This window comes from Qipengyuania sp. SM2507, assembly GCF_053714505.1.
On the sequence record NZ_CM132307.1, the window covers coordinates 57,672 to 171,520 of the forward strand.

At 66.2% G+C, this 113,849-nt stretch carries 98 protein-coding genes and 1 tRNA gene (2 of these 99 cut by a window edge); 45 read left to right on the top strand and 54 right to left on the bottom strand.

The window, feature by feature from the left end; all coding sequences use genetic code 11:
- From ACWIKC_RS00305 to ACWIKC_RS00315, 3 genes are all read right to left on the bottom strand, one after another.
- Positions 1 to 402, bottom strand: the 5' portion of a protein-coding gene (locus ACWIKC_RS00305) for a TSUP family transporter (protein WP_454598153.1). It extends 375 nt beyond the left edge of the window; 402 of the gene's 777 nt are visible here — the first part of the coding sequence; it begins with the start codon at positions 400 to 402; the stop codon falls past the left edge of the window.
- 128 nt (positions 403 to 530) lie between these two features.
- Positions 531 to 1,472, bottom strand: a complete 942-nt coding sequence (locus ACWIKC_RS00310; RefSeq protein WP_454598154.1) for a HEPN domain-containing protein — start codon at positions 1,470 to 1,472, stop codon at positions 531 to 533.
- 365 nt (positions 1,473 to 1,837) lie between these two features.
- On the bottom strand, positions 1,838 to 3,157 hold the full coding sequence (locus ACWIKC_RS00315; protein WP_454598155.1) for a tyrosine-type recombinase/integrase: 1,320 nt from the start codon (positions 3,155 to 3,157) through the stop codon (positions 1,838 to 1,840).
- A 398-nt stretch (positions 3,158 to 3,555) separates the two neighbouring features.
- Between ACWIKC_RS00315 and ACWIKC_RS00320 the strand changes: the two genes are divergently transcribed.
- Both ACWIKC_RS00320 and ACWIKC_RS00325 read left to right on the top strand, forming a co-directional pair.
- Complete coding sequence (locus ACWIKC_RS00320; protein WP_454598156.1) at positions 3,556 to 4,614, top strand: diacylglycerol/lipid kinase family protein; 1,059 nt, start codon at positions 3,556 to 3,558, stop codon at positions 4,612 to 4,614.
- A complete protein-coding gene (locus ACWIKC_RS00325) occupies positions 4,611 to 5,513 on the top strand; it encodes a hypothetical protein (protein WP_454598157.1) in 903 nt (300 codons plus the stop codon). The genes ACWIKC_RS00320 and ACWIKC_RS00325 overlap by 4 nt, the downstream gene beginning before the upstream one ends.
- Positions 5,514 to 5,547: 34 nt before the next feature.
- Here the strand turns inward: ACWIKC_RS00325 and ACWIKC_RS00330 are convergent, their stop codons facing one another.
- Positions 5,548 to 6,039: a DUF2141 domain-containing protein gene (locus ACWIKC_RS00330; protein WP_454598158.1), complete on the bottom strand. Its 492-nt coding sequence runs from the start codon at positions 6,037 to 6,039 to the stop codon at positions 5,548 to 5,550.
- A gap of 265 nt (positions 6,040 to 6,304) precedes the next feature.
- Here ACWIKC_RS00330 and rpe point away from each other — a divergent pair, with 265 nt between their 5' ends.
- The 7 genes from rpe to ACWIKC_RS00365 all read left to right on the top strand — a co-directional run bounded on the left by rpe (position 6,305) and on the right by ACWIKC_RS00365 (position 14,711).
- Complete coding sequence (gene rpe, locus ACWIKC_RS00335; protein ID WP_454598159.1) at positions 6,305 to 6,964, top strand: ribulose-phosphate 3-epimerase; 660 nt, start codon at positions 6,305 to 6,307, stop codon at positions 6,962 to 6,964.
- Positions 6,964 to 8,913: a heparinase II/III family protein gene (locus ACWIKC_RS00340; RefSeq protein ID WP_454598160.1), complete on the top strand. Its 1,950-nt coding sequence runs from the start codon at positions 6,964 to 6,966 to the stop codon at positions 8,911 to 8,913. Before rpe ends, ACWIKC_RS00340 begins: the two co-directional genes overlap by 1 nt.
- A 5-nt stretch (positions 8,914 to 8,918) precedes the next feature.
- A complete protein-coding gene (gene purH / locus ACWIKC_RS00345) occupies positions 8,919 to 10,508 on the top strand; it encodes a bifunctional phosphoribosylaminoimidazolecarboxamide formyltransferase/IMP cyclohydrolase (RefSeq protein ID WP_454598161.1) in 1,590 nt (529 codons plus the stop codon).
- Between the two features lie 226 nt (positions 10,509 to 10,734).
- Entirely contained in the window at positions 10,735 to 11,415 is a 681-nt protein-coding gene (gene msrA, locus ACWIKC_RS00350; RefSeq protein WP_454598162.1) for a peptide-methionine (S)-S-oxide reductase MsrA, read from the top strand.
- Between the two features lie 47 nt (positions 11,416 to 11,462).
- Entirely contained in the window at positions 11,463 to 11,930 is a 468-nt protein-coding gene (locus ACWIKC_RS00355) for a Fur family transcriptional regulator (protein ID WP_454598163.1), read from the top strand.
- Between the two features lie 56 nt (positions 11,931 to 11,986).
- Positions 11,987 to 13,909: a 1-deoxy-D-xylulose-5-phosphate synthase gene (gene dxs / locus ACWIKC_RS00360; RefSeq protein ID WP_454598164.1), complete on the top strand. Its 1,923-nt coding sequence runs from the start codon at positions 11,987 to 11,989 to the stop codon at positions 13,907 to 13,909.
- Positions 13,910 to 13,913: 4 nt separating this feature from the next.
- Entirely contained in the window at positions 13,914 to 14,711 is a 798-nt protein-coding gene (locus ACWIKC_RS00365; RefSeq protein ID WP_454598165.1) for a crotonase/enoyl-CoA hydratase family protein, read from the top strand.
- A 16-nt stretch (positions 14,712 to 14,727) separates the two neighbouring features.
- Here ACWIKC_RS00365 and ACWIKC_RS00370 read toward each other — a convergent pair whose 3' ends face one another.
- From ACWIKC_RS00370 to ACWIKC_RS00390, 5 genes are all read right to left on the bottom strand, one after another.
- Positions 14,728 to 15,447, bottom strand: a complete 720-nt coding sequence (locus ACWIKC_RS00370) for an NnrU family protein (protein WP_454598166.1) — start codon at positions 15,445 to 15,447, stop codon at positions 14,728 to 14,730.
- 15 nt (positions 15,448 to 15,462) lie between these two features.
- Positions 15,463 to 15,954 (bottom strand): FKBP-type peptidyl-prolyl cis-trans isomerase, encoded by a 492-nt coding sequence (locus tag ACWIKC_RS00375; protein WP_454598167.1) that lies wholly within the window; start codon positions 15,952 to 15,954, stop codon positions 15,463 to 15,465.
- Positions 15,955 to 15,967: 13 nt separating this feature from the next.
- On the bottom strand, positions 15,968 to 17,338 hold the full coding sequence (locus ACWIKC_RS00380; protein WP_454598168.1) for an amidohydrolase family protein: 1,371 nt from the start codon (positions 17,336 to 17,338) through the stop codon (positions 15,968 to 15,970).
- Entirely contained in the window at positions 17,335 to 18,705 is a 1,371-nt protein-coding gene (locus ACWIKC_RS00385; protein WP_454598169.1) for an amidohydrolase, read from the bottom strand. The genes ACWIKC_RS00380 and ACWIKC_RS00385 overlap by 4 nt, the downstream gene beginning before the upstream one ends.
- 88 nt (positions 18,706 to 18,793) lie before the next feature.
- On the bottom strand, positions 18,794 to 20,578 hold the full coding sequence (locus ACWIKC_RS00390; protein ID WP_454598170.1) for a peptide MFS transporter: 1,785 nt from the start codon (positions 20,576 to 20,578) through the stop codon (positions 18,794 to 18,796).
- A 208-nt stretch (positions 20,579 to 20,786) separates the two neighbouring features.
- On the opposite strand from ACWIKC_RS00390, the gene ACWIKC_RS00395 reads away from it, so the two are divergent.
- The 7 genes from ACWIKC_RS00395 (at position 20,787) to ACWIKC_RS00425 (ending at position 26,439) form a co-directional block, all read left to right on the top strand.
- Complete coding sequence (locus ACWIKC_RS00395; protein ID WP_454598171.1) at positions 20,787 to 21,128, top strand: GntR family transcriptional regulator; 342 nt, start codon at positions 20,787 to 20,789, stop codon at positions 21,126 to 21,128.
- Between the two features lie 168 nt (positions 21,129 to 21,296).
- Positions 21,297 to 21,578 (top strand): integration host factor subunit beta, encoded by a 282-nt coding sequence (locus ACWIKC_RS00400; RefSeq protein ID WP_454598172.1) that lies wholly within the window; start codon positions 21,297 to 21,299, stop codon positions 21,576 to 21,578.
- 77 nt (positions 21,579 to 21,655) lie between these two features.
- Positions 21,656 to 21,740 (top strand) — tRNA-Leu (locus tag ACWIKC_RS00405).
- A gap of 141 nt (positions 21,741 to 21,881) precedes the next feature.
- Positions 21,882 to 22,517, top strand: a complete 636-nt coding sequence (locus ACWIKC_RS00410; protein ID WP_454598173.1) for a PilZ domain-containing protein — start codon at positions 21,882 to 21,884, stop codon at positions 22,515 to 22,517.
- Between the two features lie 103 nt (positions 22,518 to 22,620).
- On the top strand, positions 22,621 to 24,204 hold the full coding sequence (locus ACWIKC_RS00415) for an NAD(P)/FAD-dependent oxidoreductase (RefSeq protein ID WP_454598174.1): 1,584 nt from the start codon (positions 22,621 to 22,623) through the stop codon (positions 24,202 to 24,204).
- Positions 24,205 to 24,224: 20 nt separating this feature from the next.
- The gene (locus ACWIKC_RS00420; RefSeq protein ID WP_454598175.1) at positions 24,225 to 24,656 is read left to right on the top strand and encodes a GtrA family protein; all 432 of its coding nucleotides are present in this window, start codon (positions 24,225 to 24,227) and stop codon (positions 24,654 to 24,656) included.
- Positions 24,640 to 26,439: a hypothetical protein gene (locus ACWIKC_RS00425; RefSeq protein ID WP_454598176.1), complete on the top strand. Its 1,800-nt coding sequence runs from the start codon at positions 24,640 to 24,642 to the stop codon at positions 26,437 to 26,439. The genes ACWIKC_RS00420 and ACWIKC_RS00425 overlap by 17 nt, the downstream gene beginning before the upstream one ends.
- Here ACWIKC_RS00425 and msrB read toward each other — a convergent pair.
- The 4 genes from msrB to ACWIKC_RS00445 form a co-directional block, all read right to left on the bottom strand.
- A complete protein-coding gene (gene msrB, locus ACWIKC_RS00430; RefSeq protein WP_454598177.1) occupies positions 26,405 to 26,917 on the bottom strand; it encodes a peptide-methionine (R)-S-oxide reductase MsrB in 513 nt (170 codons plus the stop codon). The two genes, ACWIKC_RS00425 and msrB, sit on opposite strands and share 35 nt — an antisense overlap.
- A gap of 67 nt (positions 26,918 to 26,984) precedes the next feature.
- Positions 26,985 to 28,307: a cytochrome P450 gene (locus ACWIKC_RS00435; RefSeq protein WP_454598178.1), complete on the bottom strand. Its 1,323-nt coding sequence runs from the start codon at positions 28,305 to 28,307 to the stop codon at positions 26,985 to 26,987.
- A 113-nt stretch (positions 28,308 to 28,420) separates the two neighbouring features.
- On the bottom strand, positions 28,421 to 29,635 hold the full coding sequence (locus ACWIKC_RS00440) for an ABC transporter permease (RefSeq protein ID WP_454598179.1): 1,215 nt from the start codon (positions 29,633 to 29,635) through the stop codon (positions 28,421 to 28,423).
- Between the two features lie 2 nt (positions 29,636 to 29,637).
- Positions 29,638 to 30,660: an ABC transporter ATP-binding protein gene (locus ACWIKC_RS00445; protein WP_454598180.1), complete on the bottom strand. Its 1,023-nt coding sequence runs from the start codon at positions 30,658 to 30,660 to the stop codon at positions 29,638 to 29,640.
- A gap of 45 nt (positions 30,661 to 30,705) precedes the next feature.
- Here ACWIKC_RS00445 and queG point away from each other — a divergent pair, with 45 nt between their 5' ends.
- The gene (queG, locus tag ACWIKC_RS00450) at positions 30,706 to 31,767 is read left to right on the top strand and encodes a tRNA epoxyqueuosine(34) reductase QueG (protein WP_454598181.1); all 1,062 of its coding nucleotides are present in this window, start codon (positions 30,706 to 30,708) and stop codon (positions 31,765 to 31,767) included.
- Here queG and ACWIKC_RS00455 read toward each other — a convergent pair.
- The 10 genes from ACWIKC_RS00455 to ACWIKC_RS00500 all read right to left on the bottom strand — a co-directional run bounded on the left by ACWIKC_RS00455 (position 31,751) and on the right by ACWIKC_RS00500 (position 43,812).
- Positions 31,751 to 32,977 carry an NAD(P)/FAD-dependent oxidoreductase gene (locus ACWIKC_RS00455; protein ID WP_454598182.1) on the bottom strand — a complete coding sequence of 409 codons (1,227 nt, stop codon included), beginning with the start codon at positions 32,975 to 32,977 and terminating at the stop codon, positions 31,751 to 31,753. The two genes, queG and ACWIKC_RS00455, sit on opposite strands and share 17 nt — an antisense overlap.
- Positions 32,978 to 33,021: 44 nt before the next feature.
- Positions 33,022 to 37,725: an NAD-glutamate dehydrogenase gene (locus tag ACWIKC_RS00460; protein ID WP_454598183.1), complete on the bottom strand. Its 4,704-nt coding sequence runs from the start codon at positions 37,723 to 37,725 to the stop codon at positions 33,022 to 33,024.
- A 194-nt stretch (positions 37,726 to 37,919) separates the two neighbouring features.
- Entirely contained in the window at positions 37,920 to 38,903 is a 984-nt protein-coding gene (locus ACWIKC_RS00465; protein ID WP_454598184.1) for an LLM class flavin-dependent oxidoreductase, read from the bottom strand.
- Positions 38,900 to 39,751: a tetratricopeptide repeat protein gene (locus tag ACWIKC_RS00470; RefSeq protein WP_454598185.1), complete on the bottom strand. Its 852-nt coding sequence runs from the start codon at positions 39,749 to 39,751 to the stop codon at positions 38,900 to 38,902. Before ACWIKC_RS00470 ends, ACWIKC_RS00465 begins: the two co-directional genes overlap by 4 nt.
- Entirely contained in the window at positions 39,748 to 40,500 is a 753-nt protein-coding gene (locus ACWIKC_RS00475) for an alpha/beta fold hydrolase (RefSeq protein WP_454598186.1), read from the bottom strand. Before ACWIKC_RS00475 ends, ACWIKC_RS00470 begins: the two co-directional genes overlap by 4 nt.
- A 41-nt stretch (positions 40,501 to 40,541) precedes the next feature.
- Positions 40,542 to 41,636, bottom strand: a complete 1,095-nt coding sequence (locus tag ACWIKC_RS00480) for a M48 family metallopeptidase (protein WP_454598187.1) — start codon at positions 41,634 to 41,636, stop codon at positions 40,542 to 40,544.
- 16 nt (positions 41,637 to 41,652) lie between these two features.
- Positions 41,653 to 42,744, bottom strand: coding sequence for a YjgN family protein (locus ACWIKC_RS00485; protein WP_454599516.1), 1,092 nt, complete (start codon positions 42,742 to 42,744; stop codon positions 41,653 to 41,655).
- A gap of 74 nt (positions 42,745 to 42,818) precedes the next feature.
- A complete protein-coding gene (locus ACWIKC_RS00490; RefSeq protein WP_454598188.1) occupies positions 42,819 to 43,010 on the bottom strand; it encodes a helix-turn-helix transcriptional regulator in 192 nt (63 codons plus the stop codon).
- A complete protein-coding gene (locus ACWIKC_RS00495) occupies positions 43,007 to 43,627 on the bottom strand; it encodes a hypothetical protein (protein WP_454598189.1) in 621 nt (206 codons plus the stop codon). Before ACWIKC_RS00495 ends, ACWIKC_RS00490 begins: the two co-directional genes overlap by 4 nt.
- Positions 43,624 to 43,812, bottom strand: a complete 189-nt coding sequence (locus tag ACWIKC_RS00500; RefSeq protein WP_454598190.1) for a hypothetical protein — start codon at positions 43,810 to 43,812, stop codon at positions 43,624 to 43,626. Before ACWIKC_RS00500 ends, ACWIKC_RS00495 begins: the two co-directional genes overlap by 4 nt.
- Before the next feature lie 164 nt (positions 43,813 to 43,976).
- Between ACWIKC_RS00500 and ACWIKC_RS00505 the strand changes: the two genes are divergently transcribed.
- The 3 genes from ACWIKC_RS00505 (at position 43,977) to ACWIKC_RS00515 (ending at position 48,688) form a co-directional block, all read left to right on the top strand.
- Positions 43,977 to 45,638 (top strand): alkaline phosphatase D family protein, encoded by a 1,662-nt coding sequence (locus ACWIKC_RS00505; RefSeq protein ID WP_454598191.1) that lies wholly within the window; start codon positions 43,977 to 43,979, stop codon positions 45,636 to 45,638.
- A gap of 263 nt (positions 45,639 to 45,901) precedes the next feature.
- The gene (gene thrS / locus ACWIKC_RS00510; RefSeq protein ID WP_454598192.1) at positions 45,902 to 47,929 is read left to right on the top strand and encodes a threonine--tRNA ligase; all 2,028 of its coding nucleotides are present in this window, start codon (positions 45,902 to 45,904) and stop codon (positions 47,927 to 47,929) included.
- A 15-nt stretch (positions 47,930 to 47,944) separates the two neighbouring features.
- Entirely contained in the window at positions 47,945 to 48,688 is a 744-nt protein-coding gene (locus ACWIKC_RS00515) for a TSUP family transporter (RefSeq protein ID WP_454598193.1), read from the top strand.
- 177 nt (positions 48,689 to 48,865) lie between these two features.
- Here the strand turns inward: ACWIKC_RS00515 and ACWIKC_RS00520 are convergent, their stop codons facing one another.
- Positions 48,866 to 49,867, bottom strand: a complete 1,002-nt coding sequence (locus ACWIKC_RS00520) for an agmatine deiminase family protein (RefSeq protein ID WP_454598194.1) — start codon at positions 49,865 to 49,867, stop codon at positions 48,866 to 48,868.
- 22 nt (positions 49,868 to 49,889) lie between these two features.
- The gene (locus ACWIKC_RS00525; protein ID WP_454599517.1) at positions 49,890 to 51,587 is read right to left on the bottom strand and encodes a M28 family metallopeptidase; all 1,698 of its coding nucleotides are present in this window, start codon (positions 51,585 to 51,587) and stop codon (positions 49,890 to 49,892) included.
- Positions 51,588 to 51,674: 87 nt separating this feature from the next.
- Between ACWIKC_RS00525 and ACWIKC_RS00530 the strand changes: the two genes are divergently transcribed.
- From ACWIKC_RS00530 to ACWIKC_RS00560, 7 genes are all read left to right on the top strand, one after another.
- Complete coding sequence (locus ACWIKC_RS00530; protein ID WP_454598195.1) at positions 51,675 to 54,362, top strand: bifunctional [glutamine synthetase] adenylyltransferase/[glutamine synthetase]-adenylyl-L-tyrosine phosphorylase; 2,688 nt, start codon at positions 51,675 to 51,677, stop codon at positions 54,360 to 54,362.
- A complete protein-coding gene (locus ACWIKC_RS00535) occupies positions 54,359 to 54,832 on the top strand; it encodes a peroxiredoxin (RefSeq protein ID WP_454598196.1) in 474 nt (157 codons plus the stop codon). The genes ACWIKC_RS00530 and ACWIKC_RS00535 overlap by 4 nt, the downstream gene beginning before the upstream one ends.
- Positions 54,829 to 55,644: a ferritin-like domain-containing protein gene (locus tag ACWIKC_RS00540; RefSeq protein WP_454598197.1), complete on the top strand. Its 816-nt coding sequence runs from the start codon at positions 54,829 to 54,831 to the stop codon at positions 55,642 to 55,644. Before ACWIKC_RS00535 ends, ACWIKC_RS00540 begins: the two co-directional genes overlap by 4 nt.
- A 148-nt stretch (positions 55,645 to 55,792) precedes the next feature.
- Positions 55,793 to 56,479, top strand: coding sequence for a M23 family metallopeptidase (locus ACWIKC_RS00545; protein WP_454598198.1), 687 nt, complete (start codon positions 55,793 to 55,795; stop codon positions 56,477 to 56,479).
- A 159-nt stretch (positions 56,480 to 56,638) separates the two neighbouring features.
- On the top strand, positions 56,639 to 58,177 hold the full coding sequence (locus ACWIKC_RS00550; RefSeq protein ID WP_454598199.1) for an acyl-CoA synthetase: 1,539 nt from the start codon (positions 56,639 to 56,641) through the stop codon (positions 58,175 to 58,177).
- Between the two features lie 5 nt (positions 58,178 to 58,182).
- Positions 58,183 to 59,481, top strand: a complete 1,299-nt coding sequence (locus ACWIKC_RS00555) for a cytochrome P450 (RefSeq protein ID WP_454599518.1) — start codon at positions 58,183 to 58,185, stop codon at positions 59,479 to 59,481.
- 242 nt (positions 59,482 to 59,723) lie between these two features.
- On the top strand, positions 59,724 to 62,942 hold the full coding sequence (locus tag ACWIKC_RS00560) for a class I SAM-dependent DNA methyltransferase (protein WP_454598200.1): 3,219 nt from the start codon (positions 59,724 to 59,726) through the stop codon (positions 62,940 to 62,942).
- A 217-nt stretch (positions 62,943 to 63,159) separates the two neighbouring features.
- Here the strand turns inward: ACWIKC_RS00560 and ACWIKC_RS00565 are convergent, their stop codons facing one another.
- Complete coding sequence (locus tag ACWIKC_RS00565; protein ID WP_454598201.1) at positions 63,160 to 63,459, bottom strand: GIY-YIG nuclease family protein; 300 nt, start codon at positions 63,457 to 63,459, stop codon at positions 63,160 to 63,162.
- 152 nt (positions 63,460 to 63,611) lie between these two features.
- Positions 63,612 to 64,508: a UTP--glucose-1-phosphate uridylyltransferase gene (locus ACWIKC_RS00570; protein WP_454598202.1), complete on the bottom strand. Its 897-nt coding sequence runs from the start codon at positions 64,506 to 64,508 to the stop codon at positions 63,612 to 63,614.
- 100 nt (positions 64,509 to 64,608) lie between these two features.
- On the opposite strand from ACWIKC_RS00570, the gene murA reads away from it, so the two are divergent.
- Together murA and ACWIKC_RS00580 are read left to right on the top strand one after the other, a co-directional pair.
- The gene (gene murA / locus ACWIKC_RS00575; protein ID WP_454598203.1) at positions 64,609 to 65,892 is read left to right on the top strand and encodes a UDP-N-acetylglucosamine 1-carboxyvinyltransferase; all 1,284 of its coding nucleotides are present in this window, start codon (positions 64,609 to 64,611) and stop codon (positions 65,890 to 65,892) included.
- 71 nt (positions 65,893 to 65,963) lie between these two features.
- Positions 65,964 to 66,191, top strand: coding sequence for a hypothetical protein (locus ACWIKC_RS00580; RefSeq protein ID WP_454598204.1), 228 nt, complete (start codon positions 65,964 to 65,966; stop codon positions 66,189 to 66,191).
- On the opposite strand, the gene ACWIKC_RS00585 is transcribed toward ACWIKC_RS00580, so the two are convergent.
- From ACWIKC_RS00585 to ACWIKC_RS00605, 5 genes are all read right to left on the bottom strand, one after another.
- Positions 66,185 to 66,481, bottom strand: a complete 297-nt coding sequence (locus ACWIKC_RS00585) for a ribbon-helix-helix domain-containing protein (RefSeq protein WP_454598205.1) — start codon at positions 66,479 to 66,481, stop codon at positions 66,185 to 66,187. The genes ACWIKC_RS00580 and ACWIKC_RS00585 overlap by 7 nt on opposite strands.
- Positions 66,478 to 67,878: a class II fumarate hydratase gene (fumC, locus tag ACWIKC_RS00590; protein ID WP_454598206.1), complete on the bottom strand. Its 1,401-nt coding sequence runs from the start codon at positions 67,876 to 67,878 to the stop codon at positions 66,478 to 66,480. Before fumC ends, ACWIKC_RS00585 begins: the two co-directional genes overlap by 4 nt.
- Before the next feature lie 84 nt (positions 67,879 to 67,962).
- Entirely contained in the window at positions 67,963 to 68,751 is a 789-nt protein-coding gene (locus ACWIKC_RS00595; RefSeq protein WP_454598207.1) for an alpha/beta hydrolase, read from the bottom strand.
- Positions 68,752 to 68,772: 21 nt separating this feature from the next.
- On the bottom strand, positions 68,773 to 69,495 hold the full coding sequence (phbB, locus tag ACWIKC_RS00600) for an acetoacetyl-CoA reductase (RefSeq protein WP_454598208.1): 723 nt from the start codon (positions 69,493 to 69,495) through the stop codon (positions 68,773 to 68,775).
- 129 nt (positions 69,496 to 69,624) lie between these two features.
- Complete coding sequence (locus tag ACWIKC_RS00605) at positions 69,625 to 70,386, bottom strand: hypothetical protein (protein WP_454598209.1); 762 nt, start codon at positions 70,384 to 70,386, stop codon at positions 69,625 to 69,627.
- 370 nt (positions 70,387 to 70,756) lie between these two features.
- Between ACWIKC_RS00605 and ACWIKC_RS00610 the strand changes: the two genes are divergently transcribed.
- The 4 genes from ACWIKC_RS00610 to ACWIKC_RS00625 all read left to right on the top strand — a co-directional run bounded on the left by ACWIKC_RS00610 (position 70,757) and on the right by ACWIKC_RS00625 (position 75,378).
- On the top strand, positions 70,757 to 71,209 hold the full coding sequence (locus ACWIKC_RS00610; protein WP_454598210.1) for a DUF3576 domain-containing protein: 453 nt from the start codon (positions 70,757 to 70,759) through the stop codon (positions 71,207 to 71,209).
- Between the two features lie 77 nt (positions 71,210 to 71,286).
- Complete coding sequence (leuS, locus tag ACWIKC_RS00615; RefSeq protein ID WP_454598211.1) at positions 71,287 to 73,815, top strand: leucine--tRNA ligase; 2,529 nt, start codon at positions 71,287 to 71,289, stop codon at positions 73,813 to 73,815.
- Positions 73,815 to 74,327 carry an LPS assembly lipoprotein LptE gene (gene lptE, locus ACWIKC_RS00620; RefSeq protein WP_454598212.1) on the top strand — a complete coding sequence of 171 codons (513 nt, stop codon included), beginning with the start codon at positions 73,815 to 73,817 and terminating at the stop codon, positions 74,325 to 74,327. The genes leuS and lptE overlap by 1 nt, the downstream gene beginning before the upstream one ends.
- A 10-nt stretch (positions 74,328 to 74,337) precedes the next feature.
- Complete coding sequence (locus ACWIKC_RS00625; RefSeq protein ID WP_454598213.1) at positions 74,338 to 75,378, top strand: DNA polymerase III subunit delta; 1,041 nt, start codon at positions 74,338 to 74,340, stop codon at positions 75,376 to 75,378.
- A 10-nt stretch (positions 75,379 to 75,388) separates the two neighbouring features.
- On the opposite strand, the gene ACWIKC_RS00630 is transcribed toward ACWIKC_RS00625, so the two are convergent.
- From ACWIKC_RS00630 to ACWIKC_RS00640, 3 genes are read right to left on the bottom strand one after another with little or no spacing between them, the layout of a single operon-like run.
- Entirely contained in the window at positions 75,389 to 75,943 is a 555-nt protein-coding gene (locus ACWIKC_RS00630) for an LptA/OstA family protein (protein WP_454598214.1), read from the bottom strand.
- Positions 75,943 to 76,620 carry an LPS export ABC transporter periplasmic protein LptC gene (locus ACWIKC_RS00635; RefSeq protein ID WP_454598215.1) on the bottom strand — a complete coding sequence of 226 codons (678 nt, stop codon included), beginning with the start codon at positions 76,618 to 76,620 and terminating at the stop codon, positions 75,943 to 75,945. Before ACWIKC_RS00635 ends, ACWIKC_RS00630 begins: the two co-directional genes overlap by 1 nt.
- 11 nt (positions 76,621 to 76,631) lie before the next feature.
- Positions 76,632 to 77,249: a ribonuclease D gene (locus tag ACWIKC_RS00640; protein ID WP_454598216.1), complete on the bottom strand. Its 618-nt coding sequence runs from the start codon at positions 77,247 to 77,249 to the stop codon at positions 76,632 to 76,634.
- Positions 77,250 to 77,331: 82 nt separating this feature from the next.
- On the opposite strand from ACWIKC_RS00640, the gene ung reads away from it, so the two are divergent.
- A complete protein-coding gene (gene ung / locus ACWIKC_RS00645) occupies positions 77,332 to 78,042 on the top strand; it encodes a uracil-DNA glycosylase (RefSeq protein ID WP_454598217.1) in 711 nt (236 codons plus the stop codon).
- 1 nt (position 78,043) lies between these two features.
- Here the strand turns inward: ung and ACWIKC_RS00650 are convergent, their stop codons facing one another.
- From ACWIKC_RS00650 to ACWIKC_RS00670, 5 genes are all read right to left on the bottom strand, one after another.
- Positions 78,044 to 79,321 carry a carbohydrate porin gene (locus tag ACWIKC_RS00650; RefSeq protein WP_454598218.1) on the bottom strand — a complete coding sequence of 426 codons (1,278 nt, stop codon included), beginning with the start codon at positions 79,319 to 79,321 and terminating at the stop codon, positions 78,044 to 78,046.
- A 112-nt stretch (positions 79,322 to 79,433) separates the two neighbouring features.
- Positions 79,434 to 80,870 (bottom strand): glutamate synthase subunit beta, encoded by a 1,437-nt coding sequence (locus ACWIKC_RS00655; RefSeq protein WP_454598219.1) that lies wholly within the window; start codon positions 80,868 to 80,870, stop codon positions 79,434 to 79,436.
- Between the two features lie 136 nt (positions 80,871 to 81,006).
- Positions 81,007 to 85,662, bottom strand: a complete 4,656-nt coding sequence (gene gltB / locus ACWIKC_RS00660; protein WP_454598220.1) for a glutamate synthase large subunit — start codon at positions 85,660 to 85,662, stop codon at positions 81,007 to 81,009.
- Positions 85,663 to 85,864: 202 nt separating this feature from the next.
- On the bottom strand, positions 85,865 to 87,124 hold the full coding sequence (locus ACWIKC_RS00665) for a hypothetical protein (RefSeq protein WP_454598221.1): 1,260 nt from the start codon (positions 87,122 to 87,124) through the stop codon (positions 85,865 to 85,867).
- Positions 87,125 to 87,162: 38 nt separating this feature from the next.
- The gene (locus ACWIKC_RS00670; RefSeq protein WP_454598222.1) at positions 87,163 to 88,416 is read right to left on the bottom strand and encodes a TIGR04063 family PEP-CTERM/XrtA system glycosyltransferase; all 1,254 of its coding nucleotides are present in this window, start codon (positions 88,414 to 88,416) and stop codon (positions 87,163 to 87,165) included.
- A 101-nt stretch (positions 88,417 to 88,517) separates the two neighbouring features.
- On the opposite strand from ACWIKC_RS00670, the gene ACWIKC_RS00675 reads away from it, so the two are divergent.
- The 4 genes from ACWIKC_RS00675 (at position 88,518) to ACWIKC_RS00690 (ending at position 91,884) form a co-directional block, all read left to right on the top strand.
- Positions 88,518 to 88,712, top strand: coding sequence for a hypothetical protein (locus ACWIKC_RS00675; RefSeq protein ID WP_454598223.1), 195 nt, complete (start codon positions 88,518 to 88,520; stop codon positions 88,710 to 88,712).
- On the top strand, positions 88,705 to 90,099 hold the full coding sequence (locus tag ACWIKC_RS00680) for a putative O-glycosylation ligase, exosortase A system-associated (protein ID WP_454598224.1): 1,395 nt from the start codon (positions 88,705 to 88,707) through the stop codon (positions 90,097 to 90,099). Before ACWIKC_RS00675 ends, ACWIKC_RS00680 begins: the two co-directional genes overlap by 8 nt.
- Before the next feature lie 104 nt (positions 90,100 to 90,203).
- Positions 90,204 to 90,653, top strand: coding sequence for a MaoC family dehydratase (locus tag ACWIKC_RS00685; protein WP_305928335.1), 450 nt, complete (start codon positions 90,204 to 90,206; stop codon positions 90,651 to 90,653).
- Positions 90,654 to 90,705: 52 nt separating this feature from the next.
- Positions 90,706 to 91,884, top strand: a complete 1,179-nt coding sequence (locus tag ACWIKC_RS00690; protein ID WP_454598225.1) for an acetyl-CoA C-acyltransferase — start codon at positions 90,706 to 90,708, stop codon at positions 91,882 to 91,884.
- A gap of 63 nt (positions 91,885 to 91,947) precedes the next feature.
- Here the strand turns inward: ACWIKC_RS00690 and ACWIKC_RS00695 are convergent, their stop codons facing one another.
- Complete coding sequence (locus ACWIKC_RS00695) at positions 91,948 to 93,186, bottom strand: polyhydroxyalkanoate depolymerase (protein ID WP_454598226.1); 1,239 nt, start codon at positions 93,184 to 93,186, stop codon at positions 91,948 to 91,950.
- A 301-nt stretch (positions 93,187 to 93,487) separates the two neighbouring features.
- On the opposite strand from ACWIKC_RS00695, the gene ACWIKC_RS00700 reads away from it, so the two are divergent.
- From ACWIKC_RS00700 to ACWIKC_RS00715, 4 genes are all read left to right on the top strand, one after another.
- Complete coding sequence (locus ACWIKC_RS00700) at positions 93,488 to 95,215, top strand: ABC transporter transmembrane domain-containing protein (RefSeq protein ID WP_454599519.1); 1,728 nt, start codon at positions 93,488 to 93,490, stop codon at positions 95,213 to 95,215.
- A 137-nt stretch (positions 95,216 to 95,352) separates the two neighbouring features.
- Positions 95,353 to 97,500, top strand: coding sequence for a M13 family metallopeptidase (locus ACWIKC_RS00705; protein WP_454598227.1), 2,148 nt, complete (start codon positions 95,353 to 95,355; stop codon positions 97,498 to 97,500).
- Positions 97,501 to 97,605: 105 nt separating this feature from the next.
- The gene (locus tag ACWIKC_RS00710; protein WP_454598228.1) at positions 97,606 to 98,412 is read left to right on the top strand and encodes an undecaprenyl-diphosphate phosphatase; all 807 of its coding nucleotides are present in this window, start codon (positions 97,606 to 97,608) and stop codon (positions 98,410 to 98,412) included.
- A gap of 154 nt (positions 98,413 to 98,566) precedes the next feature.
- Positions 98,567 to 98,815 (top strand): hypothetical protein, encoded by a 249-nt coding sequence (locus ACWIKC_RS00715; protein WP_454598229.1) that lies wholly within the window; start codon positions 98,567 to 98,569, stop codon positions 98,813 to 98,815.
- Positions 98,816 to 98,907: 92 nt separating this feature from the next.
- On the opposite strand, the gene phhA is transcribed toward ACWIKC_RS00715, so the two are convergent.
- The 6 genes from phhA to ACWIKC_RS00745 are packed head-to-tail and all read right to left on the bottom strand — an operon-like array spanning position 98,908 to position 104,086.
- Positions 98,908 to 99,846, bottom strand: coding sequence for a phenylalanine 4-monooxygenase (phhA, locus tag ACWIKC_RS00720; RefSeq protein WP_454598230.1), 939 nt, complete (start codon positions 99,844 to 99,846; stop codon positions 98,908 to 98,910).
- A 36-nt stretch (positions 99,847 to 99,882) separates the two neighbouring features.
- Positions 99,883 to 101,106 carry an acetyl-CoA C-acetyltransferase gene (locus tag ACWIKC_RS00725; RefSeq protein WP_454598231.1) on the bottom strand — a complete coding sequence of 408 codons (1,224 nt, stop codon included), beginning with the start codon at positions 101,104 to 101,106 and terminating at the stop codon, positions 99,883 to 99,885.
- 11 nt (positions 101,107 to 101,117) lie between these two features.
- Positions 101,118 to 102,353: a CoA transferase gene (locus tag ACWIKC_RS00730; protein WP_454598232.1), complete on the bottom strand. Its 1,236-nt coding sequence runs from the start codon at positions 102,351 to 102,353 to the stop codon at positions 101,118 to 101,120.
- Positions 102,354 to 102,355: 2 nt separating this feature from the next.
- Positions 102,356 to 103,540, bottom strand: a complete 1,185-nt coding sequence (locus ACWIKC_RS00735; protein ID WP_454598233.1) for an acyl-CoA dehydrogenase family protein — start codon at positions 103,538 to 103,540, stop codon at positions 102,356 to 102,358.
- Positions 103,537 to 103,779 carry a hypothetical protein gene (locus tag ACWIKC_RS00740; protein ID WP_454598234.1) on the bottom strand — a complete coding sequence of 81 codons (243 nt, stop codon included), beginning with the start codon at positions 103,777 to 103,779 and terminating at the stop codon, positions 103,537 to 103,539. The genes ACWIKC_RS00735 and ACWIKC_RS00740 overlap by 4 nt, the downstream gene beginning before the upstream one ends.
- 4 nt (positions 103,780 to 103,783) lie before the next feature.
- Positions 103,784 to 104,086, bottom strand: a complete 303-nt coding sequence (locus ACWIKC_RS00745; RefSeq protein ID WP_454598235.1) for a hypothetical protein — start codon at positions 104,084 to 104,086, stop codon at positions 103,784 to 103,786.
- Positions 104,087 to 104,242: 156 nt separating this feature from the next.
- Here ACWIKC_RS00745 and recQ point away from each other — a divergent pair, with 156 nt between their 5' ends.
- Both recQ and ACWIKC_RS00755 read left to right on the top strand, forming a co-directional pair.
- Entirely contained in the window at positions 104,243 to 106,024 is a 1,782-nt protein-coding gene (gene recQ / locus ACWIKC_RS00750) for a DNA helicase RecQ (protein WP_454598236.1), read from the top strand.
- Between the two features lie 53 nt (positions 106,025 to 106,077).
- Positions 106,078 to 107,061 (top strand): right-handed parallel beta-helix repeat-containing protein, encoded by a 984-nt coding sequence (locus tag ACWIKC_RS00755; protein WP_454598237.1) that lies wholly within the window; start codon positions 106,078 to 106,080, stop codon positions 107,059 to 107,061.
- Positions 107,062 to 107,067: 6 nt separating this feature from the next.
- On the opposite strand, the gene ribA is transcribed toward ACWIKC_RS00755, so the two are convergent.
- Positions 107,068 to 108,066 carry a GTP cyclohydrolase II gene (ribA, locus tag ACWIKC_RS00760; RefSeq protein ID WP_454598238.1) on the bottom strand — a complete coding sequence of 333 codons (999 nt, stop codon included), beginning with the start codon at positions 108,064 to 108,066 and terminating at the stop codon, positions 107,068 to 107,070.
- 65 nt (positions 108,067 to 108,131) lie between these two features.
- Positions 108,132 to 108,929, bottom strand: coding sequence for an exodeoxyribonuclease III (gene xth, locus ACWIKC_RS00765; RefSeq protein WP_454598239.1), 798 nt, complete (start codon positions 108,927 to 108,929; stop codon positions 108,132 to 108,134).
- A gap of 102 nt (positions 108,930 to 109,031) precedes the next feature.
- Here xth and ACWIKC_RS00770 point away from each other — a divergent pair, with 102 nt between their 5' ends.
- Positions 109,032 to 110,462, top strand: a complete 1,431-nt coding sequence (locus tag ACWIKC_RS00770) for an alkaline phosphatase (protein ID WP_454598240.1) — start codon at positions 109,032 to 109,034, stop codon at positions 110,460 to 110,462.
- A gap of 229 nt (positions 110,463 to 110,691) precedes the next feature.
- Here ACWIKC_RS00770 and ACWIKC_RS00775 read toward each other — a convergent pair whose 3' ends face one another.
- From ACWIKC_RS00775 to pabB, 5 genes are all read right to left on the bottom strand, one after another.
- A complete protein-coding gene (locus tag ACWIKC_RS00775) occupies positions 110,692 to 111,354 on the bottom strand; it encodes a LolA family protein (protein ID WP_454598241.1) in 663 nt (220 codons plus the stop codon).
- Between the two features lie 75 nt (positions 111,355 to 111,429).
- Positions 111,430 to 111,597 carry a 50S ribosomal protein L33 gene (gene rpmG / locus ACWIKC_RS00780; protein WP_290136235.1) on the bottom strand — a complete coding sequence of 56 codons (168 nt, stop codon included), beginning with the start codon at positions 111,595 to 111,597 and terminating at the stop codon, positions 111,430 to 111,432.
- 144 nt (positions 111,598 to 111,741) lie between these two features.
- A complete protein-coding gene (gene arfB / locus ACWIKC_RS00785) occupies positions 111,742 to 112,158 on the bottom strand; it encodes an alternative ribosome rescue aminoacyl-tRNA hydrolase ArfB (protein ID WP_454598242.1) in 417 nt (138 codons plus the stop codon).
- Positions 112,151 to 112,804, bottom strand: coding sequence for an RluA family pseudouridine synthase (locus ACWIKC_RS00790; protein ID WP_454598243.1), 654 nt, complete (start codon positions 112,802 to 112,804; stop codon positions 112,151 to 112,153). The genes arfB and ACWIKC_RS00790 overlap by 8 nt, the downstream gene beginning before the upstream one ends.
- On the bottom strand, positions 112,801 to 113,849 hold the 3' portion of the coding sequence (pabB, locus tag ACWIKC_RS00795; RefSeq protein ID WP_454598244.1) for an aminodeoxychorismate synthase component I. It continues 763 nt past the right edge of the window; the window shows 1,049 of its 1,812 coding nt (coding positions 764-1,812); the start codon falls outside the window, past its right edge; its stop codon occupies positions 112,801 to 112,803. Before pabB ends, ACWIKC_RS00790 begins: the two co-directional genes overlap by 4 nt.

Consider the following 113,849-nt stretch of genomic DNA (forward strand, 5'->3'; position numbering starts at 1 on the left):
GATCAGTACCGGTGCGCCGGCGCGGCTATGCCGGTCCACCTCACCCATGCGAGGGGCGAAAAGGAAGTAGACCACTATAGCGATCAACAGGACTGGAAGAAACGCTGACAGGAAGCTCGGGTCAATACGCGTGAGGATGAAAGCCCCCACTCCAGAGCCGACAAAGGCCGCTACCGTAGGCAGGGCGAACTTCTTAAAGTCGATGTGACCCTTTCGCGCGAACGCAAAGAGTGCACCACCTGTGCCGAAGCTCGACTGCAGCTTGTTGGTGGCCAGCGCCTGAACCGGCGGAATGCCCGCCGCCAAGAGCGCCGGTATGGTTATCAGACCTCCACCGCCCGCTATGGCGTCGATCATGCCCGCCAAGAAGGCCACCCCCATCAGGAGCGCGATAATCTCCAATCCAAGTTCCATCAGCGCTCTCTAGCGTTCGGCTCACCCTTCGCAACGAACGTCGCAGGTTGGGTCGCTAGCTGAATGTCCACTTTCAGCTCCGAATTTAGAAAAGCGGAAGCTCGGTTTTGGTACAGTCACCGAACCTTGTCAGGCCTAACTTTCGCATCGGCCTTGAGTTTGTCGATACGTTCGGAGCATACCGCGTGCACCACACGGCCGAGCTCGTCGACCTGCGCGCCAAGCCATTCGAGCTCTTCTTTGGTGACGCGGTAGTGCTTCGAGTAGCGCGCCTTAACGTAAGCGTCCTTCAGCTTCTCGAAACGGGTTCGGTCGCGCTTGGTCTCGCGGGGCCAAACATAGGTCAGTCGTGAGTCGATCCGCTCCGCCTGGGTGCGCAGGAAGGCAAGGTTGTGATTATGGGGGGTATAGAAGGTGCAGACTAGAAGGACGCCGTGGTAGAGCCGCTCTGTCGCCTGATGTAGTTCGAATGCTGCTTTCTTGAAGCGAGACCGGTCAACGTTTGATCGAAAATCGTCGAAGAACTCACCAGCGCTTGGATACCAATCTTCAAAATACTCTGTCGCCATGGCCAGTGCCTGCGTCGGCGTCTTCGGCTTTGGCGTGTGAAGCTCGGTGTCGTCGGACTGATAGACCGCGATCCCTTCCTGCTTCACGTCCATGAAGAAATAGCGCCCGTGGGCGAGCCCGTCGTTCACCTCCTGTAGGGTGTGAACGATAAAGTTGACCGGGGTCAGGAGTGTGCCGGTCACGCCATACTCGCGCATCAGCCGCTCATCGAGCTTGGCCCAGTACTTCACCCGGTCGGTCAGGCGCTTGTCGCTGACTATGATCAGCAGATCGAAGTCGGAACGGTAACCCTTGGCGGTGTGCGGCTCATCGACCCATGTGCCGCGCGCGTAGCTCCCGTAGAGGATGACCTTGAGGATACGCCCGGCCTTCTTCCACTCGTGCTTGGCAAGCGCGAAGGCGTCTTCGAACTCCTCGAAGATCAGCTGAACCACGCGCTCAAGTTCGCGCTGCTTCTGGGGCGGCAGATGGTCGAGATTGGTACGCATCAGCTAACTCTTAGCAAGCGGTTTGAATAGTTGCACCTGCCAGATGGCGAGGCGCGCGGGGCCGGGGCCATCCATAGCGCTGAGGACCCGCGCGCCGGCGTTCGCCGTTAGTAACAATCCGGAAGGATTGTCTGTTAGGATAGTTAAGGGCGGGAATTGCCGTGTGTTTTTATGGCGATAAGGGGCATTTGCGTTCCTGATAGTCCGAACTTTTGGTTCCTGATCGTCCGAACCTTCCGGTTCCCGATAGTCCGAAGAGGTCACAGCTTTGTCCACAAGGCTGGCCATCCCCATTTCTGGGGAGGGGGCTTGAATGTCCGAACTACTCATCGTGGGATGGCGGATTCGGTCCGGCACTACACCCGTCATCTTGCTGCCTGCCCGACGAGGAATTCGCTCATGGCGCTCTTCCTGGCTTCGCGGTCCAGCGCATAGCCGCGCCGTTGGAAATTCGTCCCTTCGAGCAGGGCGCTTATGTAGCCTGCGACCATGTCGGCGGCTGTGACCAGGGTAGCGTCGAGAACGTGAATGTACCTGCTCGTTATCGATCCCTTCGCGTGCCCCAACAGCGCCGCGATGGTGACTTCGGTGAGGCCGAGGTCGTTGCCGATGCTGGCAAAGCTGTGCCGTAAGACGTGCGCCGTCACACCTTCCATTGGCGAGCCTTTGAACAAGGCGTTCCAGTGGTTGGGGAAGCCCCCGAAGGCATTGTCGCTTCCGAAGCCCGGGAAAACATAGCTGCCCATCGCAATGTCACGCTGCGCTTCCAGAAACTCGATTACGGGCAGCCCGATCGGTCGGATCGACCTTCCCTCCTTACTCTCAGAAAGGCGCAGGCAACTGCCATCGAGATCAACATCACACCACTTGAGACTGATGATTTCGCCGCGTCTGCACCCCGTCAGTGCGATCTGGCGGATAATGTCCGTTGTCGGCCAGAAGCGACCATTAGCCTCGGCCTCCCGAAGCATCTCCCCAAGAATTCCATACTCCGCCTCGGTCAACCTCCGTTCTCGAACCTTGTACTTCGGCTTCTTGATACCGTGCGCCGGATTGTGATCGATCACTCCAAGGTCGATTGCGTAAGTCAGGATTCCGCCGATGAGGCCCAGCGTCCGGGTGGCTGTACCGGGTCCGCCCTTGACGATCGATTTGCCGCGCAGCTTCTCTGTTTTGACGATGATCCGCGACCGGCCAGCCATGATATCCCGCATGATCTTGACCATGTCGGCCCGGATGAGGTCCTTGACCCGCCGCGTTCCGATCAGGGGAATGACGTGTCGTCTTATCCGTCCGATGTCGGTGTCGATCGTGGACTGCTTCTTGGGCCGACCGCCCTTGCCCAGGATCAAGCCTTCCTCGAGATCTTGTATGTAGCGCTCGCAGAGTTGCTTCACCGTCATTGCCCGGTGATCTTCAAGGCGATCCTCGGCGGGATCGCTGCCCGCTGCCACGCGACCGAGCTGAGCCTTCGCGTCCCGACGGGCATTCTCCGCTGTCCAGACGCCGTGGCGACCGATGGTCAACCGTCGCGATCTGCCGCACTGGCGATACTGCACCACATAGCTTCGTTTACCTGAGGGGAAGACACGCAATCCGAAACCGGGTAAATCTTCGTCCCAGAGAATGTAGTTCTTGGTGCGCGGTGCTGCTGCTTCGACAGCGCGTTTGGTCAATTTGACCATGACGTTCTCCCTCTCGGAACGCCCGATTTCGAGTAAGCGAGAGGTCATCACGCGGAGGAAAGTCGGGGCGTAGCGTCGGTTAGGCCAGCGCAAACTCAGTTCACACTAAAACATCTAGAAACAGTATTTTAGCGCAGAATTTCGTAGTCTGGCGTACCCGATTTGTACCGGCTCCGAAGGCAGAGGTCACAGGTTCGAATCCTGTCGGGTGCACCAGCCGGATTTCGTCCCGAGTGTCGCCCTTCGCACCGCTGTCGCGCTGCCGCTTCCGCGCCGCATCGTGTGGCGCAGCGGCGTCGCTCGTGACGAATTGGTTACAAACTGCCTCGCAATGGCTTATGCAGCGCCTATATTCCGCGGCCACAAGCCAGCGATAAGGGTCAAGCGTCGAGGCGCGTATGAACAGTTCGATTTACGAATTCGCCGATCTGCCTGCGCCCAAGCCGGGCGCGCGGCCGGGTGCGGTGGCAGGGACGGGGCGTCCGCGGCGGTCGGATTCGCGGCGACTGACTTCGCGCCGGGCGCGGATCGGGGTGATCTACAACCCGCGCAGCCATCGCAACAAGGGCCAGGACCTGGCGCTGGGCGAACGCCATCACGTGATGGTGGCGACGCCCGAGAAGCGCAGCCAGATCGCCGCCGCGCTGGCCGATTTCGCCTCGGGCGGGATCGACTATCTGATTATCAACGGCGGCGACGGGACTGTGCGCGACGTGCTGACCTGCGGCCACGCGGTGTTCGGCGACGACTGGCCGCTACTGGCGGTGCTGCCCAAGGGCAAGACCAACGCGCTCAACGTCGATCTCGGCGCGCCTGCGGACTGGTCGCTGCGCGATGCGATCGACGCCTTCACCAGCGGCACCACCGTGACGCGGCGACCGCTCGAGATCGCCGCGCTCGACGGCCGCAGCGCGCCGCTGCGCGGCTTCATCCTCGGCGCGGGCGCCTTCACGTTGGGGATCCGCGCCGGACAGGACGCGCACAGATACGGCTTCTTCGACAGTCTCGCGGTGGGCATGACCTCCGCCTGGGGCGTGCTCCAGGCGATGTTCGGCAGCGACCGCAACCCCTGGCGGCGCGGCGTCGGCATGGACCTGCGGCTGCTGCCCGAGGGTGAGCGGCTGCCGCATTCGGGCCATGGCGACCCGGCGCGCCGCGAAGTCCTGCTCGCCTCGACGCTGCGGCGCATGCCGCTGGGGATCAAGCTGTTCGGGGAGCCTCGCGACGGGCTCAAATTCGCTGTCATGGACCACCCGGCCCGCCGCCTGCTGCTGTGCCTGCCTGCGATTCTCGCCGGCTGGCAGCCGCGCTGGCTGGCGCGCGCGGGCCTTCACCAGGGCGAGACCGAGGCCTTCGAGTTCATAATCGACGACCAGTTCATCCTCGATGGCGAGGCGTTCCCTGCGGGCAGCTACCTCGTCTCGCAGGGGCCGGAACTCACCTTCGTCACCGCGTGAGCGCGACGCTCGCCGCCCGCATCGCCGCCATGGCAGAGGCGCCGCCGCGCGCCGAGGTGGTGGCGTTCGCGCAAATGCTGGCAGACGAGGCCGGGGCCAGCGCGGCGCTGTTCTACGGTTCGAACCTGCGCACCGGGTCGATCGAGGGGGTGCTCGATTTCTACCTGCTGCTGCCGGGGCCCCAGCGCGAGCGGATCTGGCCGCGGGTGAGCTATCGCGAATGGGCGCACGGCGGCACGACGCTGCGCGCAAAGATCGCCACGCTGTCGCTGGAGCAATTCGCCCGCGCCGCGGCGGGGCGCTCGCGCGACACCACCATCTGGGCGCGTTTCGTCCAGCCGAGCGCGCTGGTCTGGTCCGTCGACGAGCCTGCGCGCGCACAAGCACTCACCGCGCTCGCCGAGGCCGCAAAAACGGCCGCCCGGCTGGCGGCGGCGCTCGGCCCGGCGCAGGGCCGCGCGCAGGATTTCTGGCGCGGGCTGTTTCGCGCCACCTACCGGGCCGAATTCCGGATCGAGCAGCCGGGGCGCGAGGATTCGATCCTCACCGCCAATCCGGCGCATTTCGAGGGGCTGCTGCCGCTGGCATGGGAAGCGCAGGGACTTGGGTACGAGCGCGAACGCGAATTGCTGTGCCCCCGGCTCCCCGAATCGGAGCGCCGCGGCCTGCTACGCTGGTGGCGCTTGCGCCGCCGCGCGGGCAAGCCGCTCAACATCCTCCGCCTCGCCAAGGCGACCACCACGTTCGAGGGCGCGGCGGCCTATGGCGCGTGGAAGCTCGAACGCCACACCGGGCTGAAGCTCGAAGTCACGCCGTTTCGTGAGAAGCACCCGCTGCTCGCGATGCCCGGCGCAGCGTGGGAGCTGTGGCGCGCGCGGCGCCGGCAGCGGCGCAGCTAGACCCGCCGCGCCATTCCCCGGTTACCCAGACCGATCACATATAGCGCATGTTGATCGTGATCCGCTCGACGCCATTACCGACATCGAAGCCGACCTTCTTGTAGCTCGGCTTGCCCAGATTGAAGATGTTGATGCTGGGGTTGTTCGACATCGCGCCGCCATCGGTCGACAGATCGGTCTTGCCGTTGCTGTTGACGTCGTGGCGCACCGCGATTCCGTAATGGCCGGATGCGGGCAGCGGGACGCAGACGCTCATCGTGCCGGCGCGCGCCGGCATCTCGATGCGGTTGATCCAGCGGCCCTTGTTCAGCCAGTCGCGGTCGGTCGCGCGATAGCTCTGGATCCGCATGGTGCCGCGGCTCTGCGAGACGCCGTTGATCGTCACCATCACCGAGGGGCCCGCGCCCGAAGCGCATTGCGCCGGGTTGTTCGGGATCGTCTGGCGGTATTGCGCCTGCGCCGTACCCGCGGTCGCGCCAAGCGCGAGGGCAAGCGTGCCGCCAAGGGCGATGAAAGTCCTGTTCATGTCGATTGTCCGATTTCTGCCGGAGGCGAAGCCTCCCGATTTGCACATCTTCTGGACGCTTGGCCCTGAATTGCGGCTGAATTGGCACCCTTATGGGTGCCGGCCCCGGAGTCGGGATGTCCCGCAGTGGCACATCGTGCCCGCGAACCGGGGAAAACACATGGGCAGCGCCTTGTTAACCGCGCTCTCCCACCGGTAACGCGGCGAGGTCGACCCCTGCCACGGCCCAAATGCCACGGTCTCACGCCACGGCCCCACCTTGCCCATGACCACACCGCTGATTGCCCCCTCCATTCTTTCCGCCGATTTCGCCCGGCTGGGCGAAGAGGTGCGCGCAATCGATGCGGCGGGTGCGGACTGGATCCATGTCGATGTGATGGACGGCCATTTCGTCCCCAATATCACCATCGGCCCGCAGGTGATCAAGGCCCTGCGCCCGCACAGCGACAAGCCCTTCGACGTCCATCTGATGATCGCGCCGATCGATTCCTATCTCGAAGCCTTCGCGGAAGCCGGTGCGGATCACATCACCGTCCACCCCGAGGCGGGGCCGCATATCCACCGCACGCTGCAGGCGATCCGCGGGCTGGGCAAGAAGGCGGGCGTGGTGCTCAACCCGGGCACCCCGGTCGAGGTGCTCGACAATCTGATGGACCTGGTCGACCTGGTTCTGGTGATGAGCGTCAACCCCGGCTTCGGCGGGCAGAGCTTCATCGCTTCGCAGCTCACCAAGGTCGAGGCGATCCGCAAGCGTATCGACGCCACCGGGCGCGCGATCCATCTCGAGGTCGACGGCGGCGTCAACCCCGAGACCGCGCGCCAATGCGTCGATGCCGGGGCCGATGTGCTGGTGGCCGGATCGGCTACCTTCACCGGCGGGCCGGATCGCTACGCGGCGAACATCGCCGCGCTGAAGGGCGCCTGATGGCGGGCGGCCTGCGCACGCTCAAGCGCTCCCGAGAGCGCGAGCAAATCGCGGGGCCGAGCGCGGGGCCGAGCGCGGGCAGTATCTTCCCGCTCGGCACCGACGAGGAACCCACCGCGCTCCCGGCGGATGACGCGACGCTCACCGAAACCGCACCGCTCGACAATTCGCGCGCGCTGGCGCTGGCCGATTTCGCCCCGGTCGCTTCGGGCCCGGTCGATGCCGCATTGCGTTGGGCCTATCGCATCGGCGTGCCGGGCTCGTTGCTTGCCGCGCCGTTCCGCAAGCCAGCCAAGCTGCGGCTGCTCGCGACGGTCGAATCGCCGCTCGAGGGCGACCGCGCTGCGGGCATGGCGCTGCGCTCCGGGCATTTTCTCGTTCACGGCGTGCGCGCGCCGATCGCGCAGATGGAATTCAGTTCTTCTGCGCGGCTGACCCCGCCCTTCGCGCGCGTCGTCCATGGCTTCTCCTGGCTGCGCGACCTCTCGAGCGCGGCATCGCGCGAACAGGGCGTCCCCGCGGCGGAACGCGTCATCCTTGCCTGGCTCGATGCCAATGCCGCCCCCAAGAGCGCCGGAGCGGTGGCGGATTTCAGGGTGCCCTTCGCCCATATCGGCCGCGGTCCTGCCTGGACGGTGGAAAATGCGGGTCAGCGGCTGTTGGCCTGGCTGGTCCATGCTCCGCTGGTGCTGTCGGGCGAGAACGAGCGCCTGCGTCCGCGCGTGTTCGAAGCGATCGCCGCCACCGCGCGCTGGCTCGACCGCCATGTCGAGGGTGCCGAAGATGGGCTTGGCGCGCTCACCGGCTGGTGCGCGATCGTCGCCGCGGGACTGCTGCTCCCCGATGGTCGCCCGCGCCGCCTGTTCGGTGAGGCCGGGCTGCTGCGCGCGCTCGGCGAAGCGGTCAGCGACGATGGCGGAATGCTGTCGCGCAGCCCCTTGGCGCAGATGGATGCGATCGCGCTGCTGATCGATCTGCGCGCCTGCTACGAAGCGGTCGATCGCACCCCGCCGCGTGCGCTCGACACCATGCTGGCGATGCTGATGCCGCCGCTGCTGGCGCTGCGCCATGGCGATGGCGGGCTGGGTTCGTGGCAGGGCGCGGGCGCCACCTCGGCCGCGACGCTCGCCGCGCTGGTCACCGCCAGCGGGGTCCGGGCGCGTCCGGGAAAGGACATGCGCCAGTGGGGCTATCAGCATGTCGCGCACGGCAAGTCGGTGCTCCAGTTCGATGCCGCGCCGCCGCCGCGCCGCCGCCATTCGCGCTTCGGCTGCGCCTCGACGCTGGCATTCGAATTCTCGCAGGGGCCGCATAGGATCATCGTCAATTGCGGCGGCGCCGCGCTCGCCGGCGGGCAGGTGCCCGCGCGGATCGAACAGGGGCTGCGCGCCACTGCGGCGCATTCGACGCTGGTGCTCGACGATGCCAATTCCACCGCCGTCCTGATCAAGGGCGAGATTGGCAAGGGGGTCGAGGAAGTCGACATCACCCGCGCGGCGATCGAACGGCCCGCGCGCCGCAACGGCCAGGGCACCCGCAAGGGCACGCGGATCGAAGCCTGCCACGATGGCTACGCCTCGCGCTTCGCGCTGATCCACCGCCGCATCCTGGTGCTGTCCGACGACGGCCGCGAACTGCGCGGCGAGGACGTGCTCGACCCCGCAGGCAAGCGCGGCCAGCGCGGCAAGATCGGGTTTGCGATCCGCTTCCACATCGGTCCCGGGATCGAGCTCGGCCTGTCCGAGGACCGCCGCGGCGCCGGTCTCGCGCTTCCCGACGGCAGCTATTGGCAGCTGCGGCTGGGCGGCGAAGAGGGCGAACTCGCGATCGAGGAAAGCCTCTGGGTCGACGGGCAGGGTCGCCCGCAACCGATCCAGCAATTGGTCGTCGAAGGCCTGGCATCGCGCAGCGGGGGACATTTCCCCTGGCTGCTCAAACAAATGGGATAATTGCGTTGAGCGAAGTGAAAATCGAACGGGCGCTGCTGTCGGTCTCCGACAAGAGCGGATTGGTCGAGCTGGGCAGTGCGCTGGCGCAGCGCGGAGTCGAGCTGGTCTCGACCGGCGGCACCGCCAAGGCGCTGCGCGAGGCGGGCCTCACCGTGCGCGACATATCCGATCTGACCGAATTTCCCGAGATGATGGACGGCCGGGTCAAGACGTTGCATCCCAAGGTCCATGGCGGGCTGCTCGCGGTGCGCGACAATGCCGAGCATGCCGCCGCGATGGAGGCCCACGGCATCGGCGCGATCGATCTGGTGGTGGTCAATCTCTACCCCTTCGCCGCCACCGTCGCCAAGGGCGCGGGCCGCGACGAGATCATCGAGAACATCGATATCGGCGGCCCGAGCATGATCCGTTCGGCGGCGAAGAACCACGCTTTCGTCACCATCGTTACCGATCCTGCCGATTACGACGCGCTGACCGCCGAACTCGAGGCGCGCGATGGCACCACCGGGTTCGAGTTTCGCCGCCGCATGGCCGCCAGGGCCTATGCCGCCACCGCCGAATATGATTCGATGATCGCCAGCTGGTTTGCGCTCGCCGATCAGGGCGAGATGTTTCCCGAGCGGATCACCGTGCCGTTCCGCAAGGGCCAGGCGCTGCGTTATGGCGAAAACCCGCACCAGAAAGCGGCGCTGTATCTGCCCGCTTTCGCCCCCAACGGCTCGCTCGCCGATCACCGGCAGGTGCAGGGCAAGGAGCTCTCGTTCAACAATCTCAACGATGCCGATGCCGCGCTCGAGCTGGTCGCCGAATTTCGCGATGGCCCGCCGACGGTGGTGATCGTCAAGCATGCCAACCCCTGCGGCGTGGCGAGCGGCGAAACCTTGATCGAGGCCTATGAGGCGGCGCTGCAATGCGACAGCGTCTCGGCCTTCGGCGGGATCATCGCGGTCAACCGCGCGCTCGACGGGCCGACCGCCGAGGCGATCGGCGAAATCTTCACCGAGGTGGTCTGCGCGCCCGACGCCGACGATGCGGCCAAGGCGGTGTTCGCGAAAAAGAAGAACCTGCGGCTGATCCTCACCGGTGATCTGCCCGATCCGGCGCGCGGCGGGATGAGCTTGCGTACCATCGCCGGGGGCGCGCTGCTGCAGTCGCGCGACGACGGGCTGATCACCGCGGCGCAGCTCAAGACCGTGACCAGGCGCGCGCCGACCGAGCGGGAGCTCGCCGACTGCCTCTTCGCCTGGACCGTGGCCAAGCACGTCAAGTCCAACGCGATCGTCTATGCCAAGGACGGCGCGACCGCGGGGATCGGCGCGGGCCAGATGAACCGCCGCGATTCGGCGCGCATCGCCGCGCTCAAGGCGCGCGAAGCAGCCGAGACCTATGGCTGGGCGGAGGCGCGCACGCAGGGTTCGGCGGTGGCCTCGGATGCCTTCTTCCCCTTCGCCGACGGGCTGCTCGCCGCGGTCGAGGCCGGCGCCAGCGCGGTCATCCAGCCGGGCGGCTCGATCCGCGACGACGAGGTGATTGCGGCGGCAGACGAAGCGGGCCTCGCGATGGTCTTCACCGGGATGCGCCACTTCCGCCACTGAGCTGCGCGGCTGAACCACGGGCAACACTGCCATTAACCACCGGGCAAACTCGGCTGGTGTAGTCCGTCGTGGAACAAACAGCAGAAAGACCCGCCATGACCCTCTCCTCCAGCAATCTCTACGTGAATTTCGCGCTCGGCTTCCTGATCGGCGGCCTCGCCGTCGCGCTCAGCAATCCCGAGCTCAACGCGACTCTCACAAGCCTACTCGCGTAACTTTGCAAAAAATGCGTTCGCATAAACTCCTCCCGCTCGCCGCGTTCGTTCTCGCCACATCGGCGTGCCAGCAACCTGCGATTGCGGCCGAGAGCGTGGTTGCCGCGCCGATGGCATCGCGTGTGGCGGAGGAAGGCACCGGTCTGCGGACCGCAATCTTCGCCGGCGGATGCTTCTGGACGGTCGAGGCGGTCTTCAGCCATGTCGAGGGCGTCCAGAGCGCGGTCTCCGGCTATCATGGCGGGACCAAGCGTCAGGCATCGTACAATCTCGTTTCGAGCGGCATTACCGATCATGTCGAGGCGGTGCGAGTGGTCTACGACCCCAAGGTGATCCGCTACGACCAGCTGCTGCGGATTTTCTTCTCGGTCATCGCCGATCCCACGCTCAAGGATCGCCAGGGCCCCGATCGCGGCCCGCATTACAACGCCGAGCTGGTGCCGCTGACTGCCGAACAGCGCCGGGTCGCCACCGCCTACCTTGCGCAGATGAAGCGGAGCGGGAAATGGGACGGTCCGATCGTGACCCCGATCGCCACGGCCCGGACTTTCTACCCCGCCGAAGCGACGCATCAGGACTTCGCGCTCAGGAACCCGCGCCACCCCTATGTGGTGCGCTGGGATGTGCCCAAGCTGGCGGCGCTCAAGCGGATCTATCCGGGCGTCTATCGCGCCGAGTTCAAACCGGGCTGAATTCCGACCAGCTTGCAAGCCGGCACCACCCGGCTTACCTCCAAGGCATGGCTACACAGATACATAAGCACGCCGAACACTCGGGCGAGGATCTGATCGCTGCCGCGCAGCGCACCTTGACCGACGCCGGCGAGCAATGGACCGGAATGCGCGCCTCGGTGTTCGAGGAGCTCGCGCGCCACGATCGCCCCGCATCGGCCTACGACATCGCCGACAATCTCTCGGCCTCGCGCGGCAAGCGGGTCGCGCCCAACAGCGTCTATCGTATCCTCGACCTGTTCGTGCGCAACAACCTCGCCAACCGGATCGAGAGCGCCAACGCCTATCTGGTCAACACCCACCCCGGTTGCCGCCACGATTGCATTTTCCTGATCTGCGACGATTGCGGCAAGGCCAGCCATCTCGACGACCGCCGCGTGACCGATGCCTTGCGCGCAGCGGGACAGGATGCCGGCTTTGCCGCAGTCCGCCCGGTGGTCGAGCTGCGCGGACTGTGCGAAAGCTGCGCAGCCTGAGCCGCGAACAAGCGTTCATCGACAGGCTCAAAAACCGCGTGTAGGACGGTAAGCCTATGAGTCAGAAACCCCAGACGCCGCTGCTCGATACGGTCGATTTGCCTGTCGACCTTCGCAAACTCGGCAAAGAACAATTGCGCCAGCTGTCCGACGAATTGCGCGACGAGGTGATCGACGCGGTCGGCTCGACGGGCGGGCATCTGGGCTCCGGGCTCGGCGTGGTCGAGCTCACCGTGGCGATTCATTACGTCTTCGACACGCCCACCGACCGGCTGGTCTGGGATGTCGGCCACCAATGCTACCCGCACAAGATCCTGACCGGTCGGCGCGACCGGATCCGCACGCTGCGGCAGGGTGGCGGTCTGTCGGGTTTCACCAAGCGGTCGGAAAGCGAATACGACCCCTTCGGCGCGGCGCACAGCTCGACCTCGATCAGCGCCGCGCTGGGCTTCGCCATGGCCAACAAGATGCAGGGCCAGAAGGGCCGCGGCATCGCGGTGATCGGCGATGGCGCGATGAGCGCCGGTATGGCCTATGAGGCGATGAACAACGCCGAACAGGCGGGCAATCGCCTGGTGGTGATCCTCAACGACAACGACATGTCGATCGCACCGCCGGTCGGTGGGCTGTCGGCCTATCTGGCTCGAATGGTTTCGAGCAGCGAATATCTCGGCCTGCGCAGCCTCGCCTCGAAGGTCGCGCGCAAGATGAGCCGCCGCGTCCATTCCAGCCTCGAGAAGGCGGAGGAATACACCCGTGGCATGGTCACCGGCGGGACGCTGTTCGAGGAATTGGGCTTCTATTACGTCGGCCCTATCGACGGGCACAATCTCGACCATCTGATCCCCATCCTCGAGAATGTGCGCGATAGCGATCAGGGTCCGGTGCTCGTCCATGTCGTGACGCAAAAGGGCAAGGGCTATGCCCCGGCCGAAAACAGCGCCGACAAATACCACGGCGTGCCCAAATTCGACGTCGTCACCGGCGAGAAGGCGAAATCCGCCAAGGGGCCGCCCGCCTATCAGAACGTCTTCGGCGACACGCTGTCCAAGCTAGCTGAGAGCGATCCGCGAATCTGCGCGATCACCGCCGCCATGCCGAGCGGCACCGGAATCGACCGCTTCGCCACCGCCCATCCCGACCGCACCTTCGATGTCGGTATCGCCGAACAGCACGGCGTCACCTTCGCCGCCGGTCTCGCCGCGCAGGGGATGCGTCCCTTCGCCGCAATCTATTCGACCTTCCTCCAGCGCGCCTACGATCAGGTGGTCCACGATGTCGCGATCCAGAACCTGCCGGTGCGCTTCGCTATCGATCGCGCCGGGCTGGTCGGCGCCGACGGGGCGACCCATGCCGGCAGTTTCGACGTCACCTATCTGGCTACCCTCCCCAATTTCGTGGTGATGGCCGCGGCCGACGAGGCCGAGCTGGTCCACATGACCTACACCGCCGCCGAATATGACGATGGCCCGATCGCCTTCCGCTATCCGCGCGGCAATGGCGTGGGCGTCGAAATACCCGAAACGCCGGAGAAGCTCGAGATCGGCAAGGGTCGGATCGTGCGCGAGGGCACCAAGGTGGCGATCCTCTCGCTCGGCGCACGGCTTGCGGAAGCGATGAAGGCGGCCGACCAGCTCGATGCCCGTGGCCTGTCCACCACGGTCGCCGACATGCGCTTTGCCAAGCCGCTCGACACCGATCTGATCGACCGGCTGATGCGCAGCCACGATGTCGTCGTCACGGTCGAGGAGGGCGCCGTCGGCGGTCTCGGCGCGCATGTGCTCACCCATGCCAGCGACACCGGGCTGACCGACAACGGCCTGCGAATCCGCACCATGCGGCTGCCCGATATCTTCCAGGACCAGAACGACCCGACCAAGCAGTATGACGAGGCGGGGCTCAATGCGCCGCATATCGTCGAGAAGGTCCTGAGCGCGCTGCAGCACAACAGCACCGGCGTGGAAGAAGCGCGGGCCTGACGCCATGGATCTGCTGAAGGTCGAACGCGCGGGCCATGTCGTGACCCTGACGATCGACCGCCCCGACACGATGAATCCGCTCGGCGCTGCGGGCGATGGCGATGCCTTCGTTGCCGCCTGCGATGCGATCGATCGCGATCTCGATGTGCGCTGCGTCATCCTGACCGGCGCCGGACGGGCCTTCTCGGCGGGGGGCGACATCAAGGCGATGAAGGAACGCAGCGGCTCCTTCGGTGGGACGGCGCCGGGCCTGTCGGACAATTACCGCAACAATATCCACCGCATCCTGCGTGCGCTCTATGGCTTGCGCGTGCCGCTGATCGCGGCGGTCAACGGTCCGGCGATCGGGCTGGGTTGCGATCTCGCCTGCCTCGGCGATATCCGGATCGCTTCCAGCAAGGCGAAATTCGGGGTGACCTTTCTCAAGCTGGGTATCATCCCCGGCGATGGCGGGACCTGGCTGTTGCCTCGCATCATCGGCGAGGCGCGCGCTTCGGAGCTGTTCTACACCGGCGAAGTGATCGACGCCGGGACCGCCTGCGCCTGGGGGCTGGTCAGCCGCGTAGTCGAGGCCGAAGCGCTGATGGACGAAGCGAACGCGCTGGCCGAGAAGATCGCTGCCATGCCGCCGCATGCCTTGCGTCACGCGAAGAATCTGATGCGGCAGGGGCGCGGGACCAGCTACGACACCGCGCTGGAGATGGCCGCGAACACGCAGGCGCTGATGCATCTGACCGAGGATCACATGGAAGGCGTCGACGCGCTGATCGAAAAGCGCGCGCCGCAGTTCAAGGGTCGTTGATTCGGGGGCCGCCGAGCTAGCCGACCCAGCGCCACAATCCGGCGGGAATCCCTGCCAGCGGCAGGTGAATCCAGGTCAGCAACGCCCACAGCACGAGCGCCGCGATCCAAATCTTCGCGCCCGCCGCGCCCAGCCTGCTCCAGCGCGGCCAATAGCTGGTGTGCGCTTCCCAGGCGATCCAGTCTTCGCCCATCAGCGCGCGCTTCTTGCGGTCCTGCAGATGCGAACCGAGCAGCGCGAGGGTGAGGATCGCCAGCCCAATGACATTGGTACGCCAGCTCCACCACAGCACGATGTGCGACACCGCCCACAGCGCGAAGCTCCACATCATTGGATGCCGGGTGACGAGGAAGACGCCGGTCGGCGCGGCGCGGGCCGCTGCGGCGGCACCCGGGGTCGGCATCGCCGGATTGCCGGGAGTGAGCGAGCCTACGAACAAGACCAGCGCGGGCAGGGTGATGAGAGTCGAGAGCAGCCAACCGATCTCGCCACTGCCGCCAAGGTCGCCGGGAGGGGCAGCCTTGAAGGCCATGACCATCCAGACGAAGGTGGCGAGGCTGACCAGCGTGTAGGCCGCCATGAAACCGTTCTGCCCCAGTTTCATCAGCCAGGGTCGGAGCGGGTGCGACATCGCAAAATGCGTGCCGACGAAAGCGAGACTGGCGGCGATCAGCTGGATCAGCGCGGGATCGAGAGCCCCGCCGCTTGTTCCCGACAAACCAAGCTCGCTGCCCATCGCCTTACCCCCTGTCTATTGCCCCTCGATTCCGATCAGTTCGACCTTGAAGAGCAGCGTTGCGCCGCCCGGAATCGGCCCCTTGCCGACGGGACCATAGCCCAGATCGGCGGGAACCGCGATCTCGATCGTATCGCCCACGCCCATCTGCGGGATTGCAACCTGCCAGCCGGGGATCAGCCGCCCGAGGGGGAAGGCGGCCGGCTCGCCGCGGTCGTAGGAGCTGTCGAACACCGCGCCATCGATGAAGCGGCCTTCGTAGTGGACGGTGACCTCATCGGCGATGGTCGGGCGCGCGCCGCTGCGGTCGCCTTCGAGCAGCCGCCAGCGCAGTCCGCCTTCCATCCAGTGCCAACCGTCTGCAGCCTCCAGGCTGCCGAGATAGGCCTGCTGGGCGCTGTGCCAGACCAGGTCGTTGGAGCGATCGGGCGCTTCGTCCTGTGCGGTTGCGGCATGGAGGCCGACAGCCGCAAAGGCCGCGCCCAGTGCGATGAATGTGGCCCGCATCTCTTTCACATCCTTACCAGTCGTAGGCCTTGGGCAGGCCGCTCTCGTCGAGATCGCGATAGCGTTCCTTGAGACGGCTCTGGTGGTTGTCGAGCGGTTGTTCGACCCCGTCGATGAACACCCGCACCGGCATGGCACCGAGTTCGAGAGGATCGCCGTCCCAGATCACCACATCGCCTGCGGCATTGGGTGCGAGCACCCCGGCGCGCCCGCCCATGCCGCTGATCTCGGCGGGGATCGAAGTGATGGCGGCGAAGGCCTGGCCCCAGCTCAGTCCGGAGGCGCCGGGTAGCCGCGCCAGCGCGACGAGATTACCGGCATACTGATTGAGATTGCGCGGGTTCTGCATCGACGAGGCATTGATCGCCACCTTGACGCCCGCCGCGACCATCCGGCCGATATTCGACTGCGTGCTGGCCAGCTCCTCGAAGTTCTCCGGCAGATCGTCGAGACCATCGGCGATGACCGGCACCCCGGCAGCCGCGATGTCGCGCGCGACCAGCCAACCTTCGCTCGCGCCGACCAGTACGAGGTCGAGGCCAGGGAAATCATTGCGCAGCGCGAGGACGCTGCGAATATCCGAGGCTCGTTCGACCGCGACATAGAGAGGCTGTTCGCCGCGCACGACGGGGACCAGCGCCGCCGCGTCGAAGCGGGTCAGCAGGACATCGTCGCCGCGCGCCGCGTCGTCGCCGGTCATGCGGGGATCGATCGGCAGGTCGTCGCCGGTGCGGACATCGGCGGGGCGCGAGGCGCGTCCTGGGATGCTGGCATCTTCGCCGAACTGGCTCGCCTCGCGCAGGGCGTTGCGCAGCAGCGCATGCGTCGCGGTGCGGCTGCCGCCTGCGAGCCGGGCCCCGGCTTCGCCGAGCGCAACGACCTGGAAGGCGCGCGGACGCACCACCGCCTGCGGATCGGCACCCAGATCGATGATCGCGCCCTGCCCGCCGAAGATCGAGCTCGAGGGCATGGTCACGCTGGTTGCGCGGGTGACGCCGGCGGCGCGATGAACAAGGATGTGCTGCGAATTGGGATTGATCGCGGGGGCGGCATCCAGCGCGGCACTGAAGGGCGAATCGCCGGCTCGCGTATCGTTCGATTCGCTGACCGCGCCCACGTCCCACAGGCCGAGCGCGGTTACCGTGGCGAAAAGGCCCGGAGTGACCCAGCGGTCTTCGGCATCGATGGCGGTTCCACCCGAAGGGGGTGCTCCGGCACCGACCGAAACGACCTTGCCGCCGCGCACCACGACATGGCCGTTCTCGATCGGCTCGCTGCCGTCGCCGGTGGCGACAGTGGCGTTGGTGATGGTGAAATCCTGCGCGGCGGCAGGAACGGCGATGGCGCAGGCGGCTACCGCGGCGAGGAGGGTGCGCTTGATCATTTCACGTCTCCTTCACCGGGCTGGCCGAGCTCGAAATCGCTCACCGGGCGGCGTTTGCGGTCGAGCGCATCGAACATCAGCGCGCCGTCGATCCAGACCTTCTCGGGCCGTGAATAGACCGACAGCGGGTCGCCGTTCCACAGCACCACATCGGCCATCTTGCCCGCTTCCAGGCTGCCGGTCTGGTCGGCAATGCCCATCGCCTTGGCGGCGTTGAGCGTTATCCAGCCGATCACATCGCCATCGGAGATATCCATACCCATCCGCCGTCCGGCGGCCTGAGCCTTGGCGGCCTCCTGGTTCAATCGCTGGATGCCGTTGGCATCGTCGGAATGGATCACGACGCAGGCGCCGGCCTGGTTGAGCAGCGCGGCATTCTCGAGGATGCCGTCATAGGCCTCCATCTTGAAGCCGTACCAATCCGCCCAGATCGCGCTGCAGACGTCGTTCTCGCGCAGCAGATCGCCGATCTTGTAGGCTTCGACCGCATGGTGGAAGGCCGTGACCTTGTAGCCCATCTCCTTGGCCATATCCATCACCAGCGCCATCTCGTCGGCGCGGTAGCAATGGTTGTGAATGAGGATTTCGCCGTCGAGCACGCCCTTGAGCGTTTCCATGCCCAAATCGCGCTTTTCGCCGTCATAGGCCTGAGCATCGAGCCACATCTGCCGGTTGACCGAGAAATTGCCCATGCGCGTGGACGGCATCCTCCCCCTGCCGCCGTAGACACGCTTGGGGTTCTCGCCACAGGCCATCTTCATGCCATAAGGCGCGCCGGGGAACTTCATACCCTGCACCGTCCGCGCTGCGACGTTCTTGAGCGTTACCGTGCGTCCACCGGTCAGATTGGCTGAGCCGGGCAGGATCTGCAGGCTGGTCACCCCGCCATTGGCAAGCGCGCGCGAAAAGCCCGGGTCCTGCGGCCAGACCGAATGTTCCGCCCACACTTCGGGAGTGGTCGGGCTGGTCGCCTCGTTGCCGTCGGAATGGGCCTCGACGCTAGGGGTGGGATAATCGCCGAGGTGCGAATGGATGTCGATGATGCCCGGGGTCACGAACTTGCCGCCGGCATCCATCCGGTCGTATCCTTCGGTCGAGAGCGAGGAATCGCCCACCGCGACCACCTTGCCCTCGCGGAACAACAGCGTGCCATTGTCGATCCGGCCGCCGGTGCCGTCGAACACGGTCGCGCCGACCAAAGCGGTCGGGCGCCCTGGATAGGCGCGGTAGGTCGAGGCATAGGGCGTGCCGGTTTCGGCCGCCGCGCTGGACGACGTCCTGCTGCGGTCGGTGCCATCGGTGGTGGCGCAGGCGGCAAGCGCGCTGCTCGCCAGGATGCATGCCGCGAATTTGGCTGGAAGTCTCATATTGCCCCTCGTTTCGTGATAGTGCTGTCGTAGCGGTATTTGAAGAGGCCGGAGCATTTGCGCCCCGGCCTCATGTTTGGCTGCGTTGTCAGCGGTCCTGACCGGGCGCGCCCGGGATCTGCGGCGAGGTAGCTGGGTGGACCCCGCTTTCCTGCGCCTCGATCCCGGCCTGCGACCGGCCCTCGAGATCGTCGCCGACATTGTCGTCGGCTAGAGTATCGAGATGCATCAGCTTCTTGATCAGCGGGCTGACCACCATGACCGCGACACCGATACCGACCGCGTACCAGCCGACAGTGCTGTAGACATCGAGCACGACCTGCTTGCCCGCTTCCTCGCCGACACCCTCGCCCCCGGTCGCCGAAGCGATCAGGCCGGCGGCGAAATTGCCGGTCGCCGAGGCGAAGAACCAGGTGCCCATGATGAGGCTGGCGATATGCACCGGAGCAAGCCGGTTCATCGCCGACAGCCCGACCGGGCTGAGGCAGAGTTCGCCGGTGGTGTGGAGCAGATAGATCAGGAAGATGAAGATGACCGGCGTCGGAACATCGAGACCTGCCGACTGAGAGCCCCAAACCAGCACGAGGAAGCCAAGCCCGACCTGGATCACGGCCAGTCCGAACTTGAGCGGTGTCGAGGGTTCCATCCCCTTGCGTCCGAGAACGGTCCAAGCCGTGGCGAACAGCGGCGCCAGCATGATGATGTAGATCGCGTTGATCGACTGGAAGACCGAGGCGGGGACTCCGCCACGATCGACGTGACGATCGGTGAACAGGTTGAGCGATGAGCCGGCCTGTTCAAACAATGCCCAAAAGATGATCGACACGATGATGAGGAACATCGCCGCAACGATCCGGTCGCGATCGTGATCTGTCTTAGCGAACATCTGCAGCAGCATCACCGAGACCACACCGCCGGCTCCGATCAATGCCGGGAGTTGCCAGCCTTCATTGCCGGCGGAGACGAAGAACATCGACACGACGAGTAGTGCGCTCAGCCCGGCATAGGAATAGAACGCCGCCCGCGGTGCATCGGAATAGCGGCCATAGGGCATCTGGAATATCGCGATGCTGAGGACGTAACACACGAGCGCGGCGCCAAAGGTGCCAAGGAACACGCCCACCGCATCCTGATACTGGATCGCCACCCAGCAGAAGGCGACGAGCAGAATGCCTATCCCGTAAATGCCGAACTCTTTGCCCTTGCTGATGAAAGCGGGCGGTTCGCCGCGGCCGAGGAGGAATGGCTTGCCCCAAACGAAAACGACGAGCCCCAGCAACATGCCGATCCCCGCCAGCCCGAAGCCGTAGCCCCAGCCGTAGGTCTCGCCGATGTAACCGCACAGCAGCGAACCCAGTGCCGCACCGAGGTTAATGCCCATGTAGAAGATCGTATAGGCGCCATCGCGTCGGACATCGGTGCGCGGGTAGAGCTGGCCGACGATTACCGAGATATTCGCCTTCAGGAAGCCCGAGCCGACGATGATGAGCGCCAGCGCCATCCAGAAAATGAAGATGACTGGATTGTCTACGTTGCCGGCGGCCGGGTCGCCTTCGAAAGCCATGAAGAAGTGGCCGAGGGTCAACAGGACGGCGCCGAATAGCACTGCTTTTCGCTGGCCGATGAACTTGTCGGCGAGATAGCCGCCGACCACAGGGGTGATGTAGACCAGCGCAGTGTAGGCGCCGTAGATGACGCCCGCCTCGCCATCGGAATACAGCCAGTGCTTCGTAAGGTAAAAAATGAGCAGCGCGCGCATCCCGTAATAGGAAAAGCGCTCCCACATCTCGGCGAAGAACAGGACGAACAGGCCCTTTGGATGACCGAGAATTGTGCCCATCGAGTCACCATGGGCGGGTTGTTGCGTAGCCATTTCGGCGAACCCCTCAAATATGTCGCGATCCCGGAGTGCCGTCGTGCGACCCTCCCTGAAGGAGCGGCAACCTAGCGAGTCGAGCACTCATGTGAAGCATTAGTTTCAGTCGCGACCACCTCGCGCTGCAAAAGTTCCAGTGCGGCCCTCACCTTGCGCGCCGCGCTGTATTATGGCACTGCAGCAGCATTCTCCCTTAGGAAAAGCAATGAGCAACCAGTCCAAACCCGTCTATCTCAAGCTGCGCGATCTGATCGCTGCGGCGATAATCGACGGGCGCTACCCCGAGGGCAAGATGCTCCCCTCGGTGCGGGCGCTGGCGGCCGAGCAGGGCGCGAACCCGCTGACGGTGGCGAAGGCCTATCAGCAGTTCCAGTCCGACGGGCTGGTTGCGGTGCAGCGCGGGGTCGGCATGTATGTGGTCGATGGCGCCGCCGAGCGGCTGCGTCGCAGCGAGCGGCGGTTGTTCGTCGAGGAAGAATGGCCGCTGATCCGCGAGCGGATCGACCGGCTCGGGCTCGATGTCGAGGACCTGCTCGCGCCCGCCTGACCACGCGCTGCGCCTGTTTTCGCGCGAAATACATTACTTTGTTAACTTGCCGCGAAAGGCCCTTTCTGGCAGGTCCGGTGCGGGGTCTGGACGGCGTGTGCCGGACAGCCGCTGGGTCGCACCACTGGAATTCAGCTGACATGCCGGACAGGCGGTCGGGAGAGCAACATGATACGATCCGAACTGCTGGCGGCGCTGGCGAAGGACAATCCGGATTTGCGCGCCGAAGAGGTCGAACAGGTGGTCGATATCTTCTTCGACGAGATCAGCCAGCGGCTGGCCGAGGGCGGCCGGGTCGAGCTTCGCGGTTTCGGTGCCTTTTCCACCCGCGAGCGTGAAGCCCGCAAGGGCCGCAATCCACGCACCGGCGAACAGGTCGAAGTTCCGGCCAAGCGCGTGCCCTATTTCCGCCCCGGCAAGGAAATGCGGCGGGTTCTCAACGACGAGTGAGGCGGTGGTGAGGCGCTGATCGCCTTACTCCTCTCTCTTGTCGCCTGGCTTCGGGCTGGCTAACCCGCTTCGCCAGTGCGGGTGTGGCGGAATGGTAGACGCCGGGGACTTAAAATCCCCTGATCCTCGATCGTGTGGGTTCGAGTCCCACCACCCGCACCAGTCCTCGCATATCCGTCTGAAATTTGGTGCTTCCTCTGGCCGGTTAGGGCGTTTTTAACCTTTCTCCGCCTAGCTGCACGACGCGATAGGGCGTCGAGACCATAGGAATGGGGCTCGTCCGCGCTTGGAAGGTGGCTCGCAATGGATTCACTGTCGATGGACAGCATGGCTGGGTGTGGTGACGCCACCGAAGCCGATCAGCGCGCCGCGAGGCGCTACACGTCGCTCATCCGCGCGGCCAAGCTGGTGTCCGCGCATGGCGAATTCGTCTGCGTGATCCGCGACGTGTCGAGCCTGGGTATATCGCTGCGCATGTTTCACGATGTTCCAACCGACGAAACGATGGGTCTCGAACTACAGAACGGCGACACCTTCGAATTGCGCAAGGTGCGTGCCAACGGGCGGGAGGCAAGCTTCACTTTCGAGGACAAAGTGAATGTCGAGCGCCTGATCCGCGAAACTTGGAACTTTCCCAAGCGACAGCTGCGCCTCAACCTCACCGTCCCGCTGACGATTACGAGCCTCACGGGCAAGAGCGAGGCGATTACGGCCAACCTCTCGCAGCAGGGTGCCTCGATCGAATGCGACGCGCGGTTTGCGCTCGACCAGACTGTCCGCCTCGAAGGCAAGCAAATGCCCGAGCTTCGCGCCAAAGTGCGCTGGCGGAAGGCGAATTGCTATGGCGTGGTGTTCGACAACACCTTCACGCTGCGCGAATTCGGAATTTTGGCTGCGAAAACGCAATGTCCGGCGTTGGTGCGTGACGACTGCGTCTGAACTGTCCGCAACGGCCGGCCTCGCCAGCCGTGCAGCCCTCAGGCGTTAACCGCGCCATAACCATTTTCCTTCACTCCCGGTCAGGACGACAACGGGGGCAAGAATGACCACTTCCAGGCCGGCCAATATCAAAGTCGACGTGGCGATCATCGGTGCCGGGCCCGCCGGCCTGACAGCAGCCTATCTGCTGACCAAGCAGGGCAAGTCGGTGGCGATCATCGAGAAGGACCCGACCTATGTCGGCGGCATCAGCCGCACGGTGCAGCACGAAGGCTATCGCTTCGATATCGGCGGGCACCGCTTCTTCTCCAAAAGCCAGCAGGTCGTCGATCTGTGGAACGAGCTGCTGCCCGACGATTTCATCCAGCGTCCGCGAATGAGCCGCATCTATTACGAGGGCAAGTTCTACAGCTACCCGCTGCGCGCTTTCGAGGCGCTGGCCAATCTGGGCGTGCTGCGGTCGACTGCCTGCATGGCCAGCTATCTGCGCTCCAGGCTGTTTCCCATCAGGGAGGTGAGGAGCTTCGAGGATTGGACCACCAACCAGTTCGGCAAGCGGCTCTATTCGATCTTTTTCAAGACCTACACCGAGAAGGTGTGGGGCATGCCCTGCGAGGAAATGAGCGCCGACTGGGCCGCCCAGCGGATCAAGGGCCTCTCGCTGTGGGGCGCGGTGCGCGACGGGCTCAAGCGTTCGCTTGGCCTCAACCGCAAGCCCAACGACGGCATGGCCGCCAAGACTTTGCTCGAAAGCTTCCGCTATCCGCGGCTCGGGCCCGGAATGATGTGGGAAGCTGCGCGCGACCGAGTGCTCGCCAGCGGGAAGGGACAGATCTTCATGGGTCATGGGCTCAAGCAGCTTGCGACCGATGGTCAGTCGGGTTGGCGCATGAGCGCGACCGGTCCCGACGGGGATCTGACAATCGAGGCGGATCACGCGATCAGTTCGGCCCCGATGCGCCAGCTGGCGCGGCGACTGCACCCGCTTCCCGAGACGACGCTGCAAGCCAGCGCGCTCAAATACCGCGACTTCCTCACCGTCGCGCTGAAAATCCGGTCGGACGACCTGTTTCCCGATAACTGGATCTACATCCACGACAACAAGGTGAAGGTCGGCCGCGTGCAGAATTTCCGCAGCTGGTCGCCCGAAATGGTCCCACAGGACGACGTCGCCTGCGTCGGGCTGGAATATTTCTGTTTCGAAGGCGACGGGTTGTGGTCGATGGCCGACGCGGATCTGGTCAAACTCGCAAAGGAGGAAATGGCGATCCTCGGCCTGTGCGACCCGACCGATGTAATTGGCGGCGCGGTGGTTCGGCAGGAAAAGGCCTATCCCGTCTATGACGAAGACTATGCCGCCAATGCCCAGGCGATGCGGGTGGAATTGGAAGACAAGTACTCTACGCTGCATCTCGTCGGTCGCAACGGCATGCATCGCTACAACAACCAGGACCACGCCATGATGACCGCCATGCTGACGGTCGATAACATCCTTGCCGGCAAGCGAATCTACGACACTTGGTGCGTCAATGAGGATGCCGAATATCACGAGGCCGGCGCCGAAGGTACGAGAACGATCCTGCCTTCGGTTGAAGACAGGCCATTGAGCGAGGATCAAGCAGCAGCGCTATCTTCGGTTCGGGCGGTGCCCGAACGCGTCGCGAAGCAGGATCGCGAAGCGGCCTGACACCGCGGGAAGGGGAAGGAATGGCCGCACTGCTCGCCCGGATCGGCGACATCCGTTTCCTGCGCTACGTGCTCGCGAGCATCGGCGCGCTGGCGGTGGATGTGCTCGGCTTTATGGCCCTGCTGGCTTTGGGCGCCCCTGCCGTACTGGCGGCGACGGCCGGATACGCAGCGGGCATTCTCGCCCATTGGCTGTTGTCCAGCCGCAAGGTCTTTACCGGCATGGTCGCGCCCGTCGGGCGCGCACGGACGAGGCAAAAGGGCTTGTTCGTGCTTTCGGCGCTGGTCGGTCTGGGGCTTACTGTGGCGATCGTCGGGCTTGGCGAGGCCATCGGGATCGACCCGCGCCTCTCCAAGCTGGTGGCGATCGCTATGAGTTTTTTTATGACGTGGGGCATTCGCAGCCGGATCGTCTTCAGCACCCGGTCCGTTCACGATGCCGTCGGCGGATAGGGTCCGCTCGGGCCCGCTGGCGCGGCGATTGCTGCTCGTATGGGCGGTGCTGGCGATCATTGCGCTCGCGGTTGCGCTCGAGCGGCTGCTTTCGCTCGATCTCCGTGGCGACGATGCGCTCCGACTGGTCCAGGTCCGCGACCTGATCGGCGGCCAGACGTGGTTCGATCTCCACCAGTACCGCATCGACCCGCCGCAAGGAGTGCCGATGCACTGGTCCCGGCTGGTTGATGCGCCGATCGCGGCAGTGCTGCTCCAGCTGACGCCGCTCGTGGGTCCGGTGAATGCGGAAATCGCTGCCATGGTGCTCGTCCCACTCCTGACCCTCGGCATCACGATCGCCTTCGTCGGAACCGCCGCAGCGCGGCTCTTCGACCTGCGTACCGCTGGCATCGCGGCGCTGACGATTGGCCTGCTCTCCCCGGTGCTGTTCCAGCTCCAGCCGACCCGGCTCGACCATCACGGCTGGCAACTGGCGGTCGCGGCGGCGGCGATCTTCGGTCTGGCCCTGCGCGACCGCAAAGGCGCCTGGCTGGCGGGAGCGGCGCTGGCGCTGGGCTGCACCATCTCGCTCGAAATGGTGCCGCTTGCAGCCGCTTTCGCAGGCTATTTCGGTCTCCGATGGCTGGAGGATTCCGCACAGCGCTGGGAGCTGGTCGGCTATCTGCAGGCGCTTGCCGCTGGCTTGATCCTGGCCTTTGCCATCACGCTCGGACCCAATATGGGACAATATTGCGATGCGATCGGCCCGGCGCATCTGGCTTTTTTTGCTTTCGTCGCGCTGGCGATCACGGTGGTGGCGAAGCTCGGACTGCTCTCGCCTCCGGTGCTGTTTAGCCTGATTGGTCTGGCCGGAGCGGGGGGTGTCGCGATCTTTGCCGGTCTTGCCCCGCAATGCCTCGATACACCCTTCGGATCGCTCGACCCGGTGGTGCGCGACTATTGGTATGTGCTGATCATGGAAGGTCGCCCGGCATGGGAGCAGTCTGCGGATGTTGTAGTGCCGCCGCTGATCCAGATCGCACTTGCACTGGCGGCGACCGGTCTGCTGGCGACCCGCGGACCCGGTGCTAGCCGACGTTTCTGGCGCCATTATGCCGTTCTGCTCGCGGCCAGCCTCGTGCTTGGTCTGATGACGTGGAGATCGATGGGCTTTGCGGGAATCGTCGCGACGCTACCGCTCGGATGGTTCATTGCACATACGCTCGCGCGGCTGGAGCGGTTCGACAGGCTCGTGGCGAAACTCTGCATGACGCTCGCCCTGGTGCTCGCGCTGATGCCTTCGATCGGCTTCGCCGTAGCCGAGCGGCTCTCGTCAGAGCCAGCTTTCGAGCAGCAAGCTGGCGAAACGGGATCGCCAGAGACGATGCAGAAAAGCGAATGCAGCGATCCTCGAGAACTCGGACAGTTGAACGCCCTGCCGTCTGGCGAAACCGTCTCGCCGTTCGATCTGGGGCCCGCCATACTGATGCACACGCATCACGCGGTTACGGCCACCGGGCACCACCGTGCCGAACCGGCGATGGCCGATGTGCTCAATATCTATCTCTCTGAGCCGCGGGTTGCGCGTGTTCTGGCGCAGGCCCGCGGGGCAGAATACCTGCTGCTCTGCCCGGACATGTCCGAAGCGAAAGTATACGCGCGATCACGACCGAACGGGCTCGCGGCCCGACTCATGCGGGGCGAGCCCCCCGGCTGGTTGCAACCGGTCGCAGGGTTCAGCGAAGGACCGCTGCAAGTCTGGCGGATCAGGCCGGCAGGAAGTCCATCGCCACGCCGTTGATGCAGTGGCGCTTGCCGGTCGGCTTGGGCCCGTCGTTGAAGATATGGCCCAAATGGCCGCCGCAATCGGCGCAGTGCACTTCGGTGCGCGCATAACCCAGCTTGCGGTCGCGGCTGGTCCCGACCGCGCCCGGCAATGCCGCCCAGAAGCTGGGCCAGCCGGTGCCGCTGTCGAACTTGGTACGCGAGGCGTAGAGCTTGTTGCCACAACCGGCGCAGGCGAACAGGCCCTTGCGGTTTTCCTTGTCGAGCGGGCTGGAATAGGGACGTTCGGTACCCTCCTGACGAAGAACGTAGAATTCGGCCCGGGTCAGTTTCTCGCGCCATTGCACTTCGCTCAGTTCAACGGGAAAGCTCCGCGCTTCGGCCACGCCTGCGCTGCAGGCTGCAAGTGCGGAGAACGCGACGCCGGTGCCGAAGATGGCCAGCGCGCGGCGGCGATCGGGATTGAGGTCGGGCGAGGGGTGATCGTGGTCCATGCCGCAATGCATGACAGATCACCCCTGAATAGCAGCGGAACGGCAATCGGTTCTCGCGCCGACATAGTCAGAATTCGGTGATTTCGACCTCGAGCTTGCGGAAACCATGGACAAAATTCGCCCGCACCCGCTCGACATCGCCCGCGACATGGACCCGCATCCGCCGCTTGTGCATCTCCTCGAGCAGGATGCGCAGCTGCAATTCGGCCAGCCTTGCGCCGACGCAGCGGTGGATGCCGTAGCCGAAGGCGAGGTGGCGGCGGGCGTTCTCGCGGGTGATGTCGAGCTTGTCGGGGTTTTCGAACACCTGCTCGTCGCGATTGGCCGACAGGTACCACAGCACCACTTTGTCGCCCTTCTTGATCTGCTGACCGAACTGCTCGGTGTCCTCGGTGCAGGTCCGGCGCATATGCGCGAGCGGGGTCTGGAAGCGGATGCATTCCTGGACCGCATTGGGGATCAAGTCGGGGTTCTGCTCGAACAGCTTGCGCTGGTCGGGGAAGGTGTCGAAGCCGTGGATGATCCCGCTCATGGTGTTGCGGGTGGTGTCGTTGCCGCCGACGATCAGCAGGATCAGATTGCCCATGAATTCTTCCGGGCTCTGCTGGTTCATCGCCTCGGAATGGATCATCATCGAGATGAGGTCGGGCTGCGGATCCTGCTGTGCGCGCTCGGCCCACAGCATCTGAAAATAGGCGGCCATTTCGTGCAGGAAGCTGCGTCGCAGCGGGTCGAGCTCGCGGACGCTGGCGAGCTCGGTGTCGCCCGACCAGTCCGACCACAGCGTCAGCAGGCGGCGATCTTCCCAGGGGAAGCCGAACAGCAACGCGAGCATTCCGGTGGTGAGTTCGATCGAGACCTTGTCGACCCAGTCGAACACCTCGCCGCGCGGCAGCGAATCGAGCAGTTCGCCGGTCCGCTGCCGGATATCCGCCTCCATCCGCTTCATTTCGCCCGGGGTAAAGGCGGGGGCGACCGTGCGCCGCTGGCCGGTGTGCTTGGGCCGATCCATGGCGATGAACATCGGCAGTTCGAGCCGTTCTTCCTCAGGAATGTCCTCGGCGCGTTCGAGAATGGTTATACCCCCGTGTTCCCAGCTTGACGAGAACAGGTCGGGCAGGGCCTCGATATGCTGGATCGCCTTGTGCTGGACCACCGCCCAGTAGGGTCCGAACGGGCTTTCCGGGATGTAATGCAGCGGCCCCGCCTCGCGCATTTCCCGGAAGATCGGCTGCCAGCGATCCTCGGCGTAGATATCCGAACGGCTGACATCCCATTTGTGTGTGTGATGCATCCGCTGGTCGGGGTGTTGGTCGAAATGCTCCTTCAGCGCTTCATAGGCGCTAGGCGCGGTACGGAACTGGGGCTTTTCGGCGGCGATGGTGGCCATGGTACTCTCCCGCTTGGGGCGACTCGTTCCGGTCGCCTCCGTCATGCTTCACTATCCGGCCTAACTGACAAGTGTGTCAATAGTGCGTTGCAAATCGGGACCGAACCGGCGCGCTATTGCTTGGTCGGGCGCCGGACCAGGCTGAATCGGCCTTTCGCCTTCGCCTTGGCCGGGCCCGACTTCATCACCCGTCGCCGGAACAGCGAAGCCCCGCCGCGCACGAAGATCGTCACCCAGGCCACCTGCCAGGCGATCGCGATCAGGTGCGGCAGCAGGTCGGGCGACTGCGCGGCGCGCCCGACCATGGCGTATGGCGAGGACAGCGGGAAGACCGCCGCGAACAGTTCGACCGGCGAGCCGATATCGGTCATCGCGAAAGTGGCGAGGAAGAACACCGCGAGCTGCAGGATCGTGGCCGGCATCGACAATGTCTGCACATCGCGCACCGTCGCTGCCATCGAGCCCACGGTCAGGAACACCGAGCCGATCAGCAGATAGGCCAGCGCGAAATAGAGCACGAACAGCGCGACAAAGAGCGGCCATCCGACCGCCGGGGTCGGCAGCGAGGTGCCGGTCGCCGGACCCAGTGCAAGCGCGACCAGTGCCAGGCTTCCCCACACCGCGATCCCGACAAAGCTGATCGCCAGCATGGCGAACAGCTTGCCGACGAAGACCGCATCCATCGGGATCGCTGCCGCAAGGATCTCGATGATCTTGTTGGCCTTCTCCTCGACCAGATTGGAGAGGACCATGCCCGCCAGCAGCATCGTCAACAGGAACAGCAGGGTGATCCCGGCGGTTGCGGTACCCGTTTGCGCGCTGCGGGTGCTGGCCATGCTCGACCGGGTCTGCTCGAGAGCGACCGTGGGATAGGTCGCGTCGGGTCCTTGCGCTCGCGCCGCGAGCAGCGCCACCCGCCCCTGCCAGCGCTCGATCTGTTCCTGAGTTCCTACCAGCCGGGGCTGCGCCAGCGTACCGGTCAGCACCGCACCGAAATTGCGCGTGCGATCGGAAAGCAGGGTGATGGGTTCGGCTTCGCCGACGGTGGCGCGCTCGATCGGGGGAATGGAAATCAGGGCATCGAGTTCGCGATGCGCTTGAGCTAGCGCCTCGGCTTCTGCAGCAGGCAGCATCACCGCCAGACGAGGCGGTTCACCGCTCTCGGCGGCCTTGGCGCCGAGCATCCCGGCGCCGATGCTGATCGCGCCGAAGAAGATCGGGCCGAGCAGGAACAGCAGGAAGGCCTTGCTGAACAGGATCGCCTGGAAGTCGCGGCGCGCCACCACCCAGGCGGCCTGCCACAGGGACAGCCGGCTCTTGTCCGTCATGCTCATGCGTCGGGCCCCACGGCATTGTCTTGCGCGAGCGCGCGCGCCGCGGCGGCGCCCGCGATCTCGACGAAGGCATCGTGCAGCCCGGCGCGCTCGATCGACAGCGACAGGACGCCGGCATCGCCCTCGATCAGCTGCTTGAGCAGCGTCTCGATGCCGCTGTCTGGCACCGGGAAGAACCAGAAATGCGCGCCATTGGCCTTGATATCGTGGCGGGCGTCATCCGGCAGGGCGCTGCGCCAGCGCCCGTCGCGATTGCGCGTTTCCAGCCGGACTTGCGCCGGGATGCTGTCGCGCGCGGCATCGACCGATCCGGCATAGGGCACCCGCCCTCCGGCAATGATCGCGACATCGTCGCATAGGCGCTCGGCGTGATGGATGACATGGGTGGAGAAGATCACCGTCGTTCCCTGCGCGGCGAGATCGCGGATCATGACCTCCAGCTTGCCCTGATTGATCGCATCGAGCCCCGAAAAGGGCTCGTCGAGCACCACCAGTCGCGGCCGGTGCACCAGCGTGCCGAGCAGTTGGACGGTCTGCGCCATGCCCTTGGACAATTGGCGGATCTGGCGTTCGATCGCATGGCCGAGGCTATGCGCCTCGAGCAGTTCGCGCCCGCGCCTGCGGCCTTCCTCGAGCGTCAACCCGCGCAGCGCCCCCATGAAGGCGATCGCCTCGTCGCATTTCATTGTCGGGTAGAGCCCGCGCTCTTCGGGAAGATAGCCGATCAGCCGGGCGATATCGTGCGGGCGATCATGCCCGAAGACGCGTCGCACACCCTCATCCGGATCGATGATGCCCAGCAGCATACGCAAGGTCGTCGTCTTGCCGGCGCCATTGGGGCCGAGGATGCCGTAGATCGCGCCTTCGGGCACGGAGATGTCCACCCCGTCCACCGCCAGCGTCCCGTCGAACCGCTTGACCAGCCCTTTCGCCTCGATCGCCAGCGGGCGCTCCTGGGCATGGCGCTGCGCAATGGCGGAAGTTTCGCCTCGCGGGGGCGCCTCGGTCTCGGTAAGCATGGCTCGGGGTTACCCGCGACCCATGAACAGGAGCAACAGCTAGTTTTGATCGAGCCGCAGCATATCGCCACCCTGCAGGAGGATCTGCGGGCCGAGGCGCGGCGGCTGGGCTTCGCTGCCTGCGGTTTCACAGCGGCGGCAGGCGAGCCTTTGCGCGCCGAGCGGCTGGAGCAGTGGCTGGACGCAGGACGCCACGGTTCGATGGAATGGATGGAGGCGCGAAAATCCCAGCGCGTCTCTCCGCAGGGACTGTGGCCCGAGGCGCGCAGCGTGATCGCGCTCGGCATGAGTTACGCTCCGCCCAACGATCCGCTGGCGCTGGCCGATGCGCCAGACAAGGCACGCATTTCGGTCTATGCGCAGGGGCGCGACTATCACGACGTGGTCAAGAAGGCGCTCAAGGCGCTGGCGCGCTGGCTGATTGCGCGCGAACCGGACAGCGAGCTCAAGGTCTTCGTCGACACCGCCCCGGTGATGGAAAAGCCGCTCGGGCAGGCGGCAGGGATCGGCTGGCAGGGCAAGCACACCAATCTGGTCAGCCGCGAGCACGGCAGCTGGCTGTTTCTCGGCGCGATTTATTCGACACTGCCCTTCGCACCTGACGCGCCGCTGCGCGACAGCTGCGGCTCGTGCCGCGCCTGCCAGACCGCCTGCCCGACCGACGCTTTTCCCGCACCCTATCGGCTCGATGCGCGGCGCTGCATTTCCTACCTCACAATCGAGCACAAGGGGCCGATCCCCGAGGAATTCCGGGTCGCGCTGGGCAATCGCATCTACGGCTGCGACGATTGCCTCGCGGTGTGTCCATGGAACAAGTTTGCACAGAGCGCGCAGGCGCATACCAGGCTCCTGCCGCGAGAAGAGCTGGTCGCGCCGGATCTCGCACAGCTGCTCGAGCTCGACGATCCGGCCTTCCGCCGACTGTTCTCGGGCAGCCCGATCAAGCGCGTCGGGCGCGATCGTTTCGTGCGCAATTGTCTCTATGCGGCGGGCAACAGCGGACGGGGTGAATTGCTGGCGAAGGTCGAGTGCTTGCGCGCCGATCCCGATCCGGTGGTTGCGGAGGCAGCCGACTGGGCCGCCGCCCGGCTCAGAGCAGGTCCTTGAGCGGCACCTCGGTGTCGGCGAGCAGCGCGGGATCGACCACGGCGCGCGCTTCGATGAGCTTGCGCCCCTGGACGTAGTCGCGCGTGGTGTTGACGCAATCGAGCGCTATGACTCGCCCCTCGCGCAGGTAGACCACCGAAAACTTGCGCTGTGCGGGATCGCCGCGGACCACCACCGCATCGTGATCGATGGACAGGCCAACGGTCTGCAGCCGCAGGTCATACTGGTTCGACCAGAACCACGGCACGGCGTTGTAGGGCTGCTTGTCGCCCATGATCGCCTTGGCGGCGGTGTTGGCCATGTCAGTGGCATTCTGGACGGATTCGAGCCGGATGACCGCGTTTTCCGCATAGGGATTGGCGTGCGCCGCGCAGTCGCCGATGGCGTAAACATCGTCAATCGAGGTGCGACAGAATTCGTCGACATCGACGCCATTGGTCCCCGCCGCCCCGGCGGCGATCAGCGGGCCTACCGCGGCAACGATGCCGATGCCTACCACCACGATCTCGCAGGGGAAGCTCTCGCCATTGTCGGCCAGCACCGAGGTTACGCGGCCGTCCTCGCCCTCGACCCGCTCCACACCGGTCGACAGCCGTAGGTCGACACCCTGTCGACGATGCTCGTCCTGGTAGAAAGCACTGAGCGCTTCGCCCGCGACGCGCCCGAGAACGCGGTCCTGGTTTTCCAGCAGGGTGACCGAACAGCCCAGCTTGCGCAGCACGGCTGCCACTTCGAGCCCGATGTAGCCGCCCCCGACCACTACCGCGCGCCGCGCGCCCTTCTCGATTTGCGCGCGCAGCGTGTCGACATCGGTGCGGCTGCGGATAGCATGGATTCCGGCGAGGTCGGCGCCGGGGCACGACAGGCGCCGCGGATCGCCACCGGCCGCCCAAATGAGCTTGCGGTAACCTATCCGGCGCCCGTCCCCGAGCGCGACCTCATGCGCCAGTGGATCGACTTCGGAAACATTGGCGCCCAGTTCGAGTTCGATGCCACGCTCGGTCCAGAATTCCGGTTTGCGGATCATGATCCGCTCGAGCGGCTTTTCGCCGGCGAGATATTCCTTCGACAGCGGCGGACGCTCGTAGGGCGGGGTCCGGTCGCGGCTGATCATCAGGATCGACTGGTCGTGACCCTGCTGGCGCAAAGCAATGGCCGCCTGCGCGGCGCCATGGCCCGAGCCTACGATGACGATATCGGCACTATCCATCGTGGAGCGATCTCGCGGTTATGGCCGCGCCGGTCAAGCCGCGCCTATCGACACAACAGATTGCGCGCCATGCTGGCGACCTGCGCGAGCGCGGCGGGCGCGACCGGAGTCTGCGCCTGTGCGCGTCCGACCATGGTGCGGAATTGGCGCACCGCGACCGCATTCTCCGCCGCCCATTTCTCGACCATCGCCGGCATGTCGTCCTTGGCACCCTTGCGGCGCGACAGGCGACGCAGGAAGTCGAGCCGCATCTGCTGGAAATCGCGCGCGAGACCGGCGACGAGCAGGCGTTCCCAGACATCCGACGGGTTCATCATCGCTGATGTCGCCTGCGCCCAGTCGAGCCCGAGCGAGGCGCCCAGTCCGGTGAAGGCTTTGGTCAGGTCCCAGGGGTCGATTTCGTGTTCGCGCGCGAGCTTGGCGAGGCCGACCGCGCCATCCAGTTCGAACAGATGCGCTACCCGTGCGGCCAGATCTTCGGGCGCACCGGCATCGGAAAGCTCGTCGGTCAGCCGGACCGATTGCTGCCGACTTTCCTCGGCCAGCAGACTGGCGGTCGCACCGGACAGCTTTCGCACGCCCGGCCCAAAGGCCTCGAGGCTTTCGGCAGGATCGGCGATACCGACGCCAGCAGTCAGCAAATCGGCCATCTGCATCCGCATGCCCTTGGCGGTGCGGTCGAACAGCAGCAGGCGCGCGCGTTCGGGCATCTCTGCGGCATCGATGGCGGCCCACAGCGAATCGAGTTCGAACAGCCGCTCGGCGACCACGAAAGCGCCGGCGACCTGGTCCAGCGTCACGCCCTCTTCCTCGGCTAGCTCGAAGGGGTGGACCAGACCGATCCGGTTGACGATACGATTGGCGAGCTTGGTCGCGATCAGTTCGCGGCGCAGGCGATGGGTCAGGATCTGCGGCTTGTAACGATCGCGCATCGGCGTCGGGAAGGCTTCGAGCAACATGGGTTCGAGCGCTGCGTTTTCCGACAGGGGTCCCGTCTCGATCGCGTCCTGCAGGGCAAGCTTGGTCGAGGACAGGAGGACCGCGAGTTCGGGGCGGGTGAGGCCCATCCCCTCGCTCGCGCGGCGCCCGAGAACGTCGTGATCGGCCAGCCCTTCGGTCTTGCGGTCGAGCTTGCCGCTCTCCTCGAGCGTCTCGATCAGCCGCAAATGCGCTTCTGCCGAACGCGCGCCGCCGATTTCCGCCACCGATAGCGCGAGCGCCTGCAAGCGGTTGTCCTCGAGCACCAGCTCGGCGACTTCCTCGGTCATGTCCTCGAGCAGCGCGTTGCGCTTGGCTTCGGAAATCCGGCCAGCGCGGCGCGCTGCCGCCAGCGCGATCTTGATGTTGACCTCATTGTCCGAACAATCGACCCCGGCCGAATTGTCGATGAAATCGGTGTTGATCCGCCCGCCATTGAGCGAGAACTCGATCCGCGCGGCCTGCGTCACGCCCAGGTTGGCGCCTTCACCGATCACGCGCGCGCGAACATCATTGGCGTCGACGCGGATGGGATCGTTGGCCGGGTCGCCGACCTGGACATTGTTTTCGTGCGTGGCCTTGAGATAGGTGCCGATCCCGCCGAACCAGATCAGGTCGACCGGCGCCTTGAGGATTGCCGAGATCAGGGCTTCGGGTTCGATCTCCTTCTGGTCGATGCCGAGCGCTTTTTGCGCCGCCTTGGACAGTTTGAGGCTCTTGGCGTCGCGCGGGAAGACGCCGCCGCCGCGCGAGATCAGGTCCTTGTCGTAATCTTCCCAGCTCGATCGGGTCAGATCGAACAGGCGCTTGCGTTCCTTCCAGCTCGCCGCCGGATCGGGAACGGGATCGACGAAGATATGCCGGTGGTCGAAGGCCGCGACCAGCTTGATGGTTTTCGACAGCAGCATGCCGTTGCCGAACACGTCGCCCGACATGTCGCCGCAACCGACAACCTCGATCGGATCGGTCTGGACGTCGATGTCCATCTCGCGGAAATGCCGCTGGACCGAGACCCAGGCGCCGCGCGCGGTGATGCCCATCGCCTTGTGGTCGTAGCCGTTGGAGCCGCCGCTCGCGAAGGCGTCGTCGAGCCAGAAGCCGCGGCTTTCGGCGATCGCGTTGGCGACGTCGGAGAAGCGCGCAGTTCCCTTGTCTGCGGCGACCACGAAATAGGGGTCTTCGCCGTCGAGGATCACAACGTCCTCGGGATGGACGACCTCGTCGTCGACGATGTTGTCCGTGATCGACAGCAGTGTGCGGATGAACACTTCGTAGCTGGCCTGGCCTTCGGCGGCCCAGCCGTCGCGGTCGCTGATGGGATCGGGCAGTTGCTTGGGATAAAAACCGCCCTTGGCGCCGGTCGGTACGATCACGGCGTTCTTGACCCGCTGCGCCTTCATCAGGCCGAGAACTTCAGTGCGGAAATCGTCACGCCGGTCTGACCAGCGCAAGCCACCGCGGGCGATCGCGCCGGCGCGCAGATGGATGCCCTCGAGGCGCCGCGAATAGACAAAGATTTCGCGCCAGGGGATCGGCCGCGGCAAGTTGGGAACCAGTGCCGATTCGATCTTGAAGGCGAGCGCTTCGCTGCCCGCGGGGGCGAAGGCATTGGTCCGCAGGATCGCGTCGATCAGCGACTGGTAGAGCCGCAGCAGGCGGTCGTCGTTGATCGCCTTTACCTTGGCGAGCCCGCGTTTGATCGCCTCGCGGGCTTCCTCGATCGCGTGGTCGCGACCCTTGCCGAAGGCGGGATCGTGGCGTGCGGTGAACAGCGCGATCAGCGCGCGGGTGACATCGGGTGCGCCGCGCAGCGCATCGACCACGGTGTAGATGGTGAAGCCCATCCCCGCCTGGCGCAGATAGCGGTAGAAGGCGCGCAGCAGATCGGCCTCTCGCGCGGTGAGCGAGGCTTCGGGGACGAGCCGGTTGAAGGGATCGCTCTCGGCCTCGCCGTTGAGCACGGCGGCCATCGCCATTTCAATCTCATCGGAACGTTCGACCAGCGCCTCGGCCTCGACCGCCGAGGACAGCGTCAGTGCGAAATCGTGGATCGTACCGAGCTTGCCGTCATCGAGCACGGTGGGCATTTCGGTGTCGACGTGGAACCCGAAATTCTCCAGCGCGGGCACGGCATCGGACAGCGGCATGCTGCCTTCGGCCTGATAGAGCTTGAGCCGTAGGCATTGCGCATCGCTCTGCTGGCACAGATAGATTCGTGCATCGCGCTGCCACTGGTCGCCACCTTCGGCATGGACGCCGAGCGCGCGCAGGCGGGTGATGTCGGTCGCGGCTTCGGCGGGGCCGAATTGCGCGCGGAACGCGGTCGGAAAGGCTTCGGCCCAGCGCGAGGCGATGGCGGCGGCGCGGTTCGCGTCGCCCAACGTCGCCAGTTCGCTCTCGACCGCTTCGCCCCAGCCACGCAGCATCGTCTGCAGCCGCTCGTCGAGGGCCTTCTCGTCGGAAGTCTCGCTGCCGTCGCGGATGTCGAGCACGAAGCGCAGCATCGCGAGATTGCCGCCTTCGACCTCGAGGCTCCAGTCGAGCAGTTTTGCACCGGCGCCTTCTTCGAGCAGCGCCTGGATCTGGAGGCGAACCTGCGTCGCCAGCATGTCGCGCGGCAGCCAGACGAAGGCGAAGAGGTGCCGCGCCAGCGGTGCCTCGACCATCGCCAGCCGGGGACGCGGGCGATCGACCAGCGCCATCATCGTGGTGGCAATGCGTTCGACATCGTGGTCCGAAAACCCGATCAGCAGATCGTGCGGCAGTGTCGTCAGCGCATGGACGAGCGCCTTGCCGGCATGGCCGCCGACATCGAAATCGAGCCGTTTCATGATCGCCTCGACCTGGGCACGCAACCGCGGGACCGTCCGTGGCGGCGCGGCCAGCGCGGCGCTGGTCCAGACCCCGGCGTGGATCGAAAGGGCGACGGTTTTGCCGCCCTTGCGGCGCGGCACGATGAACAGGTCGAGCGGGACCCGGCGATGGACGTGGGCCAGCCGGTTGGCCTTGATGATCAGCAGCGCCCGGGCCCTCTCAGGATCGTCGAACCAGGCGAAGGCACGGTCGTAGGAGGTGTCGGCGAGCAGATCCTGCGCGCTCTTGCGGCAGATGCCGAGCGCGGTGCTGGCGGTGCCGTCGCGGTGACGCTCGAGATGGCCCAGCTGTGTCAGCATGCCGTTGTTGAGCCATTCGAGCAGCGCGGTGGCCTCCTCGTCCTCGAGCCGCTTGGCGTCGGCGAGCATGGCGTCCTGCAATTGCGGCCAGTCGTTCACCGCGGCGCGGACATCGGCCAGCGTTTCGCGCAGCGTCGCCATCAGCTCGCGGCGCTGGCGCGCGTCGACCCGCGAGGTCTCGATGTAGATCATCGATTCATAGGCCGCGTCGTCGGGATCGCTATCGAGAACCCCGGTCAGTTCGCCGTCGCTGTTGCGCTCGACCGGAACAACCGGGTGTACCAGCCGATCGATCGCCAGCCCGGTGGCGGCGATGGCGTTGGCGGTCGAATCGACCAGGAAAGGCATGTCGTCATTGACCAGCGCGATGCGCATGAAGCGCCGGTCTTCACTGGCCGATTCGAGCACTATGGCGGCGCGCCCGGCCTGCCGATGGAAACCGGTCTCGGCGACGAAGCGGGCGGCCTCGACGAGCCGGTCGCGGGCCATGTCGCCGTCGCCGGGGAGGAGCGATTCCTCCATGCGCGCGGCGAGCGATTCGACCACTCCGGCGGGAATGGCGGGTTTCTGCCCTGCGGCAGCTTTAGTCGAACCCATGTATCCTCTCAGCGGGCCCTCTCTCATCGGCCCGGAATGGCTGCAGCACGGTGTTCGCCGTGCCTGACGTGTCCGCCCCTAGTCCTCTCCTCGCGCCGCCGCAAGCGAGGCTCGCAGGGGCCCGGATGCTCGATCACGGGAAAGGGTTGCGGGGTTAACTGAACGGGGCGGAATGTGGGGACTGGCCCGGCAGGTCAGCCCTTTAGCGCGTCCATCGCCAGTTCGAGCGAACGGGTCCGCGCTTCGGGATCGAAAGTGGCACCGGCCAGCATGATCTCGTCGGCGCCGGTGCGATCGACGAAGCCCTCGATCGCGTCGCGCACCTGTCCCGGCGTCCCTACCGCGCTCGCCTGGCCGATATGGTCGAGCATGGCGCGGGCATTGGCGGGCAGCGTGTCGCGGTAGCCCTCGATCGGCGGTGGCAGCTTGCCGGGCGAGCCGGTGCGCAGCCGGACGAAGGCCTGCAATTGCGAACTGGCGATGCGCTCGGCCTCGGCTTCGCTCTCGCTGCAGAAGAGGTTCATCGCCGCCATGACATGTGGCCTGTCGAGCGCGGCGGAAGGCTCGAAATTGCGGCGATAGAGCTCGAGCGCAGCGTCGAGATGGTCGGGCGCGAAATGGCTGGCGAAGGCATAGGGCAGGCCGAGCCGGGCGGCGAGCTGCGCGCCGAACAGGCTGGAGCCGAGCATCCACAGCTCGACATCGGCGCCCTGACCGGGAGTTGCCTGGATTGGCAGGCCGGGATCGCCATCGAGATAGGCGCGCAATTCGACCACGTCCTGCGGGAACATCTCTGCGGCGCGGTGCAGGTCCTTACGCAAGGCGCGTTGGAGCTCGGGACCCGCGCCGGGCGCCCGGCCCAGCCCTAGATCGACCCGGCCCGGGAACAGCGCCGCCAGCGTGCCGAACTGCTCGGCGATCTGGAACGGGGTGTGGTTTGGCAGCATGATTCCCCCCGAGCCGATGCGGATGGTCGAGGTGGCGTTGCCGATATGCGCCAGAACGACCGAGGTCGCGCCTCCGGCGATCCCCGGCATGGCATGATGTTCGGCGACCCAGAAGCGGGTGCAACCCGTCTTCTCGGCGGTGCGCGCGAGATCGACCACAGCGGAAAAGGCCTCCTCCAGCGATCCGCCCTCGCGCACCGGCACCAGATCGAGAATCGAAAAATCGGTCATTGCTGCGGCTTTCCTTCATCGGACAATTGCGCGAGATAGGCGCGGGCGCGTTCAGCCTCGGCGCCATCGGGCGCGACCAGCAGGACCGATTCGAAACTGCGCCGGGCATCCTCGGGCCGATTGGCCAGGGCGGCGATAACCCCGGCCTCAAGCCCGACGGTCGGGTCGCGCGGAGCCAATGTGGCGGCCTGTTCGATCTGGCGCTGGGCTTCCATCAGCCGCCCCAATTGCCGCGACAGCTTGGCCGAAAGCAGCCAGGCGCGCGGATCGCCGGGGCTTGCTTCGCGCGCTCGGCCGAGCGCGGCGATGGCATCCTCGGGACGTTCGGCGGCCACCAGCGCCCGCGCGAGGTCGATCTCGAGCCCGGTGGCGATGTCTCCCTGTCCGGCGCTGCTGGCATCGACAATGGCGCGTTCGAAATGCGCTATGGCCGCCCCCGCCTCGCGCCCGGCCATAGCGGCATTGCCCGCCATGGCGCCGAGCCGAGCGCGATAGGTCGGATTGTCGTCGCCCACCTCGCCGCGGGCGACTGCGAAAATATCGCGCGCCTCGGCATATCGCTCCATCCGCACGAGCGCGAGACCCTGGCAATGCGCAGCCTGCGCGCGTTCCGCATCCCGCGCATTGGCGCGCCAGCTGGTCGCGCTGTCATAGGCAGCCTCGGCATCCTCGGCGGCGAGCCGCAGGCATTCGACCAGCCGCGAAGCCGGGCGTGGGCCTCGGTTTGCGGCAGAGGCTGCGGTGCGCGCGCGCTGTTCTTCCAGTTCCGGGGGAATAGACATCGGTGGCGTGGCGGCGGGATTGGGCCCGACCTGCATGGCCAGGAGAAGTGCGGCGGCGATGGTCACGAGATGATCCCTTCGGCAATCAGGGTTTCGACCTGCCCCAGCAGGAGCGCGATGTCTTTATCGCGGGAGAGGCGGTGATCGCCATCCTTGACGAGGGTGACCTGTACATCGTCCGAACGCAGCGCTTCGGCCAGCCGCAGGCTGATCTCCCACGGCACATCGCCATCGCGCTGGCCGTGAACCAGGCGGGTCGGACAATCGATTGGGATCTCGCCCTGGAGCCGTAAATTGGCCTGGCCGACTGCGAAAAAGCCGGGGTGGAGCGGCATGGGCTCCGGGCCATAGGGGTTGGAGTCGAGCAATGTTTCGCCCGCTTGTAGCCGGACCTTGTCCTGCGCGGAGCGACCCCATTCGGTGAAGTCCGGGGCCGAAGCGATGCCGATCAGCCCGGCCAGTCGTTCGCCCAGCGCCTCGCCGACCAGCAGCATAAGCCATCCGCCCATCGAGGAGCCGATCACCACCACCGGGCCTTCGATCAGCGCTTCGATCAGGCCAACGACCTCGTCGCACCAACGTGAGAGCGTCCCGTCTGCAAACGAGCCCGAACTCTCGCCGCAACCCGAATAGTCGAGCAGCAGGCAGCTGCGACCCCGGCTCTTGGCCCAGTCGAATAGCGCCGTCGCCTTGCTGCCGGCCATGTCGGACATATAGCCGGGCAGGAATACCAGCGCGGGCCCGCTACCGCGATGCAAGCGGTATGCGAGGCGACGGCCATCTGGCAGTTCGTGGAATTGTGCGGTGTCGGTCATGGACGCGCGCTTCTCGACCCCGCGCGCCGGGATTGCAACCGTCAGAACAGTTCGAATTCCTCGACGTCGGGGTCCGCCTCGCACAACCCCTTCAGGGCCTCGAATTCGACCGGGGTGAGGATCGGATTGTAATCTGCGCCTTCTTTTGCGGCATCGCGATAGGCGCGGGCGCGTTCGCCGGCGGAGGGATGGCTGGCGATCCAGCCGGTGATGTCGGGCCCGGAATCCGCATCCGTATCGGCATCCGCGCTGGATTCTTCCGCCATGCGTTCGAAGAATTCCGCCGCGCCCAACGGCGAGATATTGCTTTGCGCCAGCCGCTCGCGCGCGAACTCGTCCGCTTCGCGCTCGGCGTCGCGCGAATAGCCCATCGCCGCGAGCCCGAAGACGGTGTCGCCAAATCCTGAATTGGCGCCCGACAGCAGGATCGAGAGCCCGAACTGGCGCAGCAGCGCGGTCATCACATGACGTTCGCGGACATGGCCGACTTCGTGGCCCAGAACCCCGGCCAGTTCCTCGGGACTTTCCGCCTGTTGCACCAGGCCGTCGAACAGCAGCACCTGCCCGCCCGGGAGCGCCACCGCATTGACCATGTCGATATTGGCGATGCCCGCGCGCACCTGCCGGTCGGAAGGATCGACCGCATTGAGCAGCTTGGCGAGTGCGGCATCGCCCTCGGGCGTCGAGCACAGCCGGTTGCCGAAATTGCCGACCATTGCCTCGCCGATGCGGGCCTCCCAGCTTTCGGGGACGCGCGGCCCCAGCCATTCGGGTGCGGTCATGAACAGCGCCACCGCCGCCGCACTCGCGACCCCGAAAACGACCACCGCCTTGCCTAGCCCGAGCCGGTCGATCCAGCCGCCATAGCGGGCGGGTGCAGGGAGGTAACGCTCGAAGCCCGGAGGCAGGGTGAGGGGCAGGCGCAGGCGAAAATCGGGCTGGCTCCCGCGGCCATAGACCCGCTCATGGCGCAAGCTTTCGACGAAGCGCAGATCGGCGAGCGGCACCGGGTGCTGCGCACCGCCCGCTTCCGTCAGCACCAGTCGATCGCCGCTCCAAGAGGCCATGCCCTCGTGCCGTAGCGCGGAGACACCGTCGTACCATGTGACGGGAACCTGGAAGGCCGCCTCGTTCATTTCAGTTTCGGGCACGTCAGATCGCGCCGATATCGAAGGCGTCGAGCAGGCCTTCGCCGTGCCGGGCTGTCGTGGTGGTGGACTGGGTCAGTTCGTCGAGCAGGATTTCCCCCTGCGCCTCGAGATGCGTCATGAAGAACTTCCAGTGGCGGTAGGACAGGAAGATCAGCCCGATACCGAGCGTGAAGACCACCAGCGCGGCATCGCCGAGCAGCAATTTGACCCAGTCCATCGTCGAGGCCTCGAAGGAAAAGCCGATTTCGCCCCAACGCGTCGACCCGACTGCTTCGCGGTAGAAGGCGGCGAAGAAGGCCACCGCGATCAGTCCGAGGCCGAGGTAAAAGAACAGGACCAGCCCGACGATGCCGACGATCCCGCCGATCATTGCGCCCTCCTCGCCGCCGATGCCGAAGCCTGCCAGCATACCGGCTGCTGCCAGCGCGATGCCGCCAATAAAGATCACGAACGGCGCCAGGTAGAACAGCAGGAATCGTCCGAACACCGGGCCGGCCTTGGCCTCGGCACCAAAGCCGTGCGGGCCGAAGCTCATCTTGCCCCACCGCTCGTTCCACAGGCTGGTCATCGACCAGGGGATCAGCAGACCCGCGGGCAGGTAGCCGACGAAGGTCTTCCACATATAGGAAAGGCCGAAGCGGAAGCCGTTGTCGTTGGAACCGCCCCGGATCCCGCGCCAGCGGGTGCGCGACAGGCGATAGCGCAAGGCTCGAAAGCGGGCGAGGCCGGTCAGATAGAACAGGATCACGAAGGACATCAGCGTCAGCACCGCCGCCAGCGCTTCTTCCCCGCGCAAAACGAGCGATTCCGCCACCAGGCCGATCGCGAAGAATGGCAGGGCGAAGAGCGCCAACACCAGCAGGAAGCCGACGAACAGTTCCATCCCGGTGCCCGCCCATTCCAGCCGCTCATCGACGAAACGGCTGCGCGACCACAGATAGCGGCGCTCGCGCGTCGTCGCCCAGAAGCGGTAGATGCCCAGCGTCACGATGGTGAGCAGGAGATTGCTAAAGGCGATCGGCGCGAATTCGCGCCAGCTTCCCTCGAACCCGAATGCGCTTTCCGTTTCCGGCGCGTGCTGATGGTTTGAAATGGTCCGACCCCCCGGTTTGCGATACCGGCGCGGTTGTCTAGGCGCGCCCCCGCCAAGTCAACCGCGGGCGAGGTTCAATCGCGCAGGAAGATCGCCTCGATCGGCGTTTCGAACACATCGGCGATGCGAAAGGCCAACGGGAGCGAGGGGTCGTAGCGCCCGGTCTCGATCGCGTTGACGCTCTGGCGGCTGACCTCGAGCCGGTCAGCGAGCGCCTGCTGGCTCCAGTCGCGTTCCGCGCGCAGGACCTTGAGTCGGTTTTTCATACCGCGCCCCACGAACCATATTCGATACGGTTGGACAGCGCGCCGACGAACAGCCCGAGAAACCACGCCACCGCGACCCAATAGGCATCGAGATGCGGCACCACATCGGCGGTTTCGAGGAACCCCCAGACCGTTGCCGCGCTGAGCGCGATCCCGGTGGCGATAAGCGACTGGCGCACCACCAGCATGCGGATGAATTCGTCCTGCTCCTCGACGATCAGGCGTCCAACTGCCCAGAAGATGCCGATTACCGCCAGCCCGGGCAGCACCGCCAGAACCGAGCGCAGCGCGAAAGCGGGGTCGCTCTCGGTGGTAGCGAAGGTGAGAAGGCCGAAGGAGAGCAGGTACAGCGCGGTGAACAGCGCCACCCGCTTGGTGTAGCGCTTCTGGGCTTCGCCCTTGCCGCACAGGCCCCCTGCGACCCCGTCGCGGCGACGCCCGGCGGCGCGCATCAGCGGGATCGTCTGGATTACGGGGACCAGCATCAGCACCAGCGCTGTGTCGGCATCGATCGCGCCGCTCAATGCGAGGCCGGCAATGGCGCCCAGAGTACCCAGCAGTAAGCCCGCCCAGAACCGCGCCGTTCGCCCCGTGGTTCTTTCTTTCGTCCCGGTCATGCCCGGTCACCCCCGAGGCATGCCATGGCGCAGCCACGCGATTTGAACAGCGAGACTACGGCGAGCACGGGCAGGACGATGGTCAAGGTCTGGGCCGAATCCGCCGGAATGAGCTGGGCGCGGCCCGCAATTGCCACCGCGATGATGGCGGCGGCCCAGCAGAATGCTTTGGTGGTGGTCGACATTGGTCAAGCTCCCTTGGTAATTGGTAAAGCTAACTTGTCACAGGCGATTGCCCTTGTCAAGGTTGCTTTCCATTGCCAATCGGCGAAGCATCCACCAGGCCATATCTGTCACGATGCAGTCACAGCGGGCGATCACTGCGCCATGACCCTGGAGGAGAATTGCCGTGTTCAAGACCGAACCACCCGCCGCCGCTGCGCTTGCTCCGCTCGACCGGCGCAGCCTGCTCAAGTCGGGCGTCCTCGGCGCCGGTTTGATCGCCGCGCCGCTGTCGGCGCAGTTCGGCGGTTCGGGATTCACGCATGGCGTGGCCAGCGGCGAGCCGGGGCGCGACCGGGTGCTGCTGTGGACGCGCTTCGCCGCCGGGGCGGAGACGAAGCTGGAATGGGAAGTCAGCCCGACCAGCGATTTCTCGCGTGTGGTCGCCTCGGGCGAGGTGATGGCCAGCCCCGCAAACGACAGCTGCTGCAAGACCTTCGCCGAAGGTCTCGAGCCCGGCCGCTGGTATTTCTACCGCTTCGTCGCCCCCAATGGTGCGGTGTCCGATGTGGGGCGCACCAAGACGTTGCCCGAAGGGCCGACCGATCGTTTCCGGATGGCGGTGTTCAGCTGTTCGAATATGGGGTTCGGCTGGTTCAACGCCTATGCCCATGCCGCCGAGGCGAACGAGTTCGACTGTGCGCTGCATCTGGGCGATTATTTCTACGAATACGGGTCGGACAATTATCCGTCGCCCGATCAGACGGTCGCCGGGCGACCGGTCGCGCCGCTGAGCGAAACGGTTGCGCTGGCGGACTACCGCCTGCGCTACGCCAGCTATCGCAGCGACCGCGACCTGCGCCGCCTGCACCAGGTCTACCCGATGATCTCGGGCTGGGACGACCACGAAAGCGCCAACGACAGCTGGCAGGGTGGGGCACAGAACCACCAGTCCGAGAGCGAGGGCGAGTGGAGCGTGCGCAAGGCGGCGGCGATGCGCGCCTATCGCGAGTGGATGCCGGTGTCGGACGAGCCCTGGGCGGCCTATGACATCGGCGATCTGGCCACGCTGTTCCGGCTCGAGACGCGGCTGACCGCGCGCGCCGAGCAGTTCAGCTTTGCCAATGTGCTGGCCGGGCAGAACGGGGCCGAGGCCGCGCTCCGCGCGCTGACGGCCTTTCGTCAGGGCAATTATCTCGATCCCTCACGCGAAATGCTGGGCGCGCAGCAGCAGGCTTGGCTCTCCGACGGGCTCAAGCGCTCCACCGGAGGCGGCAAGCGCTGGCAGGTGCTGGTCCAGCAGGTGCTGATGGGGAAGGTCGCCACGTCACCGGGGCTGGTCGAAGCGCTGCCCGCCGATGTGCCCGAATATGTCCGCAGTCGTATCGTGGCGGGCGCCCTGGCGAGCCGCGCCGAACTGCCGTTCAACATGGACGCCTGGGACGGTTATCCGGCGGCGCGCGCCCGGCTGTTCGAGGCTGCGCTGGCAGCCGATGCCAATCTGGTCTCGCTGGCCGGCGACACCCACAACGCCTGGTCCTTCGATCTCGATCATGCGGGCCAAAGGGTCGGGGTCGAATTCGGGGTGCAATCGGTCACCTCGCCCGGCTTCGAAGGCTACATCCCCCAGCTCGCTCCGGCGGATCTCCAACGCGCCAGCGTGGAGTTCAACCCCGAGCTGGTCTGGATGGATGGCTCGCGCCGCGGTTACATGGCCGTGGAGCTCACACCCGAGCGTGCGACCAGCGAATACCGCTTTCTCTCGGGCATCCGAGAGCGGGGTGCGGGCGTGGTCGCGACGCAACGCGTGTCGACCGCGCTGGGCAGTCGCAGGCTGGAACTGGGCTGAGAGAACCGGCGCACCAAACCGGTTGAAGGACGCGCCGCGCGAGACTAAGTTGCGCGGCATGCCGCAGCTTCGCTCCACCACCACCACCAGCACTACCACGACCCCGGCGTTCCGGGGGCGGGTGCGCGCGGTCTGATCCGCAGCCCTGCCGCCCGGTGTCGGGTGGCGCGGCGTTCCATCCGGTATTTCCTTCGCAGACAACGCCGCACTTCAAGCGCGCCCATGGTTGTGCCATTGGCGGGGCAAAGGATACGGATGAACCGATGACCGAATTGCTACAGATCAGCCTGCCCGATGGCTCCACGCGCGAAATGGAGCGCGGGAGCACTCCTGCCGATGTCGCCGCGGCGATCGGCCCGGGCCTCGCCAAGGCCGCGCTTGCGGCGCGGGTCAACGGCGAATTGCGCGATCTCGGCCGCCCCTTCGAGGGTGATGCCGAACTCGCGTTGGTCACCGCCCGCGACGAGGAAGAAGCGCTCGAACTGGTCCGCCACGATTACGCGCATATCCTCGCCGAAGCCGTGCAGGCGCTGTGGCCGGGCACGCAGATCACCTTCGGCCCGGCAACCGCCGACGGCTTCTATTACGACGTAAAAGCCCCCGACACGCGCGATCCGTTCTCGATGGACGATCTGCCCGCGATCGAGGACAAGATGCGCGACATCATTGCCGCCGACAAGCCGCTGCGGCGCGAGGTCTGGTCGCGTGAGCAACTGATCGCGAAATGGGAAGCGGAGGGCGAGAGCTTCAAGGCCGAATGGGCGCAGGAACTGCCCGAGGACGAAGAGCTGACCGTCTATTGGTCGGGCGAACCCGATGGCGAGGGTTCGTGGCTCGATATGTGCCGCGGCCCGCATCTGCCCTCGACCGGCAAGCTCGATCCGCAGGCCTTCAAGCTCATGCGCGTGGCCGGAGCCTATTGGCGCGGCGACCAGAAAAACGCGCAGCTGACCCGGATATACGGCACCGGCTGGCTCAACAAGAAACAGCTCAACGCGCATCTCATGCGGCTCGAGGAAGCGGCCAAGCGCGACCATCGCAAGCTGGGCCGCGAGATGGATCTGTTCCACCTCCAGGAAGAGGCGCATGGCTCGGTGTTCTGGCACCCACAGGGCTATCGCATCTGGCGCGAGCTCGAGAGCTACATGCGCCGCCGAATGGACGGCGCGGGCTATCAGGAGATCAAGACCCCGCAGCTGATGGACGTCCGCCAGTGGGAGCGTTCGGGCCATTGGGGCAAATATGCCGAGAACATGTTCGCGGTGCCCGACAGCGTGCCCGATCCCGAGGCGGCGGAGCAGTCGGGCGCGCCGCTGATCGCGGGCGACAGCGACATGATGGCGCTGAAGCCGATGAACTGCCCCGCGCATGTCCTCGTCTTCAAGCAGGGCATCACCAGCTATCGCGATCTGCCGATCCGGCTGGGCGAGATGGGTTGCTGCCATCGCAACGAGCCGCATGGTGCGCTCCACGGCATATTGCGCGTGCGCCAGTTCACGCAGGACGACGGCCATATCTTCTGCACCGAGGATCAGGTGGTGGACGAGGTCCGCGCGTTCTGCCGGCTGGTCGACAGCGTCTACGGCCATTTCGGCTTTACCTACGAGATCAAGCTCGCGCTGCGCCCCGAGAAGCGCTTTGGCAGCGAGGAAATGTGGGACAAGGCCGAGAACGAGCTACGCGAAGCGGTGCGCGAAGCGGGAATGGCGACCGAGGAATATGGCTGGGAAGAACTGCCCGGCGAAGGCGCGTTCTATGCCCCCAAGCTGGAATGGCATCTGACCGATGCGATCGGGCGGACCTGGCAGGTCGGCACGATCCAGTCCGACCGCGTGCTGCCCGAGCGGCTCGATGCGACCTATATCGGCGAGGATGGCGAGAAGCACCGGCCGGTCATGCTCCATCGCGCGATCTTCGGGACTTTCGAGCGCTTCATCGGCGTGCTGATCGAGCATTTTGCCGGTCGCCTGCCGGTCTGGCTTGCACCGACGCAGGCGGTGGTCGCGACGATCGTCTCCGATGCAGACGACTATGCCAAGGAAGCCACGGCCAAGCTGGAAGCGGCGGGAATTCGGGTGGTGAGCGATCTGCGCAACGAGAAGATCAACTACAAGGTGCGCGAACACAGCCTCGCCAAGGTCCCGCATCTGCTGGTGGTGGGAAAGCGCGAAGCCGAGGAAGGCACCGTTGCGATCCGCACGCTGGGCGAGAAGGATCAGACGGTAATGACGCTCGACGAGGCGATCGCGATGCTGAAAGACGCCGCGACCCCGCCCGATCTGCGCCCCTGATCCTCATCTGGGAAAATGTCGCCGCTCGAGGCCTATGATTCGCTCGAAATAGCGACGGCGCTTCTCGCGGCGTTCGGGTCGGCCTTCGTGCGCGGATTGACCGGCTTCGGGATGGCGATACTTCTGGTCCCTATTCTGGCGCTGGCGCTGTCGCCGCTGGAAGCGGTCATCCTGGCCAATTGCCTCTCGTTTGCCATCGGTGTGCTGGAGATCCGACGGCTGGTCCGGGATTGCGAGGGGTCGGCCTGGTGGATCTCGGGGCTGGTCGTGGCAACGACACCATTGGGACTGATCGGACTGGCGGCAACCAGCCCGGGGGTGGCCCGCGTCGCAATCGCGCTGATCGGGCTTTCGGCCTTCGTGGCCATCATCCTGCCGCGCGGGTCCGGTGCGAAACCGGGCGCATTGGCAACCGGCGGTGTGGGGGTGATGAGCGGGCTGATGACCGGCTATGCCGGCATGCCGGGACCGCCGGTGGTCCCCTATTACGTTCGTCGTTCCATCGACCGTAAGACCGCAAAGGCATCGATGATGCTGATCTTCACGATCGCTGCCGCGACAGGACTTGTATCGGGTGCGGCAATCGGCGTGTTCGACCTGCGGCTGCCGCTCCTTGCGGCGATGCTGTTCCCTGCGGTGCTGGTCGGCAATGCGCTCGGCAACCGGTTTTCCGGGAGGATCGCCGACCGGGTGTGGCGCGCGCTGGTTGCGATCGTACTGGGCGGAGCTGCGCTGGCAGCGATTCTGCGCCTGGTCTAGCCGATCAGAAGGGCACGACAGGCCCGGCCAGGACCAGCGCGAGGGCGCAACCGGTCACGATAATCGCGCGCATCACGTCTGTCAGGCGGGACGGGGCCAGATGCGGGCGGAAGGAAGCCGTGGATTGAAGCATGGCCCCATTGTCCACCCAAATCCCTAACGGGGGGTTACGAGTGACTAGACCTTCGCTCCGGGCGCGTCCGGGGCCGAGGGCATCTGCTGGCTGGCGCAATGGAAACCGCCGCCGCCTGCCAGCACCGCATCGCCGGGCAGGCCGATCGTGGCGCGGTCCGGGAACAGGTCGCGGATTGCGGCCACGCCTGCGGCATCGTGGATCGAACCGAAGGTCGGCACCACCACCAGATGGCTGGTCATCGCGAAATTGGCGTAGCTTGCAGGCTCGATCCGGCCGGCCGAGGTGATAAGCCCGGGCGAGGGAATGCGAACCAGTTCGAGCCCGGCCAGTTCGATCCGCCGCGCTGCATCCTCGTAGATCGCGGCGTTGGGATCGGCGGGGCCGGTGGCTGCCGGAAGCGCGACCCGGCCCGGCGCGACGAAGCGCGCCAGATTGTCGACATGGCCATCGGTGTGATCGTTGATCAGACCTTCGCCCAGCCAGACCACGCGCGCGAAGCCGAGGTCGCTCTCGAGCCGCGCCGAGATCTCGTCGCGCGAAAGCCGCGGGTTGCGGTTGGGATTGAGCAGGCACTGCTCGGTCGTGATGGCGAGCCCGGTGCCATCGCCATCCACCGCGCCGCCCTCGAGGATCCAGTCGCTTGTTTGGCACGGCAGCCCGGCATCGCGCGCCAGTTCGGCGCCGATCGTCTGGTCGCCGGGCATGAGATACTTGCCGCCCCAGCCATTGAAGCCGAAGCGCCGCGCCGCGCGGCCCTTTTCGCTCTGCACCACCAGCGGCCCGGTGTCGCGCAGCCAGATGTCGCCGTAATTGCGCCGTTCGAGCGTGACCGATGCGCTCGCCAGCTCGCGCGCGCGCGCCTCGTTGGCGGCATCGCGGACCAGCAGCCTGACTTCCTGCCCGCTTTCAGCGACCGCATTGGCGAAGCCGGCGATCTGCTCCTGCGCGCGCGACAGGACGCCCGGCCATTCCTCCGCATCATGCGGAAAGCCGATCCACAGCCAGTCCTGCGGCGCCCATTCGGGCGGCATCGTCACCGTCATCAGGCGCCCTCGCCCCGCGTGCTCAGCAGCCCGTGGCGCTCGCTGCGCAATCGGCTTCGCGGATGCCGCGGAATTCGTCGCCCGGGTTCCAGTTGGGCCAGCTGGTGCTGGTCGCGAGCGCGCGACCGATCCGGTAATAGAGCTGCAGGTCGCCCATCACGCCCGACCAGTCCCAGCTCTCGTCGAACTCGTCCTTGGGGCCGTGATAGCGGTTTTCGGTGTAGTCTGCGGCAACTGCGGCTCCGGCGGCCCGGCCGCCATCGACCAGGTCCTCGCCGCCATCGATATAGAGCATCGGCACCCCGCGCTTGGCGAAGGCGAAGTGATCGGAGCGGTAGTAGTAGCCCGCTTCGGGCTTGGGATTGGGCGTCGCGACGCGGCCATCCGAAACCAGCGCGGCTTCGAGATAGGCGTCGAGCTGCGACTTGCCGGGACCGACCACGGTCACGTCGCGCGAAGGACCGGCGACCTGGAAGGCGTCCATATTGATCCCGCCCACCGTTTGCGCCAGCGGGAAGACCGGGTTCTCGGCATAATAATGCGCACCAAGCAGGCCCGATTCCTCGGCGGTCACCGCCAGGAACACGAGGCTGCGGGCCGGTGCCCCGGCCTTGGCATGCGCTTCGGCCAGCGCGACAAGCGCCGCGGTGCCGGTGGCGTTGTCGACCGCGCCGTTGCAGATGTCGTCGCCATCGGGAGCCGGCTTGCAGCGGCCGAGATGGTCCCAATGCGCCGTGTGGATGACGTATTCGTCGGGCCGCTCGCTCCCCTGAAGGATCCCGATCACGTTCTGCGACTGGAAGGTGCGGATGTCGTTGGCGAAGCTGGTGGAGGCCTTGAGCCCCAGCGGCACCGGCTTGAAACCCCGTGTGCGCGCCTTGGCGGACAGATCGTCGAGATCCTGCCCAGCGGCGTCGAGGATGCGCGACGCGACATCCTTCTGCACCCAGCCGTTCATGATCGTCAGCGGGGGCGCGTTCTCGCCGCGCTGGGCATAGGCTTGCGGGCCCGACCAGCTGCTCTCGACTACGTTCCAGCCGTAGGAGGCGGGCGCCGTGTCGTGGATGATGATCGCACCGGCGGCTCCCTGTCGTGCCGCTTCCTCGTATTTGTAGGTCCAGCGTCCGTAGAAGGTCATTGCCTTGCCGTTGAAGGGACCTTCCAGCGTCGGGCTGCTGTAGTCGGGGTCGTTGACGAGGATAACCGCGGTTTTCCCGCGCATGTCGATACCCTTGTAATCGTTCCAGTCGCGCTCGGGGGCGTTCACGCCATAACCGACGAAGACCAGTTCGCTGTCGGCCAGCGCGGTCTGCGCGTCCTCGCGATAGGTCACCCCGACCCATTCATTGCCGAAGTCGAAGGACATGGTCTCGCCATTGCCGGTCACCGTCAGCGGCGCGAAATCCTTGCCAGTGATTTCGACCAGCGGCACTTGCTGCACCCAGGACCCGTTGTTGCCCGGCGTAAGCCCCGCCGCGGCGAAGCGTTGGCTCAGCAACGCCACGGTCTTTTCCTCGCCCACCGTCCCCGGCATCCGACCCTCGAACTCGTCGGAGGACAAGGTGCGGGTGATGTCGACCATGGTCGCGCGGGAGATATCGCCACGGGCGACATCGGGAATATCGAGCGCGGAATTGGTGGTGGTCGCAGCACAGGCGGAGAGCGCGAGGCTTGCTACCAGCGCGGTTGCGGTGTGGCGGAAGCGGGGAGTGAGGGTCATGGTCTTGTCCCGGAATGAAATTTGCATGGCGGGGTCTCTTGCACCTCGCACCTTGCAGGGCAAGCCATAGGGCGGCAGGAACGGCGTATGGACCGCGATTGGAAGTCAGCTCTTGAGCGAGCCAGGGCGCATTCGCCGTTTCTCTCGAAGACGCTGGAGCGCCTGCCCGATTTCGAGGCGCTGCTGTCCGAAGGGCATGGGGAAGCGGCGCTGCTCAAGGCGAAGCAGGCGGGGCGCGGGATCGAGGATGCCGGGCAGGCGCTGCGCCGCGAGCGGCTGGCGCTGGCGCTGGTGCTCGCCATCGGCGATCTCGCCGGCGCCTTCCCGCTCGAAAAGGTCATGCGCGAATTGTCTGCCTTTGCCGACCGCGCGCTGCATCGCGCGATCGAGGCAGCGATCCTGCGCCGGGTCCCCGATGCCGAGCCCGCCGGCTTTATCGGGTTGGCGCTGGGTAAGCATGGCTCGGGCGAGCTCAACTACAGCTCCGATATCGATCCCATCCTGCTCTACGATGCCGAGGCGCTGCCCCGCCGGGAGCGCGACGAACCGCCCGAGGCTGCGCAGCGCTATGCGCGCGATATCGTGCGCATGCTGTCCGACATCACCGCAGAAGGATACGTCTTCCGCGTCGACCTGCGGCTGCGTCCGGCCTCCGAGGTCAGCCCGTTGGCGATCTCGCTCGAGGCCGCGACCAGCCATTACGAAAGCTCGGCGCTGACCTGGGAACGCGCCGCCTTCATCCGCGCGCGTGCTGCCTCCGGAGACATCGCGCGCGGCGAAGCCTTCCTCGATTCGATCCGCTCCTTCGTCTGGCGGCGCAGCCTCGATTTCGGAGCGATCGACGAGATCAGGGGGCTGAGCGCGCGGATCCGGACCCGCTATTCGGGCCCGCGCGAGCCCGGGCCGGGCTTTGATCTCAAGCAGGGGCGCGGCGGCATTCGCGAGATCGAATTCTTCGCCCAGACCCACCAGCTGATCCATGGCGGGCGCGACCCTGCCCTGCGGGTGCGCGGGACGCGCGCCGCGCTCGATGCGCTGGCCGCGACGGGTCATATCGCGACGGACACGGCGCAGACGCTGGGCAAGGCCTACGACACCCTGCGCACCATCGAACACAGGCTGCAGATGGTGAACGATCGCCAGACGCATATGCTACCCGAGGGCGAAGCTCTCGACGGGGTCGCCCGGCTGCATGGTCTGGAAGGTGCGTCCGAGCTGCTGGCGCTGCTCGACGAGACCTGCGGCCCGGTGGCCCGGCATTTCGGCGAATTGATCGCGGATGACACGCCCAACGGACCTGTTCCGCTGGCGACCCCGGACCAGCTCGACAGCTTCGGTTTCGCCGATCCCGAGGCTGCCGCTCACCGCATTGCGGGCTGGAGCGACGGACAGTTCCGGGCGCTGCGCAGCGAAGCGGCCAAGGCCGCCTTCGATGCGATTCGCCCGCAATTGTTCGAGGCGCTCGGCCAGGGACCCGATCCAGACCACGCGCTGGCGCGTTTCGAGACGCTGCTCGAAAAACTGCCAAGCGCGATCAACCTGTTCCGCCTGCTCGAAGCGCGCCCCGGCCTGCTCCAGCAACTCGTCGATTGTCTGACTCTGGCCGCGCCCCTCGCGGACGAATTGGCGCGACGGCCCGAACTGCTCGACACGCTGATCGATCGCACCGCCTTCGACTTGCCCGGCTCGACCGAGGATCTGGCGCGGATGATGCGCCGGACCGAACGCGGCGACGACTACGAGCAGGCGCTCGATCGCATCCGCATCGTCACCAGCGAGCAACGCTTCACGCTGGGTGTGCAATTGGTCGAGGCGGCGCAGGACCCGCTCGATGTCGCCGAGGCGCTCTCGCGGGTTGCCGAAGCGGCGGTGCAGGTGGCCTGCGAAGCGGCGCAGGACGAATTCGCCGAGCGGCACGGGCGTTTCGAGAATGGCGAACTGCTGGTGCTGGGGTTGGGCCGGCTGGGCGGGGGGGCGCTGACCCATGCTTCGGATCTCGACATGATCTACCTCTTCACCGATGGCGAAACGGCGGAATCGGACGGGCCCCGACCGCTGGGCCGCACGCTTTATTTCAATCGCCTGGCACAGCGCGTCGGTGTGGCGCTGAGCGTTCCCACCGCGCAAGGTGCGCTCTACGATGTCGACACGCGGCTGCGGCCGCAGGGCAATCAGGGGCCGCTCGCGGTCGGGCTGGCGTCTTTCGAGCGTTATCAGCGCGAGAACGCCTGGACCTGGGAGCATATGGCGCTCAACCGCGCGCGGGTTCTGGTCGGATCGCCCGAGGCGCGGCAGCAGGTTGAGGCGATCGTTGACCTGATACTCAACAGGCAGCGCGATGCCATCGAATTGCAAGCCGATGTGTTGAAGATGCGCAGCGACATGGCAGCACACAAGCCGGCCCGCGGCGAACTCGACGTCAAGCTGCTGCGCGGCGGCCTGGTCGATCTGGAATTCCTGGTCCACTTCCTGCAATTGCGCGACCGCATCGCGCTGACGCCGGACCTCTCTGCGGCCATTGCCGAGCTGGCGGAGCAGGACCTTGTCTCCCCTGATCTAGGCGCGCATCATCGTCTGCTCACCCGCGTGCTGGTCGGCTCGCGGCTGTTGGCACCCGAGCTGGGTGCCCCGGGTCCGGCCGCGCGCGCGGTGCTGGCGCGGCTGGCGCGGCAGGAGGACTACCCTTCGCTCTTGCAGGCACTGGACCAGGCGCGCCATGGGGTGGCGGCAGAATGGGCCGAGACTTTCGGCGAGAAACTGGAGATGGATCGATGAGCGAATATCCCGCGCAAGGCGATGCGATGCCCGACATCGCGATGGAAACTCCCGAGGTAGGATCGGTGCGAGCTTCCGACTTTAATGGCCGCAAGGCGGTGTTCTTCTTCTACCCGAAGGACAACACGCCGGGCTGCACCACCGAAGCGAAGGATTTTTCGGCACTCAAGCCGGAGTTCGAAAAAGCCGGGGTCGCGCTGCTCGGGATCAGCAAGGATTCGGCCCAGAAGCACCGCAATTTCATCGCCAAGCATGGGCTGACCGTCGATCTGGCGACCGATGCGGAGGAAGGCGGACTGTCCGATGCGCTGGGTATCTGGACCGAGAAGTCGATGTACGGGAAGACCTATATGGGCATGGTCCGCACGACCTATCTCGTCGGCGCGGACGGGCGGATCGAGCGGGTCTGGAACAAGGTCAAGGTGAAGGGCCACGCCGAAGATGTGCTCGTGGCCGCGCGCGGGGCGTGAACGAAGCGCTGCCATCGCTCGCTGCTGCGATTCGCGCTGCGCTGCTGACCGGCGATCCTGCGGGCAAGGTCTTCGCCGCGCGCAAGGTAGCGCGCGACTGGCGTCTGGGCAGGCTGGCATTCGATCTCGCCGGGCCCGACGGCCCTACCATGCCCGAGCGACCGGAATGGCCCGAGCATCTGCAGTTGCTGCCCCCCGCGCAAATGCCCCGGCGCGGCAAGGGTGGGTCGGAGCGGGGACGAATCGCGCTGTGGCACGCGCTGGCGCATATCGAATTCGTCGCGATCGATCTGGCGCTCGACATGGCGGGGCGGTTCGGCGGGTTACGGGGCGAAGAATTCGTCTCCGATTTCCTGGGGGTGGCGGCGGACGAGGCGATGCATTTCGCGCTGCTCGACCGCAAGCTCGCCGCGCTGGGCTCGCATTACGGCGCCTTCGCAGCGCATGACGGATTGTGGCAGGCGGCGCAGGACACCGCGCACGATCCCGCCGCGCGGCTGGCCATCGTGCCGATGGTGCTGGAGGCGCGGGGTCTCGATGTTACCCCCGCCACGCTCGTGCGTGTAAGGGCGCAAGGCGATTCGCATGGCGCGCGGATTCTCGAGCGAATTCTTGATGACGAGATCCGCCACGTCGCCGTGGGAACCAAACACTTTCTGAAAATTTGCGGGGAGCGGAACAAACTGCCGCAAAAAACGTGGCAAAACCTCGTCCGAACGCATTTTTCGGGTCGGTTGAAGCCCCCATTCAACGACTCAGCGCGTCATGCAGCCGGTCTGTCGCTAGAGTTCTACGCTGCACTTGCTTCGTAAACCCTTCCGCCCTTAACCCATGAATGCACGACACGGCGGGGGGTTCCAGCCGTAGCGTAAAAAGATCGACAGGCTCAGGGGAATGGGTCGTCGGTCGGGATCGCAGGGCGCCGAAATGGGCGTCGCAAGCATTGGACGGGTCTGATTTATGAACGATTTTTTCATCTCCGCGGGTCGCATTCTGCTGGGTACATTTGGCGCCGCCACGATGATGGCCGCCGCGCCGGCTCAGGCCGAAACTTCCGATACCGTCGAGATGGTTGCCAAGACCGATCTCCCCTCCAGGGGTTCGATGGGCGCAGCGCTGGGTTCGGGCGAAGCGCATGACGAGCAGTTCCGCCAGCTCTTCGCCAGCTGGGACAAGATCGACCGCGTTCAGTCCGGCGGTCTGACCACCACGGTTTCGGTTCCTTCGCGCATGCCGCTCGAGAACGCTCGCCTGTCGAGCGATTACGGCACCCGTATTCATCCGGTGCTCGGTCGTCGCGCCGGGCACAAGGGTGTCGATCTGGCCGCACCGACCGGCACGCCGATCTACGCCACCGCCGATGGCCGGGTGAGCCGCGCGAACTGGTTCTCCAGCTACGGCAAGTATATTTCGATCGAGCACGGCGCCGATCTCCAGACGCGCTTCGCCCATCTTTCCGAGATCGCCGTTTCCGAAGGCGCGTCGGTCAAGAAGGGCGATCTGATCGGTTATGTCGGTTCGACCGGTCGCTCGACCGGCCCGCATCTCCATTACGAAGTGCGCGTCAACGGCGTTGCCGTCGACCCGTCGCCCTATATGCTCGAAACCGAAGCTGCGCGCACCTTCGCGCTAGCCGGCGGCGAATAGGCGACCGAGTAAGCGGCCGGGCCGCAGAGGAATTCCCTGGACGGGACTTGAAAAGGCGGCGGGGCAACCTGCCGCCTTTTTGCTTGTGCGCGAGGACACATGCGTTAGGTTTCGAAGAGCAACCGGCTGGCCCGCCAAGAGGCCCCGAGGGAGAGAGACATGCATCCGATAGTCCACGCGCAGACGCGTCCCGATCATCCTGCCATCATCATGGCTGGGAGTGGGGAAACGGTCACCTATGGCGAGATGGACGCTACCGCCAATCGCTTCGCGCGGCTGCTGAAAGATCGCGGGCTGGGCCAGGGCGGCCATTTCGGCATGCTGATGGAGAACAACGCGCTGTTCCTGCAGCTGGTCTGGGGTTCGCAGCGTTCGGGTGCGATGATGGTCCCCATCTCGACCCGCCTGACCGCACCCGAGATCGCTTATATCATGCAGGACTCCGATGCCCGGCTGATGGTCACCTCGACCAAATTCGCCGATGTAATAAAAGAATTGCGCGAGCAGTGCCCGCAATGCGAATTCCTGATCTTGGGCGACGGCGGCGAGGAGGATCTCGAGGCGGCGATCGCGGCGCAGTCCGCCGAGCCGCTCTCCGATCCGCTGCCCGGCCAGTACATGCTCTATTCGAGCGGGACCACCGGCCGGCCCAAGGGGGTGCGCCCGCGTCCGCCCGAAACCGGCGACATCCAGGAAGTCTCGCCGCTGGTCGGACTGGCAGTGATGGGGGCGGGCATGCCCGCCGACGGATCGATGGTCTATCTCTCGCCCGCGCCGCTTTATCACGCCGCGCCGCTGGGCTGGTGCAGCACCGCGCATCGCCTCGGGGGCACCATCGTGGTGATGGAGCGCTTCGATCCCGAACACGCTCTGGCGACGATCGAGAAGTACCGCATTACCGACAGCCAGTGGGTGCCGACCCATTTCGTCCGCATGCTCAAGCTCGATCCGGCGCAGCGCGAGAAATACGATCTCTCCAGCCATCAGCGCGCGCTCCACGCCGCCGCGCCTTGCCCGGTCCCGGTCAAGCAGGCGATGATCGAATGGTGGGGGCCGATCGTGAACGAATATTACGCCGGCTCCGAGGGGATCGGGATGACGCTGGTCAAATCCGCTGACTGGCTCAGCCATCCTGGCACCGTGGGCAAGGCGATCCACGGTACGCTGCATGTCTGCGGACCAGATGGCGAAGAGCTCCCGGCGGGGCAGGAAGGGCTGATCTATTTCGAGAACGCGATCCTGCCGACCTATCACAACGATCCCGAGAAGACCGCCGAGGCGATGCATCCCAAGGGCTGGATGACGCTGGGCGATATCGGTCATGTCGACGAAGAGGGCTTCCTCTATCTGACCGACCGGATGAGCCACATGATCATCTCGGGCGGGGTCAACATCTATCCCCAAGAGGTCGAGAACCTGCTGATCAGTCACGACAAGGTGATGGATGCGGCGGTGATCGGCGCTCCCGATCCCGATTTCGGAGAGATGGTCGTCGCGGTGGTGCAGCCGGTCGACATGGCCGATGCGGGCGAGGCGCTGGAAAATGAACTGCGCGCCTATCTCGCGCCCAAGCTGGCGCGGATCAAGCTGCCCAAGCTGTTCGACTTCCGCCCCGAATTGCCGCGCGAGGCCAATGGCAAATTGTACAAGCGCGAACTTCGCGACGAATACGCCGCGAGGGCGGAGGCCGCGGCGTGAGCGCGCTGGCCGCAGCCGCCGCACCGGCGCTCTCGCCCGAACAGGGACGCGCGGTGATCGACCCGGCAAGCTACGCGCAATGGGACGGTCTGCTCGACCTGTTCGACAGCTTGCGCGAAGAAGCCCCCGTCGCCCGCGTCGAATCGCCCGATGGCATCCACCCGCCGTTCTGGCTGGTCTCGCGCTATGACGATGTGATGCGGATCTCGAAGGACAACGCGACCTTCCTCAACAATCCGCAGACGGTGGTGTTCTCGCTGACCGAGGGGATCGAATTCGCCAAGTCGCTGACCGGGGGCAGCCCGCATCTGGTCGCCAGCCTCGTCACCTTCGACGCGCCGATCCACATGAAATATCGCAAGCTCACGCAGGAATGGTTCATGCCCAAGAACCTGCGCGGGGTGGAGGACGAGATCCGCACCCTCGCGCAGGCGACGGTCCAGCGGCTGGTGGAGGCGGGGCCCGAAACCGATTTCGTCAAGCTCGTCTCGGCGCCCTATCCGCTGCATGTCGTGATGCAGATCCTCGGCGTGCCCGAGGAGGACGAGGCGCGGATGCTGATGCTCACGCAGCAGATGTTCGGCGGGCAGGACGAGGAGCTCAGCGGCTCGGGCGTGGCGGCGATGACCCCCGAGCAGATCACCCGGCTGGTCGCGGGCGCGGTCAAGGATTTCGAGGCCTATTTCGCCCGTCTCACCGCCGAAAAACGCGCCAATCCCACCGGCGATGTCGCGAGCACCATCGCCAACGCTACCGTCGATGGCGAGCCGCTCAACGACCGCGACATGATGGGCTATTACATCATCCTCGCCGCCGCGGGGCACGACACCACCAGCGCGAGCACCGCGGGCGCGATGCTGGCACTGGCGCGCGATCCCGAGCAGTTCGCGCGGGTCAAGGCCGACCGTTCGCTGCTGCCGGGCATCGTCGAGGAAGCGATCCGCTGGACCAGCCCGGTGCAGCATTTCATGCGCACCGCCGCCGAGGATACCGAAGTCGGCGGGCAGGCCATCGCCAAGGGCGACTGGCTGATGATCAATTACGTCGCCGCCAATCACGACCCCGCGCAATTCCCCGACCCGCGCCGCTTCGATGCCTCGCGCAGCCCCAACCGCCATCTGGCTTTCGGCGCGGGCGCGCACCAGTGCCTCGGGCTGCATCTGGCGAGGCTCGAGATGCGGATCCTGTTCGAGGCGCTGCTCGACCGGATCGACAGCGTCGAGCTCGCTGGAACCCCGGCGCGCGCCAAATCGACCTTCGTCGGCGGGCTGAAAACGCTCCCGCTGCGCTTCGTCGCGCACTGATTCGCGCCCCGATTCGCACCCGTTTCGTTCAGCCTTGCGGCCGCCTGAGTGAATGAAACGGGGTTTGGTTGATGAAACACATCCCCCTGCGCCGGTTCAGGGGCGGCGGGCGCCGCTGCCTTGCGATCTTCAGACTGTGAAAGAGCCGATGCGAAGCTAGCAGGCTGGCGGCGTGTAGGAAAATGCCCAGTTTGCCCCGCCCCTCGGGCGCGCTAGGAGGGGCGGACAGGGGGAGCGCGAGAGTGACTGTCGAAGAACTGATTGCCGAATGGTGGGGTAAGCCCGGCGGGCAGGAGAAATCCAATTTCGCCGCCTTCATCCCGCATCTGTGCAGCGTCCTCGACGTACCCACGCCCGGTCCCATCGAGAAAGGGGCCATCGGGGCCTATGGCTACGAAGCCTCAGTTCCGCGCGGCTCGTTCCGGAGCCTCAAGGGCACCGGCGCCATCGATCTCTACAAGCGCGGCCATTTCATCATGGAGGCCAAGCAAAGCTATCTGAAGCCCGAACAGGCGCAACTCGACCTCTCTCCCAACGAAGCGGCACCGCGCGCGCCCTCGGGAGCCCACTATGACAAGCTGATGCGCGATGCCCGCCTGCAGGCGGAAAATTACGCCAAGAACCTTCCGGTAGGCGAACCGGTCTGCCCGTTCCTGATCGTGTGCGACGTGGGCCGCGCGTTCGAGCTGTATGTCGATACGGCGGGCAACGGCCGCGGCTACAAGTTCTTCCCCGACAAGCAGAGCTACCGCATCGAGCTGCCGCAACTGGCGAGCGATGCGCAAGTCGGCAGCACCGGCAAAACCGCGCTCGAACTTCTCCACGCCATCTGGACCGCGCCCCGGACCGTCGATCCGCGCCATTTGTCGGCCGATGTGACGCGCACCGTCGCCGCCAATCTCGCCAGCGTCAGCAAATATCTGGAGGAAGGCATCCGCATCCGCGTACCGGCAGGACGCGAGCGGCAGGAGGAAATCGAGGAAGCCAGCCTGTTCCTCATGCGGGTGCTGTTCTGCATGTTCGCCGAGGATATCGGCCTGCTGCCCGAGGACCGCTTCAAGCAGTTCCTCAAGCGCGCGGAGGCGAACGACGATCTGTTCCGCAACGGGCTGGCCGATCTGTTCCAGAAAATGAACAGCGCCGATCCGGCCAACCGGTTCGCGCATGCGGTCGAAGCCAACGTGCGCTATTTCAACGGCAGGCTGTTCGAGAACAACCGCACCTATCCGCTGGGCGGCTTCGTGATCCACGATCTTTACGAGGCGGCGCGGCAGAACTGGCGCAAGGTCGAACCGGCGATCTTCGGCACGTTGCTGGAACAGGCCCTGAACCCGGAAGAACGCGCCAAGCTGGGCGCGCATTACACGCCGCGCCCCTATGTCGAATTGCTGGTCCGCGCGACCATCATGGATGTGCTCGAACCCGAATGGGAAGCGATCGAGGAATTGCCCGAAGCGGATATTCTCGCCGCCGCGACGAGTTTTCACGCAAAATTGGGGCAGACGCGCGTGCTCGATCCGGCCTGCGGAACGGGCAATTTCCTCTACGTCGCCATGGAGCTGATGCAGGAACTCGAAGCGCGGGTGATCGAGCGTATCCAGACGCTGGGCGGCGAGGCGGAGCCAAAAGTCGGCCCGCACCAGTTCCACGGGCTGGAGCTCAACCCGCGCGCGGCCAAGATCGCCGAGCTGGTGCTGTGGATCGGCTGGCTGCGCAACCGGCTGGACGCCGATCCCGACAACGTGCCCGAACCGGTGCTGAAGGAAAGCGCCAGCATCAATTTCGGCAAGCCGGGCGGTTACGACGCGGTGCTGAAACGCGGCGAATGGGGTGAGGTCGATACCCGCGACCCGGCGCAGCCGCGCTGGCCCGAGGCGGAATTCATCATCGGCAACCCGCCCTTCATCGGCGGCAAGGATCTGCGCGACCGGCTTGGCGGCGATTATGCCGAGGCGCTGTGGGCGGCGAACCCGCGCGTGCCCAAATCGGCCGATTTCGTGATGCAGTGGTGGGACCGCGCGGCGCACACGCTGGTGGCGGATGGCAGCGCGCTGCAACGCTTCGGCTTCGTGACCACCAATTCGATCACCCAGGAATTTTCCCGCCGGGTGATCGCGGCCTATCTTGCTCCATCGTCATTGCGAGGAGGCGAAGCCGACGCGGCAATCCAGGGTGCGACGCCGAAAGCTGGATCGCCGCGCGCCGCTGGCGCTCGCGATGACGAACCAGAGAAGCTGTCCCTCCTCCTCGCCATTCCCGACCACCCCTGGACCAAGGCGACGAAGGATGCCGCCGCGGTGCGGATTGCCATGACGGTGGCGGGGCACAATGGCGGTGCAGGCGTGCTGCGCGAGGTGACGGCGGAAGCCGCGCTCGACAGCGACACGCCCGAGGTGAGACTTGCAAGCGTGGACGGGCGGATCAACGCCAATCTGACGGTGGGGGCGGACGTTACTTCGGCGAAGCCGCTCCTGGCGAACGAAGGACTGGCATCGCCCGGCGTCAAACTGCACGGCTCTGGCTTTATCGTCACCGAGCAGCGGGCACGCGATCTGGGCCTCGGCATGCGCGAGGGGTTGGAAGCGCAAATCCGTCCCTATCGCAATGGGCGCGATCTGCTGCAGACCTCGCGCGGTGTGATGGTGATCGACCTGTTCGGCTTGGACGAGAAGGATGTGCGGCAGCGGTTTCCCGAGCTCTACGAGCACCTGCTGCGCGAGGTGAAGCCGGAGCGGGACAGAAACCGGCGCGAAACCTACAAGAAGAACTGGTGGATTTTCGGTGAGCCGCGCCGCGACTTGCGTCCCGCCTTGGACGGTTTGCCTCGGTACATCGCAACGGTCGAGACGGCGAAGCATCGCGTCTTCCAGTTCCTTCCAAACGAAATCATTCCCGACAATATGCTGATCGCCATCGGCAGCGATGACGCCCACCATCTTGGGGTGCTGCAATCGGCACAGCACAAGGAATGGTCATTGCGCGCAGGAGGTACACTCGAAGATCGTCCGCGTTATTCGAAAGGCTTGATCTTCGATCCCTTCCCCTTCCCCGATGCCACCGACACCCAGCGCGCCGCCATCGCCGAACTGGCCGAGGAACTCGACGCCACCCGCAAAACGGCGCTGGCCGAGGTCGAACGGCTGACCATGACCGAGCTCTACAATCTGCGCGAAAAGCTGCGCGCCCATGCCTCGGGTGGCGAGCCGCTGTCCGACAAGGATCAGCGCCGCGCCACAGCCGCGCGCGCAGGCATCGTCAACCGGCTGCACGAACAGCTCGATGCCGCGGTCGCCGATGCCTATGGCTGGGGCGAGGAATGGCGCAAGGCTGCGCTCGGCCCCACCGAGATCGTCGCGCGGCTGGTGGCGCTCAACCACGCCCGCGCGGCGGAGGAAGCGCGAGGGAACATCCGCTGGCTGCGGCCCGACTACCAGATCCCGCGCTTCGGGCCGAAGGGTTAGGCAGCCCGAGCCCGGATCAAGTCCGGGCCGACGATATATCGAGTCCGGGCCGACGATATATCGTGCGGGCCGGCGATATATCAGGTCCGGGCCGACGATGGATCAAGCCCGGGCACACGATGGATCAGGTCCGGGCCGACGAAAAAAGGGGGGGTCCATCTCAAACACTCGTCGGCCCGGACTCGATCCGGGCCCGGTGCTTGCCTCGCGCACACCCTCAGATCACAGGCGCGAACAGGTCCTGCCAGTCGGGGTTGGCTTGCTCGATCAGCGCGAACTTCCATTCGCGGCGCCAGCGTTTCACGCGTTTCTCGTGCGCGATACACGCCGCGATGTCGTCGCCGCGTTCGGCCCAGACGAGGCGGTTCAGTCCGCGCGTTGCGCAATAGTCGGAGCCGGTGCCGTCGCGATGCTGCGAAACCCGCCGCGCCAGATCGCTTGTCACGCCCACATAGAGCGCGCCGCGGTAGCGGTTGGCCATGATGTAGACCCAGCCGCCCTGTCTTTCCCGGTCCATCGCGCGAGCAGAGCAAAGCACCGGGCCCGGATCAAGTCCGGGCCGACGATTTAAAAAGTCCGGGCCGACGATATATTGGACGGCTTCGCATTCCCGTCGCCCCGGACTCGATCCGGGGCGGTGCTTACCTCGCCGCTATCCCAGCAACCGCTCTATTTCAGAAGTCTTTGGGCCATCGCCCGCACTTCGGCGCCCATGTCCTCGCGTTCCAGTGCCAGCGCCAGCGTCGCCTCGACGAAGCCCAGCTTGCTGCCGCAGTCGAAGCGGCGGCCGGCGAAGGTGAGCGCGTGGAAGGCTTGCGTGCCGATCATCCGCGCCATCGCGTCGGTCAGCTGGATCTCGCCGCCCGCGCCTTTCCCTTGCGTCTCGAGCACCCGCATTACCTCGGGCTGGAGGATGTAGCGGCCCGAGAGGATCTTGTTCGAGGGCGCGTCGGCGACCGCGGGCTTCTCGACCAGCCCGCGCACTTCGGTGAGGTTCCCCCCGAAACCGGACTGCGCTTCGCCCGGATCGATCACGCCGTAGCTCGAGACTTGCTCGCGCGGCACCTCGAGCACCGAGATGAGATTGCCGCCGACCTCCTCATAGGCCGCGACCATCTGCGCCATGCAGCCGGTTCCGCCGCCTGCCTGCGGCACCATCAGCTCGTCGGGGAGAAACACCGCGAAGGGTTCGTCGCCGACCACCGCGCGCGCGCACCAGATCGCGTGGCCGAGCCCGAGCGGGACCTGCTGGCGCACCGCGATGATGTCGCCCGGGGTCGCGCCGGTCGGTTCGAGCACCGCCATGTCCTTGCCGCGTTCGGCCATGGTCGCCTCCAGCTCGAAGGCGCGGTCGAAATGCTCGATAATCGCGGTCTTGCCGCGTCCGGTGACGAAGATCATCTGCTCGATCCCCGCCTCGCGCGCCTCGTCCACCGCATATTGAATCAGCGGGCGATCGACGATCGGCAGCAATTCCTTGGGCACCGCCTTGGTCGCGGGCAGGAAGCGGGTGCCCAGCCCGGCGACGGGGAAGACGGCCTTACGGATGGGTCTGTGGCTGCTCATGGGGCAAGAGTTACGGCGCACCGCGCGAGGCCGTCAAGCGTGCTGGCTGCGTGTGCCGCATGACATTTGCGTGAAGGCACAAAATGGCTAATGCGGGGCCATGGACAAACTCATCATCACCGGCGGCAACCGCCTCGAAGGCACGCTGCCGATATCCGGCGCCAAGAATTCCGCGCTCACGCTGCTGCCCTGCGCGCTGCTCACCGACGAGCCGTTGACGCTGCGCAACCTGCCGCGGCTCGCCGATATCGACGGCTTCCAGCATCTGATGACGCAGTTCGGCGTCTCGCATTCCATCGCCGGCAAGCGGCCCGAGGATTTCGGTCGCGTGGTCACGCTGCAGGCGACGCGGATCACCTCCACCGTCGCGCCCTACGATCTGGTGCGCAAGATGCGCGCCTCGGTGCTGGTGCTGGGCCCGCTGCTGGCGCGCGCGGGCGAGGCGACGGTGTCGCTGCCCGGCGGCTGCGCGATCGGCAACCGCCCGATCAACCTCCATCTCGACGCGCTCGAGGCGCTGGGGGCCACAATCGAGGTGGCGCAGGGCTATGTGAAGGCCAATGCCCCCGATGGCGGGCTGCCCGGGGGCGATTTCGACTTCCCGATGGTCTCGGTCGGCGCGACCGAAAACGTGCTGATGGCCGCGGTGCTGTGCACCGGCACCAGCCGCATCGGCAACGCGGCGCGCGAGCCCGAGATCGTCGACCTGTGCAATCTGCTGGTGGCGATGGGCGCCGAGATCGAGGGCATCGGCTCGTCCGACCTGACGATCCACGGGGTCAAGCGATTGAACGGCGCGACCTACAAGGTGATGCCCGACCGGATCGAGGCGGGCTCCTATGCCTGCGCGGCGGCGATCACCGGCGGGAACGTGTTCCTCGAGGGCGCCAAGGCCGACGACATGCTCGCCACCAACCACGCGCTGCGCAACATCGGCGTGGCGGTGACCGAGGAGAAGGGCGGCCTGCGCATCTGCGCCGATGGCCCGCTCAAGCCCACCGACCTCTCGACCGCGCCCTACCCCGGGCTCGCCACCGACATGCAGGCGCAATTGATGAGCCTGTTGTGCAAGGCGCAGGGCACCAGCGTGCTGACCGAGACGATCTTCGAGAACCGCTACATGCATGTCCCCGAACTGAAGCGCATGGGCGCGGATATCGAGGTTTCGGGACGGACCGCGATCGTCCGCGGGGTCGAGCGGCTGACCGGTGCCGAAGTGATGGCGACCGATCTGCGCGCTTCGATGAGCCTGGTGATCGCCGCGCTCGCCGCCGAGGGCGAGACGCAGGTGCGGCGGATCTACCATCTCGATCGCGGTTACGAGCGGCTGGAGGAGAAGCTGTCGCTGGTCGGCGCGCAAATCGAACGGGTCGGCGACGAATAGGGCGCCGGGCGCGGACCTTTTGCGGTTTTGCAGCGTTGATTTGGGGTAGGAACAACAAAGGACGAAACCCCATGTTACTCAAGCTCGCAGCTCTCGGAGCCGTCGGTTACGCCGGCTACAAATATTACGAGAAGAACCGCATCGACGAGAACGGCGTCGCCTTCGCCAAGGGCCAGCCCGATGGCCGGGTCCGCGATTCGGGTCCCAACGCCACGACCACCAACGAGAAGAACTGGTCGAAGACCGACGAGGAAATCGACGAATCCTTCCCCGCGAGCGACCCGCCCGCGAATTACTGATCTTCGAGATCGACACCGAAAAGGGCGTTGGGAGCGATCCCGGCGCCCTTTTCACGTTCATTCTGCAGTTGCGCGACCAGCCAGATCCGGATCGCGCTGGCGAGCCCCGGCGGGGTATGGCTGCGAATCCGCTCGGCATCGATCCGCGCCACCAGCGTGCTCAGCGGCAGCCCGGCCTCCGCGGCCGCGGCGTGGAGCATGTCCCAGAACAGCGGTTCGAGGCTGATCGAGGTGCGATGCCCGAGGATGCTGAGCGAGTGTTTGACCGGCGGGTGATAGGGCGCGCTCATGCCTCTCGATCTGGGCCGAGCATGGCTTCGGGCCGCACGATCCGGTCGTAATCCTCGGCCGAGACGTGGCCGCTGGCCACCGCCGCCTCGCGCAGGGTCAGACCCTGTTGGTGCGCGGTCTTGGCGATGGCGGAGGCGTTGTCGTAGCCGATCGTCGGCGCCAGCGCGGTCACCAGCATCAGCGAATTGGCGACCCCGCGCGCGATGTTGTCCTCGCGCGGTTCGAGCCCTTCCAGCAGGTTGATTGTGAAGCTGCGCGCGCCATCCGCCAGCAGCCGCACCGACTGCAGGAAGGCGTAGCCCATCACCGGGCGGTAGGTGTTGAGCTCGAACTGGCCCTGGCTGCCCGCGAATGTCAGCGTGGTATGGTTGCCGAACACCTGCGCGCAGACCTGGGTCAGCGCCTCGCACTGGGTGGGGTTGACCTTGCCGGGCATGATCGAGGAACCCGGCTCGTTTGCGGGCAGCGCCAGTTCGCCAAGTCCCGAGCGCGGACCCGAACCCAGGAAGCGGATGTCGTTGGCGATCTTGTAGAGCCCCGCCGCCAGCGTGTTGAGCGCGCCGTGGGCGAACAGCAGCGCATCCTGCGCGGCGAGCGCCTCGAACTTGTTGGCCGCGGTGACGAAGGGCAGCCCGGTCGTCTGCGCGATTGCGGCGGCGATGGCCTTGCCGAACCCCTCGGGCGCGTTGAGCCCGGTGCCGACCGCGGTCCCCCCTTGCGCCAGCTCATGGAGCCCGGCCAGCGTCGCCTCGATCCGCTCGATCCCGAGCGCGACCTGCCGCGCATAGCCCGAGAACTCGTCGCCCAGCGTCAGCGGTGTGGCGTCCTGCGTGTGCGTGCGGCCGATCTTGACGATGCCGGACCAGGCTGCGGCCTTCGCCTCGAGCATGTCGCGCAAACTCACCAGCGCAGGCAGCAGCGCCCCCGTCACCTCGCAGGCCGCGGCGATGTGAATCGCGCTGGGTATGGTGTCGTTGGACGACTGGCTCATGTTGACGTGGTCGTTGGGGTGGACCGGACTTTTGGCCCCCAGCTCGCCGCCCAGCGCCAGATTGGCGCGGTTGGCGATCACCTCGTTGGCGTTCATATTGCTCTGCGTGCCCGAGCCGGTCTGCCACACCACCAGCGGGAAATGATCGTCGAGCTCGCCGCGCGCGACCTCCCCGGCGGCGGCGGCGATAGCCTCGGCGAGCGTGCTATCCAGCAGCCCCTGCGCCGCGTTGACCCGCGCCGCAGCAGCCTTGATCGTCCCCAGCGCGTGGACCATCGGCAGCGGGATGCGCTCGTCGCCGATGCGGAAGTTCTCGAGGCTGCGCTGCGTCTGCGCGCCCCACAGGCGCTCGGCGGGGACGGCGATTTCGCCAAAGGCGTCGGTCTCGATGCGGGTTTCGGTCATCGAATGGTCCTAAACCGGGGGCTGCCCGGCGTCACCCCGTGGTATCGACCCAGGGCCCCTTCCAAGGGAAGGACAGGCCGGTGGTCAGCGCGCTTCCTGTTCCGCTTCGAGCAGTGCCCACAGCTCCCACAGCCTTGCCCCGAAACTGGATATCGGGACGAAGTGTTTTCCACCCTTGAGGTTGACCCGGCGTACATTGGGGCCACCCGCAGCCTCGAGGCTGATGGCCGCTTTGGGATCGACGATATCGTCCTCGGAGCCGTGCAGTAGCACCACCGGTTCCGTAACTCGAGAAATGGCATCGATGTTGTCGTAGCGATCGGGCAGGAACGGGCGCGCGATTGCGGGGACCTGATCCGACAGCCGAGCGAAGGCACCGAGCGTCGCTACACCGGCAACCTCGTGCCGTGCCGCCAGTTCGAGAGCGATCGCCGCCCCCAAAGAGAATCCGAACAGGTAGGTATCGCCATCTGGATTGAGCTCACCAGCCTTGGCGAACCACGCCTCGCCATCCATCATCAGCCCCTTTTCCGATGGTCGCCCGGGGTTGTCGCCATATCCCCGGTAGGATGCGATCAGAACTCCATTGCCTCCTTGATGCAGCGCTTCGGCCCTTCGTGCCATCACCAGCTGGTTATAGTCACGGCCATGGAAAACGATGACCAGTCGCCGGTTTCCCGCTTCTGGAGCCCAGTAGTAGCCCTCCAGCACGAGACCGTCCGAGGTCACAGCCTGCAACGCCAGTGGCGCATCGCCCGCGAATTCGACCTCAGTGTCGGCAAGAGAAACCGGCGCATAAATCCGGTCGCGGACGATGTCGGCCTGTGCCGGAGTGGCGATCAGCACGAGCAGCGCAACCAGCATCTTCTTCATGTCCGTACTCCGCGCCAGGTTTCAATACATATGCTGCCCGCCGTTGATGCTCATGGTCGAGCCGGTGACGAAGCCGGCGTCCTCGCTGCACAGGAAGCTCACCCCGCGGGCGATTTCGTTGGCCTGGCCGAGCCGCCCGACCGGGATTTTCGCGACGATCTTCTCCAGCACCGGCTCGGGCACCGCGGCGACCATGTCGGTGTCGATATAGCCCGGCGCGATCGCGTTGACGGTGACATTGAAGCGCGCGCCTTCCTGCGCCAGTGCCTTGGTGAAGCCGTGGATCCCGCTCTTGGCGGCGGCGTAATTGACCTGGCCGTATTGCCCCGCCTGGCCGTTGATCGAGCCGATGTTGACGATCCGCCCCCAGCCGCGCTCCTTCATCCCAGGGAAGCAGGCTTTGGCCATCGTGAAGCAGCCCCCCAGATTGACGCGCATCACGTCGTTCCAGTCCTCGTAGCTCATCTTGAGCAGCGTGCCGTCGCGGGTGATCCCGGCGTTGTTGACCACCACTTCGATCGGGCCGACCTCCTCGGCGATCTGCGCGCAGGCTGCGGTGGCCGCGTGGTGATCGCCGACATCGAAGCAATAAGCGGGGATGCCGGTCTGCTCGCTGAAGGCGCGCGCCGCCTCGGCATTGCCCGCGTAATTGGCGACCACGTTGAAGCCATCGGACTGCAACATTTCGCATACCGCGCGCCCGATCCCACGGGTCCCGCCGGTCACCACTGCCACTCTTGCCATCGTCATCCTCCCTCGCGCTATTCCCTAGCGTCAAGCTCTAGGCCAATGCGGGGACGGGACAAAGAAAAACCCCGCAAAAGCGGGGTCTTCGTGGCGAATTGTGCGTGGCGAATTGTGCGGCGACCCGGATCAGAAGCGGAACTGGGTTCCGACATAGACGGCCTGATTGTCCTCGAGCCCGTCGGTGAGCGGCGCGAGGCGATCACGCTCCTGCGACAGCCGGACGCCGGCGGTGACATCGAGATTGCGCGTCACGCGGTAGGAGCCGCCGACATCGACGCTCTGTTCGCCCAGCGATTCGAGCGGGCGCAGCGCGCGACCGGGCGAGCCGTCCTGCTCGACCGCGATACGCGGCTGGAAGCGGCTGGGCTTGCCCTGCGGCTGCGAGGGGCGGAATTCGGCCAGATCGGGCATGGCGATATCGCGCACACCCGAAAGCCCGGCGGCAGGCTTGGGCGCCGGCTGGGTGAAACCCTGATAGCCGCGCGCAATGCCCAGGTCGTAGCGCGTCGGCGCGAGCGCGAGCAGAGGTGCACTGCGACCCGGCTCGGTCGCGCCCTCGATGGTGTTGCGCACCGAAATCGCACGCGCAGTCGCCTGGTCGACGCGAACCGCGACGGTCAGTGTGCGATCACGCCGCCCGGGCTTGGCTGCGGGGGTGAAGCGCAGCGCATCGATACCGACCGAGGAAGCGAGTTCGCTCATGAGCGAAGCGTCCATCCCGGCGGGGGTAAAGGGCATGAATTCGAGATCGGCACCCGATTCGCTCGCGGCGAGCGATTCGCCCACGACGGCGGAACCGGCGGATGGAAGCGCAAGCGCCACACCGGCACCGGCGAGCAAGGCGGCGGTGAGCCGCGCCTTTGCGCCAATAGCAGTGCTGCGTTTCATGCTCTTCGCGCCCCTGTAAGTCTAATGCGACGAAAAATCCGTCCGTCTCTCGACCCGCTATTGACCATTCAGGCCGTGAACGGTTCCTGAAGGCAGCCCTTGGCGAGTCTCTCTTCCAACCACGTTGATAGGAAGATGACAAAAGCAGGGCCAGCTTTTCCACAGCACGACAGGCACAAATCCGCGCACTGTTGCCGTGGCTCCACACAAAGCGGGTCCGCCGCGGAAGCAAGCCCGCTGCCAGCAAAGCGGGATTCAGCGGCTATTCAGCGGCCGCACGGCTAATCGGCCCGTCGCGACGAAGTGCGCCATCCCTTGCCCGTCGCGCCGGGGCGGCTATAGGACGCCATAAGACAGACCAAGGATTAGCATGACTCTTCATCCCGCAAGCCGCCGCTCCGCCTTCCGCATCGCCACGGCCTTCGCCGCGGTGGCCACGCTGGCGGCCTGTGGCGGGAACGAGCGCCCGAGGGCCGATCTCGCCGCGGCGCAGGTCAGCACCATCGGCGTCAATTCCTATCTCTGGCGCGCCGCGCTCGACGCGGTGAGCTTCGCGCCGCTGCTCCAGGCCGACAGCGCCGGCGGGGTCATCGTCACCGACTGGTACACCAACCCGGCCAATCCGGGCGAACGGGTCAAGCTGACCGTCTCGGTGCTCGACACCGATTTGCGCGCCGACGCGCTGCGAGTCGCCGCGAGTCGCCAGGTCGCGCAGGGCGGTGGCTGGGTCGAGGCGCCGGTTCAGGCCGCCACGGTGCAGAAGCTGGAAGACATCATCCTCACCAAGGCGCGCGAATTGCGCCGCGAGGCGATCGCCGGCTGATCGCGAACCCGCGACAACACGCGTGAGATAACCAAGCCGGCGCTAAACAGCCGCAGCAAGACAAAACAGGGGCGCCCATGGCCGAGAGCAATTTCGATCCGTCGCAGGCCGACGGACGCTGGCAGCGTGCATGGGACGAAGCCCGGACCTTCCGCGCCGACAGCGGCTCGACCAAGCCCAAGAGCTACGTCCTCGAGATGTTCCCCTATCCCTCGGGGCGCATCCACATCGGCCATGTCCGCAATTACACCATGGGCGACGTGCTGGCGCGCTACAAGCGGATGCGCGGCCACGAGGTGCTGCATCCGATGGGCTGGGACGCCTTCGGCATGCCCGCCGAGAACGCGGCGATGGAAAAGGGCGTCCATCCCGGCCAGTGGACCCGCGCCAATATCGAGCACATGAAGGCGCAGTTGAAGCGGCTCGGCTTTGCGCTCGACTGGAGCCGAGAGCTGGCGACCTGCGAGCCCGAATATTACGGCCACGAACAGGCGCTGTTTCTCGATCTCTACGAGGCGGGGCTCGTCTATCGCAAGGAGAGCGAGGTCAATTGGGATCCGGTCGACCAGACCGTGCTCGCCAACGAGCAGGTGATCGACGGCAAGGGCTGGCGCTCGGGCGCCGAGGTCGAGAAGCGCAAGCTGTCGCAATGGTTCTTGAAGATCACCGATTTCGCCGAGGAACTGCTCGAAGGGCTGGGCGAGCTGGAGCGCTGGCCCGACAAGGTGCGGTTGATGCAGGAGAACTGGATCGGCCGGTCGCAGGGGCTGGAGTTCTCCTTCGAACTGTCGACCGGCGAGCAGCTGGCGGTCTACACCACCCGGCCCGACACCATCTTCGGCGCGAGCTTCGTCGCGGTCGCGGCGGATCATCCGGTCGCGCAGGCTGCAGCGAAGGACAATGTGGCGGCGCAAGAATTCATCGCGCTGTGCAAGCGCGGCGGGACCACCGCCGCCGAGCTCGAAACCGCCGAGAAGCTGGGCTTCGACACCGGGGTGACCGCGCGCCACCCCTTCACCGGCGAGGCGCTGCCGGTCTACATCGCCAATTTCGTGCTGATGGATTACGGAACCGGCGCGGTCATGGCGGTGCCCGGCCACGACCAGCGCGATTTCGAATTCGCGACCAAATACGGCCTGCCGATCCCGCGCGTCGTCGCCGACAGCATCGATCAGGCGAGCGAGCCTTTCGGCAATGGCGCGCTCGCGGGCGAGGGTGTGCTGGTCAATTCGCGCTTCCTCGACGGGATGAATGTGGACGAGGGCAAGGCCGAGGTCATCCGCCGCGCCCAGAGCGAAGGCTGGGGCGCGGGCAAGACCGTCTGGCGGTTGCGCGACTGGGGCGTCAGCCGCCAGCGTTATTGGGGGACGCCGATCCCCTTCATCCATTGCCCGGCCTGCGGCGTGGTCCCCGCGCCCAAGGACAGCCTGCCGATCAGGCTTCCCGAGGATGTCGACTTCAAGACCCCGGGCAACCCGCTCCAGCGCCACGAGACCTGGAAGCGCGTCGACTGCCCGCAATGCGGCGGCCAGGCCGAGCGAGAGACCGATACGCTCGACACCTTCGTCAATTCGAGCTGGTATTTCCTGCGCTTCGCCAGCCAGCCCGCCGATCGGCCCTTCGACCCGGAAGAGGTCGCCAAATGGCTGCCGGTGGAGCAATATATCGGCGGGGTCGAACACGCGATCCTGCATCTGCTCTACGCGCGCTTCTGGACCCGCGCGCTCCGGCGCATGGGCCGGCTCGAGGTCGCCGAACCCTTCGCCTCGCTGTTCACGCAAGGCATGGTGACGCACGAGACCTACGCCCGGCGCGACCCAGCGGACGGGCGGCAGAGCTTCTTCAGCCCCGAGGAGGTCGAGCGCAGTTCGGACCGCGCGGTGCTGAAGGCTGACGGCTTCCCGGTCGAGATCGGCCGCGTGATCAAGATGTCGAAGTCGAAGAAGAACGTCGTCGACCCCGACACCATCGTCGAGCGCCACGGCGCGGATGCGGTGCGCTGGTTCATGCTGTCGGACAGCCCGCCCGAGCGCGACCTGCCGTGGTCGGACGCCGGGATGGAGGGCTGCGCGCGCTTCGTCCACCGGCTGTGGCGCCTGTTCGGGCAATATGATGCCAGTGCCGAGGGCGGCGAGGACAAACCGCTCGACCGCAAGACCCACCAGACCGTCGCCGCGATCGCTACCGACATCGAGGCGCTCGGCTTCAACAAGGCGGTCGCGCGGATCTACGAACTGACCGCCGCGGTCGAGAAGGCCGTGCCCTCGCCCAGCCGCTCGCGCGCGATTCTCACGCTGGTGCGGCTGGTCGCGCCGATGATGCCGCATCTGGCGGAAGAAGCCTGGCAAAGCCTCGGGCAGGACGGGCTGGCCGCCGATGCGAGCTGGCCCGATGTCGACCCCGCGCTGCTGGTCGAGGACGAGGTCACCATCGCCATCCAGCACATGGGCAAATTGCGCGACACGCTGAGCGCGCCCAAGGGGGCCTCCAAGGAGGATCTCGAAGCGCTGGCGCTGGCAAGCGAGAAGGTCCAGCGCTCGATCGACGGTGCCACGATCCGCAAAGTGATTGTCGTGCCCGACCGTTTGGTCAATATCGTCACCTGATGCGCCGGATCGCCACCCTTCTCCCCGCCCTTGTAATCGCTCTGGCGCTGCCCGGCTGCGGATTGCAGCCGATGTATGCCGGTGGCGGCAGCGGTGCGGTGGCGCAGGGTCTGGCCGCGGTCGAGGTGCCGGCGATTTCCGGGCGTGCGGGCTGGCTGGTACGCAACGCACTGGTCGACCGGCTGGGCGCCGCGGGCGAAGCCACGCCGCGCTACCGGCTCGATGTCAGGCTCGACGACCGGCTCGAGGGGCTCGGCGTGCTGGGCGACGACACCATCGGCCGCGAGCGACGGACGCTGCGCGCGCGCTACCAGCTGATAGACAGCACCACCGGCTCGATCCTGCTCGATGCCACCGCGGGCTCCGATGCGGGTATCGACGTCGTATCGAGCGAATATGCGACCATCGCCGCCGAGCAGACGGCGCTGGAAAACCTCGCGCGCGAGGTGGCCGACCGGATGGTAACGCGCATCGCGCTCACCCTGCGCGACGAGAATCGGGCGCCCCAGTGAGGGCAGCCCAGTGAAGGCGACGCAGCGCGATTTCGCTACCAAGGCGCGTGGGGCGCTGGGCACGGTGTCGATCTTCTTCTTCTGCGGCCCCGACGAGGCGGGCGCCTCGGCAGCAGCGCGCGAACTGGTGAGCCTGCTCCCCGATCCGGGCGAACGGGTCGAGCTGTCGGGCGGCGAGCTGCGCTCCGATCCCGCCAAGCTGGGCGACGAAGCGCGCTCCTCCTCGCTGTTCGGCGATAGCCGTCATATCCTGGTGCGCGCCAATGGCGACGAGGCGCATGACGCGCTGCGGACGCTACTCGAAACCAGCGACATGGGGGCGGGGCAGGCCTGCCCGGTGCTGGTGGTCGCAACCGCCGCGACCGACAAGTCGCGCACCGCCAAGCTGCTCGAAAAGCGTAAGGATGCGCTGGTGACGATGTTCTACCCGCCCGATCTTGCCTCGGTGACCCATGCGGTGCGGGCGATGGGCGATGGCGCGGGCGTGCAGTTCAGCGGCGGGCTGGCCGAACGTATCGCGCGCGCCGCCAATCTCGACGTCCGGCTGGCGCAGTCCGAGATCGACAAGCTGGCGCTCTACCTCGACGCCACCCCGCAATCGCCCAGGCAGGTCGATGCCGCCGCGCTCGACGCGATCGGCGCGGTGAGCGACGAGGACGGCTTCATGTCGCTGGTCAATGCGGTGCTCTCGGGCGACCAGCCCAAGCTCGCCGCCGAGATGGTGCGGATGCGCGAGATGGCGCTCAACCCGGTCGGGCTGTTGCTCGCCTTCGAGCGGCGCGCGGCGCAGCTGGCGCGGATCGCGGCGCGGCTGGGCCCGCGCGGTTCCTTCGACGATCTGGGCAAGGGCGAGAAGGCGCAGCTGGGCATCTTCTTTCGCGAGGAACGCGAGATCCGCAACCAATACGCCTATTGGCGCGGGCCGCGGCTCGATCGGTTGACGTCGCGGCTGGTAGAACTGCACCGCGAACTGCTCGCCAACAGCCAGGCGGCGCATCTGCTGCTCGCACAGGCGCTGACCGGGATGGCGCGCCGACCGGCACGCCGCTGACCCGCGCCGTTTAGTTTTCGGGAACCGAGAAGGTCCCGCTCACCCGCCCGCCATCGCTGGTCGTGGTTTCGCCCGCCACGCCCGACGAGCCGCTGGCGCTGCCGTCGACGCTCGATACGCCGCTGACCAGATCGATCACCAGCCGCCCGCCGTTGAGCGTGTCGCTCCCGCGCCGCAACCGGACATCGCCCGACAGCGTGATGATCCGGCGATTGAAATCATAGACCGCGTTGTTCCCCGAGGCGGTCTCGTTGCCGCGCCGCACATTGACCCCGCCGGTCGCCATGATCCGCTGGATGCGCAGGCTGCCGGCATCGCTGTAATTGACCAGCGTCCGCGCCGCGGTCAGCCGCAGGCCGGCCTGGTCGATCACCACATTGCCCGACAGCACCACGCGGTTCTGCCGGTCCTGCAGCTCGATCCGGTCGGCGGCGTAATTCACCGGCGCGTTGGAATTGTGCCCGGCGATCGCCTGCGCGTTGAGCTGGATCCCCGCCATCAGTGCCAGCGTGGCGGCGAAACCGCCGATCAGCCAGCGGCGCGAGGTGGCAAGAAGGTTGGTCATCACGGCATCCTCAACAGGCCCGGCACCATGCGCAGGCGGGCATTGCCGACCAGCGCGACGGTCCGCGCCGCGAGGTCGACTTCGAGACGATTGGCGGAAAATGTGCCGGCCGGGATGGCGCCCGAGACGCCGTCGTTCCCGACCGCGCGCTGGGTGTCGAGATCGATGCGGACATCGCGCAGCAGCATGCGATAGCCATCCGCTGCGGTCATCCGCATCGCTCCGGGCACGATCATCGTCTCGGCATCGATATCATAGGCGCCGCCGCTCGCATCGATCCGTGCAGGGCCTTCGGGCAGGAGGATACGGGCTTCCAAGTCGGTCATCCGCACAACCCCTTCGAGGCTGGATTTCTGCACCGCCTCGCCCGCGGTCAGCGAGAATGGGCGGCTGCGATCGTCCTGTCCGCGATACATGGCGTTGTCGACGCGCAGCCGCTCGTCGATCACCGCCACCTTGTTGCGATCGAGCAGGAAGCTGACCTCGCCACGCGGGCTGAGCGGGGTGATCACCATCAGCGCCGCGACCACGCCGACGCCCAGCGGCAGCGCGCGGGCGAGGAAGCCGACGAGCTTGTCGTGCGATCCGCCCGGCGCGGCGAAATGCTGGCGCTTGCTCCGCAGCTGCACCGCCCGTTGGGTTTCCCTGCGCTTCTCGGGTCGGGGAGTGGAGACCATGCGCTGCGACCTCAGGCGTGGCTGAAGATATCGTGTTCGGGCCAGCCGGCGATATCGAGCCGAGCGCGGGTGGGCAGGAAGTCGAAACAGGCCTGCGCCATGTCGCTGCGTCCTTCGCGCTCAAGCCGCTTTTCCAGCTCCTCGCGCAAGCGGTGCAGATAGCGCACATCGGAAGCGGCGTAATCGCGCTGCGCCTCGCTCAATACCGGGCCGCCCCAGTCCGAGCTCTGCTGATGCTTGGAGAGGTTCTCGCCCAGCAATTCCTCGACGAGATTCTTGAGCCCGTGGCGGTCGGTGTAGGTGCGCACCAGCTTGCTGGCGATCTTGGTGCAGAACACCGGCGCGGCCATCACGCCGAGGTAATGCTCGATCGCGGCGAGATCGAAGCGCGCGAAGTGATAGAGCTTCACCCGGTTCGGATCGCTCAGAATCGCCTTGAGATTGGGCGCGTCGTAAGTGCTGTCGGGTCCGAAGCGGACCAGATGCTCGTCCTTGCCGCCATCGCTGATCTGGACGAGGCACAGCCGGTCGCGCGGGGTGACGAGGCCCATGGTCTCGGTGTCGATGGCGATCGCGCCATCGCCGAGCACGCCTTCGGGGAGGTCTTCTTCGTGGAAATGTACAGTCATATGGCGATGGGCCTTAGGCGCATTGGGGATTGGTGGAAAGACCTGCTGGCGAGCGGAGATCGGTCCGCCTAGCGTGGTCTGGATGAACGAGGACCATCCGCCCGAAAGCCGGCTCCCCGAAAGCTGGCGCGATGTGCTCGAACCGGTGCTGGCCAGCGAGGAGTCGCGGCGGCTGGGCGGCTGGCTGCGCGCCGAGGAGGCGGCGGGCAAGGCGATCTACCCCCCGCGCGGCAGCCGGTTGCGCGCGCTCGAACTGACTCCGCGCGAGGCGGTGAAGGTCGTGATATTGGGGCAGGACCCCTATCATGGGCCGGGGCAGGCGATGGGGCTGAGCTTCTCGGTGCCCCGGGGCGTGCGCGTGCCGCCCAGCCTCGCGAACATCTACAAGGAATTGCACTCGGATCTCGGTCTGGAGATCCCGTCGCATGGCGATCTGACGCCATGGGCGAAGCGCGGGGTGCTGCTGCTCAACACCACGCTGACAGTCGAGGCGGGGCTGGCGGGGAGCCATGCCGGGCACGGCTGGGACGCGGTGACCGATGCGGTGGTGGCCGCGGTGGCAGAAGGCGAAAACCGATGCGTCTTCGTACTATGGGGCGCGCATGCGCAGAAGAAGGCCACCCGGCTGCCGGGACTCGCGGATGGCCGCCATCTGGTGCTGCGCAGCCCGCACCCCAGCCCGCTGTCGGCGCATCGTGGCTTCTTCGGCTCGCAGCCTTTCAGCAAGGCGAACGCTTTTCTGGAAGCAGCCGGGCGCGGGGTCATCGACTGGCGCCTGCCTCAAGAAGCCTGAGCTAGAACACCGTCACCAGCCGCAGCCCCGCCAGCAGCGCCGTGTCGCGCGGGGCGATCGCGCTGTCGATCAGCTGGAGATTGGCGGTGAGCCGGAAAGTCTCGTCGATGCCCAGCGTGTAGAAGGCTTCCACGCCTTCCTCGTCTTCCAGCGGGACGCGCGTGGCCAGCGCGTCGACCAGAGAGTCGGTCAGCGAATAGCGGAACCAGCCCAGCCCGAAGCGGTCCTGCGGGCGGCCCGGCGGATTGCCCGAAATCCCGGCCTGCGCGCTGACATCGAGAAAGGTCGGATCGCCCGCCGAGAGATAGACCTGGCCGAAGATTCCGATCCCGCCCGCCGGGTCGCGCGGACCCCCGGCGATGTATTGGCTGGCTGCGAGAATGGCGGCGAATTCGCCCCGGCTCTCGCCGAAACCCGAGCCGGGCGCGGGGATCAGCACTGGCGGCAGGGCGCGGCTGCTTATTCCCCGCCGGGTGCTGGCGGCGAGCTTGAGCGCGTAATAGCCCTGCTTGCCGCCGATCGTCGCGGGAACGGTGACCGAAGCCAGCGCGCCGACCCCGTCCTCGAACAGCGTCGGAATGCCGCTGCGGCGCGAGGCGAGATTGGGGTCGAACACCCACAGCCGGAACAGCGCCTTGCTGGTCGGCACGTTGAGCAGCGCCCCGACCAGCGAGCCGGGGACGATGGCGCTGGGCGGGAGCGCGAATGCGAGGTTCTGAAAGCCCTCGATCCCGCCGCCGCCGGTGATCGGCAATTGCGCCGAAAGGTCGAAGACATTGACCTTGCCCACGGTCAGCGAGGTGCCGCTGCGCCATGTCTTGGCAAGGTTGGCCGAGAGGTCGAACTGTTCGCCCTCGCTGGCGGGATAGAACAGCGCGCTGTTGGTTGGCAGCAGCCCGATCTCGCCATTGCTGGAATTGCCCAACCGCATCTCGGGATGGATGTGCAGCGCAAAGGAATCGTCGAGCCCGAACAGGCTGCCCGTTAGACCGATATAGGCATCGAGCTTGAGGCCGTATTCGACATCGCTGGGCGAATCGCCCGACAGCGGCGTGTCGAGGAACTGCGTTGCGACCAGTTTGATGCTGGCGGGATCGGCAGGCGCTGGCGGGTCGAGGGGCGGCGGCGGAGCGGGTGCTGGATCGGTCCCGGCGACGGCCGCTTCACCGGCAACCGGGTCGGAGGCCGCCTGTCCTTGCCCGGCCGCGTGTGCGGCTTCTTCGCACGGCCCGCCAAGCGCCAGGCCGACAGCGGCCAGCGCGCACATCCAAAGTCGCATTGCGTCCCCCCACAAGACGGACCAGAGCTTTGATCGCCCCCATTCCGTCGCCGCGAATCTAGCCGACCTCCGCCGATTGGCAAGGCATCAGGCTCATTCCGGAGCTATGTTATCAGCGCGGCAGCTCGCTCGCCCCCATCAGCGCCTCGTCGACCGCGCGCGCGCACTGGCGGCCTTCGCGGATCGCCCAGACCACAAGGCTCTGCCCGCGGCGCATGTCGCCGCAGGAATAGACGCCGGCCTCGCTGGTGGCGTAGCTGTCGGTATCGGCCGCGACTGCGCCGCGCTCGTCGAGCGTCACGCCCGCCCGGTCGAGCAGCCCGCGCCTTTTGGGCCCGGTGAAGCCCATCGCCAGCAGGATCAGGTCGGCGGGCAGGGTGAAGGTGCTGCCCGGCACTTCGGCAAACTTGCCGCCGTCCCATTGGATGCGGACGCATTCGAGCCCCGAAACGCTGCCGTTTTCGGCCACCACGCGCTTGGTCAGCACGCCCCAGTCGCGCTCAGCGCCTTCCTCGTGGCTCGAGGAGGTACGCATCTTGAGCGGCCAGTCGGGCCAGGTCAGCGCCTTGTCCTCGTGCTCGGGCGGCTGCGGCATGATCTCGAGCTGGGTGACGCTGGCCGCGCCCTGGCGGTTGGAGGTGCCGACGCAGTCCGAGCCGGTGTCGCCGCCGCCGATCACCACGACATGCTTGCCCTTGGCGGACAGCGTCCCGCGCGGTGCGGCGCGCAATTCGTCGTCGCCGGCGTTGCGCTTGTTCTGCTGGGTGAGGAATTCCATTGCCAGCCGCACGCCGGGCAATTCGGCGCCGGGGATCTGCAATTGCCGCGGTTCTTCCGCGCCGCCCGCCAGCACCACCGCGTCGAAATTGTCCTGCAGCGCCTTGAAGCTGACCTCGACCCCGACTTCGGCCCCGATGCGGAAATGGACGCCCTCGGCCTCCATCTGCACCGCGCGGCGATTGATGTGCTGCTTGCCCATCTTGAAATCGGGGATGCCGTAACGCAGCAACCCGCCGATCCGGTCGCTCTTCTCGAACACCGTCACCGCATGGCCGGCGCGGGCGAGTTGCTGCGCACAAGCGAGCCCGGCGGGACCGCTGCCGATCACCGCCACCGACTTGCCCGTCTGCCGCTCGGGCAGTTGCGGCGTGATCCAGCCCTCGGCCCATCCGCGATCGACAATGGCGCATTCGATCGATTTGATCGTCACCGGAGCATCGACGATGTTGAGCGTGCAGGCCGCCTCGCAGGGTGCGGGGCAGACCCTTCCGGTGAACTCGGGGAAATTGTTGGTCGAGTGGAGCAGGTCGAGCGCGTTGCGCCAGTCGTCCTCGTAAACGAGGTTGTTCCAGTCGGGGATGATGTTGTTGACCGGGCAGCCGGTGTGGCAAAAGGGAATGCCGCAATCCATGCAGCGCGCGGCCTGCTCGCGCAGCTCCGCCTCGCCCATCGGGACTGCGAACTCGTCGTAGTTCTTCACCCGCTCGGTGGGATCGAGATAGTCGCGGTCGCGCCGCGCGTATTCGAGGAAACCGGTCTGCTTGCCCATCAGTTGCTCCCGGACGAATAGAATTGGCTTGTCATTGCAAGCCGCCGACAGGCGGCGCGGCAATCCATGGTCCGGTCTATGGATTGCTTCGCTTCGCTCCCGATGACGACGGCAGGGTGGATGAAGTTCGAAATTATCATTCCGCCGCCTCCATCGCCGCTTCCTCGCGCTCGGCCTCGAGCGCCTGCAGCGCGGTCTCGTAGTCGCGTGGCATCACCTTCTTGAACTGCCGCAGCGAATTGTCCCAATCCGCCAGCAGCGCCTCGGCGCGGGCCGAGCCGGTGTGGAGCTGGTGCCGCTCGACCAGCACCCGAAGCCGCGCGGCGTCGTGATAGAGCGGGTCGCCCATGCCTGAGTCCTCGACCGAGCGCGCGCGCTGCTGCGGCTCGCCCCAGCTGTTTTCCGCGCCGCGGCCCGCGCCCGGCTCGATGGCGCGGATATCGACCTGCGCCTGGTTGCACAGCGCTGCGAAGCTCTCGTCGGGGTCGTAGACATAGGCCACGCCCCCGCTCATCCCCGCGGCGAAATTGCGCCCCGTCGGACCGAGCACGCAGACCACGCCGCCGGTCATATATTCGCAGGCATGATCGCCGGTGCCCTCGACCACCGCGACCGCGCCCGAATTGCGCACCGCGAAGCGCTCGCCCGCGACCCCGGCGAAGAAGGCTTCGCCCGCGATCGCGCCATAGAGCACGGTGTTGCCGACGATGATGTTGTCGCTTGCGTCGCGCGCGACGTGCTGCGGCGGCTTGACGACGATGCGTCCGCCCGAGAGCCCCTTCCCGACATAGTCGTTGGCATCGCCGGTCAGTTCGAGCGTGACGCCATGCGCCAGCCAGGCGCCGAAGCTCTGCCCCGCGACCCCGGTGAGGGTGATCCGGATGGCGTCGGGCGCCAGCCCGCGATGGCCATGCGCCTCGGCAATCCGGCCCGAAAGCATCGCCCCGACGCTGCGGTTGACGTTGCGCACCGTGCGTTCGAGCACCACCGGCTCGCCGTCAACGATCGCCGGCTGGCAGGCCGCGATCAGCTCGCGATCCATCGCCGCGCCGAGGCCGTGGTCCTGCGTGCCGGTCTGGCGCAGCGGCGCATCGGGAACGCGTTCGACCGAAGCGAGCAGCCGCGATAGATCGACACCCTTGGCCTTCCAGTGGCGCGCGACGCGGTGGGTGTCGATCAGGTCGACCCGGCCGATCATGTCCTCGACGCGGCGGAAGCCCATCTCGGCCATGATTGCGCGCAATTCCTCGGCGACGAAGAAGAAGTAGTTGATGACGTGCTCGGGGGTGCCGGTGAAGCGCTTGCGCAGCACGGGGTCCTGTGTGGCGACCCCCACCGGGCAGGTGTTGAGATGGCATTTGCGCATCATGATGCAGCCCGCCGCGATCAGCGGGGCGGTGGCGAAGCCGAATTCGTCCGCGCCCAGCAGCGCGCCGATCGCGACATCGCGCCCGGTGCGCAAGCCCCCGTCGACCTGCACCGCGATGCGGCTGCGCAAATCGTTGAGCAGCAGCGTCTGCTGGGTCTCGGCGAGGCCGATCTCCCACGGGCTGCCGGCATGCGTCAGGCTGGTCAGCGGGCTCGCGCCGGTGCCGCCCTCGTAGCCCGAGATGGTGACATGGTCGGCCTTGCACTTGGAGACGCCCGCCGCGACCGTGCCGACCCCGACCTCGCTCACCAGCTTGACCGAAATACGCGCCTCGGGCTGGACGTTCTTGAGATCGTGGATCAGCTGCGCCAGATCCTCGATCGAATAGATGTCGTGATGCGGCGGCGGCGAGATCAGCCCCACGCCGGGGGTCGAATGGCGCACCTTGCCGATGGTCTTGTCGACCTTGTGGCCGGGCAGCTGTCCGCCCTCGCCGGGCTTGGCACCCTGCGCCATCTTGATCTGGATATCGTCCGAATTGACCAGATATTCGGTGGTCACCCCGAACCGCCCGCTGGCGACCTGCTTGATCCGGCTGCGCATCGAATCGCCATTGGCCATGGGGACGAAGCGGTCGGGCTCCTCGCCGCCTTCGCCGGTGTTCGAGCGCGCGCCGATGCGGTTCATCGCGATCGCCAGCGTGGTGTGCGCCTCGCGGCTGATCGAGCCATAGCTCATCGCCCCGGTGCTGAAGCGCTTGACGATCTCGGCGGCGGGTTCGACCTCGTCGAGCGGAATCGGCTGGTCGAGCGTGTGCAATTCCATCAACCCGCGGATCGTCAGCAACCGCTCGGACTGCTCGTTGATCGCCTTGGCGAAAGCGGCGTAATTGTCGGGCTTTGCCCCGCGCACCGCGTGCTGGAGGTTGGCGACGGTCTCGGGTGTCCAGGCATGGTCCTCGCCGCGCAGGCGGTATTGGTAGATGCCGCCGGGGTCGAGCATGGTGCGGTAGATCGGCGCATCGCCATAGGCCATCGCGTGGCGGCGCACCGCTTCCTCGGCGACCTGTTCGAGCCCGACGCCCTCGATCGTGGTCGAGGTGCCGGTGAAATAGGCCTCGACGAATGCGCTCGACAGCCCGACCGCGTCGAAGATCTGCGCCCCGCAATAGGATTGGTAGGTCGAGATCCCCATCTTGGACATGACCTTGAGGATGCCCTTGCCCGCCGCCTTGACGTAGTTGTCGCGCACCTTCTCGGGTGCGAATTCGGGCAGGTGGTCGGCGCGCAGGCTCTCCAGCGTCTCGAAAGCGAGATAGGGGTTGATCGCTTCGGCGCCATAGCCCGCCAGAGCGCAGAAATGGTGCACCTCGCGCGCTTCGCCGGTCTCGACCACCAGCCCGGTCTGCATCCGGAGCCCCTGGCGGGTGAGCTGGTGGTGCACCGCCGCGGTGGCGAGCAGCGCGGGCATCGGGATGCGGTCGGGGCCCTGCAGGCGATCCGACAGGATCAGGATGTTGTGGTCCTGCAGCACCGCCTCGGTCGCGGCCCAGCACATTTCCTTGATCGCCATCGCCAGCCCCTCGGCGCCCGAAGCGGCATCCCAGGTGCAGTCGATCGTCGCGGTGCGGAATGCCCCGTCGAGCGCCGCCTCGACCGAGCGAATCTTGGCGAGATCGTCATTGGTGAGGATGGGCTGGCTGACCTCGAGCCGCTTGTGCAGCCCGGCATCGCGGCCGAGCAGGTTGGGCCTGGGGCCGATCATCGACAGCAGACTCATCACCAGCTCCTCGCGGATCGGGTCGATCGGCGGGTTGGTGACTTGCGCGAAGTTCTGCTTGAAATAGTCGTAGAGCAGCCGCGGGCGATCGCTCAGCACCGCGATCGGCGTATCGGTGCCCATCGAACCGATCGGGTCCTGGCCCGATTCCGCCATCGGCTCGAGGAACCGCGTCAGGTCCTCCTGCGTGTAGCCGAAGGCCTGCTGGCGATCGAGCAGCGTGGTCGTCGCGGTCGGGATTTCCGACAGCTCGGGTGCGATATGCTCGATATCCTCGAGCTTGAACTGCGCCTGTTCGAGCCATTTCTCGTAAGGATGCGCCGCGGCCAGCTCGGCCTTGAGCTCGGCGTCCTCGATGATGCGGCCTTCCTCCAGATCGATCAGCAGCATCTTGCCCGGCTGCAACCGCCATTTGCGCACGATGTCCGCCTCGTCGATGGGCAGCACGCCGCTTTCGCTGGCAAGGATGACGTGATCGTCCTTCGTCACGCAATAGCGTGCGGGGCGCAGCCCGTTGCGGTCGAGCGTCGCGCCGATCTGGCGCCCGTCGGTGAAGCAGACTGCGGCAGGTCCGTCCCAAGGCTCCATCAGCGCGGCGTGGTATTCGTAGAAGGCGCGGCGCGCGGGATCCATCAGCGCATTGCCGGCCCAGGCTTCGGGCATCAGCATCATCATTGCATGTGCGAGGCTGTAGCCGCCCACCAGCAGCAGTTCGAGCGCGTTGTCGAGGCAGGCGGTGTCCGACTGGCCGTGCGGGATCAGCGGCCACATCTTGTCGAGATCGACCCCGAGCAGCTCGCTTTCCATGGTGCGGCGGCGCGCGTTCATCCAGTTGACGTTGCCGCGCACGGTGTTGATTTCGCCATTGTGCGCGGTGAAGCGATAGGGGTGCGCCAGCCGCCAGCTGGGGAAGGTGTTGGTGCTGAAGCGCTGGTGGACGAGGCCCAGCGCCGAAACGCAGTCGGGGTCGCGCAGGTCGTCGTAAAAACTGCCGACCTGATGCGCGAGCAGCAGGCCCTTGTAGACGATGGTGCGGCTGGAAAAGCTCGGGATATAGGCTTCGGTCAGCCCGGGGATGCCATGCTTCTCGGCCAGCCGGGCGAGCGGGTTCAGCGTCTGCTTGCGGATCACCACCAGCTTGCGTTCGAAAGCGTCGCGATCGGCGCAATCGCGGCCGCGCCCGACGATGCACTGGCGCATGATCGGCATGGAATCGACCACCGCCTGGCCCAGCCCGTCGAGCGTGGTCGGCACATCGCGCCAGCCGAGCACGCGCTGGCCTTCCTTGACGACGAATTTCTCCAGCTGGTCGACCACGAAGGTGGCCGCTTCGCCCTCGCGTGGCAGGAAGCATTGCGCGACGCCGTATTCGCCCGGCGCGGGGAGGTCGATGCCTTCGCTTTGGGCCCATTTGCGGAACAGCGGGTCGGGGACCTGGAGCAGGATGCCCGCGCCATCGCCGAGCAGCGGATCGGCGCCGACCGCGCCGCGATGGTCGAGATTGCCGAGAATTTCCAGCGCCCGGGTAACGATCGAATGGCTTTTGTCGCCACGGATATGCGCGACCATGCCGACGCCGCAGGCGTCGTGCTCGTTGCGCGGATCGTAGAGCCCGCCGGTGGGCGGGTGGGCCGGTACAGTCATTCGCTTCCTTCACACCGTCCGGCCCGGCGGAAGCGCATGGGCTTCCGGGGGACCTGACTGCTGGCGCGCCGGTCGCAGCGCTGCCGGATTGTCGTGAAGCACCGTCATGACGATGCGAATGCGGTTTTGCAACCGCGAGGGGCGAAGGAAAGTTTCGTGCGGGGCAAGTTTTGCGTAACAGCCTTGCCGACACGCGGTCTTCTCAGGACTTGCGGCTGACCTTGTCGAGCTTGTCGAGCGCGTTGCGCAGCCCGGCACGCGGGTCGTCGGGCCGCTCGTGCTGTGGTTCGCCGGGCGCACCGCGATCGCGATCCGCCTCGCGTCGCAGGAAGGCGATCACCGGATCGTCGGACCGCTCTGCCGAGGCGGGCTGAGGTTGCTCTTCTGCAGGGTCTGCTTGGTCCGACGGCGACTGCGAACGCTGCGCAGCGAGTGCGGCATCGAAGCGGGCGACCAGATCGGAGAGCGAAGACGCGGCAAAGTCGAGGGGCGCGGTTTCGGGTTCGGCTTCGCTTTCGACATCTGCGGCCCAGGACGGCTCGGTGGGTGTGTCGCTGGCAGCGGGTGCCCATTCCTGCGCTTCGGCGGGTTCGGCGGGCAGCTCCTCGTATTCAGCCTCCTCGACCAGCTCGGGCGTGTCGAAATTGGGACCTTCAGTCTCGACCTCCTGCGGTTCGGTGGCCGATGGCTCGGGCGTGGCCGCGAATCCGGCTTCGAGATCGCGCTCTTCGGCGACCGGTTCGGGGCGGGACCAGTCCTCGAGCGGCTCGTCGTCGAAATTGCGCTGCTGGACGCGCGGCAGGCCGGCGACCAGTCGATCGGCGGCGAAGCGCTGGAGATCGTCATCCTCGTCGCCGGAAGGGGTTTCGGCTTCTTCTGGGGCAACCGTGTCCGCTTCGGCAGCCTCGCCTAGGTCGACTTCGCTCGCCTGAAAGATGCGCCCGGTTTCCTCCTCGGTATCCTCAGTCTCATAATCGGGCAGCGGATCGTCGCGGTCGCTCATGCTGTGGCGTCCGGCAAGCCGCGTCGGGACCATGCCGGGAGCCTCGCTTTCCGCCGGATCGTCGAGGCCTGGCTCGTCAGTCGAGGCCTTGCCAGAAAAATCCTGCTCCACCGCCTCGTCGTCATCCGCAAGCCAAGGCGAATCGGTTGCCGGCTCGGCTGCCTCGCTGAGGGCCTGCGATCCGTCCTGAACCCGGCGGATGCGGGCGGCGATTCCCAGCCCCAGCAGCGCGCCGAGCAGCGCGGCAATGGCGCTGATCGCCAGTCGCGCGGTGTCGCCCAGAGGCGGCGCGGCGGCGGGCAGCCATTCGTCGAGCCCGGTCCCCATCACCAGACCTTCGAAATTGGCGGGCGGCACTACGAAGGTGCCCAGCCCCAAGAGGGCGGCGAACCACAGCGCCACGATCACCGGGAAGGCCGGATGTGCGCTAAGCGGTTTGGTGGTGCGGCTGGCGCTCATGGTCGCGTGGTTCTCTCTGTGCCTCCGGCGACCCGCAATCAGGCGGCGCGCGAGAGGTTTCTGTCCGATTTGCGCCGTAGCAGGCTTTGGTAAACGGCTTGATAACGATGGATATTATGCGCCCAGTCGTGATGTGCTGCAACATGCGCACGAGACCGCTCGCGCATCGCGTCCCAGTCGCCGCGGCGATCGAGCAGATCGGCCAGCGCATCGGCGCAGCCCTGCGGATCGTCGGGCGGGAACAATACCCCGGTGCGGCGATCCTCGATCAGTTCGCGATGGCCGCCGACATCTGACGCTGCAACGATACGCTGCTGCGCCATCGCCTCGAGCGGCTTGAGCGGCGTGACCAGATCGGTCAACCGGCTGCGCTTGCGCGGATAGGCGAGCACGTCGATCAGCGAATAATATCTCTCGACCTCGGAATGCGGCACCCGGCCGGTGAAGATAATGCCAGCGGCGGCGGGGCTGGCAGCGGCGCGCGCGCGCAGGCTCGCGTCCATCGGACCCCCGCCGACCAGCAGCAGCCGCGCGTGCGGATGGCGGGTGCGCAGCAGCGGCAACGCATCGATCAAATCGTCGAGCCCTTCGTAATCGTAGAAACTGCCGACGAAGCCGATCACCGGCCCGCCATCGATGCCCAGCTCCCTGGCCAACGCCTCGTCGCGCGGCGGAGGGTCGCCGAACATTGCCATGTCCACACCATTGGGCGAGAGCCCGATCTTGCCCGCCTCGTGCCCGCGAGCAATCAGGTCTTCGCGCAGGCCCTCGCAGATCGTGAACACCGCATCCGCGCCGGCAACGACGCGGTTTTCGAGCGCGCGGGTCAGCCGGTATTTGAGCGATCCGGCGCGCCCGGTGCCATTGCCGACCGCGGCATCTTCCCAGAAAGCGCGGATTTCGTAGACGAAGGGCAGGTTGAGCCGGTGCGACGCGCGCAAGCCCGCCATCCCGGTCAGCGCGGGCGAATGCGCGTGGAGGACGTCGGGCCGCCAGATTTGCGCCGCCTGCTCGATGGCGAGACGCAAGCCCTCGATCTCGGCCCATTCGCGAAACCCCGGGGGGCCCGACGGCGCTGCGGGTGCGCGGAAGAAGGTCAGCCCTTCGGCCTCTTCCTGGCGCAGGCCGCGCGCCGGCGTCGCGGCGGCGGCATCGATGCCCTGGCGCGGACCGGTCAGCCCGCGAACCTCCATCCCTGCGGCGATCTGGCTTTTCATGATCGCGCGCGTGCGGAAGGTATAGCCGGAATGCAGCGGCAGCGAGTGGTCGAGGATATGCAGAACTCGGGTCATCGGGCTATACTGTTGCACAACAGGCTTAACGCGCCGTCAACCGCGATGGCCTAAGGACAGCGCAAACCGCGCCCGCGCTGCGATTTCGAAAGACGCCGCATTTGATCGACTATTTCGCCCTTGCCCTCACCCACGGCCTGCTGCTGGTCGCGCTGCTGCGGCTGATCGGGCGCGAGGATGTCGACGTCGAGCCCTTGCTTTCCGAGGAAGAGACGGAGGCCGAAGCGGCGACAAAACCGCCCGAAACCGGCGCTGCGGCACGGCGCGCGGCACGAAAGCGGCGGCGCAATGCTTGATCTGGCGCTCTTCGCCTTCGTGTTGGCGTTTCTGGCGCTGGGAATCGCGCGTCCCTTCCTGTGGGTGCTCGCCTATATCTATATCGATATCCTCGCCCCGCAGAAGATCGGCTGGACGCTCACGCCGGCGCTGCCGATTTCGCTGATCGCCTTCTGCGCCGCCTTTGCCGGCTGGCTACTGACCGATTCGAAGAAAGAGACGCGGATTCACTACCGCCAGGGCCTGATGGTCGCGCTGCTGCTCTATTGCGCCTTCACCACCACGCTGTCGGCATTCCCGGTCGAGGCCGCGCATAAATGGGGCTGGGTGTGGAAAGCGCTGGTGTTCGCGATCTTCCTGCCCTTCACGCTCACCACCAGGACGCGGATGGAGGCATTGCTGGTCACCGTCGTGCTCACGCTGGGCGCCATCGTCATCGCCACCGGCATGAAGACCGTGTTCGGCGGGGGCGGGTACGAAAGCCTCTATTTCTTCGTCAACGACAATTCGGGCATCTACGAAAGCTCGACCATCTCCACGGTCGCGATCGGCTCGATCCCGCTGGTGCTGTGGTTGATGAAGCACGGCACCGTGTTTCCGCCCGACTGGCGGGTGAAGCTGTTCGGCTATGGGGTGATCTTTTCTTGCCTGCTGATCCCGGTGGGGACCGAGGCGCGCACCGGGCTGGTGTGCATCGCGGTGCTGGGCGTGCTGATGCTGCGCGACGTGAAGAACCGTATTCTCTATCTGCTCGCTGCCGGTGTGCTGGCGGTCGGGGCGCTGCCGTTCCTGCCGCAGAGCTATTACGAGCGTATGGCCACCATCGGCAGCCACGAAGGCGATGCCTCGGCCTCGACCCGGCTCGCGGTGTGGACCTGGACACTGGACTACGTCGCCGAACACCCGCTCGGCGGCGGGTTCGATTCCTATCGCGCCAACAGCTTCACCTATATGATGCCGGTGCGCACCGAGGAGGGCAATTCGGTCGCGGTCGATTATGTCGAGGTCACCGACAAGGGCCGCGCTTTCCATTCCGCCTATTTCGAGCTGCTGGGCGAACAGGGCTATCCCGGCTTCCTGATCTGGATGGCGCTGCAGATCACCGGACTGATCCAGATGGAAAAGCTGCGCCGCCGCTATCGCAAGCGCGACGGGCCGCGCGCCGCCTGGACGGCCGAACTGGCCAGCGCGCTGCAGGCGGCGCAGATCATCTACCTGATCGGCGCAACCTTCCAGGGGATCGCCTACCAGCCGGTGATCTTCCTCTTCCTGGGTTTGCAGATCGCGCTGTGGACCTATTGCGCGCGGCGCGAATCGACTCGGGACGCGGGCGCTGCCGATGAGCGGGCGGCGAAGCGGGCCCGCCGCCGGCGTGACCCGCCGCAACGCGACCCCGCCTTGCCGTAAGGGCCGCATTGGCGCGGTTGCGCGCGCCTTTTCCATCCGCCATGACGATCCGCGACAGCGCGGGGGCTTCCCGCGCGCACTTCGCGTATTTGAAGGAGAGGCATATGACCCCGCAGGACATGGCAACCAAGGCCGGCGAACATCTCGGAACCAGCGAATGGGTGGAGATGAGCCAGGAGCGCATCAACCAGTTCGCCGAAGCGACCGGCGATCACCAGTTCATCCACATCGACGAGGAAAAGGCCAAGATGACCCCGTTCGGCGGGACCATCGCCCACGGCTTCCTGACGCTCTCGATGATCCCCTATCTGTCAGCCAATTCCGACCTGCCCAAGGTCGATGGCGTGAAAATGGGCGTCAACTACGGCGGCAACAAGACGCGCTTCATCAGCCCGGTCAAATCGGGCAAGCGCATCCGCGGCCACTGGAAGCTGGTCGATCTGACCGAAAAGCGCCCCGGCCAGTGGCAGCAGACCAGCGAGATCACCATCGAGATCGAAGGCGAGGACAAGCCCGCCCTGATCACCGAATGGATCATGCAGTTCTTCGTCTGATCGCGCGCTTTCCCGGCGACACCATCACGGCTTAATTTTCAAAGGATTTATCATGCGCGACGCAGTCATCGTATCCACCGCCCGTACCGCCATCGGCCGCGCCTATAAGGGCGGCTTCAACGACACCACCGGGCCGACGCTCGGCTCCTATTCGCTCAAGGCCGCGATCGAGCGCGCCGGTGTGGAGCCCGACCTGATCGACGATGTCGTCTGGGGCGCCGCGCTCCAGCAGGGCACGCAGGCGGGCAATCTCGGGCGTCAGGTCGCGCTGCGCGCAGGCTGTCCGATCGGCACCAGCGGCATGACCATCGACCGCCAGTGCTCCTCGGGCCTGATGGCCATCGCCACCGCCTCCAAGCAGGTCACGCTCGACCGCATGGATGTGGTCGCCGCCGGCGGCCAGGAATCGATCAGCCTCGTGCAGACCAAGGAAATGCGGGTCATGCCCGATCCCGAGCTGATCGCGATGCACGGCGCGATCTACATGCCGATGCTGCAGACCGCCGAGAACGTCGCCCAGCGCTATGGCATCAGCCGCGAGGCGCAGGACGAATACGCGCTCCAGTCGCAGCAGCGCACCGCCGCGGCGCAGGAAGCCGGCCGCTTCGACGCCGAGATCGTCCCCGTCAGCACCACCCACAAGGTCATGAACAAGGAGAGCGGCGAGGTTTCCGACCAGGAGATCACCATCGCCAAGGACGAGGGCAACCGCCCGCAGACCACGCTGGAAGGCCTGTCCTCGCTCCAGCCGGTCATGGGGCCGGAGACCACCATCACTGCCGGCAACGCCTCGCAGCTATCGGACGGGTCCTCGGCCAGCGTGATCATGGAAGCCAAGCTCGCCGAACAGCGCGGCTTGCAGCCGCTCGGCCGCTATATCGGCATGGCGGTTGCAGGCACCGAGCCCGACGAAATGGGTATCGGTCCGATCTTCGCCATCCCCAAGCTGCTCAAGCGGTTCGACCTCAATGTCGACGACATCGGGATCTGGGAGCTGAACGAGGCTTTCGCGGTCCAGGTCATCTATTGCCGCGACAAGCTCGGGATCGACAACGACAAGCTCAACGTCAGCGGCGGCTCGATCTCGATCGGCCACCCCTACGGCATGACCGGCGCGCGCTGCGTCGGACACACGCTGATCGAAGGCAAGCGTCGCGGCGCGAAATACGGCGTCGTCACCATGTGCGTCGGCGGCGGCATGGGCGCAGCGGGTCTGTTCGAGATCTTCTGATCGCCTGAAGAACTATTCGGCCCCTCCCGCTTGCGAGGGGGAGGGGCCGTAACTAGCGGAAGCCTAGCCGTGCGCGGCGATGAATTCCTCTACCACCGGGGCGATCGTGTCGCGCCAGCGGCTGCCGTTGAAGATGCCGTAATGGCCCGCCCCCTCGGCCATGAAATAGCGCTTTTTCGACACGTCGAGATTGGGGGTCAGCTCGAGCGCGGCGCGGGTCTGGCCCAAGCCTGAAATATCGTCGCGTTCGCCTTCGATCGCCAGCAGCGCGGTCCTGGTGATCGCGCCCAGATCGACCAGCCGGTCGCGATGGGTGAAGGTGTTGTTGGGGATCGAATGCTCCTGGAACACCTCTTCCACCGTCTGGAGGTAGAATTCCGCGGTCATGTCGCAGACCGAGCGGTATTCCTCGTAGAAATCCTTGGTCGCCTGCGCGCTTGAGTCGTTGCCCGCGTTGATGTGTTTGAACATCTCGTAATGGCTCATCAGGTGACTGCCGAGATTCATGCTCATGAAGCTGGCGAGCTGGAGAAAGCCGGGATAGACCCGCCGTCCGGCACCGCGATGCTGCATCGGGACGGTGGCGATCACCGTCTGGCGGAACCATTCGATCGGGCGATCCATCGCCATGTCGTTGACCGAGGTCGGCGAGCAGCGGGTGTCGATCGGCCCGCCCATCATCGTCAGCGTGGCGGGGGTGCAGGGGTGATCGTCGCGGTTCATGACCGCGGTCGCGGCGAAGACCGGGACCGAGGGCTGGCAGACCGCCATCACATGCGCGTTCTCGCCGATGTGTTCGAGAAACTCGATCGCATAATCGATGTAGTCGTCGAGATCGAAATGCCCCTCGTGCAAGGGGACGGTCTTGGCGTCGGCCCAGTCGGTGACATAGACTTCGTAGCTCTCGATCATCCGCTCGACCGTGCCGCGCAGCAGCGTGGCAAAATGCCCGCTCATCGGCGCCACGATCAGCAGCCGCGGCGCGTCCTTGGGCAGGTTCGCGCGGCGGAAGCGCTTGAGATCGCCGAACGGCTTGTTGAGCACCGTCGCCTCGACCACGGGGTCGTCCTTGCCGTCCACCGCGACGGTCTCGATCCCCCAGGCGGGCTTGCCGCGCGGCGCGGAGGCGTGCGCGAAGACTTCGAGCGCGGAGGCCGCCATCGGCCCCATCCCGAGATAGCCGAAGGGACTGGCGTAATTCGCCGGATTGGCCGGGTTGCTCATCATCTCGGAGGCGATAGCGGCCCAGGCGCTGGCGCTCGAGAGCCAGCTGCGTTGCAATTCGTGAGCGTGGTAAAGCATTGGTTTCCCCTGCAAACGCCTCGTCCGGGCGTCCGGATATAGCGGCAAGGTGGCGCTTCTGCGGCCATTGTGCAATGCACAATCGCCCCCATCCTGCCGCGCGCGGCGTTGCAGGAACCCTGGTGCGGCCCATCGCAATCCGGCGAACAAACGCGGGGAGTGTATGGATTTCGGCAGCGCGGAGCCCTAGGTGAATCCCATGGACGGAGCACAGACCAGCGAAAGCGTTCCGCGCGAAGACTTCCAGCGCGCGGGCCGTGAAGGCGAACCGGCCAAGGCGCGTTCGATCCGTCCGCTGTTCATGGTCTGGCGCGCGGCGCTGGCCTATCCCGGCTATCTCGCACTGGCGGCGCTGGCGTTGCTGATAACCGCCGCGGCGACGCTGGCGATACCCGCCGGGTTCAAGCTCATCATCGACCAGGGCTTTGCCGCGGGCGCGGATCCCGAGGCGATCGGGCGCTGGTTCCGCTACCTGCTGCTGATCGTCCTGGTGCTGGCGGCGGGCACGGCGATGCGGTTCTATTTCGTCAGCTGGCTGGGCGAACGGGTGGTCGCCGATATCCGCCTGAGCACGCATCGCAATCTGATGCGGCTGGCACCCGATTTCTACGAGGAGAATTCTCCCAAGGAAATCTCCAGCCGGATGACCAGCGACACCACGCTGATCGAACAGGTGGTGGGCACCACCGTCTCGGTGGCACTGCGCAACCTGCTGATGGCGATCGGCGGGACGATCTACATGTTCTATCTGGTCCCGCAGCTGACGCTGGGGCTGATCCTGATCATTCCCGCGATTGTCGTGCCGATCACCTATTTCGGACGGCGGCTGCGCACCGTCAGCCGCACCAGCCAGGACCGGGTGGCGGATATCGGCGCGATGGTCACCGAAGTGCTCTCGGCGATGAAAATCGTCCAGGGCTTCAACCAGCAGGAGCGCGAGAGCGAGCGTTTCGGCGATGCGGTCGAACGCACCTTCACCGTGGCGCGCCGCCGCATCCTGATCCGCGCGGCGATGACTTCGATCATCATCATGTTCGTCTTTGGCGGGATCACCGTGCTGATCTGGCGCGGGGCTGCCGCGGTGGCCGAGGGCACGATCACCGGCGGGACCATCGCCGCCTTCGTGCTGACCGCGGGCCTGGTCGCGGGCGCCTTCGGCTCGCTCACCGAGGTCTATGGCGATCTGCTGCGCGGGGCCGGAGCGGCGAGCCGGATCGCCGAGCTGCTGCACGAGCACCCCACCGTGGCCGCCCCCGAGCGCCCGCAGGCGCTGCCGGTGCCGCCGCGCGGCAGCCTGTCGTTCCGCAATGTCACCTTCCGCTACCCGACAAGGCCCGAAGTCGCGGCGATGGCCGATTTCACGCTCGAGGTCGAGCCGGGCGAAACGGTCGCCATCGTCGGTCCTTCGGGGGCGGGCAAATCGACCATCTTCCAGCTCGCCGAACGATTCTACGACCCGCAGGCGGGCACCATCCGCCTCGACGGCGTGCCGCTGACCAGCGCCGATCCGCATGCGGTGCGCGAGCGGATCGCGATGGTTCCGCAAGACGGCGTGCTGTTCAGCGCCAGCGCGCGCGACAACATCCGCTACGGCGCCTGGGACGCGTCCGAGGAGCAGTTGTGGGAAGCGGCGCGGGCGGCCAATGCGGCGCAATTCCTCGAGGACCTGCCTGAGGGGCTCGACACCTATCTCGGCGAAAACGGGACACGGCTGTCGGGCGGGCAGCAGCAGCGGCTCGCCATCGCGCGTGCGGTGTTGCGCAACGCGCCGATCCTGCTGCTCGACGAGGCGACCAGCGCGCTCGATGCCGAAAGCGAGCGGCTGGTGCAGGATGCGCTCGACCATCTGATGCGCGACCGCACCACGCTGGTCATCGCGCACCGGCTCGCCACCATCCGCGCCGCTGACCGGATCGTGGTCATGGACGAGGGCCGCATCGTCGAACAGGGCACGCATGCCCAGCTGTCGGCCGGCGGGGGGCTCTACGCCCGGCTCGCAACGCTCCAGTTCGGGCTTGAGAGCGCCTGAAGGCGCTGCGGGTTCGACGGGGAGCCCAGCCCGTCCGACCAACGGATTTTGCGTTCGGGGTGCCCTAGGCTAGGCTTCGCGGCCCAGTCCGCCGCGCTGCATGCGCGCGGACGGTCGCATTTTCGGGAGACTAACAGATGATCCGTACCCTTCTCGCCGGTGGCGCCAGCGCCATCGCGCTCGCCATCGCTGCACCGGCCTTCGCGCAGTCCCAGGCCGAGGCCGACGCTGCCGCCACGGCCGAACCCGCAACCCCGACCATGAGCTTCGGCGAATGGGGCTTCGATCCGGAATATCTCTCGGACGATATTGAAGCTGGCGACGACTTCTTCGGCTTTGCCAACCAGACCTGGCTCGACGCCAACCCGCTGCCGCCCGAATTCGGACGTTTCGGCGCGTTCAACCTGCTGCGCGAGAAATCGACCGTGGATGTGAAGGCGCTGGTCGACGAACTGGTGGCCAAGGACCCCGCCACGCTGTCTGGCGACGAGCGCCGCATCGTCCAGGCTTATCAAACCTATATGGACACCGCCGCGATCGAGGCGGCCGGTCTCGCCCAGGCGCAAAGCTATCTCGACACCATCAAGGGCGCCGAGACTCTGGCCAGCCTGGTGACCGTGTGGAGCTCGCCGGGCTACGCCACTCCGCTGGGCGGCTATGTGACCGTCGATGCCAAGGAGCCGGATCGCTATTCGGCCCATATCGGTGCGGGCGGGCTCGGACTGCCCGATCGTGACTATTACCTCGACGAGACCGAGAAGGGCGTCGAAATCCAGCAGAAGTACCGCGACTATCTCGCCTTCCTGATGGGCGAAGCGAGCTACGCCGAGCCCGCCGCGATGGCGCAGGCTGTCTATGATTTCGAGGACCGGATCGCGCGCACTGTTTCTTGGGACCGGGCGGTGCGCCGCAATCGCGACCTGACCTACAATGCCGTCACCCCTGCGGAATTGGGCGAGATGGCGGGCGGCTTCCCCGTCGCCGCAATGCTCGAAACCACCGGTTTCGCCGCCACCGACCGCTTCGTCATCGGCGATCTGCCGCCGACCCCCGAGGAGGCGGAACGGCTCGGCCTGACCGAGGATGTTCTCGCCAAGATCGGCGGCGGCACGCCCGCGATGATGCGCCTGCTGGTCGATACGCCGGTGGAGGTGCTTCAGGCATGGACGGTCAAGGAGTTCCTCGAGAACAACGCCGCGATCCTGCCAAGCCGCTTCGACGAGGCGGATTTCGCCTTCTTCGGCCAGACGCTGCAGGGCACGCCCGAGCAGCGCGCCCGCTGGAAGCGCGCCATCGGCGAGACCGAAGGGCTGATGGGCGAACTGCTCGGCAAGAGCTATGTCGCGCGCTACTTCCCGCCCGAGAACAAGGCGGCGATGGACGAACTGGTCGCCAATCTGCGGATCGCGGTCGCGCAGTCGATCGACGATATCGAGTGGATGGGCGATGAGACCAAGGTGCAGGCGCTCGCCAAGCTCGACAGTTTCGACCCCAAGATCGGCTATCGCGAGAATCTGGAAACCTACAAGGGCCTCGAGATCACGTCGGGCGATCCGCTCGCCAACCGCATGGCCGCGGCCAAATGGCAGTGGCAGGACAATCTGGCCAAGCTGGGCGGGCCGATCGACCGGACCGAGTGGTTCATGCTGCCACAGACGGTCAACGCCTATTACAACGCGACCAAGAACGAGATCGTCTTCCCCGCCGCAATCCTGCAACTGCCCTTCTTCGCGTTGAGCGCGGATCCGGCGGTGAATTACGGCGCGATCGGCGGGGTGATCGGGCACGAGATCGGCCATGGCTTCGACGATCAGGGCTCGAAATACGACAGCACCGGCATGCTGCGCAATTGGTGGACCGATGCCGATCGCGCCGCCTTCGACGAGCGCGGCACCGCACTGGTCGAGCAGTATGACGCCTTCTGCCCGCTCGACCAGGGCGAGACCTGCGTCAACGGACGGCTTACCCTGGGCGAGAACATCGGCGATCTGGGCGGGCTGAGCCTCGCCTATCGCGCCTACAAGATAGCGACCGAGGGCAAGGACGTGCCGGTGATCGACGGGCTGACCGGCGACCAGCGCTTCTTCCTCGCCTGGGCGCAGGTCTGGCGTTCGGCGCAGCGCGAGGAGACCGCGCGCCAGCGGCTGCGCACCGACAGCCACAGCCCGGAAGAGTTCCGCGTCAACGGCGTCGTGCGCAATATGGATGCCTGGTACGAGGCCTTCGGCGTGACCCCGCAGGACGAACTCTACCTGTCGCCCGAAGAGCGGATCACCATCTGGTAGGCGCGCGAAACCGCTAGAGGATCGCCCGCTAGGCGATCCGCAAAGCAAAAAAAGGGGGTGCCGGTCGCTTGACTTGGCACCCCCTTTCTTCATGGCGCCACAATCATGGACAACACGCTCACCGCCATCCTGCTCGGCATCCTCGAAGGGCTGACCGAATTCCTCCCGGTCAGCTCGACCGGGCACTTGATTCTCGCGCAGGCTTGGTTTGGTTACGACCCGGACCAGTGGCAACAGTTCAACATCGTGATCCAGCTAGGCGCGATCCTGGCGGTGGTTGTGAGCTATCGAAAGCTGTTCTGGTCGATGGGTACCGGCCTGCTGCGTCGGGATTCCGAGTCGGTGCGCTTCACCCGCAACATCTTCCTCGGGTTTCTGCCTGCAGCTTTCATCGGGCTGCTGGCCAAGGACGCGATCGACGTGATGCTCGGCGCGCCGCTGGTGGTCGCGGTCGCGCTGGTGGTCGGCGGCATGCTGATCCTCGTGCTGGAACGGATCATCCCTGCGCGCGAGGACAAGGGCGTCGCGGCGCTGTCTGCCGGAACCGCGCTGGCGATCGGCCTGGCGCAGTGCCTGGCGATGGTGCCCGGCACCAGCCGTTCGGCCTCGTCGATCCTGGGTGCGTTGGCGATGGGCGTGGGCCGCAAGACCGCCGCCGAATTTTCCTTTTTCCTCGCCGTTCCGACCATGCTCGGCGCCGCGACGGTCAAGATTCTCGACGATCCCGCCTTGCGCGCGGGCGAGGCCACGATCGGCTGGGGCGAGATCGCGCTGGGCTTCACGGCCGCTTTCCTGGTGGCGCTGGTGGTCATCCGCGCCTTCGTCGCCTTCGTCAGCAAGCACGGTTTTGCGCCGTTCGCCTGGTATCGAATCGTGATCGGCAGCGCCTTCATCTTCTGGCTCATGGCCTGACAAAGGCCTGCAGGAGCCGGGCTATCCTCGAACGCTTCGTCGCAATGATGGCGGAATCATGGCGATGATGCTTGCAACGCGGCGTCATCTGTCGCAGTGAGGCGCACGAGCCGAATCCGCGTTGCGGACCGCTCAAAAACTAAGGGGAAACAATATGAAGAGCATTTTCAAGACCTCGATGGTCGTTTCGGTTGCCGCTCTGGGCCTGAGCCTTGCCGCTTGCGACAGCGCCGCCGAGAACCAGGCTGAAGACGAGATCGAAGCCACCGAAGAAGTTGCCGAAGAGCAGATCGACCTGATGGAAGAGACCGGCGAAGTCACCGACGAGCAGGCCGACATGATGGAAGAGAACGTCGAAGCCGAAGCCGATGCGGCCGAAGAAGCTGTCGACGAAACGATGTAATCGACCAAGGTCGATGACGAGAAAGCCGGCCCGGGAGCGATCCCGGGCCGGTTTTTCTTTGTGTGGATGATGTCCGGTCGACGCCGGAATTTTCAGACCGGCTTGGCGCCGCTCCCGCGTCCGCCGCGCAGCAGATATTCCTGCGTGCCGCGGTTGAGCACGTTGTCGACATCGATCACCGCCGAATTGGCGTAGGTGAAGGCAGGCGGCAGGTTGCGATAGAGCCGGTCGAAATCGCGCTCCACCGTCTGGCGGTAGAGATCCTCGAAGCTCTCGATCACGAAATAGGTCGGTTGCAGATCGCTGATCACATAGTCGGTGCGCATAACCCGGTCGACGTTGAGCATGATGCGGTTGGGGCTCTTGGCCTGCGTGGCATAAACGACCTCGGTGGGCCCTGAGAGGATGCCCGCACCATAGGCCTTGATGCCGTCCGCTTCCTCGATCAGCCCGAACTCCACCGTGTACCAGTAGAGCGCGCCGAGCGCTTTCAGCCGGTTGTAGCGCATCGCCTTCCACCCGGCCTTGCCGTATTCCTGCATGTAATCGGCAAAGGTCGGATCGGTGAGCATCGGCACATGGCCGAACACGTCGTGGAAGACGTCTGGCTCCTGGATGTAGTCGAAGGTCTCGCGCGTGCGGATGAAATTGCCCGCCGGGAAGCGGCGGTTGGCGAGATGCCAGAAGAACACGTGGTCGGGGATCAGCATCGGAACGGGCACCACGCTCCAGCCGGTAAGCTTGTCCAGATCCGCGCTCATCGCGGCGAAATCGGGAACTCCGCCTTTGCCGAGATCGAGCTTGTCGAGCCCCGCCATGAAGGCACTCGCCGCCCGGCCGGGGAGGACGTCCATCTGCCGGGCGAAGAGATCGTCCCAGATCGCATCGTCTTCCGAAGTGTAATCGGTCTGCTTGGGCTCGAGCCAGTCCTCGCCCAGGTGGTCGGGCCGGCGCAGCGGCGCTGTAAAGACCTCCTCCGGCATTTCGGGAAGGCGGCTGAAATCCTGTTCTTTGATCGCTGATGTGGCCATCCCGTCTATCTAGCGATTGCCGGGGCCGGTTACAAATCAGGCCGCGCGTTCGAACACCGCGGCCATGCCCTGCCCACCGCCGATGCACATGGTTTCGAGGCCGTAGCGCACCTCGCGGCGCTGCATCTCATGCGCCATGTCCGCGAGAATGCGCAGACCGGTCGCGCCGATGGGATGGCCGAGCGAAATTCCCGATCCGTTGACGTTGAGGATGTCGCGGCGCGAATCATCCTCGCTCCAGCCCCACCCCTTGAGAACCGCGAGCACCTGCGGCGCGAACGCCTCGTTCAACTCGACCAGTCCGATATCGTCCCAGCCCATCCCGGTGCGCGCGAACAGCCGCTCGACCGCGGGGACCGGTCCGATCCCCATCCGGCTCGGGTCGCAACCCGCCGCGCTCCAGCTGTGGAACCACAGGATCGGCTCGAGTCCGAGTTCCTCCACCTTGTCCTCGGCAACGACCAGACAGGCGGCGGCGGCGTCGTTCTGCTGGCTGGCGTTGCCCGCGGTGACGATCGCAGCAGGATCGCGCTTTCCGTCGATGGCGCGCAAGGACCCCAGCGATTCCAGATCCGCATCGGCGCGAAAGCCTTCGTCCTGCGCGAACACCAGCGGATCGCCGCGCCGCTGCGGGATTTCGACCGGCACGAGCTGTTCGTCGAACCGGCCCGCCTCCCAGGCGGCGGCGGCGTTGCGGTGCGAGCGGACCGCGAATTCGTCCGCCGCCTCGCGCGAGATATCATAGTCCTTGGCGAGGTTTTCGGCGGTTTCGATCATCCCGGAGATCACTCCGAAGCGCTCGATCGGCTGGCTCATCAACCGCCCGCGGGTCAGCCGGTCCCACAGTTCGAGATCGCCCATTCGAGCACCATGCCGCGCCCTTGTGGTGTAGTGTTCGACATTCGACATGCTCTCGACCCCGCCGGCGAGCACGCAGTCGGCAACCCCGGTCTGGACCATCATCGCCGCGGTCGCGACCGCCTGCAGGCCCGAGCCGCAGCGCCGGTCGAGCTGGAAGCCGGGGACCTCGATCGGCATGCCCGCCGCCAGCCAGCTCCAGCGCCCGATCGCGGGCGCCTCGCCGCTGCCATAGCCCTGGCTGAAGACGACATCGTCGACGCGGGCGGGGTCGATCCCGCTGCGCTCGACCAGCGCCTTGATGATGATCGCGCCCAATGCGCCCGCCTCGAGCGGGGCGAGCGTGCCGAGGAACTTGCCCACCGGGGTGCGCAACGGCTTGCAGATGGCGACTTTTCTCATGGCAGGTCTTTCTACTTATCGGAGAGGCGGGCGATGTCGCGGTCGACCAGATCGCCGATCGCGCCCGAGGACAGGCCCAGCCGTTCGGCCAGCACCTGTTCGGTGTGTTCGCCCAGAAACGGAGCGGGGGCGGGTTCGCCCGCGTCCTGTCCGGGCAGGTTGGCGAAGCTGCGCGGCGCGGGATAGGCGAAGCCGCTGGGGTTGGCGCTGGTCTGCGCGAACAGTGGATTGTCCGCCACCAGCACCGGGTCGTTCGCCGCTTCGTAAGCGGTGCGATAGCGTTCGAAGGTGGTGCCTTCGGCGGCCATCCGGGTTTCGAGTTCGGCATAGTCGAGGCCAGAGGCGACCGACTGGAACAGTTCGAACAGCGCCTGGCGATGCTCGTAGCGCGGGCGGTCGCCATCGGCGAAGCGGACCCCGAGCCGCTGCTCGAGCTCGGCGATCGGTTGTTCGATGGCGAAGGCGCGGATGAGCCCGGCCCATTGCTTGGCGGTCAGCGCCGCGACCATGAAGCGCACGCCATCGCGGCTGCGGAAATCGCGCCCGAAGGCACCCCAGATGGCGTTGCCGAGCCGTTCGCGGTCGCCGCCGCGATAGAGCATTTCCGCCATCGCGCCAGAATTGGCCATCGTCCCGATCGCCACATCGCCCAGCGGGACGCGCAATTCGGCGCCCTGACCGGTGGCGTCACGGTGGCGCAGCGCGGCGAGCAGCGCGAAGGCGCAATAGGCGCCGGTAATGAAATCCCACGCGGGCAGAACCTGATTGACCGGCGGGGCGGTGGCCTGGTCCCAGTCGTCGGGGCCGCACATCAGCGGGTAGCCGCTCGCGGCGTTGACGGTGAAATCCATCGCCTGGCGGCCGTCGTGCCAGCCCATGATCCGCACGCTGACCAGCTCGGGGGCGCCCTCGGGACGACCCTTGCTCATCGCCGCGTGGCTGAGGAAGCTTTTCTCGGGCAGGTTGGTGATGACGTTGCCGGTCGTGCCCGCGAGCGCGACCAGCAGTTCGCGCCCCTCCTCGCTGCGCAGATCGAGCGCGACCGATTTCTTCGCCCGGTTGAGGTTCTCCCAGCTGAGGGAGCGGCCCTCTTTGGTCAGCATGTAGCGATCGTAATCGAGCCCGCCCGCCTTGTGATCGACGCGGATCACCTCCGCCCCCATCTGCGCGCAATAGAGCCCGGCGGTGGGCGAGGCGACGAAGCTCGAGGCCTCGACGATGGAGAGTCCCTTGAGGAGTTCGTACACGCCTAGCGCTCGATCCCGGCGGCGAAATCGCGCAGCATGTGCTTGGCGATCTGCAGCTGGAGGATCTGCGTGGTGCCTTCGTAGATGCGATAGATCCGGGCATCGCGGAAGAACCGCTCGGCGTCGTATTCGGCGAGGTAACCCGCGCCGCCGTAGATCTGCACCACCCGGTCGACCACCCGGCCGCACATCTCGCTGGCGAAGACCTTGTAGGCCGCCGCCTTGCGGATGACGTTCTCGCCGCGGTCGGCGCGCGCGGTGACATCGGTCATCATGCACTCGGCGGCGTAGATCTCGGTCTCGCTCTCGGCGAGCATCTGCTGGATCAGCTGGAAATTGGCGATCGGTTCGCCAAAGGCCTTGCGCTCGGTGGCGTATTTGAGCGCCGAATCCAGCGCGCGGCGGGCATAGCCGGTCGAGGCCGCGCCGACCGAAATGCGCCCGTTGTCGAGGCTCATCATGGCAAAGCGGAAGCCCTGGCCGGTTTCCTCGCCGAGCAGCGCGTCGCCGGGGACGTGGACGTCGTCGAGCATGATATCGGCGATGTGGCTACCCGCCTGGCCCATCTTCCTGTCGGGGCTGCCGACCGACATGCCGGGCGTGTCCATCGGCACGATGAAGGCGCTGACATGCGCGTTCTTGGGCAATGCGTCCTTCTCGGTGCGCGCCATGATAAGCGCGACATCGGCGTGCGGGGCGTTGGTGATGTAGCGCTTTGAGCCGTTGAGGATCCAGCCATTGCCATCGGGATCGGGCCGGGCGGTGGTCTGCATCGCGGCGCTGTCGCTGCCCGAGCCCGGCTCGGTCAGCCCGAAGCAGGCGATCTTGCCTTCGGCGAGTTGCGGCCACCATTCGGCCTGCTGTGCCGGCGTGCCGCCGTTCTTGAGCGCGGAATTGAACATCCCGATGTTGATCGAGAAGATCGAGCGATAGGCGGGCGCCGCGTAGCTCATCGCCTTGACGGTCCGCGCGTATTGCGTGGTGTTGAGCCCCGCGCCGCCATGGTCCTCGGGGATCGAGAGCCCGAACAGCCCCATGTCCTTCATTTCGGTGAGGATGTCCTCGGGGATGCGGTCGTTCTCGATCATCTCGCGTTCGGCCGGGATCAACCGTTCGCGGACATAGCGTTCGAGCTGGTCGTGAAACTGTTCGAAGGTCTCCGGATCCATTCCGGGATTCATGGTCATTCGTCTTCCCCCTCGGGTGCGGGTGCGGGTGCGGGTGCCGTATCGGCTTCGGCGGTTACAGGCTCTTCGGCGAGCACCTCGGCCGGAGTCCGGCGCTCGTCGATCATAGCGGCGGCTTCGTCGAGTGCGCGCGCCTCGCCCACGGTCACGCCGCCCGGACCCGGATCATTGTCCGACGGGCCGCAGGCGGCCAACGCTGGCATCAGCGCCAGCGCGGGGAGCAGGCAAGGCGCGCGCATGCGCTTATTCTTCGATCATCGCATCGGCGGCAGCGGCGGCATTGGCGGCAGCGTTCTCGCTCGCCTGCTCGATTTCCTGCTCTTCGGCATTGGTTGCGGGCGCGGTGGTGCGCACCGGCTCGCTCTCGACCACATTGGCCTGCGGGTCCATGACCGGTGCCTCGTCCATGCCTTCGAGCGCCTCGTTGGCGGGAAGTTCGACCGTGTCGGCTTCGGATTCCATCGAGGCATCTTCGGTGTCGCCGCAGGCGGCGAGCGTCAGCGTGGCGAGGGTCGCGGCGCCGATAAGGGCAAGGCGGGTCTTCATGGCATGTCTCCAGTCGATCGGCGCGGCGGGATGCCGCGCCATGGCTGCCGGGCGGTGTTAAGCGGTCCGGGGGGGCAGGGCCAAGGGGAAAATCTTTCCCGGTGTTGTGTCTAGGGGCCTTTCCCAATGGCCCCCGCCTCTGGCACAGGCGTGCCGATGCAGACCACCGCACATCCCCTCGACGCCGCGCGCGGCCAATTGCGCGAGACTTTCGGCTTCGACGAGTTTCGCGGACGCCAGGGCGAGGTGGTCGAACGGGTGCTGGCGGGGCAGAGCACGCTGGCAGTGATGCCGACCGGCGCGGGCAAGTCGCTGACTTATCAACTGCCAGCGGTGATGCTGGAGGGCACTTGCCTCGTCATCAGCCCGCTGATCGCGCTGATGCACGACCAACTGCGCTCGGCGCGCGCCAACGGCATCCGCGCGGCGACGCTGACCAGCGCCGATTCCGACTGGCGCGAGACCATCGACGCCTTCCGCGCCGGTTCGCTCGACCTGCTCTATGTCGCCCCCGAACGCGCCAGCCAGCCGCAGTTCCGCGAGATGCTTCACGCCGCGCCGCTGACGCTGTTCGCGATCGACGAGGCGCATTGCGTCAGCGAATGGGGCCATGACTTCCGCCCCGACTACCGCCAGCTGCGCCCGCTGATGGATGCTTTCCCGCAGGTCCCGCGGCTTGCGCTGACCGCCACCGCCGATCGCCAGACGCGCGACGACGTGCTCGCCCAGCTCGGCATTCCGGCCGACGGGCTGGTGCTGGCGGGCTTCGACCGGCCCAATATCCGCTACACGATCGGCCATCGCGACAACCCGGTGCGGCAGTTGACGCAGGTCATGGCCGATCATCCCGGGCCCGGGATCGTCTACGTCCCCACGCGGCGCAAGACCGAGGAGCTGGCGGACAAGCTGGCGGCGGCGACCGGGCGGCCGGTGCGACCCTATCACGCCGGGCTCGAGCCCGAGCGGCGCGCCGCCAACCAGGCCGCCTTCGTCGCCAGCGAGGACATGGTGATCGTCGCCACGGTCGCCTTCGGGATGGGGATCGACAAGCCCGATGTCCGCTTCGTCGCGCATGTCGGCATCCCCAAATCGATCGAGGGTTATTACCAGGAGACGGGGCGCGCCGGGCGCGACGGCGATCCCGCGCTGGCGACGATGCTGTGGGGCGCGGGCGATTTCGCGACCGCGCGGGCGCGGCTCGAGGAAGTGCCGCAAGACCGCCGCAGCGCGGAGCGGGCTCGACTGGATTCGCTCGCCGCGCTGGTCGAGACGCCGGGTTGCCGGCGCGCGCTGCTGCTGCGCCATTTCGGCGAGGACCCGCCCGCGCAATGCGGCAATTGCGACAATTGCCTTTCGCCGCCGGGCGTCACCGATGTCACCGAGCTGGCGCGCAAGCTGCTCAGCGCCGCCTACCGCACCGGGCAGAGCTTCGGCTTCGGCCATCTGCAGAAGGTGCTGACCGGCTCGGCTGACGAACGGGTGCGCCAGCGCGGGCATGATTCGCTGTCGGTGTTCGGGATCGTCGGGTCGGACGAGGCAGCGCTGCTGCAACCGCTGTCGCGGGCGCTGCAGGCGCGCGGGGCGCTGGTTTCGACCGAGCATGGCGGGCTGGCGCTGGGCGGCGATGCCATGGCGATCCTCAAGGGCGAACAGCCGATGGCGATCGTGGTTGCCCCCAAGAGCGCGCGGAAGCGACGCGGGGACGCGACCCCCAATCCGGTTGGCGATCCGCTGTTCGAGGCGCTGCGGGCGCTGCGCAAGGAACTGGCCGAGGAGGCACAGGTGCCGCCCTATGTCGTGTTCCACGATGCGACCTTGCGTGAAATGGCGCAGGCGCGCCCGACCAGCCTTTCGGAGCTGTCGCGCATCCCCGGCGTTGGGGCCAAGAAGCTGGAAGCCTATGGCGCGCGCTTCCTGCAAGTAATCGGCGAGAACTAATCCGCAACACGAGCGTTATCGACGCAGTAACTATTGTTGGATACCTTCGAACCATGATCCTGCGCCGCGCCTCCCAATGCTCGCGACCCTCGCTCTGGGCGGTGGGTGCGCTGGCGGCGCTCGCGGTGGCGGCCATTCCGGTGGCGGCATTGCTGGCGCAGCCCGGCACCGCGCCCTTCACGATTGCCGAGAACGGCGAGGGCTTTGCCCAGTTGCAGGACGCGGTCGATGCGATCGGGAACGGCAGCGGCACGATCCTGTTCGCGCCGGGCGCCTACAATCAATGCGCGGTCCAGGAAGCGGGCACCATCACCTATCGCGCGCGTGAAATCGGCACCGCCACGCTGGCGGGCGAGGCCTGCCAAGGCAAGGCGGCGCTGGTGCTCGATGGCGAGGCGGCCACCGTCATCGGCCTGGTCTTCGCCGACATATCCGTCCCCGACCGCAACGGCGCGGGCATCCGGCTGCAGCGCGGCGAACTGGCGGTGACGCAGAGCTGGTTCCGCGACAGCGAGCAGGGCATCCTCACCCATGCCGGCGACGACATCCGTCTGCGGATCGACAAATCGACCTTCACCCGGCTGGGCACCTGCGAGGGCGATGGCGGCTGCGCGCACTCGATCTACACCGGCGAGATCGCCGAAACCGCAGTCACCCGCAGCCGCTTCGAGCAGGGCACCGGTGGTCACTACCTCAAATCACGCGCCGCCCGCACCATCGTCGAGGACTCCAGCTTCGACGATGCCGGTGGGCGCGAGACCAATTACATGATCGACCTCCCCAATGGCGGCACCGGGAACATCGCTGGCAATTGGTTCGTCCAGGGCCGCGACAAGGAGAACTGGTCCACCTTCATCGCGGTGGGCGCGGAAGGGGCGGAGTATTCGTCCGACGGCCTGACGATCGCCGGCAACGATGCGCGGCTGGTGCCGGGCCTGCGCCGTAACACCGCCTTCGTGGCAGACTGGACCGGCGACCGGTTGCAAATCCAGAACAACACGCTGGGCGCGGGTCTCAGGGAATTCGAGCGGCGCTAGGCGCCACTACGGCAGCAAATGCCCCGCCCGGTCGCGCTTGGTGGCGAGATAATGGCTGTTGTGCGGATTGTCGGGCAGCGCATGGGGCACGCGCTCGGTCACCGCGATCCGATGCGCCTCGAGCGCATCCACCTTGGCCGGGTTGTTGGTCATCAACCGAACTTTGTCGATCCCCAGCAGTTCGAGCATCCGCACAGCGGTGGGAAAGTCGCGCGCCTCGTCGGGCAGGCCCAGCCTGGTGTTGGCATCGACGGTGTCGAATCCCTGATCCTGCAGGCGATAGGCGCGCAGCTTGTTGATCAGCCCGATCCCGCGCCCTTCTTGGCGCATGTAGAGCAGCACGCCCCAGCCGCCCTGCGCCGCTTCCTCCGCCATCGCCGCCAGCGCGCCGTCGAGCTGCGGACCGCAATCGCATTTGCGGCTGGAGAGCACATCGCCGGTGAGACATTCGGAATGCAGCCGGACAAGCGGTACCCGCCCGGCCTCGCGGCGGCCGATCACCAACGCGACATGTTCGCGCATGTCGGCGGTGTTGCGGAAGGCGATGATCTGCGCATCCTCGCTCGCCGCCACCGGCAGGCGCGCGCGAGTCACGATGCGCAGTCGCGAGGGATCGCTGAAGGCCACCAGATCGTCGATTGCGACGCTCACCGCCTCGCCGGCGCCTTCCGGATCCACCAGAAAGGCGGGGAGGATGCCGGCGATCCGCGCCAGTTCCAGCGCGGCGCGGGCGGCTTCTTCCCAGTCGAGTGCCAGCGCCTTGAACGGGCCTTTCATCGGATTGGCGAGATCGAGCGCGGGGTCGCCCACTGCCAGCGCGGCGGGCAGGTCGAAGGGTTCGGCACCGCGCAGCAGCACCGGCTCGCCCGGCACTGCGGCATCGCGTTGGTTGGCGAGCTTGAGCGTAGCGGCGCGGCTGGCGGAGATCAGCATCGTGGTGCCGCGAAGGTCCTCGCCATAGCCGGTCTCGACGGGCTGGAGCAGCGGCGCCTGCCCGATCCGCACCGGCCAGCCGTGGCGCAGCGCATCGACCGCCTGCGCGGCGCGCCGCGCCGGGGAGGGATTTGCGCTCAGAGAGCGAACTCCGTCATCAGCGGCACATGGTCCGACGGCTTTTCCCAGCCGCGTGCGTCCTCGTGCACCGAATGCGCAATAGCCTGCCTCGCCAGTTCGGGGCTCGCCCACATATGGTCGAGCCGGCGCCCGCGATCATTGGCCTGCCAGTCCTTCGCACGGTAGCTCCACCAGCTGTAATAGCGGGTCGGCGCGGCGATGTGCTGGCGACCGATATCGGCCCAGCCATGCGCATCCATGAACCGCTGCAGCGTATCGACCTCGAGCGGGGTGTGGCTGACCACTTTCAACAATTGCTTGTGGTTCCAGACATCGCTTTCGAGCGGGGCGATGTTGAAATCGCCCACGATCAGCGTGGGCCGGTCGACCGCATCGGCCCAGCGGGTCATTCGTTCGAGGAAATCGAGCTTCTGGCCGAATTTCGCATTCTGCTCGCGGTCGGGGATGTCGCCGCCAGCGGGAACATACACGTTCTCGACGATCATGCCCTGATGCGCCGGGTCGGTCAGTTCCACCCCGACATGGCGAGCCTCGCCATTGTCCTGCCAGTCGTGGCGCGAGAAGTCGCGGAACGGGATTTTGCCGACCGTGGCGACTCCGTGATAGCCCTTCTGCCCGTGGACCGCGAAATGCTCGTAGCCCAGCGCGCGGAACGCATCGTATGGGAACTGGTGTTCCTGGCATTTGATTTCCTGCAGGCACAGGATGTCGGGCGCGTGCTCCTTGAGAAAGCGTTCGACGATCGGCATCCGCAGGCGGACCGAATTGATGTTCCATGTAACGATCGAGACCATGGCAATCGCTTAGGCGGAGCCATCGGGCGCGGCAAGTTTCACCGTTTCGTCGCAACACTGCTTCACGTAAGGGGCATGACGAACACCCACAGGAGAATTGCGATGCCCTTCACCCGAGCCTTCGGCATGACCACCGGCGCACTCGCGCTGGCGCTCGGTGCCTGCAGCAGCACGGCGAGCGAGGGCGATTACGGTGTCGCAACCGCCCCACCCGTCGCCGTCGCAGCCGAACCGCAGCAGGCCAAGAACGTGATCCTGTTCATCGGCGACGGGATGGGTATCTCGACCATCACCGCGGCCCGGATCTACGCCGGGCAGAAGCTTGGCAAGCAGGGCGAAGAGCATGTGTTGCCGTTCGAAACCTTCGACAATGTCGCGCTGGTCAAGACCTACAACACCAATGCCCAGGTCCCCGACAGCGCCGGGACCGCGACCGCGATGCATTCGGGACGCAAGACGCGGATCGGGATGCTCGGCATCGGCCCCGAGGCGAACAATGGCGATTGTCTTGCCGGCGAGCAGCATCACCTGCCGCTACTGGGCGAGGAGGTGAAAGAGCGCGGGCTCGCGCTCGGTATCGTGACCACCACACGGCTGACCCATGCCACCCCGGCCTCTGTCTATGCCCGGAGCACCGATCGCGATTGGGAAGACGATACGGGCATTCCGGAGGACCAGCGAGGCTTCGGCTGTCGCGATATTGCGCTCCAGCTGGCCCAAGCCGACTTCGACGTCGCGCTGGGCGGTGGCCGGGCAAGCTTCTTCGGCGATGCCATGGGCGGTCGTCGCGGGCAGTCCAACGCCAATCTACCGGCTGACTGGGCCGCGCGCACCGGCGGGACCTTCGTCGACGATGCCGCTTCGCTCGCTGCCGCTCCCGCCGACCGGCCGGTCCTCGGCCTGTTTTCGGACAGCCACATGACCTATATGGTCGATCGGCCGGCGGAGACCGCAGAACCCACGCTGACCGATCTGACCGCAGCAGCTATCGCGCGCCTCAAGCCCGACCCGGAGGGCTACTACCTGATGGTCGAAGGCGGGCGCATCGATCACGCCCATCATGGCGGCCAGGCGGGCTATGCGCTGGAAGAGGCGGTCGAATTCGCGCGCGCGATCCAATATGCGATCGACAACACCGATCCCGAGGAGACGATGATCCTCGTCACCGCCGATCACAGCCATGTCTTCACCATCGCCGGCTATCCGCAGCGCGGTAATCCGATCCTCGGCTACGTGGTCCCGCCCCATCCGACGGACGAGATGGGCGGCGCGCCGACGCTGGCGGCGGATGGTAAGCCCTACACCACGCTGGGCTATGCCAACGGCCCCGGCGCGGTGGTGGGCGAACGTCCGGTGCCCGAAACCGGCGTCGCCGCACGCCAGCAAGCCACGATCCCGCTGGGTTCGGAAACCCATGCGGGCGAGGATGTCGCGCTCTACGCGCAGGGTCCGGGGGCGCAGCGGGTGCGCGGGGTGATCGAGCAGAACCTGATCTATCGCATCATCCGCGCCGCCTATGGCTGGGCGGACTAATCGGATCGGCGCACGCAAAGGAAAACCCCCGCGCCGGGGGCATTGGCGCGAGGGTTCCTTTGTGCGTTCGTCACGCTAGTAGAGAGCGGCCTATCGAAGGTTGGGCAACAGGGGGGAAACCCGTCTCCGACCGCTCTCTGTGACTAGAATTAGACCCGATTGGATTGACCGAAAATGAACGGTGAGCCGCATTTGGTCGCACCCAGCGCGCAACCCGGCCCCGACCCGTTCAGCCCGGGCGACGGGACGATTTGCGCGGGTCGGAAAAGCGGAATGCGCTGTCCGCGACCGACACGCCATAGCGGTGGTTGCGCAGTCGCACGACGGTGCGGTGGTTCTGCGAATCGAGCGCAACCCAATGTGTCAGCCGCAGCCCGCCGGGGGATGCCGCATCGCGGTTGAAGATCAGCGTGATCACACCGAATTCCGGACGCTTGGGATCGCGGACCTCGACGCTCACGACATCGGGGTGGCTGGTCGAAACCAGCTTGCCGAACTTCTTCACGTCGCGATTGGGATCGAGCAGCGCGCCGAGCGGCGAATTGGCGATCGGCCAGCGCTGGACCTGATCGACCTCGTAATCGACCAGATAGAGCGAGCTGCCGTTGGAAACGACCAGCATCTGCGCGCTTTTCTCGTACTGGAACCGGATCTTGCCCGGACGCTTGAGCGTCAGCTCGCCGCCGATGGTGCGGCCCTGGCGGTCGGTCTGGGTAAAATCGGCCTTGAGCGTGGAGATGCCGCGCAGAGCGGCTACCGCCTTGTCGAGATCGCCCGCGGCGGCCTCGGCCGGGACGGGAGCGACGACCGCTGCCAGCGGCAGGGCCGCAGCGAGCGCAAGCGCCGAAACGGCGCGAATCGGATAGGCGAAAATCGAGGACATGGTTATCATGCTCCGGTTACTAGGGTCGGAGCATTGAACCGTCACTGAACCCGCTACGTTCCCGGCGTTCAGCAAGTCGTCGGCTTACTTGATCTTGGCTTCCTTGAACTCGACGTGCTTGCGCACGACGGGATCATACTTGCGGAAGGTCATCTTTTCGGTCGTGTTCCGCGGATTCTTGCGGGTCACATAGAAGAAACCCGTATCGGCGGTCGAGACGAGCTTGATCTTGACGGTTGCGGGCTTCGCCATGACGCGGTCCTAATCTGTGTCGAGAGGGGCCGGGCCCCGAAAACATGGGTTTGAAAAAAGATCGGTTTGAAAAACAGGGGGCGACGCATCGCGCCGCCCGTCAAGCTGGGGCCATTGCGCGAATCACCCGCCAAAGTCAAGCGATCACCAGTCGGTGCCCTTGCGTACCGCGCCGCGCTTCGCCTTGACCGCGCCGCGCTCCTTCTTGGTCTTGAGCCGCTGGGTCTTGCCGATCCGGTTGAGCCGCGACTTGCGCCGTTTCTTGGGCGGGGTGAGCGCTTCGTCCAGCAGTGCGACCAGCCGGACGCGCGCCGCCTCGCGATTGCGCTCCTGCGTGCGGTGCTCGTTCGCGGTCAGCAGGATCTCGCCATCCTGGGTCAGCCGGCTGCCTGCCAGCACCTTCAACCGTTCGAACGCCTCGGGCGGCAGGCCGATCTGGAACACGTCGACGCGCAATTGCACGGCGGTCGCAACCTTGTTGACGTTCTGCCCGCCGGGGCCGGAGGAAGAAATGAACTTCTCCTCGGCGATTTCCAGCGCGCGATCGACAACCTTACCCATCGGAGAACCCGAGCGCGGCGAAATCGGCCGGCAGCGGCGCGGTGGCGGAAACGGCAGGCTTGCCGGGGCGAGGGACGGTGAGCGCAGCGGCGTGGAGCATGGTCCGCGCCACACCGGCTTTCACGCCATAGACCGGATCGCCGAGCAGCGGGATGCCGAGCCCCGACGCAGCATGGACGCGTATCTGGTGGGTGCGGCCGGTCTCGGGGCGGAACTCGACCAGCGCATGGCCGTCCTGCGTGTTGAGCAGCCGCCAATGGGTGATCGCCTGCTTGCCCTGCTTGGCCGGGATCATCCGCCAGCCCTTTTCCTCGCTGCTGATCTTGGTGAGCGCGAGGTCGATCGTCCCCTCGGTCTCTTCGGGCACGCCCGCGAGCACGCCGAGATAGCGCTTCTCGACCAGCCGCTCCTCGAAGGCGCGCGAGAAGACCTTGAGCGATTTGGGATTGCGCGCCAGCAGCAGGCAGCCGCTGGTGTCGGAATCGAGCCGGTGGACCGGAACCGGCGGCCGCTGGAACCCCAGCTTGAGCGCCTCGAAATGATCTTCCAGCGCCAGCCCGCCCCGGCGCGGCCGTTCGACCGGCAGCCCGCCGGTCTTGTCGATCACCAGCGCTTCGCCGTCTTCGAACAGGATAGTGGGAGTCATGTCAGGAGCCTTGCGGTTTGCAGTCCGCGCAGCGCATTGCCGAGCAGGAAGCCGTGTTCGAGATCGTCGAGGGTAAGTTCCGCTTCGCGCGCCTTGCCCGCCTCGAGCAGCGACTGGCGCAGCACGCCGGGCAACAGGCCGAGCACTGCGGGCGGGGTGAGCAGCGTGCCGTCGCGTTCGACGAAAACTGTGCCGATGGAGCCCTCGGTCACCAGCCCGTCGTCGCGCAGGAACAGCGCTTCGCCCGCTCCCGCGAGCACGGCGGCCTCGCGCGCGTCGTCGTAGAAACCGCGGTCGCTGGTCTTGTGGCGCAATCGCCAGTCGCCCGGATCGACCGGGAGCGGCAGCAGGATGCAGTCGATCGGCGCTTCGGAGGGTGCGGGAGGCTGGCGCGCCTCTAGCGCGATTGCCCCGCCGCGTGCGATCCGCAGCCGGATGGCATGCGGTGCGGCGAGATCGAAACACAGCGCCTGGATTTGGTTGCGCGCTTCGTGCCGGTCGAAGGCGAAGCCCAATTGCTGCGCGCTGTCCTTGGCGCGCTTGAGGTGCAGTTCGAGCAGCGCGATGCCGCTGTCGGGCTCGAACCGCATCGTCTCGATCAGGTCGAAGCCGGGCGCGACCAGATCGGGCGCGCTGGCCTGGGCGAAGCCGCCTTTTAGCTGTGCCTCGCGCCACTCGACGCGGCTGTCGCTGTCGGCCACGATCGCGCCGCCCACGCCGAGCACCGCCTTGCCGCGCGCGTTCTCGATCTCGGTCAGCCGCAGCGTGCGGATCGCGACGTTGAAGGCGGCATCGCCATCGGCGTCGATCCGCCCGATCGCGCCGCAATAGGGGCCGCGGGCATCGCGTTCGACGGCGTCGATCAGCTCCATCGCGCGAATTTTGGGCGCGCCGGTAATCGATCCGCACGGAAACAGTGCGCGCAGCAGGTCCTGCACGCCGTGGCCCTCGGCGAGCCGCGCGCGGACGGTGCTGACCATCTGGTGCACGGTCGGATAGCTCTCGATCGCGAAGGGCGCATCGACGGCTACGCTGCCGGGCTGTG

What these genes read in the sequence shown, in the direction of transcription:
- ACWIKC_RS00310 (WP_454598154.1), bottom strand. Translation starts at nt 1,472, where the DNA reads ATGCGTACCAATCTCGACCATCTGCCGCCCCAGAAGCAGCGCGAACTT.
- ACWIKC_RS00315 (WP_454598155.1), bottom strand. Translation starts at nt 3,157, where the DNA reads ATGGTCAAATTGACCAAACGCGCTGTCGAAGCAGCAGCACCGCGCACC.
- ACWIKC_RS00320 (WP_454598156.1), top strand. Translation starts at nt 3,556, where the DNA reads ATGAACAGTTCGATTTACGAATTCGCCGATCTGCCTGCGCCCAAGCCG.
- ACWIKC_RS00330 (WP_454598158.1), bottom strand. Translation starts at nt 6,039, where the DNA reads ATGAACAGGACTTTCATCGCCCTTGGCGGCACGCTTGCCCTCGCGCTT.
- rpe (WP_454598159.1), top strand. Translation starts at nt 6,305, where the DNA reads ATGACCACACCGCTGATTGCCCCCTCCATTCTTTCCGCCGATTTCGCC.
- ACWIKC_RS00340 (WP_454598160.1), top strand. Translation starts at nt 6,964, where the DNA reads ATGGCGGGCGGCCTGCGCACGCTCAAGCGCTCCCGAGAGCGCGAGCAA.
- msrA (WP_454598162.1), top strand. Translation starts at nt 10,735, where the DNA reads ATGCGTTCGCATAAACTCCTCCCGCTCGCCGCGTTCGTTCTCGCCACA.
- ACWIKC_RS00355 (WP_454598163.1), top strand. Translation starts at nt 11,463, where the DNA reads ATGGCTACACAGATACATAAGCACGCCGAACACTCGGGCGAGGATCTG.
- dxs (WP_454598164.1), top strand. Translation starts at nt 11,987, where the DNA reads ATGAGTCAGAAACCCCAGACGCCGCTGCTCGATACGGTCGATTTGCCT.
- ACWIKC_RS00365 (WP_454598165.1), top strand. Translation starts at nt 13,914, where the DNA reads ATGGATCTGCTGAAGGTCGAACGCGCGGGCCATGTCGTGACCCTGACG.
- ACWIKC_RS00370 (WP_454598166.1), bottom strand. Translation starts at nt 15,447, where the DNA reads ATGGGCAGCGAGCTTGGTTTGTCGGGAACAAGCGGCGGGGCTCTCGAT.
- ACWIKC_RS00375 (WP_454598167.1), bottom strand. Translation starts at nt 15,954, where the DNA reads ATGCGGGCCACATTCATCGCACTGGGCGCGGCCTTTGCGGCTGTCGGC.
- ACWIKC_RS00380 (WP_454598168.1), bottom strand. Translation starts at nt 17,338, where the DNA reads ATGATCAAGCGCACCCTCCTCGCCGCGGTAGCCGCCTGCGCCATCGCC.
- ACWIKC_RS00385 (WP_454598169.1), bottom strand. Translation starts at nt 18,705, where the DNA reads ATGAGACTTCCAGCCAAATTCGCGGCATGCATCCTGGCGAGCAGCGCG.
- ACWIKC_RS00390 (WP_454598170.1), bottom strand. Translation starts at nt 20,578, where the DNA reads ATGGCTACGCAACAACCCGCCCATGGTGACTCGATGGGCACAATTCTC.
- ACWIKC_RS00395 (WP_454598171.1), top strand. Translation starts at nt 20,787, where the DNA reads ATGAGCAACCAGTCCAAACCCGTCTATCTCAAGCTGCGCGATCTGATC.
- ACWIKC_RS00400 (WP_454598172.1), top strand. Translation starts at nt 21,297, where the DNA reads ATGATACGATCCGAACTGCTGGCGGCGCTGGCGAAGGACAATCCGGAT.
- ACWIKC_RS00410 (WP_454598173.1), top strand. Translation starts at nt 21,882, where the DNA reads ATGGATTCACTGTCGATGGACAGCATGGCTGGGTGTGGTGACGCCACC.
- ACWIKC_RS00415 (WP_454598174.1), top strand. Translation starts at nt 22,621, where the DNA reads ATGACCACTTCCAGGCCGGCCAATATCAAAGTCGACGTGGCGATCATC.
- ACWIKC_RS00420 (WP_454598175.1), top strand. Translation starts at nt 24,225, where the DNA reads ATGGCCGCACTGCTCGCCCGGATCGGCGACATCCGTTTCCTGCGCTAC.
- ACWIKC_RS00425 (WP_454598176.1), top strand. Translation starts at nt 24,640, where the DNA reads ATGCCGTCGGCGGATAGGGTCCGCTCGGGCCCGCTGGCGCGGCGATTG.
- msrB (WP_454598177.1), bottom strand. Translation starts at nt 26,917, where the DNA reads ATGGACCACGATCACCCCTCGCCCGACCTCAATCCCGATCGCCGCCGC.
- ACWIKC_RS00435 (WP_454598178.1), bottom strand. Translation starts at nt 28,307, where the DNA reads ATGGCCACCATCGCCGCCGAAAAGCCCCAGTTCCGTACCGCGCCTAGC.
- ACWIKC_RS00440 (WP_454598179.1), bottom strand. Translation starts at nt 29,635, where the DNA reads ATGACGGACAAGAGCCGGCTGTCCCTGTGGCAGGCCGCCTGGGTGGTG.
- ACWIKC_RS00445 (WP_454598180.1), bottom strand. Translation starts at nt 30,660, where the DNA reads ATGCTTACCGAGACCGAGGCGCCCCCGCGAGGCGAAACTTCCGCCATT.
- ACWIKC_RS00455 (WP_454598182.1), bottom strand. Translation starts at nt 32,977, where the DNA reads ATGGATAGTGCCGATATCGTCATCGTAGGCTCGGGCCATGGCGCCGCG.
- ACWIKC_RS00460 (WP_454598183.1), bottom strand. Translation starts at nt 37,725, where the DNA reads ATGGGTTCGACTAAAGCTGCCGCAGGGCAGAAACCCGCCATTCCCGCC.
- ACWIKC_RS00465 (WP_454598184.1), bottom strand. Translation starts at nt 38,903, where the DNA reads ATGACCGATTTTTCGATTCTCGATCTGGTGCCGGTGCGCGAGGGCGGA.
- ACWIKC_RS00475 (WP_454598186.1), bottom strand. Translation starts at nt 40,500, where the DNA reads ATGACCGACACCGCACAATTCCACGAACTGCCAGATGGCCGTCGCCTC.
- ACWIKC_RS00480 (WP_454598187.1), bottom strand. Translation starts at nt 41,636, where the DNA reads ATGAACGAGGCGGCCTTCCAGGTTCCCGTCACATGGTACGACGGTGTC.
- ACWIKC_RS00490 (WP_454598188.1), bottom strand. Translation starts at nt 43,010, where the DNA reads ATGAAAAACCGACTCAAGGTCCTGCGCGCGGAACGCGACTGGAGCCAG.
- ACWIKC_RS00495 (WP_454598189.1), bottom strand. Translation starts at nt 43,627, where the DNA reads ATGACCGGGACGAAAGAAAGAACCACGGGGCGAACGGCGCGGTTCTGG.
- ACWIKC_RS00500 (WP_454598190.1), bottom strand. Translation starts at nt 43,812, where the DNA reads ATGTCGACCACCACCAAAGCATTCTGCTGGGCCGCCGCCATCATCGCG.
- thrS (WP_454598192.1), top strand. Translation starts at nt 45,902, where the DNA reads ATGACCGAATTGCTACAGATCAGCCTGCCCGATGGCTCCACGCGCGAA.
- ACWIKC_RS00515 (WP_454598193.1), top strand. Translation starts at nt 47,945, where the DNA reads ATGTCGCCGCTCGAGGCCTATGATTCGCTCGAAATAGCGACGGCGCTT.
- ACWIKC_RS00520 (WP_454598194.1), bottom strand. Translation starts at nt 49,867, where the DNA reads ATGACGGTGACGATGCCGCCCGAATGGGCGCCGCAGGACTGGCTGTGG.
- ACWIKC_RS00525 (WP_454599517.1), bottom strand. Translation starts at nt 51,587, where the DNA reads ATGACCCTCACTCCCCGCTTCCGCCACACCGCAACCGCGCTGGTAGCA.
- ACWIKC_RS00530 (WP_454598195.1), top strand. Translation starts at nt 51,675, where the DNA reads ATGGACCGCGATTGGAAGTCAGCTCTTGAGCGAGCCAGGGCGCATTCG.
- ACWIKC_RS00535 (WP_454598196.1), top strand. Translation starts at nt 54,359, where the DNA reads ATGAGCGAATATCCCGCGCAAGGCGATGCGATGCCCGACATCGCGATG.
- ACWIKC_RS00545 (WP_454598198.1), top strand. Translation starts at nt 55,793, where the DNA reads ATGAACGATTTTTTCATCTCCGCGGGTCGCATTCTGCTGGGTACATTT.
- ACWIKC_RS00550 (WP_454598199.1), top strand. Translation starts at nt 56,639, where the DNA reads ATGCATCCGATAGTCCACGCGCAGACGCGTCCCGATCATCCTGCCATC.
- ACWIKC_RS00565 (WP_454598201.1), bottom strand. Translation starts at nt 63,459, where the DNA reads ATGGACCGGGAAAGACAGGGCGGCTGGGTCTACATCATGGCCAACCGC.
- ACWIKC_RS00570 (WP_454598202.1), bottom strand. Translation starts at nt 64,508, where the DNA reads ATGAGCAGCCACAGACCCATCCGTAAGGCCGTCTTCCCCGTCGCCGGG.
- murA (WP_454598203.1), top strand. Translation starts at nt 64,609, where the DNA reads ATGGACAAACTCATCATCACCGGCGGCAACCGCCTCGAAGGCACGCTG.
- ACWIKC_RS00580 (WP_454598204.1), top strand. Translation starts at nt 65,964, where the DNA reads ATGTTACTCAAGCTCGCAGCTCTCGGAGCCGTCGGTTACGCCGGCTAC.
- ACWIKC_RS00585 (WP_454598205.1), bottom strand. Translation starts at nt 66,481, where the DNA reads ATGAGCGCGCCCTATCACCCGCCGGTCAAACACTCGCTCAGCATCCTC.
- fumC (WP_454598206.1), bottom strand. Translation starts at nt 67,878, where the DNA reads ATGACCGAAACCCGCATCGAGACCGACGCCTTTGGCGAAATCGCCGTC.
- ACWIKC_RS00595 (WP_454598207.1), bottom strand. Translation starts at nt 68,751, where the DNA reads ATGAAGAAGATGCTGGTTGCGCTGCTCGTGCTGATCGCCACTCCGGCA.
- phbB (WP_454598208.1), bottom strand. Translation starts at nt 69,495, where the DNA reads ATGGCAAGAGTGGCAGTGGTGACCGGCGGGACCCGTGGGATCGGGCGC.
- ACWIKC_RS00605 (WP_454598209.1), bottom strand. Translation starts at nt 70,386, where the DNA reads ATGAAACGCAGCACTGCTATTGGCGCAAAGGCGCGGCTCACCGCCGCC.
- ACWIKC_RS00610 (WP_454598210.1), top strand. Translation starts at nt 70,757, where the DNA reads ATGACTCTTCATCCCGCAAGCCGCCGCTCCGCCTTCCGCATCGCCACG.
- leuS (WP_454598211.1), top strand. Translation starts at nt 71,287, where the DNA reads ATGGCCGAGAGCAATTTCGATCCGTCGCAGGCCGACGGACGCTGGCAG.
- lptE (WP_454598212.1), top strand. Translation starts at nt 73,815, where the DNA reads ATGCGCCGGATCGCCACCCTTCTCCCCGCCCTTGTAATCGCTCTGGCG.
- ACWIKC_RS00630 (WP_454598214.1), bottom strand. Translation starts at nt 75,943, where the DNA reads ATGACCAACCTTCTTGCCACCTCGCGCCGCTGGCTGATCGGCGGTTTC.
- ACWIKC_RS00635 (WP_454598215.1), bottom strand. Translation starts at nt 76,620, where the DNA reads ATGGTCTCCACTCCCCGACCCGAGAAGCGCAGGGAAACCCAACGGGCG.
- ACWIKC_RS00640 (WP_454598216.1), bottom strand. Translation starts at nt 77,249, where the DNA reads ATGACTGTACATTTCCACGAAGAAGACCTCCCCGAAGGCGTGCTCGGC.
- ung (WP_454598217.1), top strand. Translation starts at nt 77,332, where the DNA reads ATGAACGAGGACCATCCGCCCGAAAGCCGGCTCCCCGAAAGCTGGCGC.
- ACWIKC_RS00650 (WP_454598218.1), bottom strand. Translation starts at nt 79,321, where the DNA reads ATGCGACTTTGGATGTGCGCGCTGGCCGCTGTCGGCCTGGCGCTTGGC.
- ACWIKC_RS00655 (WP_454598219.1), bottom strand. Translation starts at nt 80,870, where the DNA reads ATGGGCAAGCAGACCGGTTTCCTCGAATACGCGCGGCGCGACCGCGAC.
- gltB (WP_454598220.1), bottom strand. Translation starts at nt 85,662, where the DNA reads ATGACTGTACCGGCCCACCCGCCCACCGGCGGGCTCTACGATCCGCGC.
- ACWIKC_RS00665 (WP_454598221.1), bottom strand. Translation starts at nt 87,124, where the DNA reads ATGAGCGCCAGCCGCACCACCAAACCGCTTAGCGCACATCCGGCCTTC.
- ACWIKC_RS00670 (WP_454598222.1), bottom strand. Translation starts at nt 88,416, where the DNA reads ATGACCCGAGTTCTGCATATCCTCGACCACTCGCTGCCGCTGCATTCC.
- ACWIKC_RS00680 (WP_454598224.1), top strand. Translation starts at nt 88,705, where the DNA reads ATGCTTGATCTGGCGCTCTTCGCCTTCGTGTTGGCGTTTCTGGCGCTG.
- ACWIKC_RS00685 (WP_305928335.1), top strand. Translation starts at nt 90,204, where the DNA reads ATGACCCCGCAGGACATGGCAACCAAGGCCGGCGAACATCTCGGAACC.
- ACWIKC_RS00690 (WP_454598225.1), top strand. Translation starts at nt 90,706, where the DNA reads ATGCGCGACGCAGTCATCGTATCCACCGCCCGTACCGCCATCGGCCGC.
- ACWIKC_RS00695 (WP_454598226.1), bottom strand. Translation starts at nt 93,186, where the DNA reads ATGCTTTACCACGCTCACGAATTGCAACGCAGCTGGCTCTCGAGCGCC.
- ACWIKC_RS00700 (WP_454599519.1), top strand. Translation starts at nt 93,488, where the DNA reads ATGGTCTGGCGCGCGGCGCTGGCCTATCCCGGCTATCTCGCACTGGCG.
- ACWIKC_RS00705 (WP_454598227.1), top strand. Translation starts at nt 95,353, where the DNA reads ATGATCCGTACCCTTCTCGCCGGTGGCGCCAGCGCCATCGCGCTCGCC.
- ACWIKC_RS00710 (WP_454598228.1), top strand. Translation starts at nt 97,606, where the DNA reads ATGGACAACACGCTCACCGCCATCCTGCTCGGCATCCTCGAAGGGCTG.
- ACWIKC_RS00715 (WP_454598229.1), top strand. Translation starts at nt 98,567, where the DNA reads ATGAAGAGCATTTTCAAGACCTCGATGGTCGTTTCGGTTGCCGCTCTG.
- phhA (WP_454598230.1), bottom strand. Translation starts at nt 99,846, where the DNA reads ATGGCCACATCAGCGATCAAAGAACAGGATTTCAGCCGCCTTCCCGAA.
- ACWIKC_RS00725 (WP_454598231.1), bottom strand. Translation starts at nt 101,106, where the DNA reads ATGAGAAAAGTCGCCATCTGCAAGCCGTTGCGCACCCCGGTGGGCAAG.
- ACWIKC_RS00735 (WP_454598233.1), bottom strand. Translation starts at nt 103,540, where the DNA reads ATGACCATGAATCCCGGAATGGATCCGGAGACCTTCGAACAGTTTCAC.
- ACWIKC_RS00740 (WP_454598234.1), bottom strand. Translation starts at nt 103,779, where the DNA reads ATGCGCGCGCCTTGCCTGCTCCCCGCGCTGGCGCTGATGCCAGCGTTG.
- ACWIKC_RS00745 (WP_454598235.1), bottom strand. Translation starts at nt 104,086, where the DNA reads ATGAAGACCCGCCTTGCCCTTATCGGCGCCGCGACCCTCGCCACGCTG.
- recQ (WP_454598236.1), top strand. Translation starts at nt 104,243, where the DNA reads ATGCAGACCACCGCACATCCCCTCGACGCCGCGCGCGGCCAATTGCGC.
- ACWIKC_RS00755 (WP_454598237.1), top strand. Translation starts at nt 106,078, where the DNA reads ATGATCCTGCGCCGCGCCTCCCAATGCTCGCGACCCTCGCTCTGGGCG.
- xth (WP_454598239.1), bottom strand. Translation starts at nt 108,929, where the DNA reads ATGGTCTCGATCGTTACATGGAACATCAATTCGGTCCGCCTGCGGATG.
- ACWIKC_RS00770 (WP_454598240.1), top strand. Translation starts at nt 109,032, where the DNA reads ATGCCCTTCACCCGAGCCTTCGGCATGACCACCGGCGCACTCGCGCTG.
- ACWIKC_RS00775 (WP_454598241.1), bottom strand. Translation starts at nt 111,354, where the DNA reads ATGATAACCATGTCCTCGATTTTCGCCTATCCGATTCGCGCCGTTTCG.
- rpmG (WP_290136235.1), bottom strand. Translation starts at nt 111,597, where the DNA reads ATGGCGAAGCCCGCAACCGTCAAGATCAAGCTCGTCTCGACCGCCGAT.
- arfB (WP_454598242.1), bottom strand. Translation starts at nt 112,158, where the DNA reads ATGGGTAAGGTTGTCGATCGCGCGCTGGAAATCGCCGAGGAGAAGTTC.
- ACWIKC_RS00790 (WP_454598243.1), bottom strand. Translation starts at nt 112,804, where the DNA reads ATGACTCCCACTATCCTGTTCGAAGACGGCGAAGCGCTGGTGATCGAC.